General features: G+C 66.9%; 105 protein-coding genes and 3 pseudogenes (1 of these 108 running past the window's edge). 48 read left to right on the plus strand and 60 right to left on the minus strand.

Annotated elements, in window-relative coordinates; all coding sequences use genetic code 11:
* On the plus strand, positions 1–269 hold a 269-nt coding region (locus BMZ25_RS00005), incomplete at its 5' end, for a transposase (RefSeq protein WP_177190333.1).
* 52 nt (positions 270–321) lie between these two features.
* On the opposite strand, the gene BMZ25_RS00010 is transcribed toward BMZ25_RS00005, so the two are convergent.
* Positions 322–1,626 (minus strand): alpha/beta fold hydrolase, encoded by a 1,305-nt coding sequence (locus BMZ25_RS00010; protein ID WP_177190334.1) that lies wholly within the window; start codon positions 1,624–1,626, stop codon positions 322–324.
* A 228-nt stretch (positions 1,627–1,854) separates the two neighbouring features.
* Here BMZ25_RS00010 and BMZ25_RS00015 point away from each other — a divergent pair.
* Positions 1,855–2,922: pseudogene (locus BMZ25_RS00015) on the plus strand (IS110 family RNA-guided transposase).
* A 428-nt stretch (positions 2,923–3,350) separates the two neighbouring features.
* Here BMZ25_RS00015 and BMZ25_RS00020 read toward each other — a convergent pair.
* Entirely contained in the window at positions 3,351–4,154 is an 804-nt protein-coding gene (locus BMZ25_RS00020) for a LytTR family DNA-binding domain-containing protein (protein ID WP_092686576.1), read from the minus strand.
* A gap of 134 nt (positions 4,155–4,288) precedes the next feature.
* On the opposite strand from BMZ25_RS00020, the gene BMZ25_RS00025 reads away from it, so the two are divergent.
* Positions 4,289–4,924, plus strand: coding sequence for a hypothetical protein (locus tag BMZ25_RS00025; RefSeq protein ID WP_092686579.1), 636 nt, complete (start codon positions 4,289–4,291; stop codon positions 4,922–4,924).
* A 500-nt stretch (positions 4,925–5,424) separates the two neighbouring features.
* Positions 5,425–5,881, plus strand: a pseudogene (locus BMZ25_RS00030) (AAA family ATPase).
* Between the two features lie 333 nt (positions 5,882–6,214).
* Here BMZ25_RS00030 and BMZ25_RS00035 read toward each other — a convergent pair.
* Complete coding sequence (locus BMZ25_RS00035) at positions 6,215–6,829, minus strand: MOSC domain-containing protein (RefSeq protein WP_092686581.1); 615 nt, start codon at positions 6,827–6,829, stop codon at positions 6,215–6,217.
* Between the two features lie 402 nt (positions 6,830–7,231).
* Between BMZ25_RS00035 and BMZ25_RS00040 the strand changes: the two genes are divergently transcribed.
* Positions 7,232–8,482: an IS256 family transposase gene (locus BMZ25_RS00040; protein WP_092686584.1), complete on the plus strand. Its 1,251-nt coding sequence runs from the start codon at positions 7,232–7,234 to the stop codon at positions 8,480–8,482.
* Between the two features lie 226 nt (positions 8,483–8,708).
* Here the strand turns inward: BMZ25_RS00040 and arsH are convergent.
* Positions 8,709–9,403: pseudogene (arsH, locus tag BMZ25_RS00045) on the minus strand (arsenical resistance protein ArsH).
* 321 nt (positions 9,404–9,724) lie between these two features.
* On the opposite strand from arsH, the gene BMZ25_RS00050 reads away from it, so the two are divergent.
* The 6 genes from BMZ25_RS00050 to BMZ25_RS00075 all read left to right on the plus strand — a co-directional run bounded on the left by BMZ25_RS00050 (position 9,725) and on the right by BMZ25_RS00075 (position 13,362).
* The gene (locus BMZ25_RS00050; RefSeq protein ID WP_092686587.1) at positions 9,725–10,144 is read left to right on the plus strand and encodes a CBS domain-containing protein; all 420 of its coding nucleotides are present in this window, start codon (positions 9,725–9,727) and stop codon (positions 10,142–10,144) included.
* 149 nt (positions 10,145–10,293) lie between these two features.
* Positions 10,294–11,073, plus strand: coding sequence for a Crp/Fnr family transcriptional regulator (locus BMZ25_RS00055; protein ID WP_092686590.1), 780 nt, complete (start codon positions 10,294–10,296; stop codon positions 11,071–11,073).
* A gap of 109 nt (positions 11,074–11,182) precedes the next feature.
* Entirely contained in the window at positions 11,183–11,464 is a 282-nt protein-coding gene (locus BMZ25_RS00060; RefSeq protein WP_092686592.1) for a hypothetical protein, read from the plus strand.
* Between the two features lie 190 nt (positions 11,465–11,654).
* Entirely contained in the window at positions 11,655–12,089 is a 435-nt protein-coding gene (locus BMZ25_RS00065; protein WP_092686594.1) for a thioredoxin domain-containing protein, read from the plus strand.
* Between the two features lie 23 nt (positions 12,090–12,112).
* The gene (locus BMZ25_RS00070) at positions 12,113–13,036 is read left to right on the plus strand and encodes a DnaJ C-terminal domain-containing protein (protein ID WP_092686596.1); all 924 of its coding nucleotides are present in this window, start codon (positions 12,113–12,115) and stop codon (positions 13,034–13,036) included.
* Positions 13,033–13,362, plus strand: coding sequence for a MerR family transcriptional regulator (locus tag BMZ25_RS00075; protein ID WP_092686598.1), 330 nt, complete (start codon positions 13,033–13,035; stop codon positions 13,360–13,362). The genes BMZ25_RS00070 and BMZ25_RS00075 overlap by 4 nt, the downstream gene beginning before the upstream one ends.
* A 2-nt stretch (positions 13,363–13,364) precedes the next feature.
* Here BMZ25_RS00075 and BMZ25_RS00080 read toward each other — a convergent pair whose 3' ends face one another.
* Together BMZ25_RS00080 and BMZ25_RS00085 are read right to left on the minus strand one after the other, a co-directional pair.
* Positions 13,365–13,820 (minus strand): hypothetical protein, encoded by a 456-nt coding sequence (locus BMZ25_RS00080; protein WP_092686600.1) that lies wholly within the window; start codon positions 13,818–13,820, stop codon positions 13,365–13,367.
* Between the two features lie 96 nt (positions 13,821–13,916).
* A complete protein-coding gene (locus BMZ25_RS00085; RefSeq protein ID WP_177190335.1) occupies positions 13,917–14,411 on the minus strand; it encodes a hypothetical protein in 495 nt (164 codons plus the stop codon).
* A 196-nt stretch (positions 14,412–14,607) separates the two neighbouring features.
* Between BMZ25_RS00085 and BMZ25_RS00090 the strand changes: the two genes are divergently transcribed.
* The 3 genes from BMZ25_RS00090 (at position 14,608) to BMZ25_RS00100 (ending at position 20,880) form a co-directional block, all read left to right on the plus strand.
* A complete protein-coding gene (locus BMZ25_RS00090; RefSeq protein ID WP_177190336.1) occupies positions 14,608–16,176 on the plus strand; it encodes a winged helix-turn-helix domain-containing protein in 1,569 nt (522 codons plus the stop codon).
* Positions 16,177–16,841: 665 nt separating this feature from the next.
* Entirely contained in the window at positions 16,842–19,256 is a 2,415-nt protein-coding gene (locus BMZ25_RS00095) for a Hint domain-containing protein (RefSeq protein WP_218142500.1), read from the plus strand.
* Positions 19,257–19,641: 385 nt separating this feature from the next.
* Positions 19,642–20,880 carry a Hint domain-containing protein gene (locus tag BMZ25_RS00100; protein ID WP_092686605.1) on the plus strand — a complete coding sequence of 413 codons (1,239 nt, stop codon included), beginning with the start codon at positions 19,642–19,644 and terminating at the stop codon, positions 20,878–20,880.
* Here BMZ25_RS00100 and BMZ25_RS00105 read toward each other — a convergent pair.
* The 7 genes from BMZ25_RS00105 to BMZ25_RS00135 form a co-directional block, all read right to left on the minus strand.
* Positions 20,877–21,467: a nucleotidyltransferase family protein gene (locus tag BMZ25_RS00105; RefSeq protein ID WP_092686607.1), complete on the minus strand. Its 591-nt coding sequence runs from the start codon at positions 21,465–21,467 to the stop codon at positions 20,877–20,879. The two genes, BMZ25_RS00100 and BMZ25_RS00105, sit on opposite strands and share 4 nt — an antisense overlap.
* On the minus strand, positions 21,464–22,765 hold the full coding sequence (locus BMZ25_RS00110) for a branched-chain amino acid ABC transporter permease (RefSeq protein WP_092686609.1): 1,302 nt from the start codon (positions 22,763–22,765) through the stop codon (positions 21,464–21,466). The genes BMZ25_RS00105 and BMZ25_RS00110 overlap by 4 nt, the downstream gene beginning before the upstream one ends.
* Positions 22,762–23,772, minus strand: coding sequence for a branched-chain amino acid ABC transporter permease (locus tag BMZ25_RS00115; RefSeq protein ID WP_092686611.1), 1,011 nt, complete (start codon positions 23,770–23,772; stop codon positions 22,762–22,764). The genes BMZ25_RS00110 and BMZ25_RS00115 overlap by 4 nt, the downstream gene beginning before the upstream one ends.
* Before the next feature lie 92 nt (positions 23,773–23,864).
* Entirely contained in the window at positions 23,865–24,575 is a 711-nt protein-coding gene (locus tag BMZ25_RS00120; RefSeq protein WP_092686613.1) for an ABC transporter ATP-binding protein, read from the minus strand.
* A gap of 91 nt (positions 24,576–24,666) precedes the next feature.
* A complete protein-coding gene (locus BMZ25_RS00125; RefSeq protein ID WP_092686615.1) occupies positions 24,667–25,443 on the minus strand; it encodes an ABC transporter ATP-binding protein in 777 nt (258 codons plus the stop codon).
* Positions 25,444–25,569: 126 nt separating this feature from the next.
* Positions 25,570–26,763 carry an ABC transporter substrate-binding protein gene (locus BMZ25_RS00130; protein WP_092686617.1) on the minus strand — a complete coding sequence of 398 codons (1,194 nt, stop codon included), beginning with the start codon at positions 26,761–26,763 and terminating at the stop codon, positions 25,570–25,572.
* A 96-nt stretch (positions 26,764–26,859) separates the two neighbouring features.
* Positions 26,860–27,867: a GlxA family transcriptional regulator gene (locus BMZ25_RS00135; RefSeq protein ID WP_092686619.1), complete on the minus strand. Its 1,008-nt coding sequence runs from the start codon at positions 27,865–27,867 to the stop codon at positions 26,860–26,862.
* Between the two features lie 151 nt (positions 27,868–28,018).
* Between BMZ25_RS00135 and BMZ25_RS00140 the strand changes: the two genes are divergently transcribed.
* Positions 28,019–29,389 (plus strand): class II 3-deoxy-7-phosphoheptulonate synthase, encoded by a 1,371-nt coding sequence (locus BMZ25_RS00140; protein WP_092686621.1) that lies wholly within the window; start codon positions 28,019–28,021, stop codon positions 29,387–29,389.
* Positions 29,390–29,446: 57 nt separating this feature from the next.
* Here BMZ25_RS00140 and BMZ25_RS00145 read toward each other — a convergent pair whose 3' ends face one another.
* Positions 29,447–30,064, minus strand: a complete 618-nt coding sequence (locus BMZ25_RS00145; RefSeq protein WP_177190337.1) for a PAS domain-containing protein — start codon at positions 30,062–30,064, stop codon at positions 29,447–29,449.
* Positions 30,065–30,216: 152 nt separating this feature from the next.
* Here BMZ25_RS00145 and BMZ25_RS00150 point away from each other — a divergent pair, with 152 nt between their 5' ends.
* The 3 genes from BMZ25_RS00150 to BMZ25_RS00160 are packed head-to-tail and all read left to right on the plus strand — an operon-like array spanning position 30,217 to position 32,271.
* Positions 30,217–31,107 carry a YicC/YloC family endoribonuclease gene (locus BMZ25_RS00150; protein WP_092686625.1) on the plus strand — a complete coding sequence of 297 codons (891 nt, stop codon included), beginning with the start codon at positions 30,217–30,219 and terminating at the stop codon, positions 31,105–31,107.
* 4 nt (positions 31,108–31,111) lie between these two features.
* Positions 31,112–31,753 (plus strand): guanylate kinase, encoded by a 642-nt coding sequence (gene gmk, locus BMZ25_RS00155; RefSeq protein ID WP_092686627.1) that lies wholly within the window; start codon positions 31,112–31,114, stop codon positions 31,751–31,753.
* Positions 31,750–32,271, plus strand: coding sequence for a gamma carbonic anhydrase family protein (locus BMZ25_RS00160; protein ID WP_092686629.1), 522 nt, complete (start codon positions 31,750–31,752; stop codon positions 32,269–32,271). Before gmk ends, BMZ25_RS00160 begins: the two co-directional genes overlap by 4 nt.
* Before the next feature lie 6 nt (positions 32,272–32,277).
* On the opposite strand, the gene BMZ25_RS00165 is transcribed toward BMZ25_RS00160, so the two are convergent.
* The 5 genes from BMZ25_RS00165 to guaA all read right to left on the minus strand — a co-directional run bounded on the left by BMZ25_RS00165 (position 32,278) and on the right by guaA (position 37,914).
* Entirely contained in the window at positions 32,278–33,138 is an 861-nt protein-coding gene (locus tag BMZ25_RS00165; protein ID WP_092686631.1) for an ATPase, read from the minus strand.
* A gap of 321 nt (positions 33,139–33,459) precedes the next feature.
* A complete protein-coding gene (locus tag BMZ25_RS00170; protein ID WP_092686633.1) occupies positions 33,460–34,632 on the minus strand; it encodes an OmpP1/FadL family transporter in 1,173 nt (390 codons plus the stop codon).
* Between the two features lie 100 nt (positions 34,633–34,732).
* Positions 34,733–35,644, minus strand: coding sequence for a DMT family transporter (locus BMZ25_RS00175; protein ID WP_235859737.1), 912 nt, complete (start codon positions 35,642–35,644; stop codon positions 34,733–34,735).
* A 60-nt stretch (positions 35,645–35,704) separates the two neighbouring features.
* Positions 35,705–36,358 (minus strand): YdcF family protein, encoded by a 654-nt coding sequence (locus tag BMZ25_RS00180; RefSeq protein WP_092686639.1) that lies wholly within the window; start codon positions 36,356–36,358, stop codon positions 35,705–35,707.
* Positions 36,349–37,914, minus strand: a complete 1,566-nt coding sequence (gene guaA, locus BMZ25_RS00185) for a glutamine-hydrolyzing GMP synthase (protein ID WP_092686642.1) — start codon at positions 37,912–37,914, stop codon at positions 36,349–36,351. Before guaA ends, BMZ25_RS00180 begins: the two co-directional genes overlap by 10 nt.
* A 170-nt stretch (positions 37,915–38,084) precedes the next feature.
* Here guaA and BMZ25_RS00190 point away from each other — a divergent pair, with 170 nt between their 5' ends.
* Positions 38,085–39,632, plus strand: coding sequence for a trimethylamine methyltransferase family protein (locus BMZ25_RS00190; RefSeq protein ID WP_092686645.1), 1,548 nt, complete (start codon positions 38,085–38,087; stop codon positions 39,630–39,632).
* Here BMZ25_RS00190 and BMZ25_RS00195 read toward each other — a convergent pair.
* The gene (locus BMZ25_RS00195) at positions 39,625–39,930 is read right to left on the minus strand and encodes a DUF6477 family protein (protein WP_092686648.1); all 306 of its coding nucleotides are present in this window, start codon (positions 39,928–39,930) and stop codon (positions 39,625–39,627) included. The two genes, BMZ25_RS00190 and BMZ25_RS00195, sit on opposite strands and share 8 nt — an antisense overlap.
* A 231-nt stretch (positions 39,931–40,161) precedes the next feature.
* Between BMZ25_RS00195 and BMZ25_RS00200 the strand changes: the two genes are divergently transcribed.
* Complete coding sequence (locus BMZ25_RS00200; RefSeq protein WP_092686651.1) at positions 40,162–41,250, plus strand: DUF6456 domain-containing protein; 1,089 nt, start codon at positions 40,162–40,164, stop codon at positions 41,248–41,250.
* 60 nt (positions 41,251–41,310) lie between these two features.
* Here BMZ25_RS00200 and BMZ25_RS00205 read toward each other — a convergent pair whose 3' ends face one another.
* Positions 41,311–42,813, minus strand: a complete 1,503-nt coding sequence (locus tag BMZ25_RS00205) for a catalase (protein ID WP_092686654.1) — start codon at positions 42,811–42,813, stop codon at positions 41,311–41,313.
* A 96-nt stretch (positions 42,814–42,909) separates the two neighbouring features.
* Here BMZ25_RS00205 and BMZ25_RS00210 point away from each other — a divergent pair, with 96 nt between their 5' ends.
* The 3 genes from BMZ25_RS00210 to lipA all read left to right on the plus strand — a co-directional run bounded on the left by BMZ25_RS00210 (position 42,910) and on the right by lipA (position 45,868).
* On the plus strand, positions 42,910–43,827 hold the full coding sequence (locus BMZ25_RS00210) for a LysR substrate-binding domain-containing protein (protein ID WP_092686657.1): 918 nt from the start codon (positions 42,910–42,912) through the stop codon (positions 43,825–43,827).
* A gap of 133 nt (positions 43,828–43,960) precedes the next feature.
* The gene (locus BMZ25_RS00215; RefSeq protein WP_092686662.1) at positions 43,961–44,815 is read left to right on the plus strand and encodes a CAP domain-containing protein; all 855 of its coding nucleotides are present in this window, start codon (positions 43,961–43,963) and stop codon (positions 44,813–44,815) included.
* A gap of 81 nt (positions 44,816–44,896) precedes the next feature.
* On the plus strand, positions 44,897–45,868 hold the full coding sequence (lipA, locus tag BMZ25_RS00220; RefSeq protein ID WP_268874182.1) for a lipoyl synthase: 972 nt from the start codon (positions 44,897–44,899) through the stop codon (positions 45,866–45,868).
* 18 nt (positions 45,869–45,886) lie between these two features.
* Here lipA and BMZ25_RS00225 read toward each other — a convergent pair whose 3' ends face one another.
* The 4 genes from BMZ25_RS00225 to hpt form a co-directional block, all read right to left on the minus strand.
* On the minus strand, positions 45,887–46,828 hold the full coding sequence (locus tag BMZ25_RS00225) for a c-type cytochrome (RefSeq protein WP_092686668.1): 942 nt from the start codon (positions 46,826–46,828) through the stop codon (positions 45,887–45,889).
* Between the two features lie 41 nt (positions 46,829–46,869).
* Positions 46,870–47,349: a c-type cytochrome gene (locus tag BMZ25_RS00230; protein WP_092686671.1), complete on the minus strand. Its 480-nt coding sequence runs from the start codon at positions 47,347–47,349 to the stop codon at positions 46,870–46,872.
* A gap of 91 nt (positions 47,350–47,440) precedes the next feature.
* Complete coding sequence (locus BMZ25_RS20635) at positions 47,441–47,617, minus strand: hypothetical protein (protein WP_177190338.1); 177 nt, start codon at positions 47,615–47,617, stop codon at positions 47,441–47,443.
* The gene (gene hpt / locus BMZ25_RS00235; RefSeq protein WP_092686674.1) at positions 47,614–48,168 is read right to left on the minus strand and encodes a hypoxanthine phosphoribosyltransferase; all 555 of its coding nucleotides are present in this window, start codon (positions 48,166–48,168) and stop codon (positions 47,614–47,616) included. Before hpt ends, BMZ25_RS20635 begins: the two co-directional genes overlap by 4 nt.
* Before the next feature lie 68 nt (positions 48,169–48,236).
* On the opposite strand from hpt, the gene BMZ25_RS00240 reads away from it, so the two are divergent.
* Positions 48,237–48,683, plus strand: coding sequence for a type II toxin-antitoxin system RatA family toxin (locus BMZ25_RS00240; protein ID WP_092686677.1), 447 nt, complete (start codon positions 48,237–48,239; stop codon positions 48,681–48,683).
* A 16-nt stretch (positions 48,684–48,699) separates the two neighbouring features.
* Here BMZ25_RS00240 and BMZ25_RS00245 read toward each other — a convergent pair whose 3' ends face one another.
* The 3 genes from BMZ25_RS00245 to BMZ25_RS00255 are packed head-to-tail and all read right to left on the minus strand — an operon-like array spanning position 48,700 to position 50,785.
* The gene (locus BMZ25_RS00245; protein ID WP_092686680.1) at positions 48,700–49,173 is read right to left on the minus strand and encodes a CinA family protein; all 474 of its coding nucleotides are present in this window, start codon (positions 49,171–49,173) and stop codon (positions 48,700–48,702) included.
* Positions 49,170–49,658: a phosphatidylglycerophosphatase A family protein gene (locus BMZ25_RS00250; RefSeq protein WP_092686682.1), complete on the minus strand. Its 489-nt coding sequence runs from the start codon at positions 49,656–49,658 to the stop codon at positions 49,170–49,172. The genes BMZ25_RS00245 and BMZ25_RS00250 overlap by 4 nt, the downstream gene beginning before the upstream one ends.
* The gene (locus tag BMZ25_RS00255; RefSeq protein WP_092686685.1) at positions 49,655–50,785 is read right to left on the minus strand and encodes a bifunctional 2-C-methyl-D-erythritol 4-phosphate cytidylyltransferase/2-C-methyl-D-erythritol 2,4-cyclodiphosphate synthase; all 1,131 of its coding nucleotides are present in this window, start codon (positions 50,783–50,785) and stop codon (positions 49,655–49,657) included. The genes BMZ25_RS00250 and BMZ25_RS00255 overlap by 4 nt, the downstream gene beginning before the upstream one ends.
* A 187-nt stretch (positions 50,786–50,972) precedes the next feature.
* Here BMZ25_RS00255 and dusB point away from each other — a divergent pair, with 187 nt between their 5' ends.
* The 10 genes from dusB (at position 50,973) to hflX (ending at position 63,637) form a co-directional block, all read left to right on the plus strand.
* Complete coding sequence (gene dusB, locus BMZ25_RS00260) at positions 50,973–51,950, plus strand: tRNA dihydrouridine synthase DusB (protein ID WP_268874168.1); 978 nt, start codon at positions 50,973–50,975, stop codon at positions 51,948–51,950.
* Positions 51,947–53,023, plus strand: coding sequence for a two-component system sensor histidine kinase NtrB (locus tag BMZ25_RS00265; RefSeq protein ID WP_092686691.1), 1,077 nt, complete (start codon positions 51,947–51,949; stop codon positions 53,021–53,023). Before dusB ends, BMZ25_RS00265 begins: the two co-directional genes overlap by 4 nt.
* A gap of 25 nt (positions 53,024–53,048) precedes the next feature.
* A complete protein-coding gene (locus BMZ25_RS00270) occupies positions 53,049–54,422 on the plus strand; it encodes a response regulator (RefSeq protein ID WP_092686694.1) in 1,374 nt (457 codons plus the stop codon).
* Positions 54,423–54,522: 100 nt separating this feature from the next.
* Positions 54,523–56,781 (plus strand): sensor histidine kinase NtrY-like, encoded by a 2,259-nt coding sequence (locus tag BMZ25_RS00275; protein WP_408033418.1) that lies wholly within the window; start codon positions 54,523–54,525, stop codon positions 56,779–56,781.
* A 15-nt stretch (positions 56,782–56,796) separates the two neighbouring features.
* Positions 56,797–58,218 (plus strand): nitrogen assimilation response regulator NtrX, encoded by a 1,422-nt coding sequence (ntrX, locus tag BMZ25_RS00280; RefSeq protein WP_092686699.1) that lies wholly within the window; start codon positions 56,797–56,799, stop codon positions 58,216–58,218.
* Positions 58,208–59,059 (plus strand): alpha/beta fold hydrolase, encoded by an 852-nt coding sequence (locus BMZ25_RS00285; RefSeq protein WP_092686702.1) that lies wholly within the window; start codon positions 58,208–58,210, stop codon positions 59,057–59,059. The genes ntrX and BMZ25_RS00285 overlap by 11 nt, the downstream gene beginning before the upstream one ends.
* A 52-nt stretch (positions 59,060–59,111) precedes the next feature.
* Positions 59,112–60,488, plus strand: a complete 1,377-nt coding sequence (trkA, locus tag BMZ25_RS00290) for a Trk system potassium transporter TrkA (protein WP_092686705.1) — start codon at positions 59,112–59,114, stop codon at positions 60,486–60,488.
* Entirely contained in the window at positions 60,488–61,999 is a 1,512-nt protein-coding gene (locus BMZ25_RS00295) for a TrkH family potassium uptake protein (protein WP_092686708.1), read from the plus strand. Before trkA ends, BMZ25_RS00295 begins: the two co-directional genes overlap by 1 nt.
* A 130-nt stretch (positions 62,000–62,129) precedes the next feature.
* Entirely contained in the window at positions 62,130–62,360 is a 231-nt protein-coding gene (gene hfq / locus BMZ25_RS00300) for an RNA chaperone Hfq (protein ID WP_092686711.1), read from the plus strand.
* Between the two features lie 26 nt (positions 62,361–62,386).
* Positions 62,387–63,637 carry a GTPase HflX gene (gene hflX / locus BMZ25_RS00305; protein WP_092688117.1) on the plus strand — a complete coding sequence of 417 codons (1,251 nt, stop codon included), beginning with the start codon at positions 62,387–62,389 and terminating at the stop codon, positions 63,635–63,637.
* Between the two features lie 3 nt (positions 63,638–63,640).
* On the opposite strand, the gene BMZ25_RS00310 is transcribed toward hflX, so the two are convergent.
* Complete coding sequence (locus BMZ25_RS00310) at positions 63,641–66,100, minus strand: penicillin acylase family protein (protein WP_092686714.1); 2,460 nt, start codon at positions 66,098–66,100, stop codon at positions 63,641–63,643.
* Positions 66,101–66,172: 72 nt separating this feature from the next.
* Between BMZ25_RS00310 and BMZ25_RS00315 the strand changes: the two genes are divergently transcribed.
* Complete coding sequence (locus BMZ25_RS00315; protein WP_092686717.1) at positions 66,173–67,045, plus strand: NAD(P)-dependent oxidoreductase; 873 nt, start codon at positions 66,173–66,175, stop codon at positions 67,043–67,045.
* Positions 67,046–67,187: 142 nt separating this feature from the next.
* Here BMZ25_RS00315 and trpE read toward each other — a convergent pair whose 3' ends face one another.
* The 4 genes from trpE to hemB form a co-directional block, all read right to left on the minus strand.
* Positions 67,188–68,699: an anthranilate synthase component I gene (gene trpE, locus BMZ25_RS00320; protein WP_092686719.1), complete on the minus strand. Its 1,512-nt coding sequence runs from the start codon at positions 68,697–68,699 to the stop codon at positions 67,188–67,190.
* A 4-nt stretch (positions 68,700–68,703) separates the two neighbouring features.
* Positions 68,704–70,548: a SurA N-terminal domain-containing protein gene (locus BMZ25_RS00325; RefSeq protein ID WP_092686722.1), complete on the minus strand. Its 1,845-nt coding sequence runs from the start codon at positions 70,546–70,548 to the stop codon at positions 68,704–68,706.
* A 76-nt stretch (positions 70,549–70,624) separates the two neighbouring features.
* Complete coding sequence (locus BMZ25_RS00330; RefSeq protein ID WP_092686725.1) at positions 70,625–71,182, minus strand: lipid-binding SYLF domain-containing protein; 558 nt, start codon at positions 71,180–71,182, stop codon at positions 70,625–70,627.
* Positions 71,183–71,326: 144 nt separating this feature from the next.
* On the minus strand, positions 71,327–72,319 hold the full coding sequence (gene hemB / locus BMZ25_RS00335; RefSeq protein ID WP_092686728.1) for a porphobilinogen synthase: 993 nt from the start codon (positions 72,317–72,319) through the stop codon (positions 71,327–71,329).
* A 125-nt stretch (positions 72,320–72,444) separates the two neighbouring features.
* Here hemB and BMZ25_RS00340 point away from each other — a divergent pair, with 125 nt between their 5' ends.
* Entirely contained in the window at positions 72,445–72,969 is a 525-nt protein-coding gene (locus BMZ25_RS00340; protein WP_235859738.1) for a component of SufBCD complex, read from the plus strand.
* A gap of 15 nt (positions 72,970–72,984) precedes the next feature.
* Here the strand turns inward: BMZ25_RS00340 and BMZ25_RS20640 are convergent, their stop codons facing one another.
* Positions 72,985–73,137 carry a hypothetical protein gene (locus BMZ25_RS20640; protein ID WP_177190339.1) on the minus strand — a complete coding sequence of 51 codons (153 nt, stop codon included), beginning with the start codon at positions 73,135–73,137 and terminating at the stop codon, positions 72,985–72,987.
* Positions 73,138–73,354: 217 nt separating this feature from the next.
* Between BMZ25_RS20640 and mfd the strand changes: the two genes are divergently transcribed.
* Positions 73,355–76,816, plus strand: coding sequence for a transcription-repair coupling factor (gene mfd, locus BMZ25_RS00345; RefSeq protein ID WP_092686731.1), 3,462 nt, complete (start codon positions 73,355–73,357; stop codon positions 76,814–76,816).
* 13 nt (positions 76,817–76,829) lie between these two features.
* Here the strand turns inward: mfd and BMZ25_RS00350 are convergent, their stop codons facing one another.
* From BMZ25_RS00350 to BMZ25_RS00370, 6 genes are read right to left on the minus strand one after another with little or no spacing between them, the layout of a single operon-like run.
* The gene (locus BMZ25_RS00350; protein WP_235859739.1) at positions 76,830–78,020 is read right to left on the minus strand and encodes a multidrug effflux MFS transporter; all 1,191 of its coding nucleotides are present in this window, start codon (positions 78,018–78,020) and stop codon (positions 76,830–76,832) included.
* Between the two features lie 23 nt (positions 78,021–78,043).
* Positions 78,044–78,688 (minus strand): DsbA family oxidoreductase, encoded by a 645-nt coding sequence (locus BMZ25_RS00355; protein WP_092686736.1) that lies wholly within the window; start codon positions 78,686–78,688, stop codon positions 78,044–78,046.
* On the minus strand, positions 78,675–80,207 hold the full coding sequence (locus BMZ25_RS00360; protein WP_092686739.1) for a class I adenylate-forming enzyme family protein: 1,533 nt from the start codon (positions 80,205–80,207) through the stop codon (positions 78,675–78,677). Before BMZ25_RS00360 ends, BMZ25_RS00355 begins: the two co-directional genes overlap by 14 nt.
* A 45-nt stretch (positions 80,208–80,252) precedes the next feature.
* Positions 80,253–80,600 (minus strand): hypothetical protein, encoded by a 348-nt coding sequence (locus BMZ25_RS00365; protein WP_092686742.1) that lies wholly within the window; start codon positions 80,598–80,600, stop codon positions 80,253–80,255.
* A gap of 37 nt (positions 80,601–80,637) precedes the next feature.
* Positions 80,638–80,802, minus strand: coding sequence for a hypothetical protein (locus BMZ25_RS20645; protein WP_177190340.1), 165 nt, complete (start codon positions 80,800–80,802; stop codon positions 80,638–80,640).
* Entirely contained in the window at positions 80,799–82,652 is a 1,854-nt protein-coding gene (locus BMZ25_RS00370) for an extracellular solute-binding protein (RefSeq protein WP_092686745.1), read from the minus strand. Before BMZ25_RS00370 ends, BMZ25_RS20645 begins: the two co-directional genes overlap by 4 nt.
* A gap of 323 nt (positions 82,653–82,975) precedes the next feature.
* Between BMZ25_RS00370 and BMZ25_RS00375 the strand changes: the two genes are divergently transcribed.
* Together BMZ25_RS00375 and BMZ25_RS00380 are read left to right on the plus strand one after the other, a co-directional pair.
* Positions 82,976–83,749: a 3-hydroxybutyrate dehydrogenase gene (locus BMZ25_RS00375; protein ID WP_092686748.1), complete on the plus strand. Its 774-nt coding sequence runs from the start codon at positions 82,976–82,978 to the stop codon at positions 83,747–83,749.
* Between the two features lie 83 nt (positions 83,750–83,832).
* A complete protein-coding gene (locus tag BMZ25_RS00380) occupies positions 83,833–84,864 on the plus strand; it encodes a patatin-like phospholipase family protein (RefSeq protein ID WP_092688123.1) in 1,032 nt (343 codons plus the stop codon).
* A 2-nt stretch (positions 84,865–84,866) separates the two neighbouring features.
* On the opposite strand, the gene BMZ25_RS00385 is transcribed toward BMZ25_RS00380, so the two are convergent.
* The 3 genes from BMZ25_RS00385 to BMZ25_RS00395 form a co-directional block, all read right to left on the minus strand.
* A complete protein-coding gene (locus tag BMZ25_RS00385; protein WP_092686750.1) occupies positions 84,867–85,574 on the minus strand; it encodes a DUF502 domain-containing protein in 708 nt (235 codons plus the stop codon).
* 78 nt (positions 85,575–85,652) lie between these two features.
* Positions 85,653–86,567: a pseudouridine-5'-phosphate glycosidase gene (locus BMZ25_RS00390; protein ID WP_092686753.1), complete on the minus strand. Its 915-nt coding sequence runs from the start codon at positions 86,565–86,567 to the stop codon at positions 85,653–85,655.
* A complete protein-coding gene (locus BMZ25_RS00395; protein WP_092686756.1) occupies positions 86,564–87,457 on the minus strand; it encodes a PfkB family carbohydrate kinase in 894 nt (297 codons plus the stop codon). The genes BMZ25_RS00390 and BMZ25_RS00395 overlap by 4 nt, the downstream gene beginning before the upstream one ends.
* Before the next feature lie 195 nt (positions 87,458–87,652).
* Between BMZ25_RS00395 and rpsB the strand changes: the two genes are divergently transcribed.
* Both rpsB and tsf read left to right on the plus strand, forming a co-directional pair.
* Positions 87,653–88,534 (plus strand): 30S ribosomal protein S2, encoded by an 882-nt coding sequence (gene rpsB / locus BMZ25_RS00400; RefSeq protein WP_092686758.1) that lies wholly within the window; start codon positions 87,653–87,655, stop codon positions 88,532–88,534.
* Positions 88,535–88,624: 90 nt separating this feature from the next.
* Positions 88,625–89,500: a translation elongation factor Ts gene (gene tsf / locus BMZ25_RS00405; protein ID WP_092686761.1), complete on the plus strand. Its 876-nt coding sequence runs from the start codon at positions 88,625–88,627 to the stop codon at positions 89,498–89,500.
* Between the two features lie 427 nt (positions 89,501–89,927).
* On the opposite strand, the gene BMZ25_RS00410 is transcribed toward tsf, so the two are convergent.
* The 8 genes from BMZ25_RS00410 to BMZ25_RS00445 all read right to left on the minus strand — a co-directional run bounded on the left by BMZ25_RS00410 (position 89,928) and on the right by BMZ25_RS00445 (position 98,383).
* Positions 89,928–90,671, minus strand: coding sequence for a helix-turn-helix transcriptional regulator (locus tag BMZ25_RS00410; RefSeq protein WP_092686763.1), 744 nt, complete (start codon positions 90,669–90,671; stop codon positions 89,928–89,930).
* Positions 90,672–90,933: 262 nt separating this feature from the next.
* Positions 90,934–91,620, minus strand: coding sequence for a phosphate regulon transcriptional regulator PhoB (phoB, locus tag BMZ25_RS00415; RefSeq protein WP_092686766.1), 687 nt, complete (start codon positions 91,618–91,620; stop codon positions 90,934–90,936).
* On the minus strand, positions 91,617–92,333 hold the full coding sequence (phoU, locus tag BMZ25_RS00420) for a phosphate signaling complex protein PhoU (RefSeq protein WP_092686769.1): 717 nt from the start codon (positions 92,331–92,333) through the stop codon (positions 91,617–91,619). Before phoU ends, phoB begins: the two co-directional genes overlap by 4 nt.
* Before the next feature lie 13 nt (positions 92,334–92,346).
* Positions 92,347–93,162: a phosphate ABC transporter ATP-binding protein PstB gene (pstB, locus tag BMZ25_RS00425; protein ID WP_092686772.1), complete on the minus strand. Its 816-nt coding sequence runs from the start codon at positions 93,160–93,162 to the stop codon at positions 92,347–92,349.
* A 10-nt stretch (positions 93,163–93,172) separates the two neighbouring features.
* The gene (gene pstA, locus BMZ25_RS00430) at positions 93,173–94,531 is read right to left on the minus strand and encodes a phosphate ABC transporter permease PstA (protein WP_092686775.1); all 1,359 of its coding nucleotides are present in this window, start codon (positions 94,529–94,531) and stop codon (positions 93,173–93,175) included.
* The gene (gene pstC / locus BMZ25_RS00435) at positions 94,528–96,015 is read right to left on the minus strand and encodes a phosphate ABC transporter permease subunit PstC (RefSeq protein WP_092686778.1); all 1,488 of its coding nucleotides are present in this window, start codon (positions 96,013–96,015) and stop codon (positions 94,528–94,530) included. Before pstC ends, pstA begins: the two co-directional genes overlap by 4 nt.
* A gap of 124 nt (positions 96,016–96,139) precedes the next feature.
* Positions 96,140–97,189, minus strand: a complete 1,050-nt coding sequence (locus BMZ25_RS00440) for a PstS family phosphate ABC transporter substrate-binding protein (protein WP_092686781.1) — start codon at positions 97,187–97,189, stop codon at positions 96,140–96,142.
* A gap of 138 nt (positions 97,190–97,327) precedes the next feature.
* Positions 97,328–98,383, minus strand: a complete 1,056-nt coding sequence (locus BMZ25_RS00445) for an ATP-binding protein (RefSeq protein ID WP_092686783.1) — start codon at positions 98,381–98,383, stop codon at positions 97,328–97,330.
* 161 nt (positions 98,384–98,544) lie between these two features.
* Here BMZ25_RS00445 and BMZ25_RS00450 point away from each other — a divergent pair, with 161 nt between their 5' ends.
* Positions 98,545–98,949 carry a hypothetical protein gene (locus tag BMZ25_RS00450; RefSeq protein ID WP_092686786.1) on the plus strand — a complete coding sequence of 135 codons (405 nt, stop codon included), beginning with the start codon at positions 98,545–98,547 and terminating at the stop codon, positions 98,947–98,949.
* A gap of 5 nt (positions 98,950–98,954) precedes the next feature.
* Here BMZ25_RS00450 and BMZ25_RS00455 read toward each other — a convergent pair whose 3' ends face one another.
* Complete coding sequence (locus BMZ25_RS00455) at positions 98,955–100,133, minus strand: trans-sulfuration enzyme family protein (RefSeq protein WP_092686789.1); 1,179 nt, start codon at positions 100,131–100,133, stop codon at positions 98,955–98,957.
* Between the two features lie 178 nt (positions 100,134–100,311).
* Here BMZ25_RS00455 and metA point away from each other — a divergent pair, with 178 nt between their 5' ends.
* From metA to BMZ25_RS00470, 3 genes are read left to right on the plus strand one after another with little or no spacing between them, the layout of a single operon-like run.
* A complete protein-coding gene (gene metA / locus BMZ25_RS00460; protein WP_092686792.1) occupies positions 100,312–101,229 on the plus strand; it encodes a homoserine O-acetyltransferase MetA in 918 nt (305 codons plus the stop codon).
* Positions 101,219–102,187, plus strand: a complete 969-nt coding sequence (locus tag BMZ25_RS00465) for an alpha/beta fold hydrolase (RefSeq protein WP_235859740.1) — start codon at positions 101,219–101,221, stop codon at positions 102,185–102,187. Before metA ends, BMZ25_RS00465 begins: the two co-directional genes overlap by 11 nt.
* A gap of 39 nt (positions 102,188–102,226) precedes the next feature.
* A complete protein-coding gene (locus tag BMZ25_RS00470) occupies positions 102,227–102,844 on the plus strand; it encodes a TetR/AcrR family transcriptional regulator (protein WP_092686798.1) in 618 nt (205 codons plus the stop codon).
* Between the two features lie 12 nt (positions 102,845–102,856).
* Here the strand turns inward: BMZ25_RS00470 and BMZ25_RS00475 are convergent, their stop codons facing one another.
* The gene (locus BMZ25_RS00475; RefSeq protein WP_092686801.1) at positions 102,857–103,180 is read right to left on the minus strand and encodes a hypothetical protein; all 324 of its coding nucleotides are present in this window, start codon (positions 103,178–103,180) and stop codon (positions 102,857–102,859) included.
* 117 nt (positions 103,181–103,297) lie between these two features.
* Here BMZ25_RS00475 and BMZ25_RS00480 point away from each other — a divergent pair, with 117 nt between their 5' ends.
* Positions 103,298–104,299 carry an LLM class flavin-dependent oxidoreductase gene (locus BMZ25_RS00480; RefSeq protein WP_092686804.1) on the plus strand — a complete coding sequence of 334 codons (1,002 nt, stop codon included), beginning with the start codon at positions 103,298–103,300 and terminating at the stop codon, positions 104,297–104,299.
* A gap of 99 nt (positions 104,300–104,398) precedes the next feature.
* Here the strand turns inward: BMZ25_RS00480 and BMZ25_RS00485 are convergent, their stop codons facing one another.
* From BMZ25_RS00485 to BMZ25_RS00515, 7 genes are all read right to left on the minus strand, one after another.
* A complete protein-coding gene (locus tag BMZ25_RS00485; protein WP_092688126.1) occupies positions 104,399–105,472 on the minus strand; it encodes an ABC transporter ATP-binding protein in 1,074 nt (357 codons plus the stop codon).
* Positions 105,463–106,260, minus strand: coding sequence for an ABC transporter permease (locus tag BMZ25_RS00490; RefSeq protein ID WP_092686807.1), 798 nt, complete (start codon positions 106,258–106,260; stop codon positions 105,463–105,465). The genes BMZ25_RS00485 and BMZ25_RS00490 overlap by 10 nt, the downstream gene beginning before the upstream one ends.
* On the minus strand, positions 106,257–107,144 hold the full coding sequence (locus BMZ25_RS00495) for an ABC transporter permease (protein WP_092686809.1): 888 nt from the start codon (positions 107,142–107,144) through the stop codon (positions 106,257–106,259). The genes BMZ25_RS00490 and BMZ25_RS00495 overlap by 4 nt, the downstream gene beginning before the upstream one ends.
* 73 nt (positions 107,145–107,217) lie before the next feature.
* The gene (locus BMZ25_RS00500; RefSeq protein ID WP_092686812.1) at positions 107,218–108,735 is read right to left on the minus strand and encodes a hypothetical protein; all 1,518 of its coding nucleotides are present in this window, start codon (positions 108,733–108,735) and stop codon (positions 107,218–107,220) included.
* A 97-nt stretch (positions 108,736–108,832) separates the two neighbouring features.
* A complete protein-coding gene (rpsI, locus tag BMZ25_RS00505) occupies positions 108,833–109,336 on the minus strand; it encodes a 30S ribosomal protein S9 (RefSeq protein ID WP_092686815.1) in 504 nt (167 codons plus the stop codon).
* Position 109,337: 1 nt separating this feature from the next.
* Complete coding sequence (gene rplM / locus BMZ25_RS00510) at positions 109,338–109,799, minus strand: 50S ribosomal protein L13 (RefSeq protein ID WP_092686818.1); 462 nt, start codon at positions 109,797–109,799, stop codon at positions 109,338–109,340.
* Between the two features lie 167 nt (positions 109,800–109,966).
* A complete protein-coding gene (locus BMZ25_RS00515; protein ID WP_177190341.1) occupies positions 109,967–111,355 on the minus strand; it encodes an aminotransferase-like domain-containing protein in 1,389 nt (462 codons plus the stop codon).
* A gap of 91 nt (positions 111,356–111,446) precedes the next feature.
* Between BMZ25_RS00515 and BMZ25_RS00520 the strand changes: the two genes are divergently transcribed.
* Complete coding sequence (locus BMZ25_RS00520; protein ID WP_143071470.1) at positions 111,447–111,680, plus strand: DUF1127 domain-containing protein; 234 nt, start codon at positions 111,447–111,449, stop codon at positions 111,678–111,680.
* A gap of 181 nt (positions 111,681–111,861) precedes the next feature.
* Positions 111,862–111,989: the beginning of an adenosylmethionine decarboxylase gene (speD, locus tag BMZ25_RS00525; protein ID WP_092686824.1), read on the plus strand. Its footprint extends 382 nt past the window's final position; only the first 128 of its 510 coding nucleotides appear in the window; it begins with the start codon at positions 111,862–111,864; the stop codon falls past the right edge of the window.

A 111,989-nucleotide genomic window follows, 5' to 3' on the forward strand; every position in this document is an offset into this window, starting at 1 on the left:
ACGACGTCCTCGCCTACATGGACTTCCCCCGCGAACACTGGGCTCAGATCGCGTCGACGAACCCACTCGAACGGGTGAACCGCGAGATCAAGCGCAGGTCCGACGTCATCGGCATCTTCCCCAACGACGAGGCCATCGTCCGCCTCGTCGGCGCGCTGATGCTCGAGACCAACGACGAGTGGACGGTCGCGCGACGCTACATGAGCCTTGAAACCCTTGCGCGTGTCACCGACACTCCCACCGTAAGGCTGCCCGCTGTGGCGTCCTGATCAAGCTTGGACCTCTCCGAAGGTCGGCGCTCCTACACCATCCCACGGGACACTACCCGATGCCGAGGCGGGGGGAGATCAACATCGCGCAGAGCAGGATTGCCAGCGGCAAGAGCCTTTGCACCATCGCCGCAACCCGACCGGATCGCGCGACCTGCAACGCGTCCGCCAAGCAGAACGGGATGGTCCCGAACATTAGGCCGCCCATGAGCCAAAGGCGCGGGCCGGTGGGCACGAACGCCGCCCCGTAGCGGTCCAGGGCAGGCGCAAAGACGCACAGGCCCCAGATCAGAAGAAGGACGACAGCCAGTGAGCGGATGCTCTGCGGGCGAATTCCGGACCGCCACAAGAGCGCAATCTGGATTATCCCCCAGGTTCCGAAGAATGCGGTCAGGGCGCCGAACGCAACGAGCCCCCCCGCGCCCGACGGGATAATCGTCACGGCCAGAAGAGCTGGTGTAATGGGCGCTGCGAGTATCACCCATGCGTGACGGCCCAGCCGCACCGGACGAGGCGCGGTTGGTCCCAGCACCGTGCTGAGCGGCCACGTCAGCGCAACGAGCGCCGCCAATAGAGCGAAGAGCCACGGACCGATGTGGGGCAGGGCCCCTTGAGGCTCACGTGCGGTCGCACCGGCAATCCAGTCGCGCAACTCGGTCAAAGTGAACGGGCTGTAGAGCACGCCGACATGGCCGACCCACGGAGCGGATACGGCGCGACGCTCGACAGTGCCAAGCGCGACGGTCTCTCCCTCGGTCGCGTCTGGATCGAGCTGGCGAAGGCGGTCGAGCGCGACCGTGCGCAACCGGTGTTCCCGCGCACCTGATACGATCAGCAAACTTTCGGGCGCTTCGGGGGTAACGGCGTCGGAGTACATCGAAATCGCGACGACCGCAGCGGTAGCGTCGATCCGCTCCGCGGCGCGGATCACGACGTCGGTCGCCATCGAATGTCCGACCAAAGACACCGGACCGATCACGCTCGGCAAGCCAACCGCCGCGCGCGACACGGCGATGGTCTGAGTCACCAGTTGCGCCGTCGTGCCCTCGATAGAGGTGACATCGGCCGACATCGGCTTGGAATTGCGACCGTGGCCGTGGAAATCGAATGCGGCAACCACGAAACCTGATCGCGCCAAAGCGATCGAGATCGGTTGCATCATCTGCCGCGATCCTGCGTAGCCGTGCGCCACGACCACAAGCGGACCGCCATCCGCGCTATCGGATTGCCAGATCGTGACAGGGGTCTTCGCGAGGAAAAGCTTCTCAGCCGAAACGCCCGTGCGCTGGCGTTCGAGCATCGTAACGGAAAGTACGGCAAAAAGAATTGCTGCCGTCGCGAAGATCATATGCACCATTCGAGTCATCTGCATCGGTGTGAAGATAGTGCGAGGGCGAAGGGTCGTCGCGAAGCCAATTATAAATGCTCGAACGATGCTGCGTGCTGAATCCGACGGCCGCTCTGGGGGAGCCGCGCCGCAGCGATGAAGATCTTGTCGAAGGTCCGGTAATGGGATGTGCCGGCTGCTTCCCCCACCGTCGGGTTATCCTGAACCGGGATCGTCCGCGTCAAAGGAGAAGCAGCCATGTGTGCGAAGAAGACAGGAAGCCTTGAAGACCTCGCGGTTGTCGGCATCGACATCGGCAAGGATACGTTCCACCTGGTCGGGTTCGACCGCTCCGGTCAGGCGGTTCTGCGCAAGCAGATCAAGCGGCTCGCCTTGAATTCCACGTTCGACAAGCTGCCGCGATGTGTTGTCGGGATGGAGGCCTGCCTGAGTGCCCATTTCGTCAGCCGGACGCTGCGCGGCATGGGGTTCGACCCGCGGATCATCCCGGCGATTTACGTGAAGCCGTTCAACAAGGGACAGAAGAACGACTACAACGACGCCGAGGCGATCGCCGAAGCGGCTCTGCGGCCCAACCTCCGGACGGTGACCGAGAAGACTCAGGACCAGCTCGATCTTCAGGCCCTGCATCGCGTCCGGGCGCGGCTGGTCTCGCGGCGTACCGCGACCATCAACCAGATCCGCGCCTTCCTGATCGAACAAGGCATCACCGTCAGGTCGGGACTGCGGGCGCTGAGAAACTCCTTCGAGACGATCCTCGAACAACGTCGCGAGGAGATATCTCCTCGCATGTGAAGTATTCTGATCGGGCTCTACGGCGACTGGCTTTGGCTCGACGACCGGATCGCGGCGGTGTCGAAGGAGATCGAGGAGATCAGCCAAACGGAGGAGAGTTGCGCGAACATCATGTCGATCCCGGGCATCGGGCCCATGATTTCGACGGCCATGGTCGCGGCGGTCGGACAGGGCGAGGCCTTCGACCGGGGCCGCGACTTCGCGGCCTGGGTTGGGCTGGTGCCCCGACAGTTCAGCACGGGTGGCCGCACGATCTTGGGACGGATCACCAAGCGGGGAAGCCGATACCTGCGCATGCTCTTCGTGCAGGCCGCCAAGGTGATTATGATGCGACCCCACCGTTGGCAAGACTTCAGCTTTGGCGCGTGGCTCGAGCAGGCTGTCTCCCGCATGCCGAGGAACAAGGCCGCCGTGGCCCTGGCCAACAAGCTTGCCCGCATCGCGTGGAGCATCCTTCGTCACGGCACGCGCTTCGACACGATAAGAGATGAGACCATGGAAGCGATCTGACCGCTTCCCGGTCATCACGAAGTTCGCGAAAGAGAACAGCATGGAACGGAGAAACTACGCCCCCAGAGTCTGACGGCCCAAATGGTCATCACTGACCTTTCCGGTAATGAGACCAAGGTGCGTGCGTAACCCCATCGAGGCCACGGCCCGCGAGCCGACAAACAGGCCGGATACATATGAGCGATTTCCGAAGCCGCGCCGAATTCTCGATTGCGAACAGCAGCCGGCACATACAAATGGGCCGGAGCGACGCCGCGCTGGCGGTCGCCGAGCAAGTGCCCCGCCGCGCCGCCGCATGTCAGCTTCGAGCGCTGCGTGGCGCTCGCTGCGCCTGTGACGTTGGGCGGTTCGGTCATCAACATTGGTTGGTTGTTGCCGATCACCGAAAAATGATTAGCTCCCCAGCTTTGGGCGTTGCTGAACCATGATCATAGCCAGCCTGCCGCTTTGAGTTCCCGGCGGTAGGACCGACCCACCGGCACGCGGCGGTCGTCGGCCAATCGCAGGAGGATGCGCTGGCCGTCACGCTCGACGCCATCCACGGCATCGGCAGCCACCCACCACGAACGGTGGACGCGTTGGCCGAGGCTACCCAGTTCGCGCACGGCGTCCTCCATGCGGCACAGGATCATCTCCGACCCGGCCGAATGGTGAACCTTGAGGTAGTGGTCCTGCATCTCGAGGCAGAGGAGCTGCCCGCCAAGCGGGGCCGACAGGCGCGCCGCAAAGAGCGACTGGCCGACGGTGCCCGCCTGTCGAGCCTCCATCTCTTCAGGCTGCGCGACTGACGACGCGCTCTTGGGCGGTGCGGACTCCGGCATAGCCGCGATCCGCTCCTGCATGTCCTCCCATGTGTAGACGGGCAGCGAGATCGCGGCGAGCAGCAACAAAACCCGCCCGAACAGGACTACCACCTCGTCCGGCCAGCCGATCCCCGAAAGCCCGTTTGCCAGCGCCACCACCCCGGTTGCGGGCACTGCCGCGAAACAGGCACCCATGAGCGGCACCGTCAGCCAAGGCATCGGCGACCGTTCGCCCGCCACCTCATCCAGTCGGCGCAGGACAGCATCGGCCAACAGCCAGTTCACGGAGATGACTGCCAGCCAATAGGCGAGCCGCGGCACCGCGGGCAGCAGGTCGAACGTCCCGAACGGCCCGATGAGCCCCAGCACGAGGCCCACGCCGATCGGCGGGCCCAGGCGGAGGGACAGGCGGGCAAGTCGTTCGCGCATCGTGAAGGTATCTTAGCATGCCGTTCGCGCAATTTCCCAACCGTTTCCGCAACTTCGCTGGCCCGGCCCGGTGCAGCGTCGCTATCCCCGCCGCATCACGAAAACCACATTTCCCTGCATCGGAGTCCTCTCCCATGATCCAGATGATCCTGTTCCTGCACATCATGGCGGGCATCGCGGCGCTGGCCGCGGCCGGCATTGCCGTCGGCAGCGCCAAGGGTGGCCGACTGCACCGGGGCTCAGGTAACATCTACACGCTCGCCATGGCCATCGTCGGGATCAGCGCACTGGTGCTGGCCCTGGTCCACCCTAATCCGTTCCTGTTCGCGGTGGGCGTGTTCAGCCTCTACCTGGTCTTTACCGGCTGGCGGGCGGCAGTGGTGCGCGACGGTAAGCCTCGGCGCTTCGACCATGCCGGCGGTGCGGTGATGACGCTCTCGGGGCTCGGCATGCTGGGCTGGGGCGCGCAGGGCGTGCTCATGGGCAAAGGTGCGCACCCGGTGATCCTGTTGGTTTTCGGCTCCATCGGCCTGACTCTGGCGCTGTCTGACTGGCGCGACTGGGCGCGCGGACCCGTCGCCGGCAAGGTGCGCATCTCGCGACACTTGAGCCGTATGCTCGGTGGCACCATCGCCACCATCACCGCGGCGGCCGTCGTGAACCTCGCGTTCCTGCCCGATCTCTTAGTGTGGCTTGGCCCCACCGCGCTGATCACCCCCCTCATCTTCTGGTGGACCGCCCGCGTGACGCGCGGTGCCATCCGCGCCTGATCCTTCGATAGGAGACACGACCAAGCCTGCACGCCGCCTTATCCGCATCGGCCTCTGGACGCTCGCCGCGCACGCTGTCCTGATTCTTGCCGCCTTCCTGTGGCTTCGGCAGACTCCGGACTGAGCGGGAATCACCCTGTTCTGGGAAAGTCACCGGGTCGAGAACTTCCGCGCCATCGCGCAGGCTGTGACGGGCGAATAAACCATCTCGCATCCCGTCTCCTGGCACCGGGAATGGAATTATTTCACTGAGATGTATAGCGACCACTGGTTGAGTCCGGTTTGTCCGCACTCCCGCTGTTCGCGCCAGCCGCAGCGGATGACCGGGCCGCACCTGTTGTCGTGGTTACTCCCCGTCGGTAGGCTTCGCCGAGCAAAGGATCGCCCCGGCAGCCTGCGCTTTCCCCTATATTCAAGCAATTCGAGGATGGCACATGTGTGACCATATGATCGTCGTGACCGGCGGCCCCGGCTCCGGCAAAAGCAGTTTGATCAACGCGATGGCGCGACGCGGCTTCTTAACGATGCCGGAAGCCGGACGGGCGATTATCAAGGATCAGGTCCGGATTGGCGGATCGATCGCTCTTCGCCGAGCTAATGCTGGGATGGGAGCTGCGCTCCTACCAGGAAGCGCTTGGATTGGATGCGACCGTTATCATGGATCGCGGAATACCCGATGTGGTCGGATATCTGGCGCTCTGCGGTCTGCCGGTCCCAGCTCATATCGAGACGGCGGCGCGGCTGCATCCCTACGGCAAACGGGTCTTCCTTGCCCCGTACTGGGACGAGATTTTCACCCGGGACGCCGAGCGCAAGCAGGATCGGGAAGAGGCCGAGCAGACAGGCCAGGTGATGGCCGAGACCTATACCCGGCTTGGCTACGAGGTCGTCGAGCTTCCCCTGGCTGGTATTCACGAGCGCGCCGATTTCATAGCGGCCAGCTGGAAGACATTATGACGCCTACTGGCGCGCGACGGCAACTTTGTCCGCAGACAACCAGTTCGCCGTCGGCTCGATTTTGCAGTCGCGGCGAAGGTCGGCTCTGCGGGCGCGCCCGCAGCATCTTGAAGTGGCAGTCGATGTCCGCAAAGGGCCGTCCGCTCCCGCCTTCTGGGTCGGGCCAATCGCAGCTCGCCGCGCTGCCGCGGGTCCGCTTCGAGCCCAGACCTACATGCACGCGACTGTGGTCGAATGCCGGCTTTAATTTGTTAGGCAGATACAGCACGTTGTCCCGACTGTCGATGTGCCGAAATCTGCGGTTGTTACACGATGCCCACAACTGTGATGGCGTTAGTTCTTGTCAGTAAGAGGGGTTCTATAGACCAACGGCTTTTGCGGACCGGATGGCAAATCGACCTCAATTTGGTCGCCGGGCTTCACGTCGCCACTCTTGGTGACGATCGCCATAACGCCTGCTTTCCGAACCACGCCTTCAGGCGTTGCCACCTTGCAGTAGTCAAGTAGTCCGGCTTGAAAGTGGTTGATTTGATGACAAGGATTTCTGAGGCCAGTGAGTTCAATTTCCGCCTCGGCACCCAGTCGTAGCCGCGCTCCAGTTGGTAGGTTAAGCAAACTGACGCCTCGCGTGGTAATGTTCTCACCAAGATCACCTGGTTGAAGGAAGTGCCCTTCCTCCGATACGTCGTCGAAGAACTCAGCCTGGATCAAATGAACCTGTCGTAGGTTCGGCTGATCACCAAAACGCTTGATGTGAAAAAGGTGTTGATCGGAACGACCGGCGTGGACGTCTCCTTCGACACCGAAACTTTCAATGAGGCGAATGATAGTTTGTGAAATTTTGCTGAACTCATGCGCAACACCGCTTTGAACGCCGATGACACGGGGACTCTGGCTTGATGCGTTGAAATTATCGTTATGGCAAACCGCGTCGAATTCGTTTTGCATGTGTCAACTCGTGTTAAGACATGCGTTGGTTAACGTTAACGCCTACGGACCGGCCAACATGGCAATCTTAACAATGTTAGCAACAGGCGTATAAGCCTACAAGCGGACGTTGGGGCAGGCGCAACGAATTCACCCTTCGTCCGCGCTGCCGACCTCAGGCTACTGCATGATGCTGCTGCCTTCATGAATGGCCGGTTCAGTGCAGCTGCGGCGCGGCGTTAGCGGGCGCCATGGGCGGCCGCTTTGGGCCGGTCGCGACAGGCGCACTCATGCTGCGACTGCGAAGCCTCCTAAGGCCAACGCGGGAGATATAGCTGAAAGTTGGTGATGGCCCCTGAGGGGCGGCATATCATGGCGGTGTCGAGACGCCGTCAATTCTCCGAAGAGAAAGGGATATGCCACATGAAGAAGGCTACCATCACGCAGCTGCCCGATCCATCGGGAACTTCACCCGATCCGCTGACAGATATTCTGCGGTCCGGCGCGCGTCGGCTGATCGAGCAGGCCGTCGAAGCGGAACTGACAGCGCTGCTGACGGAGCATGCCGAGGAGACGACGCAAGACGGTCGCTCGCGGCTGGTCCGTCACGGTCACTTGCCCGAGCGCGATGTCATGACCGGGCTCGGCCCGGTGCCGGTCAGGGTGCCCCGGCTGCGTGACCGTGGGCATAGCCTGGAGAAGATCCGGTTCACCTCGTCGATCCTGCCGCCCTACCTGCGCAAGACGAAGTCGGTCGAAGAGTTGCTGCCCTGGCTCTACCTCAAGGGTATCTCCAGCGGCGACTTCCAGGAGGCGCTCGGGGCGCTCTTGGGCCCGAACGCGGCGGGGCTGTCGTCGACCACGATCTCGCGGCTGAAGGCTGCCTGGTGGGAGGAGTATGAACGCTGGCAGCGTCGCGATCTTGCCAGCCGCCGCATCGTCTACATCTGGGCGGACGGTGTCTACTTCCAGCCGCGCATGGCCGAAGAGAAGCAATGTGTGCTGGTGCTGATCGGAGCCGATGAATGGGGCCACAAGGAGGTCCTCGGCCTCACCGACGGCTACCGGGAGAGCACGCAGAGCTGGCGCGAGCTGCTGCTCGATCTGAAGCGCCGGGGCCTTGCCCGCTGCCCCGAACTGGCCATCGGCGACGGCGCCCTCGGGTTCTGGGCGGCGCTGCGCGAAGTCTTCGGCAGCACCCGTGAGCAGAGATGCTGGGTCCACAAGACCGGCAACGTGCTCAACGCGATGCCGAAATCCGTGCAGCCCAAGGCCAAGGGGCATCTGCATGAGATCTGGCAGGCTGAGACGAAGGCCGACGCGGAGGCCGCCTTCGACTTCTTCGTGGAGACCTACGCCGTGAAATACGACAAGGCGGCGGCCAAGCTGGCCAAGGACCGCGACGTGCTCCTCGCCTTCTACGACTTCCCCGCCGAACATTGGAAGCACGTCCGGACATCAAATCCCATCGAGAGCCCCTTCGCGACGGTCCGGCACCGGACCGGCAAGGCCAAAGGGTGCCTGAGCCGGAAGACCGGCCTCGCCATGACCTTCAGGCTCATGATGTCCGCCCAAGCAAAGTGGAGAAAGCTCGACGGCGCGAACCGTCTGCCCGAGATCGTCCAGGGCATTGCCTTCAAGGACGGCATCAAGCAACTTCAAGCCGCCGCCTGATCAAGCCGTCACCAACTTTTGGGCATAGCTCCCAACGCGGTCAGTTTGGGCCGTCCGCGAAGGCCAGCCGGAGAAGCGAATGGTTATGCTCGCTGCGGTGCCGCAGTTTGGCTTTGAGCCATGTCTGACCTACCTTAGCCTCACGGAAACAGGATATACGTCAGACCGCCGATCAGATCGCTTTCTGGTTCACGCGCTTCGACAGTTCGGCCGCGCTCTCCTTCCGTTAGCTGTAACGGTTCAGTAGGTAGGTCTTGTTGTCACGGGTGAGGATGGTGAACTTCATCAGCTCTTCCATGAAATCGACCATGCGATCGTAGAACGGCGACGGCTTCATCCGGCCCGTTTCGCCGAACTCCAGAAATGCCTTCGGCGTGGACGACTGGTTCGGAATGGTCAGCAAAAGCATCCATCGGCCGAGGATGCGCAACTGGTTCACGGCGTTGAAGCTCTGCGAGCCGCCGCTGACCTGCATGACGGCCAGCGTCTTGCCTTGGGTAGGCCGCACAGCTCCGAGGGACAGCGGTATCCAGTCGATCTGGGTCTTTAGGATCCCGGTCATCGCGCCGTGCCGCTCGAGCGAGCACCAGACCATGCCCTCGGACCAGGTGACGAGATCGCGCAACTCCTTTACCTTCGGATGATCCGCATCCCCGTCGTCGGGCAGAGGCAGACTTGACGGGCAATTGGTCGGGTCTCTGCCCTGAGCCGCGTCAGGATGCGGGCAGCTTCCTCGGTCATCAGCCGGCTGAAGGAGCGCTCTCTCAGCGAGCCGTAGAGCAGCAGAATGCGGGGCGCGTGTGTCGCCCGCTTAGTCGACAGCAATCGATCCGTGTCGATCGTCAGATGGAACGTTGACGGGCAACCTGGAGTGTCGCCGAGTAGTTCCTGAGGCGGTTGCACGACTCCCACATCCCACATCTCGATGGGCAGTTTGGGTGGGAGTCAGATGATGTAAGATATTGATATAAAACGGTATCGTGAGAATTCAAAATCCCCCGGTGGCAACATCGTGTCGGTTCGAGTCCGACCTCGGGCACCAAGCCTCTTTAAATGCAAGGGAAATTCCCGGCGCTCCCGCGCTCGGCCGTTCTCGCGCCCCAGCGTGTCCAGACCGACGCGCAGGTCGGCGGCCAGTAAAGGCGGCACCTCCGTTCATTGCGACCGGCCGCGTCTTGATCACCGTCAATGCCGCCGGCGGCCACCGCGCGAGAATGGACGGAGGGTCAAGGAGGAACTCAGATGAATATCGAGGACGCGATGCATCCCAAGGCTGACTGGGCAAGCGCGGACATGCCGGTCAGCGAGGTGGCCAGGATGATGGTCACGGACGACATCGGCGCCGTACCCGTGGGCAAGGACGACCGCCTGATCGGCATGCTCACCGATCGCGACCTGGCCATCCGCGTTGTCGCCGCCAGGCGCGATCCGGACCGAACCCTGGCCGAGCAGGTCATGTCGCCCGGCATCGTGTTCTGCACCACACACGAGACGCTCGAGGACGCGATACACCTGATGGACCAGAAGAAAATCCGCAGGCTGCCGGTGCTGGACGAAAACAAGCGCATGATCGGAATGCTCGGGATAGGCGACATCGCCCATGCCGTCGGTCAGAGCCTTGCCGGAGAATTGCTGCGCGCGGTCGCGGCGCACCATCGGTAGGCCCGCTGCCTGCGCACCGGGGTGGGCGCGACAGGAGCGTTGAAGCGATGTGACCGGTGTCGTACTTTCGGACCCGGGAAGGCCGCCGCGCGCCTTTCCGCCCCGGGGGAGGCACCGCGTGGCGTATGGGGGCTTTCCCGGGGGCGCCTATGGTCGGCAAACGAACCAATTCACGCAGCGGCGCCTGCCATCTCGGCACCATCTCCCAGCTGAAGGATCTGCCGGACGCCACGCTTCAAAGACTGGAGGCGGTCTGCCGCGTCCGGCCCTACGATCCCGAGCAGACCGTGATCCACTCCGACGACGAGCCGAACTATGTCGGCTTCGTCAAGCAGGGCGTGCTGCGCATGCAGAAGACCCTGCCGGACGGGCGCGAGCACATCGTCGGCCTGCTGGTCGAGGGCGACATGTTCGGACGGCTCTACAACGGCCCGATGCATTTCGGGATCGAGGCCGCGACCTGGGCCGAGCTCTGCATGATCCCAAGGCCGGCCTTCGAGGCGCTGCTGGCGGACTCGCCGGAACTTGACCGGCTGATCTTTCTCAACATGCTCAACGAGCTGGACCGCGCGCGCGACTGGATGATCATCCTCGCCAACCAACGGATCACGGGGCGGATCGCGGGATTCCTGCTGGTTCTCTGCACCCGCTTTCAAAGTGTCGATCACATCCTGCGACTGCGCGGCGGCGCCATCGAGATTCAGATGCCGATCTCGCGCGCCGACCTGTCGCATCTGCTGGGCACGCGGCCCGAGTCGATCAGCCGGGCGTTCCATGCGCTCGAGCATGACGGCACGATCAAGCTGGTGCGGTCGGACCTGATTCGCATCGTCGATCCCGAGGCGCTGGTCGAGGTGGCGGGCGACGACAGGTACGTGGCGAACCATTCTCTCCGGGAGCTCGTGCAGATACTTCAGTCGCGGGAGTGAAGGGCGACGGGCGTTCCGCGGCGCGAAAGATGGCCACCGTTGCGCAATGTCAATGAGAGGAGGCCACGTGGCGTGCATCAAGGATCCCGGATGACGGAGGAGGAGCACGATGCACGAGGCACATTCGACAGCGCAGGAAACCGGTCCGCTCGGACCGGCGCCGCGAGACTCTGTTCTGGCACTGACCGATCTCGGCCTGACGGATCTGGAGATCGCGCGATACTTCGGTGTCGCGCCCTGCCTGATCCATCGCTTGCGCGTCGGAGCCGCCGAGCGGCCGCCGGCCTCTGCCCAACCCACCGACGATCTCCCCCGTGCCGCGCACGCCCTGTCAGCGCGCTGGCGGCCGCCGTTGACCGACGGCCCGGCCCTGTCCGTCGTGTCGCCCTGACAGGTTGGGGAGGGAGCGGCGTGGTCCGGGCGGAAGACCCGGGCCGCGCCCCTTGATGTCCGCCGGCGCCTATCTGACCTGCTGCAAGCGGCGGCACATCTCGGCCCGGACTTGATCCAGAGCAAGACCGCGCCGGCCCGGACCGTGTAACCTGCCGGTACGACGCGGCAGGGAGCGGAGAGTACGGCCCATGGCGACGAGGCTGACATGCCTGTCTTGCGGGCAGGGCAACAGGGTGCCGGACGAGAAACTGTCGGCCCGGCCGAAATGCGGCACCTGCGGGGCGCCGCTGATCCGGGACACGCCGACCGATGTCTCACTCGACCTGCTGGAAAAGGCGGTGAGGATCGACGAACTGCCGTTGGTCGTCGATTTCTGGGCGTCCTGGTGCGGCCCGTGCCGCATGATGGGGCTCGCCTTTGCCGGTGCGGCGCGGACGCTTGCGGGGCGCGCGCGGTTCGCCAAGCTCGACACCGAGGCCTATCCGCAGGCCGGGCAGATCTATGGCATACGGGGCATCCCCCTGCTGATCGCGTTCCGCGCGGGGCGGGAATTGCGGCGGCAGGCGGGCGCGGTGCCCGAGACGGCGATCGTCGAGTGGGCGTCCGGCATGGCGCGGACCTGAGCGCGGAAACGGAGTGACGGACGGTGAGTGACGATCCCTACAAGGTGCTCGGTGTCGCGAAGACGGCGACGCAGGACGAAATCAAAAAGGCCTATCGCAAGCTCGCGAAGACGCTGCATCCGGATCTGCATCCGGGCGACGCCGGCAAGCAGGCCGAGTTTCAGGCGGTCTCCGCCGCCTACGATCTGCTGGGCGACGCCGACAAGCGCAAGCGCTTCGACGCGGGCGAGATCGACGCGAGCGGGCAGGAGCGGCCGGAGGCGCAGTTCTATCACCATTATGCCGGCCAGAACGCCGGTCGTCGCTACGATCCCGGCGGGGCGGGAGGATACGACGACATGTCGGACCTGTTCTCGGAGCTTTTCGGCCGGCGCGGAGGCGGCGGCGGCTTTCGCGGCGACTTCGACGCGCGGGGCGCCGACCTGCGCTATCACGTCGAGGTCGAGTTCCTCGAAGCCGCGCGGGGTGGCAAGCGGACCTTCACGATGCCCGATGGCGGGCGGCTGGAGATCTCGATCCCCGCCGGCGTGCAGGAGGGTCAGATCCTGCGCCTCAGGGGCAAGGGCGCTCCGGGATCGGGCAAGGGACCGGCTGGCGACGCCCTCGTGACGGTCAGCGTGACGACCCATCCCGTATTTAAACGTGAGGGCAGCGACATCGAGGTCGAGCTGCCGATCACCGTCGACGAGGCGGTGCTGGGTGGCAAGGTGACGGTGCCGACGATCTGGGGCGACGTGTCGATGAGGATCCCCAAGGGCGCCTCGTCGGGCCGGCGGCTTCGACTGAAGGGCAAGGGGATCAAGGCCAAGGCGGAGACCGGCGATCAGGTGGTGCGGCTGCGGATCGTCCTGCCCGAGAAGATCGACCCCGACATGGAGGAACTCGCGCTGCGCTGGCGCAAGCAGGCCGGCTTCGATCCCCGCGCGGAACTCAGGAGGCGGACATGAGCCTGGATGAACGCACGGTGGTCGCCCGCGTCGAGCGCCTGACGCTGAGGGATCTGCGCCTGTGGGTCCGCCGTGGGTGGGTCCGCCCGGAACGGGGCGAGCGCGGGCCGGTCTTTGACGAGGTCGACGTCGCCCGCCTGCGGTTGCTGTGCGACCTTCGCAAGGACATGGCGATCCCGGCGGACATTCTGCCGGTGGTGCTGACGCTGATCGACCGGCTGCACGAGACGCGGCGCGAATTGCGGACGCTGACCACCGTGATCGACGAGCAGCCCGATGCGGTGCGCCGCACCATCGCCGAAAGCGTCCGCGCCCGGCGACAATAGCCTCAGCAGGAGGACGGGCGCCCGCGGGAGCGGAACCCCGAACCGGTCCACGAGAACGTCTGTTCCCGGCAGGTCCGCGATCCTTCGAACCAGCGCGTCTCGAGGTCGGAACTGCTGCGCGAATAGGTCAGGCTCAGGGCCGAGTTCTCGGCCCCGCCGACGGGCAGCGGGAACACCTCGCCGTCGCGGCGGTCCACCACGAAGCCGACCACGCAAGCCTCGCCGCACGGGGCGGTGACGATCGAATGGGTCTCGGCGAAATTGGCCGGCGCCAGCAACCCCTCGCGGATGCGCGGCGCATACGGCCGGTATGCTGCGTCGCGGCCCGCGAAATCAGGCGAGGCGGCGGGCGGGCTTGCCATGTAGCCCAGCGAGTCCTCCTCGGGGACCGACATCCCGCGCTGGCCACAGGCCGCCAGGATCAGCAGAACGGGAAGGGCTGTCGGAAACCGGGGCACGGGCACGCTCCTTCTGAGGACACGCGCCGAGATGAGCATGCCGCCCGCGCCCTGTCCAATCCTTCCTGCGGGATCGGCGGCAACCGGTCGGTTGCCTCAGGCGAAGCGGCGCGACACCCGTGCCGCGTGCTCGGCCGTCACCAGGCTTTCGGCCAGCCGTTTCTGCAGATCGTCGCCGTCCAGCCCGTCGCGCGCCGCAAGAAAGGCCGCCGCGACCAACAGCGCGCTCGCCCCCTCGCCGCGGACGGGGGCCAGGCGGTCGGCCTCGCGCATCAGGCGGAACACGGTGTCGCGGACCTCCTTGTCCTCCATCGGGCGGGCGCGCTTGCGGCCGGGCCGCTCACGCGTCGGCCAGAAAACGACCGTGTGGCCAAGCTCGGGATCGGCGGCCACCGTGCAGCCGTGATGCCCGATGATGCCGTAACCGGATGCGCGTTGCGCGATTTCGGCGGCACCCGGCCGCGATCCCTGCGCGTCCTCGATGACAGGCTGCGCGCTCGCCAACGAGCCGTCCCGTCCTTCCGCAAAGTCCACGACGAGCAGATTGTCTCCGCTCACGCCGAGGGGCGAAGTGTCGTCATACTTTTTCATGTTGTGGTCCCTTGAACCCTCAGAGCACCGGGTCTTGGCGCCCGGCGTCCCCACCGCGCCCAAAGTAGCCACCCAATTGTTGCAAGATTATTCACTTTGTAAGGGATCTCGGCTCGCCAAGTGGTTGCCTGTCGCCGCCGGCAGTATCAAAGTGGCGCTCCGTAATTCCCGCGCGACCGATTGTTTAGTTCTTGAAATGCCAGACCATACTCGCCCGCCTGGTCCGGGGCTGACCTTTTCTGACGACTTCTCGTCCGCGTTGCGCCCCGACGGCAGCAGCGTGACCTTCACCGCCGCCGAGGCCGAGATCCTGCGCTATCTCGCGGGCCGTCCGGGCATCACGGTCACCCGCAGCCAGTTGCTGGACGTCATAACCGAACCCGGCTCCGACAAGCGGGACCGCGTGATCGACTCCTACATCGTGCGGTTGCGGCGCAAGTTCGGCGGGCAGGGCGGCCGCCGTGATGGCCCGATCCAGACGCGGTACGGCGTCGGCTATGCGTGGATCGAGACCAGTCTGCCCGCGCATGACGAGGGCGGGGCAGATATCGTGTTCGGTCCCGTTCGGGGCCTCGAATACCTGACGGGGAACAGCCTTGCCGCACGACGCTTCGTCGATGCCTTCGCGCCCCGCTTCGCCGCGCAGTTCGGCCCCTCCAAGACGGTCGTGCGCCAAATCGACCCGACCTTCCAGTCCGAGCTGTTCCATGCAGCGCGCTATGGCACCACAGTGATCCTCAACGACGACGAACGGGGCGTCGAGGGGATCTTCGAGACGAAGGAGCTGACGACGGGCCGCGTGATCACAGTCTCGCGCCACAGGATCGTCGGTGCCGATGCCGACCCGGCGGCCGAGATCGCGCGCTACGTGGTCGCGGATTTCTGGCGGGGGCTGGCGTTGCTGCCAGAGATGCCCGCGCCGGTACCAGTGATGATGAACAACGCCTCGATCGAGATTGCCGGGGACGCCAACGGCAGCGACCGCACCGACGCGATGCTGAATGTCCTTCTCTCGCGGGAGCCGGGCTCGCCCGAGCTGATACTGCTGAGTGCCATTGCACTTCACTCGCGCTACATTCTGAACGGCGTTTCGATGCTGGCCGAAGGGACCGAGGCGTTCGAGGCCGATGTTGCCCGGATCCGCGCCAGTCTTGACGCGGCCCACCCCGATATCGCCGACAACCCGATGCTGTCGATCGCGGCGGCCAAGCTGTTGCATTTCGCCAATCCCGACCGCCGGGCCGAAGCGCTCTGCCTTGCGGAAGAAGCACATGCGTCGAGCCGCTCGTTCGCGGGCTCGCTCGTGACAATGGCGCAGCTCCGGGCGTTGGAGGGCGACCCCGAGACGGCGCTGCGCCTGCTGGACCAGGGGCTCGAGCTGACGGAGGAGGGCAGCGAGTTCGAGGCCTATTTCCTTGTGCTCAAGTGCCAGTTCTGCCGCGCGGTCGGCGACAGGGCGGCACTGCGGGAGTCGCTCGGCCGGATCTATCAATGGCGGTCGCACAACAGGGCGTTCTTCGATCTCATCTTCGAGGATTCGACCCATCCGAGCGAGGCAGCGCGCGGCCTGCTGAGTGTGCTGTCCGTGCCGCAGGCGCATGGTGTCCTGCGCTACGTCTACTACCTGACCGCCAGCCTGTTCAGGCATGACGCGCACCGCGACGCGGTCCTGAGGCCGAGCGTGCAGCGTATCTACGAACGCTTTGGACCGGACGGGCTGCCGGACGAGATCGCGGACGTGCTGGGGGCGCTCGCGCCACGATAGATGCGGCCTCATCGGCGACTGACGGTCCCGGCGAGTCGGGGATTTGGCGTGTGCGGCGTTTCCGGTGGCGTGCCATTCAGGTGCCCTGCGCAGGATTGTATAAACCCTTCAGCAAGAGCGTCGTGCCATCGTGCCGCCATATTCTGCGCCACTTCTTGTCGCCGTTTCGGCAACAGTCAGGTCGTCGCAGTGGATCACTCCCGACCAAGCCGTTTCGCTCGATTCTTGCGCAAAGCGTGGATCATAAGAGTTAATGCTTTAGAATTACCTCTTCGGAGGTAGCCTATCTTCAGGCAGTTTGTTGACCAAACGGCACCTAGTTCATGCCTCTTGAACGGTGGCGCCCGATCACCTGCCAAGCGCTATCGCCCGATAGATGTCCGATTTCGGACACTTTTTGCTTTGGACCCCGTCGTGCGCTGCGTAAAAGGAGTGTGTCGGGTGCGCCCCGGCACAGCCGTTGCGGGACGGTTGACCCGAACCGAACAGAAGCGGAACGGGTGACGGGTCACAGCCGGGACGACGCTCCCGGCACGCCTTTTGATCGGCACTATATGCGCCGGTCGCGTTTGGCAGGACACCCGCTGCCAAGGAAGCGGGTGTCCGGTGGTTGGTATTGTGACGGGTGGCGACCCGGCACGCGTGATACTGGGAAGTGATTTGAGATGGCTGAGTATCGTTTCGATTGGACCGCGTTCAATGGTTTCGGCCGCACCACCAGTGTCCAGGGTCCCGCAGGACCTGTCGATGTCCGGGTCCGGGGCGCGCTCGACGACCGTGATGGGACACTCCGTGTCGAGGACGGCGCGGGCTCCGACATGCTCGTGTCCGAGCCCGACGATTACTCCGTCACCGCCCTGACATTCGCCGAGCCGGTCGAGAACGTCTCCTTCGCGCTCTACGACGTGGACGAGGGCAGGTCCCACGACGACAAGGTCACGATCTTCGCGTTCGACGTCGAGGGACACGCACTACCGGTGACCTTCACCGACGTCACCACGCAGACGGTCCACGGCAACACGATCGAAGGCGAGTGCACGACGGACTTCGACGAGGCCCAGGTTGGCGTCCGGATCGACGGCACGGTCGAGACCATCAAGATCTACCATTCCGACGGCCCCGACGCCCACGATCCCGGAAAGATCGGGGTCGGCGACATCCACTTCGACACCGTTGCCGATCCGCTGGACGGGGTGGTCGAGGGCAGCTCGGACTACGACCTGATCGACACCGCCTATGACGGCGACCCCGAGGGGGACCGGATCGATGCCGGCGACGCCATCCTCGCCGGAGAGGCGCCGGACGACGACGTCGTGCGCGCGAGCGCGGGCGACGATACGATCATTGCGGGCACCGGTGACGACGAGGTGTCGGGTGGCGCCGGCAACGATGTGATCTACGGCGACGCGGGCGAGGCGCCCGCCGTCGGCCCGCGCGAGAGCTTCGAGTGGGACAGGGCCCCGGATCCCGACGGTCATGGCGGGATCGACGACGGCGACCGTATCTCGGATTTCACCCAGAAAACCGGCAGCGTGAACGTCTCGTTCGCGCAGATCGGCCGCACCGGCCACGCAACGACGAACTTCGAGGCGACCGCGCAGAACGTCGACGGCATCCGCACCGGCGACGAGGAGATCGACCGCGACAGCTCGCTCGTGTCCGAAGCCCGCGGCGACGACGGCAGCGCAACCTACCAGCTGCGCTTCGCGGACCCCGACGGCGGCGCGGCGGCCGAGGTCAGCGACGTGGACTTCCGGATCAATGACATCGACGGCGATGGCGTGGTCCGGGTCGCGGCCTTCGACGCCGCCGGCAACCGCGTGCACGTGACGTTGACCGGCGGCGCGCGGCTGACGCTGAGCGACGGCGGCGGCGACGGTTTCGCCGGAGTCGACACGGCCAGCAGCACCGGCGGCTACCAGTGCGACGAGTCCGCGGACTATTCGCTCAGGGTCCAGGCCGCGGGGCCGGTGTCGCGCATCTTCATTCATCACGACCAGGCCGGCCCGGACAATTCCGGCGTGAACGTCACGGACGTGTATTTCAACGCGCCGGGCGTGGTCCCCAGTGCCGGGAACGACGATCTCTCCGGCGGCGCCGGCGACGACGCGCTCTACGGACAGGTGGGCGACGACAAGCTGTCGGGCGATGGCGGCAACGACACGCTGGCGGGCGGCGCGGGCCACGACACGATCCACGGCGGCGCCGGCGACGACCTGATCCTCGGCGGGACCGGAGTTGACACGATCCACGGCGGCGACGATGCCGATACGATCGGTTCGGTGAGCGTCGGTGACGTCATCCATGGCGGCGCCGGCGGCGATGACCGGGACGTGCTGGACCTTGGCGGAACGCTCGATGACGGCGGCCGGTACGCGTTGCGCAACGTCGTCACCGACATCGACGGCAACGGGATCGACGGCGATGTCGTCTATTTCGACGATGGCGGAAAGATGCTCGGCTCGGTCCACTTCGAGAACATCGAAGAGATCGTGCCCTGTTTCACCCCCGGCACGCTGATCGCCACGCCGAAGGGCGAGCGACCGGTCGAAAGCCTGCGGGTCGGCGACAAGGTGATCACGCGGGACAACGGAATGCAGGAGATCCGCTGGACCGGGCACAAGCGTCTCGGCTTTCCGGCGCTTTCCTCGCAGCCGACCCTGCGGCCGGTGATGATCCGGGCCGGTGCGCTTGGCCGGGGATTGCCCGAGCGCGACATGCTGGTCAGCCCGAACCACCGGGTCCTCGTCGCAAGCGACCGGACCGAGCTGTATTTCGACGAACGGGAGGTTCTCGTCGCGGCCAAGCACCTGGTCAACGGCGCCGACATCAACTTTGCGCAATCGCTGGGCGTGGAATACCTGCACTTCCTGTTCGACCGGCACGAGGTTGTCCTGTCCAACGGTGCGTGGACCGAAAGCTTCCAGCCCGGCGACTATTCCCTGAGAGGGCTGGGCAACGCGCAGCGCAGCGAGTTGTTCGAGCTGTTTCCCGATCTCGAGCGGATCGAAGGCCGTGAGAGTTTTGCCTCGGCCCGCCGCACGCTGAAGCGGCACGAGGCGGAGCTTCTTGCGGATTAGCCGGATGGTCGTGTCGGGCAAGTGCTCACCCCAAGCGCGAAAATGCGACGATTCGGGTGAGTTTCCGAATTATGGATCAACAATCGCGCCCTCATTCGGAGGACTGTCATGCAAACGGCAATGCAGCGGGGTCAGCGCTCGCACCAGACTGACGCGGGTGGAGCGACAGTCATGCGCATGAGTGGACTTTGTATATCTCAGGCGTTCGATGAGACGCGGTCGGACAGACATTCCGTCGCGTCAACACGGCTGGAGCACATTCAGACAACGCAGGGCGTTGGAGGTGACGTAGCGCCACCCTATAAACATTTCGTAAATCTTTACTCGGTTAGGTCACCGTAAATGCTTCGGCGACGGACCGGGGCCAGGTGGAAGGTATGCCAGAATGGCGGAACGAACCGGCACCTCGAACAATGACACGATCGACGGCACCGACGGCGACGACACGCTGCGCGGGCTGAACGGTCAGGATACCCTCGACGGCGGCCGCGGCGCCGACCTGGTCGAAGGCGGCGATGGCGACGACACGATCTCGGGCGGCGAGGGCGCGGACACGTTGCGCGGCGGCGACGGACAGGATCTCGTCACCGGCGGGCCGGGCGATGACAGCATCGAAGGCGGCGACGGCGTCGACCGGCTGCGCGGCGGTGACGGCGACGACACCATCAACGGCGGCCAAGGGCAGGACGACATTCGCGGCGGCGACGGCGACGACCGGCTGTCCGGCGGCGCCGATGCCGACACGGTCCAGGGCGGCGACGGCAACGACACCATCGTGGGCGTGACCGACGGCGACTGGCTGCATGGCGGCGACGACCGCGACACCTTCGTGATTCAACCCTTCGCCGGAAACGGCCGGATCCACGGCGGCGGCGGCGGGGACGATTACGATACGCTCGACCTCAGCGGACTCGATCCCGACGATTACCGCCTGTCCTACGACCCGCACAAGGAAAGCGGCACGCTGCGTGTCCGTGACGAGGGCGGTAATTTCAGCCGCACGATCCACTTCTCCGACATCGAGAACGTGGCCATCTGCTTTACCCCCGGCACCGCGATCGCCACCCCGCGCGGCGAGGTTCCGGTCGAGACCCTGCGCGAAGGCGACCGCGTCTTTACCCGCGACAACGGCGTGCAGCGGGTTCGCTGGACCGGGCGTCGCGACCTGTCGTCGGCCGAGATCGCCGCCGACGCGTCCCTGCGCCCGGTGATGATCCGGCAGGGCGCCCTGGGCCACGGCCTGCCCGAGCGCGACATGATGGTGTCGCCGTGCCACCGGATGCTTCTGTGCAGCGAACGCGCCGCGATCTATTTCGACGAGCGCGAGGTGCTGGCCGCGGCCAAGCACCTGACCGCGATGCCCGGCATCGAACCTGCGGCGACGCAGGATACCAGCTATCACCACATTCTGTTCGACCATCACGAGGTCATCCTCGCCAACGGCGCGTGGAGCGAAAGCTTCCAGCCCGGCGACTATTCCCTCCGCGGCATCGGTGCGGCGCAGCGTGGCGAGATCCTGAAACTGTTCCCGGACCTGGCGAAGTCCGAGGGCACCGACTCCTACGGCGCGGCACGACGCACCCTGCGCCGGCACGAGGCGCGGCTGCTGGCCGAGGGGTCCTAGTTCCGCCCGCGCCGCCACGCCTCCCACGCCTCGGGCGTGTCGAGGTCGGTCACGGCGCGGCGGCCGGGCAGGGGCATCGTCACGATCCGCCCCGCATGGCGACGCAACACGTCACGCGCGCCGGTATCCCCGCGCAACGCCAGCAATTCGGGCCGAAGGTCCGCGGGAAAGATCACCGGATGCCCCGGCGTCCCGTCCTCTGCCGCCGCCCGCAGGATCGCCTCTCCGTCCCAGCCCGCGATGAGCGCCGACAGATCGGCACCGGTCAGCTCCGGCATGTCGCAGAGAACGATCATGACGCCGCGCGCCTCGGGCGCCGCCGCGCAGGCCGCGACCAGAGACGCGGCCATCCCGGACGCGGCATCCTCCACTTCGACGCGGCTGACCGGCATCCCGTCCAGCGCCGCCACGCGCGCAGGCGCGTCCCGAGGCAACGCAACGATAACCGGGGCCCCGGTGGAGCAGGCCGCCTCCGCCTGCCGCCGCAGCAACGGCACGCCGTCGATCTCTTCGAGAAGCTTGTCGCGACCGCGCATGCGTGCCCCGGCCCCGGCCGCAAGAAGCAGAAGGGCCGGCGCCCGCGTCACCGTTCGGGGATCAGGCCGCGCGGGGCAAAGCGCAGCACGACCAGCATCAGCACGCCCATCGTCAGAAGACGCATATGCGCCGCGCTGTCGATCAGCCGCTGTTTCAGGATGCCGTCGTCGAGGTTGGCGGTGACGTTGTCCATCACCCAGCGGCCCAGTGGCTCGACCTCGACCCAGAGGAACCAGATCAGGATCCCGCCCAGCACGGCGCCGAAATTGTTGCCCGATCCGCCGACGATCACCATCACCCAGATCAGGAATGTGAACCGCAGCGGCTGGTAGGTGGTCGGCACCAGCTGCCCGTCGAGCGTCGTCATCATCGCGCCCGCCAGACCGCAAAGGGCGCTGCCCAGGATGAAGACCTGCAGGTGCCGGCGCGTCACGTCCTTGCCCATCGCCTCGGCCGCGGTCTCGTTGTCGCGGATCGCGCGCATCATCCGGCCCCAGGGCGACGCCAGCGCGGCCTGCGCCAGCCACAGCAGCACGATCAGGACAAGCACGAACAGCCCGGCATAGGCGAGCTTCACCGTGATCGTCGATGCCGTCACCGGGTCGAAGCCCCAGTCGCTCATGCGCGTCACGAAGGCCTCGCTGTTCTGCAGGTCGACCTCATAGGGAACCGGGCGCGGCAGGCCGATGACGTTCTTGACGCCGCGGCTCAGCCAATCCTCGTTCTTGAGGACCGCGATGATGATCTCGGCGATGCCGAGCGTCGCAATGGCAAGGTAATCCGACCGAAGCCCCAGGGCCGTCTTGCCGACGATCCATGCCGCGCCGGCCGCCAGCACACCGCCGATGGGCCAGGCCAGGACGATCGGCAGCCCCAGCCCGCCGAGATAGCCCGTCGCCGCCGGATCGACGGATTCGATGGCGTCGACCGCGGGCCCCAGAAGCCAGCGATAGACGACAAAGCCGATGGCCAGCACCGCCGCCACGATCAGACCGCGGCCCGATCGTCTGCCGAGTCGTTTCCACAGGAAGATCGCGCCGGCGATCGTCGCCGCGCCCACGGCCATCGCCGCCATCACCCGCGCGCCTCCGGCCGCCCAGGCGGCGTCGACGGGCGGCATCGACACGATGACCGCCGCCAGCCCGCCAAGCGCCACGAAGCCCATGACGCCCACGTTGAAAAGTCCGGCATAGCCCCATTGCATGTTCACCCCGAGCGCCATGATCGCGCTGACGAGCCCCATGTTCAGGATGCCGAGGGCGACGTTCCAGCTTTGCAGCACGCCGACCAGCACGATCAACGCGGCGACGGCCAGGAACAGAAGAGGTGTGCGCAAGGAAGGGTTCATGCGGATTTCCCCCGGAACAGGCCGGTCGGCCGGAACAGCAATACGATGACGAGGATCGCGAAGCTCACGGCGAACTTGTAATCCGTCGCGAGCAGCTGCGCGAGCCCGTCGATCTCGAGGCTTTCGGGCAGCAGGTAGTTCGCCACCTTCTTGAACGCGTAGGTCAGCGTCACCTCCGAGAAGGCGATGACGAAGCCGCCGGCGATCGCGCCGATGGGCGATCCGAGCCCGCCGACGATCGCCGCTGCGAAGACCGGTAGCAGCAGCTGGAAGTAGGTGAAGGGCTTGAACGACTTGTCCAGCCCGTAAAGCACCCCGGCGATGGTCGCGAGCGCCGCCACGATCAGCCACGTCACCCGCACCACGCGGTCGGGGCTGATGCCCGACAGCAGCGCCAGGTCCTCGTTGTCCGAGAACGCGCGCATCGACTTGCCGGTGCGCGTGTGGTTGAGGAACCAGAACAGGATGGCGACGGTCACCACCGCGGTGACGACGGTGATCGCCTGGCTGGTGCGGATCGCCAGCCCCTCGTCCAGGCCCGTCATCTGCCGGAACTGGATCGCGCCGATCAGGTAGCGCGCGCCGTCGTCGAAATTCTGGTCGTCCACGCCGATGACGAAGCGCACAAGCCCGTTATAGACGAACATCACCCCCATCGACACGATCACCAGCAGCACCGGCGATACCTTTCGGGCGCGGTAGAACTTGTAGACCAGCTTGTCGGTCAGCAGCAGCAGCACCGCGCAGGCCGCGATGCCCACGGGCAGCGCCAAGAGGGCGGTCGGCAACGGCCCCAGCGACACGCCCGCGGCCTGCAGCGCCCAGGTCGCAAGGATCGTCCCCATCGCCCCGAACGCCATCGTGTCGCCGTGGGCAAAGTTGGAGAACCGCAGGATCCCGTAGATCAGCGTCACCCCCAGCGCCCCAAGCGCCAGCTGGGCCCCGTAGGCGGTGGCCGGGATCACCACGAAGTTCGAGAAGGCCACGAGGGCGTTCAACGGTTCCATGTCTCAGTCCTTCCGCGCACGGCCGCTCCGGGCCGCGATATGCCACAGCTGGGGCGCCGCCGGGGCGCGCCGGATCCCGTTCCGCATCGCGCTCACCCTCCCAGGAAACTGCGCCGAACCTCGGGATCGGCCAAAAGCTCGGCCCCGCTCCCGGTATAGGCGTTGCGCCCCTGCACCAGCACGTAGCCGGTATCGGCGATCTCCAGCGCCTGCCGGGCGTTCTGCTCGACCATCAGGATCGAGATGCCGGTCCGCGCCACCTCGATGATCCGGTCGAACAGCTCGTCCATGACGATCGGCGACACGCCGGCGGTGGGCTCGTCCAGCATCAGGATCCGCGGCCGGGTCATCAGCGCCCGGCCCACGGCAACCTGTTGTCGCTGGCCGCCGGACAACTCGCCGGTGGGCTGGTGCCGCTTCTCGGCAAGGATCGGGAACAGGTGATAGACCTCCTCCATCGTCCCCGCGATGTCGTCGCGCCGCAGGAACGCCCCCATCTCGAGGTTCTCCTCGACCGTCATCGAGGGAAAGATGTTCCGCGTCTGCGGCACGAAGGCCATGCCCTGCGCCACCCGGTCCTGCGGGCTCAGTCCGGTGATGTCGTGTCCGTCCAGCCGCACCGCGCCCTGGCGCAGGGGCAGCATGCCGAAGACGGCCTTCATGGCCGTGGACTTGCCGGCGCCGTTCGGCCCCACGATGACCGAGATCCGGCCCTTCTCCACGGCGATCGTGCAGTCGTGCAGGATGTCGGCCGCACCGTAGCCGCCGGTCATCCCGCTCCCGATCAGTACCGGCTCGCTCACGTGGCGCTCCCCTCGCTCTTCATCTTCGCAAAAATACTCACGTCACGACAACGGCCGTCCCGCAGGCCGCCGGGGCGGGGCGCGGGTGCGGTCATGCCGTCGCCTTGTTCTTCAGACCGGTGCCGAGATAAGCCTCGATCACCTGCTCGTCGTTCTTGATGTCGTCGATCGTGCCCTCGGCCAGGACCTTGCCCTCGGCCATGACGATCACCGGGTCGCACAGGCGGCCGATGAACTCCATGTCGTGCTCGATCATGCAGAACGTGTAGCCGCGCTCGCGATTGAGCCGCTGGATGGCGTCGCCGATCGTGTTCAGGAGCGTCCGGTTCACCCCGGCGCCGACCTCGTCGAGGAACACGGTCTTGGCGTCGGTCATCATCGTCCGGCCAAGCTCCAGCAGCTTCTTCTGACCGCCCGACAGGTTCCCGGCCCGCTCGTCGGCGAGATGCGAGATCGTCAGGAAGTCCAGCACCTCGTCCGCGGTCCGGGCCAGCGCTTCTTCCTCGCGCGCGATGCGGCCACGAGCGAACCAGGTGTTCCACAGCGTCTCGCCGGTCTGGCGCGGCGGCACCATCATCAGGTTCTCGCGCACCGTCATCGAGTGGAATTCGTGCGCGATCTGGAAGGTGCGCAGCAGACCCTTCTCGAACAGCGCGTGCGGCTTGAGCCCGGTGATGTCCTCGCCGTTCATCGTGACGGTCCCCGAGGTCGGGGCGAGGTTGCCGGCGATCACGTTGAACAGGGTCGTCTTGCCCGCACCGTTCGGGCCGATCAGCCCGGTGATGGAACCGGTCGGGATCTCGAGCGTTGCTCCGTCGACAGCGTGAAATCCGTCGAAATGCTTGTGGATGTCGGTGACGACGATCATGTTGCTGTTCCCGCGGGCTCCGGTCGACCTGCGTCCCCAACGAACCGGCCGAAACACGGTCCCCGTTGTCAAAGAACGGCCCGGTGCGCAAATCCCACCGGGCCGTTCCGTTACGTCATAGTGCGATCAGCGGAACTGGACGGTCGAGTAATCGCCGTCCTGGATCTCGTACTCGCGGTAGGTGCCGGCGGCCTCGCCGGGGCCGACCAGCTCGACGCCCGTCGCGCCGACATAGTCGATCTCGCCGCCATCCTGCAGGATTGAGATACCCTTGCCGAGCTCGCCGGGCAGGATCTTCTCGCCCGGCTCGTTGGCCACGTCCATCACGCTGGGGGCGTACTCGCTCGCGGTGGTCGAACCCGCGGCCTGCATTGCCAGCGCCAGCAGCGCCGCGGCGTCATAGCTTTCGCGGGTAAAGGTGCCCTCGGGGTCGATGTCGGCAGCGCTGGCCACCTCGGCGAACGCCTCGGCGCCTTCGCCCTCGCTCCACGGAACGGCGCCGTAGGAGCCTTCCATGTACTGTCCCAGATCCTCCAGCAGGCTCTGCGCGAACATGCCGTCACCCATGACGAAGGTGTCGAACGCGCCGGTGTCGAGCGCCGACTGGATCACGCCCTTGCCGCCCTGGTCGGCATAGCCCAGCACGACCAGTGCCTCGCCGCCGGCCGAGGCGAGAGAGCCGATCTCGGCCGAATAGTCGGCCTTGCCGTCCTCGTGCGGGGCGCTGAGCGTGACGCTGCCGCCCTGGTCCTCGAAGTTCGAGATGAAGGAATCCGACAGGCCCTTGCCGTAGTCGTTGTTGGTGTAGGTGACCGCGACTTCCTCGACGCCCTTCTCGCGGACGATGTTCGCGATGACCTCGCCCTGGCGGGCGTCGGACGGCGCGGTGCGGAAGAACAGCCCGTCATCCTCGGCGTTGGACAGCGCAGGCGAGGTGGCCGAGGGCGAGATCATCGCGACGCCGTTCGGTACGGCGACATTCGCCAGGACCGCTCCGGTCACGCCCGAGCAGTCCGCGCCCATGATGCCCGCGACGCCTTCCGAGGTCACCAGGCGCTCGGCCGCGGCGGTGGCGGCGGCGCTGTCGATGCAGGTCGAGTCCGCCTGCACGGGCTCGAGCATGCGGCCGTCCAGCAGGCCTCCGGCCTCGTTGATCTCGGTCATCGCCAGTTCGGCGCTCGCGGCCATGCCGGGCGTCAGCGACTCGATGGGGCCGGTGAAGCCCAGGACGACGCCGATCTTGATCGGGTCGCTGTCCTGCGCCGAGGCTGTTCCGACGGCTGCCAGTGTCGCAGCCGTGGCAAGAAGCAGTTTCTTCATCCTTATCTCCCTGTATTTCCGGTCTTCTGGCCTGCACCCTAGAAGGCCACGCACCGAATGGGAAGTATCGGATCGCCGCATCGACGGTGCGTCAGGTCACGCCTCTTCGGCGCGCGCGGCCTGCGTGCCACGCTCGCGGTAGGGAGTCGTCTGGTAATGCGCGCGGTAGCATTTCGAGAAATGCGAGGGCGAGGCGAAGCCGCAGGCGAGCGCGACGTTGATCACGCTCATGTCGGTCTGCATCAGCAGGTTGCGCGCCTTCTGCAGCCTCAGCTCCATGTAGTAGCGCTTGGGCGAGCGGTTCAGGTAGCGGCGGAACAGCCGCTCGAGCTGCCGGGTCGACATGCCCACGTCGCGCGCCAGGATCGAGGGGCTGATCGGCTCTTCGATGTTGCTTTCCATCATCTGGATCACGGTGGAGAGCTTGGGGTGGCGCACGCCGATGCGGGTCGGCACGCTGAGGCGTTGGACGTCCTGGTCGGTGCGCACGATGTTGTAGATCAGCTGGTCTGCGATCTCGTGCGCCAGCTCCTCGCCGTTGTCGCGCGCCACGAGCTTGAGCATCAGGTCGATCGAAGAGGTGCCGCCCGCGGTCGTCATCCGGTTGCCGTCGAGGACATAGACCGATTTCGTCAGCGAGACGTCCGGAAAGTCCTCGGTGAACCCATCGTGGTTTTCCCAGTGGATCGTGGCGCGCTTGTCGTCGAGCAGGCCCGCCCGGGCCATCGTGTGCGCCGCGGTGCACAGACCGCCGATGGAGACGCCGCGCCGCGCTTCGCGCCGGAGCCAGTTGGTCATCTTCTTGGTCGCCGCGCGGCCCACGTCGATCCCGCCGCACAACAGCACCGTGTCCTCGCGCAGCAATTCTTCGAGATCGCCGTCGGGCGTGTACGACAGGTTGGCCGCGCAGCGCACCGGCGCGCCGCCGTCGCTGAGCAGTTTCCAGTCGTAGAGCGTGCGTTTCGAGATGTGGTTGGCCAGCCGCAGAACCTCGATCGCGCCGGCAAAGCTGAGTAGGCTGAATCCCGGAAGCAGAACGAATACATACCGCCGCATCCTGACCTCGTTCTGAGAGCCTTGCAGACGGTTGTTGCGTACGTTCATCGCCGCCGATCCCTTCGGGTTTTTTTGAGCGAAGCAGGTTTGCGAGGGCGGATCAATAGTGACCGGGGACACAATTGCCTTTTCCCTGTTTTCACCGCGTTCCGGCTTCCGTATAAGGCTGTCTCGACCTTCTTAAGGCGGGAGAGAGACGATGAGCGACTGGCACAAGACCGACTGGCGATCCAAGCCCCGGGTCCAGATGCCCGACTATACCGACGCCGACGCGCTGTCGGCGGTGGAGCGTCGTCTTTCGCAATATCCGCCGCTCGTCTTCGCGGGCGAGGCCCGCACGCTGAAGGCCGAGCTGGCCGAAGCGGCGGCGGGACGCGCGTTCCTGCTGCAGGGCGGCGACTGCGCCGAGAGCTTCGCCGAGTTCACCGGCGACGGCATCCGCGACACCTTCAAGGTGATGCTGCAGATGGCGATGGTGCTGACCTACGGCGCCAAGGTGCCGACGGTGAAGGTCGGGCGCATGGCCGGGCAGTTCGCCAAACCGCGCAGCGCGCCGACCGAGACCAAGAACGAGGTCGAGCTGCCGTCCTATCGCGGCGACATCATCAACGGGTTCGACTTCACCCCCGAGGCGCGGATCCCCGATCCGCAGCGGATGCTCGACGCCTACACCCAGGCGGCGGCGACGCTGAACCTGCTGCGCGCGTTCTCGAAGGGCGGTTTCGCCGACATCCACCGGGTTCACGCCTGGACGCTCGGCTTTACCGATACCGAAGAGGCCGAGAAGTACCGCGACATGGCGAACCGCATACAGGACTCGCTCGACTTCATGACCGCGGCGGGCCTGACCGGCGAGACCAACCAAGAGCTGAACACCGTCGACTTCTACACCAGCCACGAGGCGCTGCTGCTGGAATACGAAGAGGCGCTGTGCCGGGTCGATTCGACCACCGGCCAGACGATCGCGGGCTCGGGCCACTTCATCTGGATCGGCGACCGCACCCGGCAGCCCGACGGCGCCCATGTCGAGTTCTGCCGCGGCGTGGCGAACCCGATCGGCCTGAAATGCGGCCCCTCGCTGACGCCGGAGGACCTGAAGGTCCTGATGGCCAAGCTGAACCCGCAGAACGAGCCGGGCCGCCTGACGCTGATCTCGCGCTTCGGCGCGGGGCAGGTGGGCGATCACCTGCCGAAGCTGGTCAAGGCGGTGCAGGAAGAGGGCGCCAACGTCGTCTGGTCCTGCGACCCGATGCACGGCAACACGATCAAGTCGGCCACCGGCTACAAGACGCGGCCCTTCGACAGCGTCCTGCGCGAGGTGCAGGAGTTCTTCGGCGTCCACAAGTCCGAGGGCACCGTTCCCGGCGGCGTCCATTTCGAGATGACCGGATCGGACGTGACCGAATGCACCGGCGGCGTCCGCGCCGTGACCGACGAGGATCTCTCGGACCGCTACCACACCGCCTGCGACCCGCGCCTCAACGCGACGCAGGCGCTGGAATTGGCCTTCCTCGTGGCAGAAGAACTGCGCGACAGCGCGGTCAAGCCGCAGGTCGCGACGGCCGGGTAAGGTCGGCAGATACGGCGAAAGGCCTCAGGGCGCGTCGGGGAAACCCGGCGCGCCTTTTCAGTCCGGGGTGATGACCCGGAGCGAGGGCCGCGCCGCGCCGCTGTCCCGGTCGGGGTGGTCGGCATATCCGATCAGCGTCTGCCGCGTGTCCGAGGTGACGTCGAACCGGACCGGCACGCGCCGGGGGATGGCGGTGGCCGACAGGCAGCCGAGGATGCGGTTCGACTGCCCGTCATCGTCGCGCAGCGGCAGCAAGAGAAGCCGCGCGCCCACGCTGTTGCGGCGGAACCCGACCGGAGAGCGCAGTCCCAGCTCGACCCGCGCGGGTTCCTCGCAGACCGTCTCGACCGCCTCGGCGAACACGTCACGGGCCGCCGGGCCGGCAAAGATCGTCAGGGGCATGCCGCGCACGTCCATGCCCAGCAGATCCGTCAGGTGCGTGCCCGCGACCCGGAACCGTGCCACGCCGGGCGCCACGCGCTCCAAAAGGAAGGTGCGGTCAAGCGCGCTGCCGATGCCGCGCGGATCGATCTCGGACCGCCACGGCATCAGGCGGCCGTCGCTCAGCTGCGTCCAGTACCGCTCGACCGCGGCGCAGGCCGCGTCACCGGTTCCATCTTTCGTGCCACGGAAAAGAGGCACGACGTTCGTTGTCTCTTCGCTTCTCTCGGTCATGGCCCACTCCCGCCACATGCCCTCGTTACCCGCGAAACTTGCCGCTGTCCGACCCGTCTGATACCCGAATTGCGGCCAGTTCCGCCCCACAAAGTGTCAGTAGCATGGCGCTGAGGCGAAATCAGGCAAATTTGCGTCAAAAGGTTAACGCCATGCCCAACTCCATGACCGGTTTCGCCACAATCGGCGGTGCGCGAACCGGATGGAGCTGGACGTGGGAGCTGCGCTCGGTCAACGGGCGGGGACTGGACCTCAAGCTGCGTCTTCCCGACCGTCCCGAGGGCGTCGAGCAGCCGGCGCGGGCCGCGCTTCAGGCCCGTGTCGCGCGGGGCAACGTAACGCTGCAGCTGCGGCTTCAACGGGACGGCGATGCCGCGGGGGCCGGGGTCAACGCCGTCGCCCTCGAGACGGCGCTTGCCCAGATCGCCCAGGTCGAGTCCGCCGCCGCCGAGCGGGGCGTGGCGCTGGCGCCGACGCGGGCGGCGGACATCCTGACGATGCGGGGCATCACCGCCGCCGAGGACAGCGCGGACGAGGCCGAGGCCCTGCGAGACGCACTTCTGGCGGATCTTCCCGCGCTGCTCGACGCCTTCGTGGCCGCCCGCGCGGACGAGGGCGCGGCCATCGGCGGCATCCTGTCTGCCCAGGTCGACGCGGTGGAGGCCCTCGTCGCGCAGGCGCGCGAGCGTGCCGCCGCCCGTGGCGCGCAGGTCGCCGAGACGCTTCGCGCCAACGTGGAAAAGGTGATGCAGACGGCCGACGGCCTGGACCCCGACCGGCTGGCGCAGGAGGTGGCGCTGATCGCCGTCAAGCAGGACGTCACCGAAGAGCTGGACCGGCTCGACGCCCATGTCGCGGCGGCCCGCGATCTGCTGGCCGCCGAGGGGCCGGTGGGGCGCAAGTTCGACTTCCTGATGCAGGAGTTCAATCGCGAGGCGAACACACTTTGCTCGAAGTCCCAGAACGCCACGCTGACGCGGACCGGGCTTGACCTCAAGACCACCGTCGATCAGATGCGCGAACAGGTTCAGAACGTGGAGTAATCCCTTGGCGCGACGCGGCCTCCTCATCATCCTGTCGTCGCCGTCCGGGGCCGGCAAGTCGACCCTGGCGCGGCGTCTGCGCGAATGGGATCCCTCGATCCGCTTCTCGGTCTCGGCCACCACCCGCCCCCCGCGCGAGGGCGAGGTCGAAGGCCAACATTATCACTTCCTCACCGAAACCGTGTTCAAGCGCCTCGTGGCCAACGGCGACATGCTGGAACACGCCCATGTCTTCGGCAACTTCTACGGCTCCCCCCGCGCGCCGGTGCAGGAGGCGATCGACACCGGCTGCGACGTGCTTTTCGACATCGACTGGCAGGGCGCGCAGCAGATCAAGAACTCGGCGCTCAGCCCCCATGTCCTGTCGATCTTCGTCCTTCCGCCCTCGATCACGGAACTGCACCGCCGGCTCGTCAGCCGCGGGCTTGACGACGAGGCCACCATCCAGCGCAGGATGACCAAGAGCTGGGACGAGATCAGCCACTGGGACGGCTACGACTACGTGCTGGTGAACGACGACCTCAACCGGACGGCCGAGCGGCTGATCACCATCGTGACCGCCGAACGCCTGCGCCGCGCCCAGCAGCCCGAGCTGGTGGACCATGTCCGCAAGCTTCAGACCGAGTTCGAGGAGGGGGTGAAATGACGATCTACGCACTGGGCGACCGGACGCCCAGCCTGGCCCAGGACGCCTGGGTCGCGCCCGACGCCAACATCATCGGCGACATCGTTCTGGGCGCGGGGGCCTCGGTCTGGTTCTGCGCGACGCTGCGCGGCGACAACGAACGCATCGACGTGGGCGACGGCACGAACATCCAGGAGAACTGCGTCCTGCACACGGACATGGGCTTTCCCCTGACCATCGGCGCGAACTGCACCATCGGCCACAAGGCGATGCTGCACGGTTGCACGATCGGAGAGGAAAGCCTGATCGGCATGGGCGCGACGGTTCTGAACGGCGCCCGGATCGGCCGCAACTGCCTGATCGGCGCGGGGGCGCTGGTGACCGAGGGCAAGGAGATTCCCGACGGCAGTCTCGTCCTGGGGGCGCCGGGAAAGGTCGTGCGCGAGCTCGACGATCAGGCGCGCGCCGCGCTCAGGGCGTCGGCGCTGCACTATCAGGAAAACGCAGCGCGGTTCCGGGCCGAGCTGCGCGCCATCTGAGCGCGCTCAGGTCTCGGCCAGCGTGTCGGCGATCAGGTCGACGAAATCCGCCGGCCCCCGCAGGCGCGAGACGTCGTCGGCTCTGACCTTGATCCCCCAGTTCCGCGCCATCGCGGCATAACGCGGCTGCCGATGCGCCAGCGCGCGGGCATAGGCCCATCGCACGAAGGCGTCGGGATCGACCTCGTCCTCGGGTATGCCCTTGGTCTCGAGATACTCGGCCCAGGCCTCGCGCAGGAACTCGGGCTGGTAGTACATCGGCTTTGGCGCGCGGTCGAAACGGTCGACCAGGTCTTGCGTGTGGTCGTCGCTGCCCTCGATCCAGATCATCAGCGTGTGGTCGTAGAGCGCGCGCAGCACCGGGTCCTCGGGATCCTCGGGGTCCACGACCTCGCAGATCGAGCCGCCGGTGTCGCAGACGAAGTTGTCGTAGCCGTAGATCTCGCGCGCCCGGTCGATGAACGGCACGGTGTCGAGCAGCGACGAGATCTCGGCGACCTGGTGCTGTTCCTGCCGGATCATGTAATCGGCGAAGGGCAGGCCGCCCTTCGACGGATCGCCCGGCTTGCCCAGGTAGGCCGACAGCGGGGCGAGGTTGTCGAACGTAATGTTCGAGGCGACATAGATCGAGTCCGTCATCAAGAGCTCGCGCAGCAGCGGGATCTTCATCGCCTCGCGCTTGAAGTTGTCCTCGATGTGCTCACCCATGTAGCGGGTGCCGATCCGGTAATCGACCGAGTAGTGGAACCAGTTCCCCGTCCGCCGGAGCATCGCGGCGACATGGGTCTTTCCGAGTCCGGACATGCCGAAAAGGCAGACACGCTTCTGCTGCGCGGCCCGCCATTCCCCCGCGGTGTTGTAGATCATCCTGCCTCTCCGCTGCCTTCGGCCTTTCCTAGCGGGCCAGCGGCGCGGACGGTAGGGGGCTTGCGGTTCAACGGGAGCAATCCGCGGGCCAGAAGCGGAAATCCCACAGGCCCGCGGGTGGGCAGCGCTGCGTGGCGCGCTTTGAGGCCCGAACGAGCGTATGACCAGATGTCACCGGCACGCGGTTTCCGGCGTCCGCGAGGGCGAAGATTCGGTCGACGGCGCGGCGGGCCGGTCTGCCGTGCAGGCGGAGAACCCCTAAAAAAGAAAGACCCCCGCCGGTGTGGCGGGGGCCCAAAAGCGTGGTGCGGCAGGGTTCGATCAGAACTTGATCGCCACCTGCAGGCCGCCAGCGATGGCGGTGTTGTCATCGAAATCGCCGAAGGCGGTGCCGGCGGGCTGGTCGAGGGCCGAGGGCGCCTCGGTCCGGGCATCGCCGATCCAGATGTGGCGCAGGCCGCCGGTGATCTCGTAGCGCTCGGTCTCGTAGGTGACCGCGACGCCGACCGAGGTCTGGCCGTCCGTCGGGCCGAGGTTGCCCGAGAAGCCGCCGTTCTGATCCTCGTAGGTGGCCAGGACGGCCCCCGACCAGTTTTCGGTGAAGCGGCGGCCGAGGCCGACGGTGTAGGTGATGACGTCGTCGTCGTAGTTCACGAGCGAGCCGTTATACGCCGTGTTGTAGACCGAGGGCGTGATGTCGAACTCGGACCAGTCGACCCAGCGGACCGAGCCGAAGGCCAGCGTGTCAGGCGCGATGCCCGACTGCACCTCGAGGTTCAGCGATTGCGGCACCGTCGTCTCGAAGGAGGTGTCGAAGTTCGAGACGCTCTGCGTGGCCGGATCGAACACGGTCTCGGAGGCCGAGAAATCGTGCGTGATCTCGGAGTTGTAGGTCAGTGCGACGCGCAGGGCGATGTCGGGACGCTCGTAGGCTGCGCCCAGGACATAGCCGTAATCCGTCTCGGACGACGTCTCCATCTCGTAGCCGTTGAACAGCGAGACTCCGCCCGACGCCTGCTGCGCCCGAAGCCCGCCGAACAGGGTGACGTTCGAGGGCAGCTTGTAGCTGGCCAGCGCGGTGACGGCGGCGCTGTCGATCTCGGCGGTCGAGCTGTTCAGCCCGAGCGCGGCGAAGGGCGCGCCCCCGCCGTAGAGATACTGCGTGTCGCTGCCGTAGTTCACGTCGGCGCCGATCGGGTTGTCGACGATCAGGGCCAGCGCGACGGACTCGTTGACCTGTTGCTTGTAGCCGAAGGCCAGCGTGCTGTAATCCTCGGACATGTCGCCCGAGGATGCGCCGGCCGGCGACGTCGGCCCGACTGGCAGAAGTTGTTCGCCGGACACGTCCGGCGAGACGTAGCCGAAGCTCAGTTCGACGCGGTCGCCATCCTCGAACAGGATGCCCGCGGACTGGGCCGAGCGTTCGACACCCCCGGCGCCGGCCTGGCCGGCGATCAGGGCGCCGAGCGCGGTGAGCGTTGCAATGCGTTTCATGTTGGTGTTGCCTCCCGGAGTGGTCCCGGTACGCTAGCGATGGCATCAGATTGCGGTCAATTAATGACGGTGCGTCACGCAATCGTGGCCTGACACCCCGTCATCTTTGCGCAACAAGTCCCGTCCGCCGGCGCCGCTCGGCATAGACGTTGAGATAGTTCGCCCCGCAGATCAGCGCCGCGCCGACCGCGACCGACAGCGCCACCGGCTCGGCGTACATCAGCATGCCCACCGCGGCGATCACGGGCAGACGCAGGAAGTCGAACGGCACGACCAGCGTCGCGGGCGCGACCGACAACGCCGTCGTCAGGCACAGATGCGCCATCAGCCCGGCCAGACCGATCACGCCGATCCACGGCAGGTTCCCCGCCGAGGGCAGCGCGATGGACCCGTCGAGCCCCGCGCAGACCAGCCCGAACACCGCCTGCATCGAGGTCAGCCAGAACAGGATGCAGGTGATCGTCGCGGTCCGCGTCAGGATCTTCGTGGTCAGGATCGACCCGGCAAAGCCGAACGCCGCCAGCGCCGCCGGAAGCAGGCCGGGGGCGAGCCCCGACATGTCCGGGCGCGCGACGATCAGGATGCCGGCGAACCCCACGAGCGCCGCGATCAGCCGCGTGCGCGTCAGCCTCTCGGACAGGACGAACGGCGCCGCCAGCGCGACCCAGATCGGCGCCGAGAACTCCAGTGCAAAGACCTGTGCGAGCGGCGCAGTCGCGATGGCGAAGAACCACAGGTTCTGGCCGGTAAAGTGAAAGACGTTGCGCACGACGTGCAGTCCGAACCGCCGCGTGCTGACCTCTCGCAAGGTGCCCAACGCGCTCGCGCCGATCAGGACCAGCACCACGCCGACGAGCGAGCGGTAGGTCATGATCTCGAACGTGTCGAGTTCGAGAGAGACCTCGCGCCCCGCCACGGCCATCGCGGAAAACGACACGATTGCGCCCGCCATCCATGCCGCCGCTTCCAGCGGATTCGCGTCCGCCGGCACCATGCGCTTCAGCTCGGTCATTCCGGTCACTCCCCCTCGCTGGCCCTCTTTAGCCGCAGCGCGAGCCGGGCGCGAGGGGGCTTAGTGGAGCAGGGGCGTCAGCCCGGCCTCGGGCACACCAAGCGCGTCGGCGGCCGAATATCCCGCCGCGCGCAGGATGTTGACCGGCCATTTCACCCCTTCCAACAGGATCGGCACGGTCGGCAGGCGCGGGTTCGGCCCGTCGGCAGCGTAAAGCGTCAGGCCGTCCATCCCCGCCCACCGGAAGCTCGCCCATGCGCGGGGCAGGTGATAGGCGCTGGAGACGAGGATCAGCCTGTCCTCGGCAATGGGGCCAAGGATGTCGCGCGTGAAGAGAGCGTTCTGCAAGGTCGAGTGCGATCCGCCCTCGGCCCGGAGCCGCGCCGGCGGCACACCGGCATCGCGCGCGGCATCGGCCATCATCGCGGCCTTGGCGCGCGGGTCGCCGCCGCCGCGTCCGCCGGACATGACCAGAAGCGGCGCCTCTCCGTCCGACGCCAGCTCTTGCCAGAGCGTGACCCCCGACCGCGCCCGTGCCGCCGTCTCGGGCGTCATCCGGCCATCGGCGGTGGTCCCGGCGGACAGGACCACCACCGCCGCGGCGTTGTCCGGCAACGCCGGCGGCGCGTAGGTCAGCACGAACGCCGCGGTGCCGCCGCTGCCCAGAAGGAAGATGACGCATCCGGTGGCCAGAAGCCGCCGGATCACTCCCATTCGATGGTTCCCGGAGGTTTGGACGTGATGTCGTAGGTCACGCGGTTGATACCGGTGACCTCGTTGATGATCCGCGTGGCGGTCTCGCCCAGGAAGTCGTGGCTGAAGGGATAGAAATCCGCCGTCATCCCGTCGACCGAGGTCACGGCCCGGAGCGCGCAGGCATAGTCGTAGGTGCGTCCGTCGCCCATCACGCCCACGGTGCGCACGGGCAGGATCGCGACATAGGCCTGCCAGATCTCGTCATAGAGGCCATGCTTGCGGATCTGGTCGATGAACACCGCGTCGGCTCGCCGCAGGATCTCCAGCTTGTCGCGGCTGATCTCGCCGGGGCAGCGGATGGCCAGGCCGGGGCCGGGGAAGGGGTGGCGACCGATGAAGCTGTCGGGCAGGCCCAGTTCGCGGCCGAGGGCGCGGACCTCGTCCTTGAACAGGTCGCGCAGCGGTTCGACCAGCTTCAGCCCCATCTTCTCCGGCAGACCGCCGACATTGTGGTGCGATTTGATGGTGACCGACGGGCCGCCCGAGACGCTGACGGATTCGATCACGTCCGGGTAGAGCGTGCCCTGGGCAAGGAACTCGGCGCCGCCGATCTCGCCCGCGTGCTTCTGGAACACGTCGATGAACAGCCCGCCGATCGTCTTGCGTTTGACCTCGGGGTCGCTGACGCCTTCGAGCGCATCGAGGAACAGGTCGCTTTCGTCCGCGTGGATGAGCGGGATGTTGTAGTGGTCGCGGAACATGGTCACGACCTCGTCCGCCTCGTTCAGGCGCAGAAGGCCGTGATCGACGAACACGCAGGTCAGCTGATCGCCGATCGCCTCGTGGATCAGGACAGCGGCGACCGAGGAATCGACACCGCCGGACAGGCCGCAGATCACCTTGCCGTCGCCGACCTGGGCGCGGATCTTCTCGATCGCTTCGGCCTTGTAGGCGCCCATCGTCCAGTCGCCGGTGAAACCGGCATAGCGGGTGAAGTTCTCCAGCAGGCGACGGCCGTTCGGAGTGTGGTGGACCTCGGGGTGGAACTGCACCGCAAAGAAGTGCCGGTCGTAATCGGCGACCATCGCGAAGGGGGCGCCCGGCGAGGTGCCGATGACCTCGAATCCCGGCGCCAGCGCGGTGACGCGGTCGCCGTGGGACATCCAGACCTGCTCTTCGCCGGTGGCGAACAGGCCCGCGAAGATCCGGTCGTCGGCGTGGTCGCCGGCAGGCGCCACGCGGGCGCGGCCGAATTCGCGGTGATGGCCCGATTCGACCGCACCGCCGAGCTGGTCCATCATCACCTGCTGGCCATAGCAGATGCCGAGCACCGGAATCCCCATCTCGAACAGCTTTTGCGGCGCGCGGGGTGACCCGGGCTCGGGCACGCTGCCGGGCCCGCCGGACAGGATCACCGCCCGTGGCGCGATCCGGTCGAGCGCGGCGTCGTCGATCTGGTCGAAGGGATGGATCTCGCAGTAGACCCGTGCCTCGCGCAGCCGGCGCGCGATCAACTGGGTCACCTGGCTGCCGAAATCGACGATGAGGAGGCGGTCGTGATAGGTCTCGGACATGGCACGGGGCTTAGGGCGCTCGGCCGGTCCGCGCAAGACGCAGCATGCACGGATTCGCCGGCGCATGTCGTTTCCGGGCCTCAGGTGGCGCAGACGGCTCAGGCGCAGGTGGCGTCGTCCGGTAAGTGCTGTTGAAACGGGACCACGACGCGGAAAGCGGAGGCAGACGCATGGCAGAGGCACAAGCACGCAGGCGGAGCCGTGGCGCAGGCGGCGGCGCGGCGCGACGCGCGGAACGCACGGCGGTTCAGGTCGAGACGGCGCGCTTCATCGAGCGCAACGTTCCCAACTACGAGGTGCTGACTGAAGAGGCGCTGGAAACGATCGAGGCCAACGCCGAGACGGTCCTGGCCGAGATCGGCGTGAACTTCGTCGAGAATCCCGGCGCTCTGCAACGCTGGCGCGACGCGGGCGCCGACGTCGAAGGGGAGCGCGTCCGCATCCCCCGCGGCCTGGCGCGAGAGCTCTGCGCCACCGCCCCGGCGCAATTCACTCAAGTAGCACGAAACCGCGAGAAATCCGTCGAGATCGGCGGGCGTAACCTGGTGCTCGCCCCGGTCTACGGCCCGCCCTTCGTGCGCGGGCTTTCCGGCGGGCGGCGCTATGCCACGATCGAGGATTTCCGCAACTTCGTAAAGCTGGGGCAGATGTCCAAGTGGCTGCACCACTCGGGCGGGACGATCTGCGAGCCCACGGACGTCCCCGTCAACAAGCGGCATTTCGACATGCTGCACGCCCACATGATCCTGAGCGACAAGCCGTTCATGGGCGCGGTGACGGAGCCGAGCCGCGCGCAGGACGCGGTGGACATGTGCGGCCTGCTGTTCGGCAACGAGTTCGTGCAGGAGAACACGGTCCTCACATCACTCATCAACATCAACTCGCCGCTGACCTTCGACGCGACGATGATGGGCGCGCTCGAGGTCTATGCCGCCAACAACCAGGCCTGTATCGTCTCGCCGTTCATCGTGGGCGGCGCGATGGCGCCGACCACGGTGGCGGGCACGCTGACGCAGGTGCTGGCCGAACTGATGGCCGGCGTGGCCTATGCCCAGCTGGTGCGCAAGGGCGCCCCGGTGATCGCCGGAGCCTTCGTCACCTCGATCGACATGAACTCGGGCGCGCCGACCTTCGGCACGCCCGAGGCGGCGCACGTGACCTACGGGATGGGGCAGCTTGTCCGCCGGCTGGGTGTGCCATATCGCTCGGCGGGGTCGTTCTGCGGATCGAAGCTGCCGGACGCGCAGGCCGGAATGGAAACCGCGAACAGTCTGCAGACCGGGCTTCTGGCCGGGGTCAACTTCATGCTGCACTCGTGCGGCTGGCTGGAAGGCGGGCTGGTGGCCTCGTACGAGAAGTTCGTGCTGGATTCCGACCAGCTTGGCGTTCTGCACCATTTCGCCCGCGGCGTGGACATGGGCGACAACGGTCAGGCGATGGATGCCATCCGCGAGGTCGGGCCCGGCGGACACTATCTGGGCTGCGCCCATACCCACGCCAACTTCAAGGAGGCCTTCTGGCGCTCGAACGTGTTCGACTACAAGCCGTTCGAGACATGGGAGGAAGAGGGCGCGCGCGACAGCCAGGCGCTGGCCGCGGCGCGGGTCGACAAGCTGCTGGCGGATTACCAGCAGCCGCAGATCGACCCGGCCACGGCCGAGGCGCTGGCGGCATACGTGGCCGAACGAAAGGCCGCGCTGCCCGACGCCTTCAGCTGATCCCCTGGGCCCCGCCGGGGCGCGACAGCAGCAGCCGCGCCTCGGCCATCAGTGCGACGAGCACCTCGATGTGCCGCGCGATCGAATAGGTCGCCGCGCCCTCGGTGCGCGAGGCGTCCAGTTCCGCTTCCCGAGCCAGCAGATCCCGCACCGCCCGGTCGGGGGACAGGCCCGCCCCCTCGGCCAGAAGGCGCCCGAGGTCGCGCTGGCGGTCGTACTCGGCCAGGGCGTGACGGGCGGCGCGGATCAGGATCGCGGGGCGGCGGAGCGTGTCGAGCAGGGCGGACAGGTCGGTCATCGGCGGTCTCCGTTTTTCGGGACCGCCGGGATACCACAACCCATCGGCGTGTTGCGTTGCCCCGGATCTACCGTGCGGTGACGCTTCAAATTGTAAACAAACTCGCAGCATCCTGGCCACCACGCTTCGAAGGTTAACCAACGGATAACGATTGCGCTCAAGATTTGAACGCAGAACGACAGATAACCCGTTGGAAACACTGGTGGAGCGGCAAATATGGGGGATCACGCGATGCACCTTGAGACAGCGGCCCGGAGCTGGCCGCACTGGATACCCGGACCGGCCCGCGCCTATCTCGCGCATACCGAGCTCGGGTTGTCGTTGAGGGAAGTTGCGCGGAAATCCGGCTGCCACGCCTCGACCGTTCTGCGCCATGTGCGCCGGATCGAGGCCCGCCGGGATGACCCCCTTGTCGATCACGCCCTGCGCCGGATGGGCGCGGGCCTGTCGGCCCCGGACGCGAACGTCGACGCGGACGGGGCACATCGGAGGGGACAGAGGATGACCACCCAGCTCGAGCGGAAACAGGACCGCGACGCGGCGCCGAAGGGCGACGAGATCGATACCGAGGCGCAGCGCATCCTGCGCCACCTGGCTACGCCGGGGACCTGTCTCGCCGTGGCCGACGGACTGGAGAGGGCGGCGGTGGTGCGCGAATGTGCCGACGGCCAGACCCAGCGGATCGCCATCACCCCGCGCGAGGTCGCCGAGGCGATGGCCCTGCGCGACTGGATCGCCACCCGCGGCACCGGACGGATCGCGCGCTATCGCCTGACGCCGGTGGGGCGGGCCGCCCTGAGGCGCCTGCGCGCCGGCGAGGACGGCGCGCGTTTCGGCGCGCAGCACCGAAGCCTGGGCGCCGACCCGACGGGCGGGCGGGCGCGTTACAATGCCTGCGAAAGCCCGGTCACGGCGCTGGCGCGGCGCAAGGACCGCGACGGCAGCCCGTTCCTGAGCTCGCAGATGGTGGATGCCGGCGAACGCCTGCGCGAGGATTTCGAACTGTCGCAGATGGGCCCGCGCGTGGCGCAGAACTGGGACCGGTTCCTGACGGCGGGAATCGACCGGGGCGGGGATACGAGCCTCGAGCCGGGCTCGGACGCGGCGCGCGCGCGGGTTCAGGCCGCGCTGGCCGAACTGGGGCCGGGGCTGGCGGATATCGCGCTCAGGACCTGCTGCTTCCTCGAAGGGCTCGAGACGGTCGAGAAGCGGCTGGGCTGGGCGGCGCGGTCGGGCAAGATCGTGCTGCGGATCGCGCTGGAGCGGCTGCACAGCCATTACGAGCGCGTGCATGGCGGTCGCCAGCCGTTGATTGGCTGACCACAAGAAAACGGGGCGCCCCGAAAGGCGCCCCGGCGCTATCGTTCCTGTCGGCCCGGATTACTCGGCCGCTTCGATCGGCGAGTCGTCGGTGACCGGCACCGCGTTGACGTCGCTCGCCTTCTTCACGGCGGCACGCACACCGGCCTCGTAATCGGGATGCACCCGACCCAGGACGGCGAACCAGCGCTCCATCACCGAGTCCGAGCAGGGGCCCATGGCCGCGGCCATGTTGTCGAAGAGCCGCTGCTTCTGACCGTCGTCGAATAGCTCGAACAGGGCGCGGGGCTGGACGAAGTCCTCGTCCGCGGTCTCCTGCTTGTAGCGCTGCATGTCGCCGTCGATCTCGAGCGGCGGCTCGGCCACGGTCGGGTTCGCCACGGGTCCGTCATACTGGTTCGGCTCGTAATAGGCGTCCGGGTTGCCGAAGTCGTTGGTGAAGAACCGCATCGGACCATCTTTGTGGTAGTGGTTCACCTTGGCGTTCTTCGCCTCGTTCGCCGGCAGCGCCTCGTAGTGGGTCCCCAGGCGATAGCGGTGCGCATCGGCATACGAGAACACGCGCGCCTGCAGCATCTTGTCCGGCGAGAAGCCGATGCCCGGCACGACGTTCGAGGGCGAGTAGGCCGCGTTCTCGATGTACTGGAAGTAGTTCTCGACGTTGCGGTTCATCTCCAGCTCGCCGACCTCGACCAGCGGGTACTGGCCGTGCGGCCACACCTTCGTCAGGTCGAACGGGTTGAAGCCGCAGGTCTCGGCCTCTTTCTCGGGCATGACCTGGATGTAGAGCGTCCATTTCGGGAAGTTGCCCTCTTCGATCGCGTTGAAGAGGTCCTCCTGGTAGGATTCGCGGGTCTTGCCGATCAGGCGCTCGGCCTCGGAGTTGATGTAGTGCTTGTGGCCCTGCTGGGTCTTGAAGTGGAACTTGACCCAGTGCCGCTCGCCGTTGGCGTTCCACATCGAGAACGTGTGCGAGCCGTAGCCGTTCATGTGCATCGGGTTCACCGGGATGCCGCGGTCGGACATCAGGATGGTGACCTGGTGCACGGATTCGGGCTGCGCCGCCCAGAAGTCGAACATGGCTTCGGGCGAGCGCAGGTTGGTCTTGGGGTGACGCTTCTGCGTGCGGATGAAGTCGGGGAACTTGTAGGCGTCGCGGACGAAGAAGATGGGGGTGTTGTTACCCACCATGTCCCAGTTGCCGTCCTCGGTGTAGAACTTGAGGCTGAAGCCACGCACGTCGCGCTCGGCGTCGGCCGCGCCCTGCTCACCGGCGACGGTGGACCAGCGGCTCAGCACCTCGGTCGTCTTGCCGATCTCGGAGAACACCTTGGCGCAGGTGTACTTGGTGATGTCGTGGGTGACGGTGAACGTGCCCTGGGCGCCCCAGCCCTTGGCGTGCACCACGCGCTCGGGGATGCGCTCACGGTTCTGGTGGGCGAGCTTTTCGATCAGCTGGTAATCCTCCAGCATGACCGGGCCGCGCGGGCCGGCCGTCTTCGAGGTGTCGTTCGAGACGTACGGCGCGCCGGCGCTCGTCGTCAGGGTCGGCTTGTCAGCCATGGGTCGCCTCCTCAGGTGAATGGTCCTCGAGGTTATATGGCGATAATCGCAATAAAGAGAAATTGCATTTATCGCTTGCTGCGATAAGAAATGCCTATGCGCATCTCCCTTCGTCAGCTCCAGTACTTCGCCGCCCTGGCCGAGGCCGGCAGCTTTGGACACGCCGCAGAGATGGCCCATGTCAGCCAGCCGGCCCTGTCCCAGCAGATCAAGGAGCTCGAACGCAGCCTCGGCGTGACGCTGGTGGAGCGGCTGCCGCGCGAGACCCGGGTGACCCGGGCGGGGCAGGAGGTGCTGAGCCGCGCCCGCCGGATCCTGGCCGAGGTCGACGACCTGGAACAGGCCGTACGCTGGCAGGACGGGCTGTCGGGGCGGTTGCACCTGGGCGTGATCCCGACGGTGGCGCCGTATCTTCTGCCGCTGGCCCTGGCACGGCTCAGGGCGCAGGACGTGACGCTGGATATCCGTGTGCGCGAGGCGCAGACCGAGGTGCTGATCGACGCGCTCCAACGGGGCCGGGTGGATGCCGCCATCGTCGCGCTGCCGGTCCAGCGCGAGGGGCTGACATGGGAGCCTCTGTTCCCGGACACCTTCCTGCTGGCGGGATCCGAGGGCACGCTGAACAGGTGGCGTCATCGATCCGACGCCCTGCGCCCGCAGGAGATCTCTTCGGATCAGCTGCTGCTCCTGGACGAGGGGCACTGCCTGGCCGACCAGGCGCTCGAGGTCTGCGGGCTGCCCCGGCGGCGGCAGGTCGATCTGGGGGCCTCGTCGCTGTCGACGCTCTGCGGGCTGGTGGCGGCAGGGTTCGGCGTGACGCTGCTGCCGGAGCTGGCGGCGGCGAGCGAATCGGCGGCCGCGCCGAACCTGCGCCTGATGCGTTTCGCGGCGCCGGAGCCGAGGCGCGACCTGGCGCTGGTGCGGCGCGAAAGCTCGACCGACGACGGGTGGATGAAGAACCTCGCCGGCGTGCTCAGGGAGGCGGGCGAGGGCGTCCGCGCACGCTCGGCCTGAGGTTTCGGCATCTCTCTGCCAGCGGGCGCACCGTGCTGGCGGCGGGCCGCCCAAAACTGGCTGACCCTCAACCATCGGTTGGCAAGACGCGCGTGGCTTGTATCCGGGCAGCGGACGCAGATGGAGGGATCGAATGTCCGTTGCAAGCAACGTCGAGCGGATGATGCTCGAACTGGTGAATGACGAGCGCGCGAAGGTCGGGGCTCCGCCGCTCAAGTTGGAGTTGAACCTGAACGAAAGCGCCGAGACCCACAGCGACTGGATGCTCGACACCGACCGGTTCTCGCACACCGGCGCGGGCGGATCGTCGGCGGGCGAGCGGATGTCCGACGCCGGCTTCGACTTCGACGGCAGCTGGCGGTGGGCCGAGAACATCGCCTGGCAGAGCGAACGGGGTGAGCGTGGTATCCGCGACGATGTCGAGGACCTGCACGAGAGCCTGATGAATTCGCCCGGTCACCGCGCCAACATCCTGAACCCGGATCTCGACGTCATGGGCATCGGGGTCGAGCGGGGCAACTTCGCGGGCTACGACGCCGTCATGGTGTCGCAGAACTTCGCCAGCACCGGTGGCAGCCTCGACATCGACAACGGCGGCCAAGGCGTGCAGTCGGCGTCGCAGACCGTCGATATCGGACCGAGCATCACCGTCGACGACATATTCGTCGCCCGTGCGCGCGGCGCCTGGCGCGAAAAGCTGGCCAAGCACACCGAGACCGATGAGTCCGACGGTGACACGATCGCCTTCTACGAGATTCGCGACGACGAGGGGCACCACAACTTCCGGATGCGCGGCGAGGGTGTGATCGACGCCACGGACGGCGTGATCATCGCAGCCGACGATTTCGAGCGGCTGCGCGTGCGTGCCGACGATCACGTGGGCGAGACGACGGTCGAAATGCGAGCCTCGGACGGCGAAAACTGGGGCGATTGGGCCGACATCACGGTCGTCACGCAGTCGCCCGACGACTACTTCGGCTTCGCCTGAGCGGTCAGGTCGCGGCCGCAAGTCTCGCGGCATGATGGACAAAAGGCTCGGACCGCAATAGGTAAGGGCAAAATCGAGGACATCATGCCGCGCGATCTCAAGATACCCGGCGAGCGTCATCCCGAGAAGGCGCATCGCCCCGACAACGCCCAACCCAAGAAACCGTCGTGGATTCGCGTGAAGGCGCCGTCCGGTTCCGGTTATACCGAGACCAAGGCGATCATGCGCGAGCACAACCTCTCGACGGTGTGCGAAGAGGCCGGCTGCCCGAACGTGGGCGAATGCTGGAGCCAGGGCCACGCCACGATGATGATCATGGGCGAGGTCTGCACGCGGGGCTGCACCTTCTGCAACGTCGCCACCGGCCGCCCGGACTCGCTGGACGTGTTCGAACCCGGCCGGGTCGCCGACGCGGTGAAGAAGCTGGGCCTGAACCACGTCGTGATCACGTCGGTCGACCGCGACGACGTGGATGACGGCGGCGCCGAGCATTTCGCCCAGACGATCCGCGCGATCCGCCGGCAATCGCCGGGCACCACGATCGAGATCCTCACGCCCGACTTCCTGAAATCGGCACCGGGATCGCTCGAAATCGTGGTTGCCGCCAAGCCGGACGTGTTCAACCACAACCTTGAAACGGTGCCCGGCCTGTACCCCTCGGTGCGGCCCGGCGCGCGCTACTTCCACTCGTTGCGGGTCCTGCAGCGCGTGAAGGAAATCGATCCGTCGATGTTCACCAAGTCGGGCATCATGGTCGGTCTCGGCGAGCGCGCGGAAGAGGTGCGGCAGGTGATGGACGACATGCGCGCCGCCGATGTCGATTTTCTGACCGTCGGCCAGTACCTGCAGCCGACCCCCAAGCACCACGCCGTCGACCGCTTCGTCACGCCGGAAGAGTTCGCCTCTTACGAAAAGTCGGCCTATGGCAAGGGCTTCCTGATGGTGTCGGCCACGCCGCTGACGCGGTCGTCCTACCATGCCGGCGACGATTTCGCCCAGTTGCAGGAGGCGCGGAACCGCCGTCTGGAAAAGCTGGAGAAAGAGGGCGCCTGACCGGCGCCCCCGCCGCACTCAGCCGTCGGTCTGCGCGACCGGCGGCACGGCCTTGAGATAGGCGGCCAGCGCCGCCGTCTCGGCATCGGGCAACTGCCCGAGCTTGTCGATCACCGCCGTCATCTCGCCCCCCGCCACGTCGTAGGACGGGGTGAAGCCGCTGCGCAGGTAGGCGGCGATGTTGCTTTCCGACCAGTCGAGCCCGCCCGGCGTGATGTTCGGGATACGGCCGTCGCCCGACGGGTTCGCGGCGCCGCCCAGCCACGCCTCGGTCAAGAGCGCCCCGGCGCGGTTGCGCGGCGTGTGACATTCGCCGCAATGGCCCAGCGCCTCGGCCAGATAGCGGCCCCGGGCCGCCTGTTCCGAAAGATCGCCCTCGACCACCCAGTTGTCGCTGACGAAGGCGCGCTTCCACAGGCCGATGCCACGGCGGAGGGTGAACGGGAACGATAGCTCGTGCGGCTCGCTCGGGGTGTCGGATTCGGGGAGCGTCCGCCAATAGGCGACGAGGTCGCGGATGTCCGCGAGGTCGGCCTTGGCATAGGCGGTGTAGGGGAAGGCGGGGTAGTAATGCGCGCCGTCGGGCGAAACGCCCGTGGTCACCGCCTGGATGATCTCGGCATCGCTCCAATCGCCGATGCCGTGCTCGGGATCGGGCGAGATGTTCGGGGCGACGAACGTGCCGAACCCGGATGCGAAGCGCTGGCCGCCGGCCAGAACCGGCGGGGCGTCTTCATCCGGGTTTTCGTCCTCCACCGAGTCTTCGCCTTCGTCGCCCTCCGGCGCGGCGTGGCAGGACGCGCAACCAGCGGCGAGGAAGACCTGTTCTCCGTGCGCGACATCCGGTGCACCCAGATCGTCCAGGCGCGCGGTGTCGAGCGTGTCGGGGCGGGTGAGGAACCAGAACGCCCCTGCCAGAACGAGAAGCAGGAATACGGCCCAACGCAGAATGGGCGGCATGAAGGTCTCCTTGGTCCGTCAGGGGGCGTGGCGGGGACGGATCAGTCGTCGGACTGGCGATAATCCTCGTGGCAGCCGCCGCAGGACTCGCCAACGGACCGCATCACGCCACGCAGGGAGTCGAGCCCTTCGCCAGCCGCGCCTTCGAGTTCGGCGGTGGCGTCGATCAGGGCCTGCTTGGCCTCGTCGAACCCCTCGCGGTCCTCGAACACTGCCGGCAGCGCGCGCGTGTCTTCCATGTCCTCGACGCTGGTGCCGTCGAGCCAGTACCGCTCCTGCGACAGCGCGGCGAGGGCGGCGAGGTTGGACGCGGCCTGGCTGGCGGTGTCGGCGTCATACTCCATCTCGCCCTGCGCCATCGCGCCGAGGGGGGCGATGTTGTAGGAATAGAGCTGCATATGCGCGTGGCGGGCGTTCACCGCCTGCTCTTCGGGCGTGGCCTGCTGAGCCATGGTGGGAATTGCGGTGGCGATGAAGGACAGGCCTGTGCAGGCGGCGATGGCGAGGGGCTTCACTGTCATCTTCTGGCTCTCCGATTGGCTCGTTGCGTTCCGTGCATGTCACGCTACGGCAGATGGCCCGTCTGGCCACCTACGATTTCGTGAATGGCGCCTATCGGATCGGGCCGCGCCGCGACTCGGGCGTCAGGAATTCGGGCCATCCCCAGATCAGCTCGATCCCGAACAGGACGAGGCAGACCGCGATCACAGCCAGTACCAGCTTGACCCGGCCGGGAGAGGGCGGGTTCTGCGCCCATCGTTTCGCGCGCAAGAGCCAGGCAGGGTTCACGCCGCCGGCTCCTCTTCGGTGAAGCGCACCTTGCCGATGTAGGGCAGGTTGCGGTTCCGCTGGGCGAAGTCGATGCCGTAGCCCACGACGAACTCATCGGGGATCTCGAACCCGGTCCACGTCGCCCTGATGTCGACCTCGCGACGCGAGGGCTTGTCGAGAAGCGCGATGGTTTCGAGCCGCCGGGGCTGGCGCGAACGCAGGAGGCCGACGACGTGATGCAGGGTGAACCCGGTATCCACGATATCCTCGACAACCAGGACGTCGCGTCCGCCGATCTGGCCGCGCAGGTCCTTGAGGATGCGCACCTCGCGGCTCGACTGCGTCGAGTTGCCGTAGGAGGAGGCCTCGAGGAAGTCGACCTCGACATCGAGATCCAGCTCGCGGACGAGGTCCGCGATGAACACGAACGAGCCGCGCAACAGCCCCACGACGACCAGTTTCTCGGTCCCGGCGAAGCTCGTCTCGATCTCGCGGCCGAGGGTCTCGATCCGGGCGGCGATGGACTTGGCCGAGATCATGCGGTCGATGACATAGGATGGTTGCGCCATGGCGTCCCCTTGATTTCGCGCGCGCTTTGGTCGACATGACCCCGGATGCGCGCTGAGACGGATACGACATGACGACCCACGCCGAAACCCGCAAGCTGCCCTACACCGCCGACCAGATGTACGCTCTGGTGGCCGACGTGGAATCCTACCCGCAGTTCCTGCCATGGTGCGCCGCCGCGCGGATCCGCCAGACCCGGCCGATCGACGGCGGCAAGCTGATGGAGGCGGACCTTGTGATCTCCTTCCGCGTCTTCCGCGAGAAGTTCGGCAGCAAGGTCACGCTGTGGGAGACCGAGAAGAAGATCGACACCGAGTACGTCGACGGCCCCTTCAAGCACATGGTGTCGAACTGGACGTTCCGCGATCTCGACGAGGGCGGATGCGAAGTCCACTTCCACGTCGATTTCGAGTTCAAGAACCGCCTCCTGCAATCCGCCGCGGGCATGTTCTTCTACGACGCGATGCAACGGATCGTGCGCGCCTTCGAGAGGCGGGCGGCCGAGCTCTACGGCTGAGCCGCCCGGAAAGGCGTCAGGACAGCGCCTCGGTCAAAAGCTTGATCGCGTGATCGACGGTGGCGCGGCGTACGGCGTCGCGGCCGATCTCGCCGAATTCCACCGACTCGGTCCACGGATCCATGTCCTTTCGGGCGATGGCGAAGCAGACGTGTCCCTCGGGCTTGAACTCGCTGCCACCGGGTCCGGCGATGCCGGTGACCGCGACGGTGATGGTGGCGCGCGACCGGGACAGGGCGCCCTCGGCCATCTCGCGGGCCACGTCCTCGCTCACCGCGCCGTGGGCGTCGAGCGTCGGTTGGCCGACCCAGAGCATCTCTTCCTTGGCGATGTTGGAATAAGCGACGAACCCGCCTTCGAACACATCCGAGGCGCCGGGGATGTCGGTGATGGCGGCGGCAATCATGCCGCCCGTGCAGCTTTCCGCGGTTGCGATGCGCGCACCGGCGGCGCGGGCGGTGTCGATGAGCGTTTCGGCAGGCGAGGTCACATCAGTACTCCATGAGCAAGGGCGGCAAGGGCGGAGGCGACGATCGCGGCCAGAACGCCGGCGATCATGTCGTCCAGCATCACTCCGGTCGGGCCGTGCTGGCGGTCGGCCCAGCCGACGGGGCCGGGTTTGAGTATGTCGAACAGGCGAAAGAGGACAAAGGCCGCAATCCAGCCGGGCCACAATGCCAGAACATCTGCTCCTATCATACCAGCGCCGAACGACACCGGCCAGAGCGCAAGCCATTGACCGACAACCTCGTCGACGACGAACTCGGAGGGATCGGGGTCGCCGCCCTCGACGCTTTCTCGCCGGATCGCCCACCAGCCCAGCGCGGCGACCGCGACGGTGGCTACCACCACCAGCGCGAAGCCCCCCGCGATGTGCAAGAGCCACAACAGGGGCAGGGCGGCGGCCGAGCCCCAGGTGCCGGGCGCCGGCCGCAGGAGGCCCACGTAGAAGACGGTCGCGATCATCCGGCTCATGGCGCCACCAGCGTCACCGTCGCCAGCGCGGCGATGCCTTCCTCGCGGCCCGTAAAGCCCAGCGTCTCGGAGGTCGTCGCCTTGACGCTGACCCGCTCGGGCGCGACCTTGACCAGCCGCGCGATCTCGCCGGCCATCGCCGCGGCATGGGGGCCGATCTTGGGCCGTTCGCAGACCAGCGTGCAGTCGACATTCGACAGCCGGTAGCCGCGCTCGGCCGCGCGGCCTGCCGCGTGCGTCAGAAAGACGTGGGACGCCGCGCCCTTCCATTTCGGGTCCGAAGGGGGGAAATGCCGCCCGATGTCACCGTCCGCCAGCGCGCCGTAGATCGCGTCGGTCACGGCGTGCAGCCCGACATCGGCGTCGGAATGGCCCTTGAGCGTGCGGTCGTGCGGCACCTTCACGCCGCACAGTATCACGTAGTCCCCCTCGGCAAAGGCGTGCACGTCGAACCCCGTGCCCGTCCTGACATCCATGTCGCCTCTCAGTTCTTTCTCTGCCCGGGCGAAATCCGCCTCGGTCGTAATTTTAAGATTGGCCTCGTCGCCGGTCACGATAGCGACCTCCAGCCCCGCCGCACGCGCAACCGCGACATCGTCGGGCGCGGTCCCGTCATGGGCGCGGTGCGCGGCGAGGATCGGGGCGAACCGGAACCCCTGCGGCGTCTGCGCGCGCCACAGGCCGGTCCGGTCGCGCGTGCCGGTGACGCGGTCCGTGCCGTACCAGAGCGCGTCGCTGACCGTCAGCGCCGGGGCGGCGCCGTCCGCCTGTTCCAGCGCGGCGCGCACGCGGCCAATGACCGCGGCCGGCACCAGCGGGCGGGCGACGTCGTGAATCAGCACGGTCTCGACACCGCGCCCTTCGAGCGATTCGAGCCCGGCCCGCACGCTTTCGGCGCGGGTGCCGCCGCCGGTGACGATCTCGACATCGTCCCCGAGCGCCGGCGCGGTCCCGAGGTCGTCCGCGGCGAGGACGACGACAATGGGCGCGATGTCACCCACCGCGCGGAACGCGTCGATCGCGCGGCGCGCCACGCTGCGCCCGCCGAGGTCGCGCCATTGCTTTGCGACCGGGCCGCCGACACGGGTTCCGCGGCCGGCGGCGACGATGATTGCGGCTGTGCCCATATCCACCCTTTTTCTGCACCGCCGATCTATGCCGAGACGCAAGGCTCGGCAATGCTCGTCAGGATCGGGGCCTAAACGCCTAAATATTGTGCGATGCTTGCTTTTCAGCCATCCGAATGGCTCACCCATTTGCACGTCGCACGGGTGGGGGATAGCCATAGCGGCAACTGCACAAGGAATAGGCGACTTGATTTCGGCACTCGGGGACATCCCCGTCAGTTCTCCGGTCTTCCTGGCGCCCATGGCCGGGATCACGGATCTGCCGTTCCGGCAGCTCGTGGCCCGGTACGGCGCCGGCCTGACCGTCAGCGAAATGGTGGCTAGCCAGGAGATGGTCCAGGCCAAGCCCGGCGTCCGCGAGCGGGCCGAGCTGGGCTTTGGCGTCGAAGGCACGTCCGTCCAGCTTGCCGGGCGCGATCCCCGGTGGATGGCCGAGGCCGCGCGCATGGTCGAAGCGAACGGCGCGAGGATCATCGACATCAACATGGGCTGTCCGGCCAAGAAGGTGACGGGCGGGCTGTCGGGCTCGGCCCTGATGCGGACGCCGGACGTCGCGCTGTCGCTGATCGAGGCGGTGGTGGGCGCGGTGAGCGTGCCCGTCACGCTGAAGACGCGGCTTGGCTGGAACGACGACTGCCTGAACGCTCCTGACCTGGCGCGGCGGGCGGTTGCGGCCGGGGTCCGGATGGTGACGATCCACGGTCGGACGCGCTGCCAGTTCTACAAGGGGCAGGCTAACTGGAACGCCATCGGCGAGGTCGTCCGCGCCGTCGACGTGCCGGTGATCGCGAACGGCGACATCTGCGGGGCCGCTGACGCCCGTGCCGCGCTGGCCGCCTCGGGCGCGGCGGGCGTCATGGTGGGGCGCGGCATCCAGGGCCGTCCGTGGCTGCTGGCACAGATCGCCGCCGATCTGCAGGGCCGGCCGGTGCAGTCGGCGCCGGGACGGGCAGAGTTCGCGGACATGGTGTCGGCGCATTACGAGGCGAGCCTCGACTTCTACGGCCCCGAGCTGGGCGCGCGCGTCGTGCGCAAGCACCTGGGCTGGTACATGGACGAGGCCGGAACGCCGGACGGCCTGCGGCGCGAGGTCCTGACCGCCACGCCCGTCGACGTGCTGCGTCGGCTGCCCGGCGCGCTCGGCGCGCAAGCGGAGGCCGCATGAGCGATCTGACCGAAACCCTCTGGACCTCGCTTCCCATCCCGGCGCTGCTGGTGGACGTGAGCGACAGGATCGTCGAGATCAATCCCGCGGCCGAGCAATTCCTCAACGCCTCGCGCCGCTCGCTCTCGGGGGCACCGCTGTTCGACCGGCTGGCCATCGACTCGCCCCTGGACGACGCGTTCGGGCGGGTGCGCAAGGATGACGCGCCGCTCTTCATCAACAATGTCGACGTGGGCACCGGCAGCCGTACGCCGTCGGTCTGCAACATGCAGATCGCGCCGCTGGCGGGGCAGCCGGGGCACCTTCTGGTGCTGATCGAGCCGCGGCAGCTGGCCGACCGGCTGGGCCAGGCGCACAAGGTCAAGTCGTCGGCGCGCTCGGCCATCGGCATGGCCGAGATGCTGGCGCACGAGATCAAGAACCCGCTCGCCGGGATCACCGGGGCGGCACAGCTTCTGTCGATGAACCTGTCGGGCGACGATCTCGAGATGACCGACCTGATCGTGACCGAGGGCCGGCGCATCGTCGCCCTGCTGGAACAGGTCGAGCAGTTCGGCAACCTCCGCCCGCCGCAGAAAAAGGCGATCAACATCCACGATCTGCTGGACCGGGCCCGGAAATCAGCGATGGTCGGCTTTGCCTCGCACATGCGGCTGATCGAGGAATACGATCCCTCGCTGCCGCAGACCCATGTCGACGGCGACCAGATGCTTCAGGTGTTCCTGAACCTGCTGCGCAACGCGACCCAGGCGATGGGCGACGAGGGCGGCACGATCCGGATCCGGACCTTCTATGACCTGTCGCTGCGGATCCGCCGGTCCGATGGGTCCGGGGCCGCGCTGCCACTGCAGGTCGAGATCATCGACGACGGCCCCGGCCTTCCGCCCGAGATCGAGGCGGACATCTTCGAACCCTTCGTCTCGAGCCGCGAGAACGGCACCGGGCTGGGGCTGGCGCTGGTCAGCAAGATCGTCTCGGACCACGAGGGCTGGATCAGCGTGAACTCGGTGCCGGGGCGCACCGCCTTCCGCATATCGCTTCCCGTCGCGCCGAAAGACGCGGAGGAGGCATGAGCGACAACAGAACAAGGACGGGCTGATGGACGGCACGGTACTGGTCGCGGACGACGACAGGACGATCCGCACGGTTTTGACCCAGGCGCTGACGCGCGCGGGCTGCAAGGTTCATGCGACCTCATCCATGGTCACGCTGATGCGGTGGGTCGACGAGGGGAAGGGCGACCTCGTCATCTCGGACGTGATCATGCCCGACGGCAACGGGCTGGAGGCGCTGCCGCAGATCGGCAAGCAGCGTCCCGGCCTGCCGGTCATCGTCATCAGCGCACAGAACACGATCATGACCGCGATCCAGGCGGCCGAGGCCGAGGCGTTCGACTACCTGCCCAAGCCCTTCGACCTGCCGGACCTCATGAAGCGGGCGAGCAAGGCGCTGGAGGTCAAACGCCGCGCCTCTCCGCCGCCCCGGATCGCCGAGGCCGAGGCCGGCGCTGCGGGCGATCTTCCTCTTGTCGGGCGGACGCCGGCGATGCAGTCGCTGTACCGCCTCGTGGCGCGGGTGATGAACACCGACCTGCCGGTGCTGATCACCGGTGAATCGGGCACCGGCAAGTCGCTGATCGCGCGTGCGATCCACGATTTCTCGGATCGCCGCACGCTGCCCTTCGTGGTGGCGGGGGCAGCCGACCTTGCCTCGGTCGACGGCCCCTCGGCGATCCTCGGAAGGGCACGGGGCGGCTCGGTCCTGTTCGACGAGGTGGGCGATTTCGACGAGGAGGCGCAGGCCCGTATCGTCCGCATGCTGGACGGGATGAGCGACAGCGCGCCGCGGGTGATGGCCACCAGCCAGACCGACCTCAACGCCAAGATGGAGGCGGGCGCCTTCCGGCAGGACCTGTTCTATCGTCTCGGCGGGGTGACGCTGAACGTGCCCAGCATGCGCGAGCGGGTGGACGACATCCCGCTGCTGGCCGACCACTTCCTTGCCCGGGCCGAGCGTGACGGACTGACCGCACGGCGCTTTTCCACCGACGCCATGGACCTGATCCGCGCCTATTCCTGGCCCGGCAACGTGCGCCAGCTCGAGAACATGATCCGCCGGCTCGTCGTGACCTCGTCCGAAGAGGAGATCACCCGTGCCGAGGCCGAGGCGGTGCTGGGCAACCAGCCCGCAATGGAGCCGCTCGTGGGCGGGAGCGAGGGCGAGAAGCTGTCGGCAAGCGTCGCAAAGCACCTCAAGCGGTATTTCGACCTGCATGGCGGGGTGCTGCCGCCGCCGGGCCTGTATGGCCGGATCCTGCGCGAGGTCGAGATGCCCCTGATCGAGATCGCGCTGGATGCGACCGGCGGGAATCAGGCGAAATGCGCCGACCTGCTCGGCATAAACCGCAATACCTTGCGCAAGAAGATCACCGATCTGGATATCCGCGTGACACGGCGGCGCAAGTTGATGTAAAACCGCAACAGCCGAGTGGCGGTTGGGTGTCATACGACTTTCGGCCGCCATCATATGGGGTGGCGCGATCACGCGCCGCATAGCTGTTGGGGGTCAACTCGTGACGAGTCCCGTGCGGGCGGCCACATGGGAGCGCGTGTCGCGGCTGCGACGGCACCGGCGGGTGCAGAACGCCGCGACCCTTGGCCTCGTGGTTCTTGGTCCGGCGCTTGCGCTTCTGACCTTCCTTGTGCTCGGTCCAATGGACCAGGGCGCGACGTCGCTGACGCTGCGGCTGATCCTGCTTGTCGATCTCGTCTACATCCTCGTCGTGGCGACGCTGGTGCTGGGCACCATCGCGCGGATGGTCGCGGCGCGGCGGGCGCAGTCCGCAGGTTCGCGCCTCCACCTGCGCCTGACCGGGGTGTTCGCGCTCATCGCGCTGATCCCGACGGTGACGGTGGCGATCTTCGCCGTTCTCACGGTGAACGTGGGGCTCGAAGGCTGGTTCTCGGACCGTGTGCGCAACGTGGTGGGCGCCTCGCTCGCCGCGGCGGAAGCCTATGAAGAGGAACAGCGGCAGGATCTGGCCACCGACGCAGAGGCGCTGGCCCGCTACCTGCGGGGCGGCAGCGCCAGCGCGTTCATGCCGTCGGACGGCGAGTTGCGGCAGATGCTGGGGCAGGGGCAGGGGCAGATCCAGCGCGGCCTGCGCGAAGCCTATGTCATCGACGGTACCGGGCGGATCCGGGCCCGCGGCGAGCGGTCCTACCTGTTCGACTACGAGGAACCGCCCAACTCGGCGGTCGAGCGCGCCGCCGATGGCGAGACGGTCATCATCGAGGACTGGCCGATCAACGAGTTCCGGGCCCTGACCGCGGTCCCCGGCTTTGCCGACCGCTTTCTCTACGTCAGCCGCACGGTGGACGGCGAGATCCTGTCGCTGCTGGACGACACGCAGGAGACCGTCCGCCTCTACAACCAGCTGGAAGACGAACGCGGCCGCATCCTGTTCGAGTTCGGGCTGCTCTATGTCGGCTTTGCGGTGATCCTGATCCTCGCGGCGATCTGGCTGGGCCTGTGGTTCGCCGAACGCCTCTCGCGCCCGGTGGGGGCTTTGGCCGGCGCAGCGCAGAGGGTCGGCTCGGGCGATCTGGACGTGCGGGTCAAGGAAGAGGACGGCAACGACGAGATCGCCATGCTGGGCCGTCTGTTCAACCAGATGACCAAGCAGCTGAAGGGCCAGCGCGAGACGCTTCTGGCCAACAACGCCCAGATCGAGCGGCGCCGGAGGCTGTTCGACTCGGTCCTGTCATCGGTCACGGCGGGGGTCGTCGGGCTGGATTCCAAGGGCCGCGTCACCTTCGTGAACCGTTCCGCCGAGCGGCTACTGGGCCTGAGCGAAAGCGACCAGCAGCGCACCTCTATTTCCGTCGCGGTGCCCGAGTTCGGCGCCCTGTTCGACAAGCTGCGCAAGTCCAAGGCCGAGGGCGCGCAGGAAGAGATCAAGGTCAGCCGCGAGGGACGGCTGGAAAGCCTGCTTGTCCGCATGGCGACCCGGCGCAACGAAAATGGCAAGCTCGAAGGCTATGTCGTTGCCTTCGACGACGTCTCGGACCTGGTCGCGGCGCAGCGCATGGCGGCCTGGGGCGACGTGGCCCGCCGGATCGCGCACGAGATCAAGAACCCGCTGACCCCGATCCAGCTGTCGGCCGAGCGGATCAAGCGCAAGTTCTCCCGCCAGGTCGAGGATCCCGAGACGCTGGAGCAATACACCGACGTCATCGTCCGCCAGACCAACGACCTGCGCCATATCGTTGACGAGTTCTCGAAATTCGCGCGCATGCCCGAGCCCGAGCGGCGGACCCATGATCTTGTCGCGCTGGTGCGCGAGGCGGTGCTATTGCAGCAGACCGGACAAGAGGAGGTCGCGATCAGCGCCGATCTCCCCGACACGAGCATCATGGGCGATCTCGATGGCGCGATGATCGGGCAGGCGCTGACGAACCTCATCAAGAATGCGGGAGAGGCGATCGAGTCGCTCAAGGAAAAGGGCGCGCCCGAGGGCTACGCACCCGCAATCCACGTCACGATGGAGACATCCGGAGCCCAGGCACTGATCTCGATCTCCGACAACGGGATCGGCCTGCCCGAGGACCGGGCGCGGCTGTTCGAGCCGTATGTGACGACCCGAGACAAGGGCACCGGGCTGGGCCTGCCCATCGTCAAGAAGATCATCGAGGAACACGGCGGCACCCTGACCCTGACGGATGCCGACCCGTTCGAACCCGGCGCGCGGTGCGGTGCACGGGCGGAAATAAGGCTGCCCGTTCTGGGTGGTGAAACCGAAACAGGGGCCGTTCAGGCCCTGGCGGGCTGAGGAGAGGCAGAGACAATGAGCGACATCCTGATCGTCGACGACGAACGCGACATTCGTGAACTGATCGCGGACATCCTGAACGACGAGAACTTCCAGACGCGCGTCGCCGCGAACTCGGACGAATGCATGGCGCAGATCAATGCCGATCCTCCGGGCCTGATCATCCTGGATATCTGGCTCAAAGACAGCAACATGGACGGGATCGACATCCTCAAGACCGTCAAGCGCGACAATCCCGAGGTTCCCGTCGTCATCATCTCGGGCCACGGCAACATCGAGATCGCCGTCGCCGCGATCAAGCAGGGCGCCTACGACTTCATCGAGAAGCCGTTCAACATCGACCAGCTGATCGTCGTCATCAGCCGCGCGATGGAAGCCTCGCGCCTGCGCCGCGAGAACTCGGAACTCAAGCGGCGCGACGGCCAGATGGCCGAGATGATCGGGTCGAGCTCTGCGTTCAAGTCACTGAAATCGCAGCTCGACAAGGTGACCAGGTCGAACGGCCGGGTGATGCTGACCGGCCCGGGCGGGGCGGGCAAGGAGGTCGCTGCGCGGTATATCCACACCAATTCCGGCCGGGCCGACGCGCCCTTCGTCACCGTCTCGTCGGCCACGGTCGAGCCGGAGCGGATGGAAGAGGTCCTGTTCGGCCGCGAAAGTCCCGAGCGGGGGATCGAGTCGGGGCTTCTGGAACAGGCGCATGGCGGCGTCCTGTTCTTCGACGAGGTGGCCGACATGCCGCCGGGGACGCAGTCGAAGATCCTGCGCGTCCTCGTCGACCAGCAGTTCCAGCGGGTCGGCGGCACCGACAAGGTGCGCGTGGATGTGCGGGTGATCTCGTCCACCAACCGCGACCTCGCCGGCGAGATCGCCGCGGGCCGGTTCCGGCAGGAACTGTTCCACCGCCTCAGCGTCGTTCCGATCACCGTACCCTCGCTCGACGACCGGCGCGAGGACATCCCCGAACTGGCTGCGCATTTCATCGAGCAGTTCAACAAGACCCAAGGCCTGCCGCTGCGCCAGTTGTCCGGCGAGGCGGTCGCGATGCTTCAGACACTGGTCTGGCCGGGCAACGTGCGCCAGCTCAAGAACGTCATCGAGCGGGTGCTGATCCTGGGGCCCGAGAAGGGCGACATCGAGGCGCGCGAGCTGCCCGGCAATGACGGACCGGCCCCCGAGGACGGTCGCGTTGTGCTGTCCGGCAGCCTCGCGACACTGCCCCTGCGCGAGGCGCGCGAATTGTTCGAGCGGGAATACCTTCTGACGCAGATCAACCGCTTCGGCGGCAACATCTCGCGGACGGCGAACTTCGTCGGCATGGAACGCTCGGCCCTGCACCGCAAGCTCAAGTCGCTGAACGTGGTGACGACGAACAAGACCGGCAGCCGCGTGGCGCATATCGACGAGGACGAGCCCAGCGAGGCGCATGGCGGCTGAGCCGGCCTTCGTCACCGTCGATGGCCGGCCGGTCGCCTATCTGGACGAGGGGCCGCGCGACGGTGCGCCAGTCGTGCTGCTGCATGGCGGCGGGATCGATCGCGCGCGGCGCTCGTGGCGCGAGACGCTGCCGACGCTAACCGGCACCTACCGCGCGATCGCGCCCGATCTGCCGGGCTATGGCGACAGCGCATCGCTCGGGCCGGTGCAGGATCTGGGCACGCTGGGCGGGTGGCTTGCCGGGTTCCTGGAGGCGGTCTCGGCACCGCCTGCGCATGTCGTGGGCAATTCCATGGGCGGCGGGATGGGCCTGTGGCTGGCCGTGCATGCGCCCGAGCGCGTGCGCAGCCTGGTGCTCGTCGGCAGCTATGGTCTTGCGCCGCGGGCGCCGGTGCATCCGCTGCTGTGGCTATGGACCAAGGGGCCGGGCGGGGCGATGATCCCGCGGCTCGTCGCGCGGCGGCGGCTAGCGGCGCGGGCCGCGCTGACCGGGGTGTTCCGGCGCCCCTCGCGGGTGACCGGCGCGCTGGTGGACGAGATGCACGACGAGGCCCGGGTGCAGGCCCGCAACCAGGCCTTCCGCGCCTTCCTGCGCGGCGAGGTCGCGCCCTGGCGCTATCGCACCACGTTCGGCGACCGACTGGACCGGATCACCTGCCCGGTGCTGGTCGTGCACGGCAAGGGCGACCGGCTGATCGGCTGGCGACATGCCCGGCGGGCGGCACAGGCGCTGCCGCACGGGGAACTCCTGCTTATGGATGCCGGACACTGGCCGATGCGCGAAGCGCCACAGGACTTCACCGCGGCGCTCGGCAACTTCCTCGAACGGGTGAGCCATTGAACACGGTGCCCCGAAGTGACAAGAGATCCCGGGGGCCCATGAAGGGGATGTCATGAAGGTCATCATCTGTGGCGCTGGCCAGGTCGGCTGGCAGATCGCGCGCCACCTGTCGAGCGAGCGCAACGACGTCACCGTCGTCGACAACAATGCCGAGCTCGTGCGCCGGGCGACGGACACGCTGGACGTGCAGGGCATAGCGGGCTTCGCGTCCTATCCGGACGTGCTGGACAATGCCGGCGCCCGCGACGCCGACATGATCATCGCGGCGACCTATTCGGACGAGGTCAACATGGTCACCTGCCAGGTGGCCCACTCGGTCTTCGCGATCCCGCGCAAGATCGCGCGTCTGCGGGCGCAGAGCTACCTGACCGCGATCTACTCGGACCTCTACCGGCGCGACCACATGCCGATCGACGTGGTCATCAGCCCCGAGCGCGAGGTCGCGGACGCCGCCCTGCGCCGGCTGAACGCGCCGGCGGCCTTCGACACCCAGAGCTTTCTCGACGGCCAAGCGCAGCTTCTGGGCATCCAGCTGGAACCCGACTGTCCCGTCCTGAACACGCCGCTGCGCCAGCTGACCGACCTGTTCTCGACCCTGCGCGCGATCGTCGTGGGCATCCGCCGCCGGGGCCGTCTGTTCGCGCCAGAGCCGAACGATCAGCTGTTCGAGAGCGATCAGATCTACATCATGGCCCACCACGACGACGTGAACCGGGCGCTGGAGATCTTCGGCAAGACCACAGCGCGGCAGGAACGCATCGTCATCGTCGGCGGGGGCAATGTCGGCCTGACCGTGGCGCGCGCGCTGGAGAAGCGCCCCGAACGCGTCCGTGCCCGGATCATCGAAAAGGATCGCCGCATCGCCGAGCGCGCCGCCGACGCGCTGGAGCGGACGATCGTTCTGCACGGCGACGGCCTGAACATGGAGCTTCTGAACGAGGCGAACATCGCCAAGGCCGACGCCATCCTCGCCGTGACCGACGACGACAAGACCAACCTGCTGGCCGCCGTGCGCGCCAAGTCGGCCGGCTGCGACATGGCGATCTGCCTGGTCAACGATCCGACGCTGCAACCGCTGATGTCGCCGCTCGACATCGACGCCTACATCAACCCGCGCGCCACGACCGTCAGCTCGATCCTGCGCCACATCCGTCACGGCCGGGTGCGCAACGTCTATTCCATCGGCGACGCCGAGGCCGAGGTGATCGAGGCGCAGGTGCTGTCGACATCCCCCATCGCGGGACAGCTGATCCGGGACATCGACTTTCCCGAGGGCGTGCTCGTCGGAAGCCTGCGCAAGGGCGAGAAGGTCATCAAGCCGACCGGCCGCACCCGGATCGAGGAGGGCGACATCATCGTGCTGTTCGCGCTGGCCGCCGACGTGCCCGAGGTCGAACGGCTGTTCCAGGTCTCGATCGACTTCTTCTGATGGCACCGCTCGCAAGCGCCCGCCTGCCGCTGAGCGTCACGCTGACCGGGATCGGCGCGGCGGCGATGCTGGTGCCGGCGATGCACGCCGCGCTGGCGCGCGACTGGGATACCGCGCGGGCCTTCCTGCAATCGGCTCTTCTGTTCGTGGTGATCCTGGCGCTGCTGACGCTGGCGCTGCGGGGGCGGGTCCGGCGGCGGCTGGTGCGCAGCCAGCTGTCGACGCTGATCGCGGCCTACACCCTGTTGCCGGCGATGCTGGCCGTGCCCTTTGTCGAGGCCGTCGGCAATACGCGCTTCCTGTCGGGGTGGTTCGAGATGGTGTCGAGCCTGACGACCACGGGCGCGACGCTCTACGCGCCCGAGCGATTGTCGGACAGCCTTCACCTTTGGCGTGCGCTGGTGGGATGGATGGGCGGATTCCTGATCTGGGTCAGCGCGGTCGCGATCCTTGCGCCGCTCAATCTGGGCGGCTTCGAGGTCGCCTCGGGGCGCGAGGCGGGGAATGCTTCGCTCAGCGCGACGCAGATCACGCGGGTCGCGGACGCGGACGAACGGTTGCAGCGGTTCGCGCGGGATCTCGCGCCGATCTATGCCGGCCTGACGCTGGTGCTGGGGGTCTGCCTGATCATCGCCGGAGAGGCGCCGATCGACGCGGTCTGCCACGCGATGTCGACGCTCGCGACCTCCGGCATCACCACAGGCGAAGGCCCGACATCGACGATCTTTGCCGAGATGCTCGTCGCGCTGTTCATGGTGTTCGCCCTGTCGCGCCGCACCTTCAGCCGCGAGGCGACCGGCGCCGCGGCGCTGCGGCTGTCGAAGGATCCCGAACTGCGGATGGGCCTGACCGTGGTGGGTGTCCTGCCGCTGCTACTGGTGCTGCGGCACTGGGCCGGCGCCTACGATATCGCGGATCAGCAAAACGTCGTCGCGGCGCTCAAGGCGTTCTGGGGCGGCGTGTTCACGACGATGTCCTTCCTGACGACGACGGGCTGGGAAAGCACCGAATGGATCACCGCCCGCGACTGGTCGGGCCTGTCGACGCCGGGGCTGATCCTGGTGGGCCTGTCGCTGGTCGGGGGCGGGGTCGCCACCACGGCGGGCGGCGTGAAGCTCCTGCGGATCTACGCGCTCTACGCCCACGGCACGCGCGAGCTGGAAAAGCTCGTCCATCCCAACTCGGTCGGCGGCGCGGGGACCGAGGCGCGGCGAATCCGCAGCCGGGGCGCCTATATCGCCTGGATCTTCTTCATGCTCTTCGCGCTGTCGGTCGCCGCGGTGATGGCGGCGCTGTCGCTGACGGGGCAGGGGTTCGAGCAGTCGGTGATCCTGACCATCGCGGCGCTGTCGACGACCGGCCCCTTGGCCGAGGTCGCGGGCTCGGCGCCGACGGGCTACGACACGCTTGGCGATTCCGCGCGCGTGATCCTCGCGGCGGCCATGGTGCTGGGGCGGATGGAGACTCTGGCGCTGATCGCCCTGATGAATCCCGCCTTCTGGCGGAATTGAGCCGGAACCGGGTCTAACCTTCTGTTTTATGTCTGGAAACTCAGAGGATCCGGCTTCATACTCGGAAACCGTTGCATAAGGCCGCCCGACGCGGTTCGGTCAAAGAAAAAAAGGGTGCGGGACGACAGCTATGGCCGACAAACAGAATTTGCAGGACGCGTTTCTCAATCATGTCCGGAAGACGAAGGTTCCGGTCACCATTTTCCTCATCAACGGTGTCAAGCTTCAGGGCGTGATCACCTGGTTCGACAACTTTTGCGTGCTCCTGCGCCGGGACGGACAGTCCCAGCTTGTCTACAAGCACGCAATCTCGACGATAATGCCCGCCTCGCCGATCAACCTCTACGATGGTGACGACTGATCTTGGACACCGCCGAAACCGACGGGATGCGCGCCTATGTTCTGCATCCCGACATCCAGACCGATACCGATCGCCGCGAGCCTGAACCTGCGCTCGAGGAAGCCGTGTCGCTTGCCTATGCGCTGCCCGGCCTCGAGGTCGTCGGCGGCGAGGTCGTGCGCCTGCCGCGGGCCCATCCCGGCGCGCTGTTCGGCTCGGGCAAGATCGAGGATCTCAAGACCCAGCTGAAGCGCGACGAGATCGGGCTGGTCCTGGTAGACGGGCCGGTCAGCCCCGTGCAGCAGCGCAACCTCGAAAAGGCCTGGGACGTGAAGGTGCTGGACCGCACCGGCCTGATCCTCGAGATCTTTTCGGACCGGGCGCGCACCAAGGAAGGCGTGCTTCAGGTCGAGATGGCGCATCTGAGCTATCAGCGCACGCGCCTTGTCCGGGCGTGGACCCACCTGGAACGTCAGCGGGGCGGACTGGGCTTCATCGGCGGCCCGGGCGAGACCCAGATCGAGGCGGACCGCCGCGCCATCGACGAACAGCTCAACAGGCTGAAGAAGCAGCTCGACAAGGTCGTCAAGACGCGCGAACTGCACCGCGCCAGCCGCGCCAAGGTGCCGTTCCCGGTCGTGGCGCTTGTCGGCTATACCAACGCGGGCAAGTCGACGCTGTTCAACCGGCTGACCGGGGCCGAGGTGATGGCGAAGGACATGCTGTTCGCCACGCTGGACCCCACGATGCGCCAGGTCGTCCTGCCAACAGGCAAGAAGGTGATCCTGTCGGACACGGTGGGCTTCATCTCGGACCTGCCGACGCAGCTCGTCGCCGCCTTCCGCGCCACGCTGGAAGAGGTGCTGGCCGCCGACCTGATCGTCCATGTCCGCGACATCAGCCACGACGAGGCCGAGGAACAGGCCGAGGATGTCGAGGCGATCCTGTCGGATCTTGGCGTGGACGAGACGATTCCGGTGCTGGAGTTCTGGAACAAGATCGACCGTCTGCCGGCCGACCGTCGCACCACGCTCGAAGCGCAGGCCGCCCGGACGGACAATGTCCTGGCGATGTCCGCCTGGACGGGCGAAGGGATGGACGCGGTCGGCACCGCGATCGCCCAGCTTGCCGACGACGCCCGCACGCGACGCCGGATCACGGTGCCCTATTCCGACGGACGCCGCCGGGCCTGGCTGCACGAGCAGGGCGTGGTCGAGGCCGAGAGCCAGGACGAGGCCGGCTTCACGCTCGACGTGAACTGGACCGCCCGGCAGGAAAAGCGCTTCCGCGACCTCTGACCCTCAGCGCGGACGCAGGTGGGTGATCCCCACCGCGCCCGCGCGCGCCAGCTCTGGGTCGAGCGACATCGGGATATACTCGCCGCGCCGCCACAACTCTCCGAGGTCGTCGTAATGGCTCGACAGCGGGTGCCCCGATTGCCCGGTCGCCGTGATGAACACAGACGATTCCGGGTCGGCAAAGTCGTAGACCCCGCGATACCCCGCGCCATGGACATTGTTGAACGGCTCCGGTTCCGTCCCGGCGGTCATCCCGCGCTGCAGGGTGAAATCTCCGCCCGAGGTCGATTGCCGGATGTTCACGAACCACTTCAGGATCGGCGTGTCGCCCAGGACCTGGTGGTCGTGCGTCGCCTGGTGCGCATCCCCCCAGCGCAGCGATTCCAGCGCGCGTCCGTAATTCTCTTCCAGCCAGATCAGCGCGTCGTCGAGCGACAGCCGCGCCATCTCCTCGCAGGTCTCTGTCCGCGCGGACTGCACAACATCGCACCAGGCCGACGCACCGCCGGTGTCGCGGAACACGCGCTCGATGAACAACGGTTCCACATGGGCGAACTCGTCGGCCAGGGGGCCCAGGTCGTCGCGGATCAGCCGTTCCTGCAGCATCCGCAACCAGGTGGCATAGATCAGCGGCTCCGGCAGGTGTTCGTTCATCTCGCCGTTCCATTCGGCAAGCAGCGACAGCGCGCGCTGCCGCTGGCGCGCGGGCGTGCCATCGGGCGCGGCTTCGCCGGTGAACCACAGATCTGCGGCGATCAGCGGCAGAAGCGACCGCGCGGTTGGCGACACGGTGTCGAGCTGCGCTTCGATGAAGCTCTCCCGCGTATGCACCTCGCGGTTCTGCATCAGACGCCGCCAGCGCTGGATCCGCTGTGTGTCGCCCCAATTGAACGAGACATGCAGCGGAAACGGCCGGTCCAGCAGCTTGTTGTTGGTATTGCCAAGGATGCCGCCGGTCGGGTCCACGAACTCGGGATTCGAGGCATAGGGCAGGCGGCCCTGCCACCGGTTCCGTGACAGCCAGCCGGGCGTCGGCATCCGCCCCTTGCTCTGGTGCTCATCCGCCCGCCGCGGCATCGCGCCGATCATCTTCAGGGCGATGCTCTCGCCATCGGCCAACGTGAGGTTCTGGCTGGGGCCGATGAACGTCTCCGAGGCCGCGATCCCCTCTTCGACGCTCTTGGCGCGCATCAGGTCGAAGGCGGCGGAATACGAGGTGTCGTTGGCGGTCAGCACGGTCCATGACAGGCTCGCCACATGGCCCGGCGGCGTGACGGTCCCCAGATCGTACTGGCTGCCCGGCAGGATCGGCCCGTTCTCGGACCAGCGCAGCGTCAGGGTTACCGGCTCGGCTCCCGCGACCTCGATGATCGATGTCCGCGTCTCGAGCGGCTTGTAGCCCTCGGGTGTCAGCACCTCTTCGGAATTGTCGGGATTCACCTTCTCGATATGCAGATCCTGGTCGTCCAGGTACGACGAGGTCAGCCCCCAGCCCAGCTCTGCGCTGCGCCCAAGAAGGATTGTTGGCACGCCCGGAATGGTGGCCCCGATCACCCCGCCCGAGTCGAGCTCGAGCCGCGCCAGGTACCAGATCGACGGCGCCGTGAAGCCCAGATGCGGATCGTTCGCCAGAAGCGTGCCCCCGGCCGCCGCACGCGACGGCGCCGCGGCCCAGGCGTTCGACGCCCCGGCCAGTGACCGCGGCATCACCGGCGACAGCGAATCCCGCGGTGCGTCGTCGGCCTTGGCATAGCGCGGGGCGTCGGGGAACAGCGCCGCGTAGTCCGGCAGGGCGGTGATGCCGTTGCCCGGCGCGTCCGGCAGGATGTCGCGAACCCGCGCGTCCGGCAGCGCCAAGGATGTCCGCGCCCGCAGCACCTCGGACCGGACGTGAGAGGACAGTTGCAGCCCCATGAGCTTGATGATGGCAAGGCTGTCGGCGGGCTGCCATGGGGCGATCTGCGGGCTGAAGAGCCAGAACTCGGGCGCCCCGCGCCCCCGGGCGCCCGCGTTCACCTGCTCGAGCCAGGCATTGACCCCGTCGGCATAGGCCTGGAGCGCCGCGCGTGCCTCGGGCGTCTGGTCCTCGACCGACCGCACCGCTGCGTTGTAGAGATCCAGCCGGCGCACCAGCGAGTCGATCGCCACCGTGCGCTGCCCGAAAAGCTCGCTCAGCCGCCCCTGTGCCGTGCGGCGCAGCATCGTCATCTGCCACAGCCGGTCCTGCGCCTGGGCGAATCCCAGCCCGTAGAACACGTCCGCATCCGTCTCGCCAAAGACATGGGGCACGTTGGCGTTGTCCCGCACGATCTCGACGGGTCCCTCCACGCCCTCGACACGAAAGCTCGCATCGTAGTCCGGCAGCGACCGTGCCGCGAACCAGTACGCGATGGCAAGTGCCGCAAGCCCCAGAAACAGGAGCCCTGAAAAGATACGCAGAAGCCAGCGAAAGAGCAGGGCCATGTCAGCCTCGGTTGACCGTGAGGGGGGAAGCGGCCCAGAAGGGATAGGCGATTTGGCAAAGGGAGAAAAGCGTTGGCGAAGCTTGCATTTCTAGGACTCGGCGTGATGGGCGCGCCAATGGCGGGCCACCTGGCGAAGGCCGGCCACGAGGTCACAGTCTACAACCGCACCGGCTCCAAGGCCGACGCCTGGGTCAAGACCCATGGCGGCCGCGCAGCCGGCACACCCCGCGAGGCGGCGGACGGTGCCGAATTCGTGATGGCCTGCGTCGGCAACGACGACGATCTGCGCGCCGTCTGCCTCGGTCCCGACGGGGCCTTCGCAGGCATGGGCGAGGGAAGCGTCTTCGTCGATCACACCACGGTCTCGGCGGCGGTGACCCGCGAACTCTACGACGCGGCAAGCGACAGCGGCATCGCCTTCGTCGACGCGCCGATCTCGGGCGGACAGGCCGGCGCCGAGAACGGCCAGCTCAGCATCATGTGCGGCGGCGATCTCGACGCCTATTCGCGCGCCGAGCCGGTGATGGAGGTCTACGCCAAGCTGTGCCGCCGGATCGGCGACAGCGGCGCCGGCCAGATGACGAAGATGTGCAACCAGATCGCCATCGCCGGCCTCGTCCAGGGCCTCAGCGAGGCGCTGCACTTCGCCGAGACTTCCGGCCTCGACGGCCGCGCCGTGGTTGAAGTCATCAGCCAGGGAGCCGCCGGGTCCTGGCAGATGTCGAACCGCTACGAGACGATGCTCGACGACCGGTTCGATCATGGTTTCGCCGTGGACTGGATGCGCAAGGATCTCGGCATCTGCCTCGACGCCGCCGATGAATCCGGCGCCTCGCTGCCGGTCACGGCCCTCGTGGACCAGTTCTACAAGGACGTGCAGAAGATGGGCGGCGGCCGCTGGGACACGTCCTCCCTGATCAGGCGGTTGCGCAAGTCCGACTGACGGATCCGCCTCCGGCGGGGATATTTATTGGACAGAAGAAGAGACCGACGCCGCTTCTTCTGCCCGGCAATATCTCCGCCGGAGGCACGCGGCGCCGGAGGCGTCGCCAACATCACGTCGCGCCGCAGGCGCGGCATTTGGATCAGGCGTTGCCGCGGCCGGCGAACCGGCCGGCATCCTCGGCGGCGCGGCGGATCGCCTTGGCCTTGTTCACCGTTTCCTGGAACTCTGCCTCGGGGTCGCTGTCGAAGACCACGCCGCCGCCGGCCTGGATGTAGAGCTGGCCGTCCTTCAGCACCGCCGTCCTGAGAGCGATGCACATGTCCATGTCGCCGTTGGCGCTGAAGTAGCCGACGCCACCGCCGTAGACGCCGCGCTTTTCGGGCTCCAGTTCGTCGATGATCTCCATCGCGCGAACCTTCGGAGCGCCCGAGACGGTGCCGGCCGGCAGTCCGGCGAGCAGGGCGGACAGGGCGTCATGCTCGTCCGAGAGATCGCCCACCACGTTCGAGACGATGTGCATGACGTGGGAATAGCGTTCGACGACGAATTCCTCGGTTGGTCGGACGGTGCCGATCCTGGCGACGCGGCCGACGTCGTTGCGGCCGAGATCCAGCAGCATCAGGTGCTCGGCGCGTTCCTTCTCGTCGGCCAGCAGGTCCGCCTCGAGCCGGCGGTCCTCGTCCGGCGTTGCGCCGCGGGGGCGGGTTCCGGCGATGGGCCGGATCGTCACTTCGCCGCCGAAGACCCGCACGAGGATCTCGGGGCTTGCGCCGACCACCTGGAAGCCGCCGAAGTTGAAGAAGAACATGAACGGCGACGGGTTCGTCCGCCGGAGCGAGCGGTAGAGCGCAAAGGGCGGGTGGGGGAAGTCCTGGTGCCAGCGTTGCGACGGGACGACCTGGAAGATGTCGCCGGCGCGGATGTATTCCTTGGCGCGTTCGACGGCCGCGAGGTAGTCGCCGTGCGCGAAGTTCGAGACCGGTTCGGGGATCGCCGCGGCCTCGCCCATCTTGCGGCTGTCGCCGGGGACGGAGCGGTCGAGGTCGCGCACCGCGTCCATCACCCGCTCGGCCGCCTGGGCATAGGCCGCGCGGGCCGACAGGCCGGCCTCGGCCCAGGCGGGGGACACAACGATCACCTCGCCCTTGACCCCGTCCAGTACCGCCACCACCGAGGGGCGCATCAGCACCGCGTCCGGCACGCCCAGAGGGTCGGGATTGACGTCGGGCAGGCGTTCCACCAGCCGGATCATGTCGTAGCCGAGATAACCGAAGAGCCCGGCGGACGAGGCCGGAAGGTCGGCGGGAAGGTCGATGCGGGACTCCGCGATCACCGCGCGCAGGCTGTCGAGCGGCGAGCCGTCGAGATCTTGCCACGCATCGGCATCGTGCCTGGCCTGACGATTGATGCGGCTCGTCTCGCCGTGGCACTGCCAGATGAGATCGGGCTTCATCCCGATGATCGAGTAGCGGCCGCGCACCTCGCCGCCGGTCACCGATTCGAGCATGAACGTGTCGGGCCGCGCCGCACCGAGCTTGAGCATAAGCGAGACGGGCGTGTCGAGATCCGCCGCCAGCCGGGTATAGACGACCTGGTTCTCACCGCGGGCGTGGGCGGTGGCGAAGGCGTCGAAGGATGGGATCAGCTGCATCGTGTCACTGGAACTGCGCGTTGACGGCGCTGATCGCCTGCTGGTCGAGCTGCAGGCCGGCACGGTTCTGGATGGCACTGGTGAAGGCATCCAGCGCGTCCTGCGACATCGCCTGGGCCGCGCGCTCGGCGAAGGCCGATTTCGTCGCCTGTGCTTCGGCCGTGTCACCGTCGGGCGCGGTGATCGTGTCGAGCCGGACGAGGACCGCACCATCCGGGGCCGGGAGTGCACGGACGTCGCCCTCGGCCATCTCGAAGGCCGCGGCGACCATGTCGTCGGGCGCGCCCTCGACGGTGCCGTCGCGTGTCAGGTCGGTAGCCTCGCGCAAGTCCAGCCCCTCGACGTCCTCCAGGCTGCTGTCCTGCAGCAGCGCCTCGGCCTGCGCGACCAAGCGGTCGCGCAGTGTCTGCTGGCGCCACAAATCGGCGACGCGGTCGCGGACCTCCTCGAAGGGCTGCACGGAGGGCTCCAGGATCTCGTCGACGCGCAGCGCGAAGAGGCCGTCGTCGCCCAGTTCCAGAAGCTCGGGGAAGTCGCCCGGCTGTGCCGATGACGCGGCCTCGCGGAAGCCCTCGTTCGCGGCGATGCCATCTGTGTCGCCCTGGCTCCAGGTGATCTGGCCGGGTTCCATGCCGGTCTCGTCCGCGATCTCGTCGAGCGTGGCGCCGCTGGCGAGCAGGTCGTCGATCCGCTCGGTCCGGTCCGCGACGCGGTTCGCGGCCGTCTCGACGGCCAGTTCGCCGCGCAGCTCTTCGCGCGCCTCCTCGAACGACACTTCCTGGCGTTGCAGGATGCCGTTCATTCGGAACAGCGCCGGGCCGAGGCTGCTTTGAACCGGGCCCGCGATGCCGGGGCTGTCCAGGCCAAAGACCGCTTCGCCGGCGGCATCCCCGAGATCGGAGCGGGCCACGTCGCCAAGGTCCACGTCGGCCATCGACAGACCGCGCGAGTCGACCACGGCGTCGAAGGTCGTGTCCCCGGCCTCGATCGCGTCGGCGGCCTCCTGCGCGGCGCTCTCGCTGTCGAAGACCAGCCGCTCCACCAGACGGCGCTCGGGCTGGACGTAGTCGTCGATCCGGGCCTCGTAGAGCGCGCGCAGCTCGTCCTCGGGCACCTCGACCTCGTCGATCAGCATCTCGGGCGTGAGCGAGATATAGGTGATCTCGCGCCGCTCGGGCAGGGTGAACGTGTCCTCGTTCTGGGCGTGATACTCTTCGAGCTGCGCCTCGCTCGGCTCGGGCAGCGGCTCTTCAAGGTCATCGGCGCCGAGCGCGGCCCAGGTCAGGCTGCGGGTCTCGCGCGCATAGTCGAACAGCGTTGCGGTGAAGGCGTCGACCGGGCGCAGGCCACCGACGACCGCGCCCTCGAGAAGGCTGCGGGCGGTGTCGGACCGGATACGCGCCTCGAACTCTGCAACGGTGAGCCCCGATTGCTCGAGCGCCTGTTCGTAGGCGGTCCGGTCGAATTCGCCGTCGAGCCCCTGGAAGGCGGAGATCGCGAGGATCTCGTCGCGCACGGCGGAATCGCCGACCGAGAGACCCACGCGGTCCGTCTCGTCCTCGAGCGCGGTCTGCGAGACGACCTGGGACAGAACGGCGCGGTCGAGGCCGAACTGCTGGGCTTCGGAAAAGCTGAGCTGCTGTCCGGTCTGCTGGCGGATCGACCGGAGCCGCTGCTGCATCGCACGGGAGTAACGATCCACCGAGATTTCGGTGTCGCCGACCCGTCCGACACTGTCCACCGACCCGCCGAAATTGGTGGCGCCGAAGCCTGCGAGGCCGACGATCAGAAGGACCAGGATCACCCAGACCACGAGTTTCGATGCCGGGTTTTTGGCGCCCTTGACCATCCCTGTCTCCGCTTGCCCGTCAGATGTTCCGAGGCTGTCTATGACAGGGTCATGCTCGGGGCAAGGCGGCGCGGCCTCATGGAATGATGCGCGTGTACTTCGTTCCGGCCAGCGTGGCGCCGGCGATCAGCCCGGCCTGACCGAAGATCACCGCGATCACCGGCGAGAGCGAGGTCGTCGTCGCCGCCGACAGATTGCCACCCCGGTCGCGCACCGCGTATTCCACGTCCGCACCGGCGGCCCAGCCGGGCGAGTTGCGGAAGCGGTAGAGCGCGTCGTCGGTCATGAAGAACAGCACCTGCGCGTATTGCTGCGCGCCGATCTGGAAACCGAGGGTGGCCTGCGTGGCCGAATAATAATCGACCGTGGCACCGTCCACCTGAAGCGCGCCGCGGCCATAGGAGCCGCCAAGCCCGAGGCCGGCCTTGGTGACCAGCGGCATGACCAACATGCCCGCCGACTTGTCGCGCAGATCCTGCGTCGGCGGATAGGTCCGGTAGAGATAGTTGAGCGTCGCGTCGACCCGCGCGTCGATCATCGCCGACCCGCGGCTTTGCAGCCCGTTGTTGCAGGCGCCCAGCGCCATCACCGACAAACCTCCGGCAAGGAAGGCGCGGCGGGAATAGATTGTCATGGAATCTGCCCCTCGATCATGTGTCTTGCCTGATGCCTCGCGGCGGCCTTATGGGAGCCGCTCGCAGGCGAACTATACGCAGCGGCAGCACGCAAGTCACCAATGTATCGCGCGCCACGCGGGTATCGGCGGGCGGTTGCTGGACTAGCCTGCCAGCCGGCGGGCGACCTCGGGGGCGAAATAGGTGAGGATGCCGTCGCAGCCCGCCCGCTTGAATCCAAGCACGCTCTCCATCATCACCTTCTCGCCGTCGATCCAGCCCTGGTCGGCCGCGCCGCGGATCATCGCGTATTCACCCGACACCTGATAGGCATAGGTCGGCACGCCAAAGGCGTCCTTCACTTGGCGGCAGATGTCGAGATAGGGCATGCCCGGCTTGACCATGACCATGTCGGCGCCCTCGATCAGGTCGCGCTCTACCAGGCGCAGCGCTTCAGCTGCGTTGCCCGGATCCATCTGGTAGGTCGCCTTGTCGCCCTTGAGCGCGCCCGAAGCGCCGACAGCGTCGCGGAACGGGCCGTAGAACGCGCTGGCATACTTCGCGGAGTAGGACATGATCGTCACGTCGGTGTGGCCCGCATCCTCGAGCGCGGTCCGCATCGCTCCGATGCGCCCGTCCATCATATCGGACGGCCCGAGGATGTCGGCCCCGGAATCGGCCTGCGCGAGCGCCATCTTCACCAGCGCCTCGACGGTCGCGTCGTTCACCACGACGCCGTCCCGCACGATCCCGTCGTGCCCGTTGATGTTGTAGGGGTCGAGCGCGACGTCGGTCATCACGGCGATCTCGGGTACCGCATCCTTGATCGCCCGGACGGCGCGATTCGACAGGTTGTCGGAGTTCCACGCCTCTTCGCAGAGCTCGGTCTTGAGCGCCGGGTCGGTGTAGGGAAAGAGGCAGACCGCCGGGATCCCCAGCGTCGCCGCCTCTTCGACCGCGGGCAGCAGCCGGTCGATCGTCAGGCGGTGCACGCCGGGCATCGACGGGATCGGATCGGCGGCGTCCTCGCCGTCACGCACGAAGACCGGCCAGATCAGGTCGCCGGGGCTGAGCGACGTCTCTCGCGTCAGGTCACGCAGGGCGGGCGTCCGGCGCAGGCGGCGAAAACGGGTGGAAGGATAGGGGGCTTGGGTCATGGCGCGGTGTCCGTTTGCAACGGCTCCGGGCATCGCACGGCGACCCGGCGCCATCAAGGCTGGTCATGCGTCCGGGCCGTAGCTAGTGTCGCGCCGACTTCCGTTACCGTCCCGAAAGGCTGCCCGTGAACTGGTTGGACACCGCCTTCACGCTGATCGACATGCGCTCGTTCTCGAACCTCTGGTACTGGATCGGCTTGGCGATGGTCTGGTCGACCACCAGCCACTGGGTGCTGGGTGTACCGTTCGACATGGTCGCGCGGGCGCGTCGCTACGGCGGGCAGGCCGAGGCGGACCTCGAGGACATGGTGCGCATCAACGTGAACCGGCTGCTGTTCATCGGCCGGGTGTCGGGGCTGTGGCTCGTGGCGCTGGGGGCGATGGGGCTGACGGCGCTCGTGATCCTGGGGTTCTGGTACCAGCTCGAGTTCGCGCAGGCGGTCTTCCTCATCGTGTTCCCGCTGAGCTTCGTCGGCGGGCTCAGCTTTTCGACGGCACGGCTGATCGTGGCGCAGGGCCTCTCCGGCGAGGCCCTGCGGCGGCGGCTGCTGCGGCATCGTCAGACGACGCAGGTGATCGGCATGATCTCGATCTTCTTCACCGCGATGTGGGGCATGTACCAGAACATGAACCTGGGCCCCTTCGGCTGAACGCCGGCGATCGGGTCACTCCGTGATCGGCGCCGGCGGCGTATCCGCCGTCTCGGCATCCGAGGGCGCGGCAATGGCCAGCGCGATGACGCCAAGCGCGACCGCCAACGCATAGGCGCAGTGAATCCAGTCCAGCGAACCGGGAATCCGGTGTCTACGGTATTTCATTGTCTCTGCCTCTGCTCGATGGAGTCCGTTTTCGGACTTCTCTTTCCGTGGGGGCAGTGTGCGACACTGGGACCTATCCGTGAAGCCCCTCGGACCGGACCCGGCGTTCACGATTTCAGAAGAGCCCCGGATCGGCACGGGCCCGCCGACGGAACGCCGCGGCACCGAGGGCCACTCGTGCGTTGACACCGCCGCGGGGGTGGTTACTTCGCCCGCCATGGCAGACCTATCGCATATCATCGTCGGCGGCGCCCCCGAAGGTTTCGACGCGCGGCTTGTCCTGCGCGAGCTCGACAAGAGCGGCGTCCCGGTGATCCACGTCGCCCGCGACGACAAGAGGCTCGCCGCCATGCAGGCGGCGCTGGCCTTCTACGCTCCGGACGTCACCGTGGTGACCTTTCCGAACTGGGATTGCCTGCCGTACGACCGGGTCTCGCCCAATGCCGACATCTCGGCCAACCGGATGGCGACGCTCGCGGCGCTGGCGCACGGGGTGCTTCCCAGCCGCTTCGTGCTGTTGACGACGCTCAACGCGGCGACGCAGCGCGTGCCGCCGCAGGAGCTTCTGCGCGAGGCCGCCTTCACCGCCGAGGTCGGCCGGCGGATCGATGAAAGTGCGCTGCGCAACTTCCTGGTGCGCATGGGGTTTTCGCAAGCGCCCACGGTGATGGAGCCCGGCGACTATGCCATTCGCGGCGGCATTATCGACGTCTGGCCGCCGGGGGACTCGGGGCCCGTCCGGCTGGATCTCTTCGGCGACACGCTGGACGGCGCCCGACGCTTCGATCCGGCGAGCCAGCGGACCACGGAAAAGCTGAACGCGGTCGAGCTTGCTCCCGTCTCGGAGGTGATCCTCGACGACGAGGCGATCACGCGGTTCCGCCAGAACTACCGGGTGGAGTTCGGCGCGGCGGGCACCGACGATCCGCTCTACGAAGCCGTGACCGCGGGCAAGAAGCACGCGGGCGTCGAACACTGGCTGGGCTTCTTCCACGAACGCCTCGAGACGCTGTTCGACTACCTGCCGAAGGCGACCATCTGCCTTGACGACCAGTCGGACGCCGCCCGTGTCGCCCGGTGGGAACTGATCGAGGACGCCTACGAAAACCGCCGGGAGGCGCTGAACGCCAAGTCGCGGCTCGATTCCGTCTACAAGCCCGCACCGCCGCAGCTTCTGTATCTGGACGATGCCGCCTGGGAGGCGACGGTCGCCGACCGCCGCGTGCTGCAATTCGTGCCGCTCCAGCGCGCCAGCGGCCCCGGCGTGATCGATGCCGGAGGCCGCATCGGCCGCAACTTTTCGCCCGAACGACAGATGGAAAGTGTCAGTCTTTTCGGGGCGTTGGCCGATCACATTAATAAGAAACGCAAGGAGCGGCAGGTCGTCGTCGCCTCGTATTCCGAAGGCGCGCGCGAGCGCCTGATGGGCCTGATCGAGGACGAGGATGTACAGGGCGCGATGCCGATCGCGGATTTCCGGGACGTCCCCGACGGCAGCGGCGGGCTGTATCTTGCGGTCTGGGCGCTGGAGCACGGGTTCGAGTCCGAGGGCCTGACGGTCATCTCGGAACAGGACGTGCTTGGCGACCGCCTGATACGCAAGCCGAAGAAGAAGCGGCGGGCCGAGAACTTCCTCACCGAGGCGCAATCGCTGTCGCCGGGTGACCTCATCGTGCATGTCGACCACGGGGTCGGGCGCTACAAGGGGCTGGAAGTGGTCAACGCGCTCGGCGCTGCGCACGAGATGATCCACCTCGAATACGCCGAGGAGGCACGGCTCTACCTGCCGGTGGAGAACATCGAGCTGCTCAGCCGCTTCGGACACGAGGAGGGGCTGCTCGACAAGCTGGGCGGCGGTGCGTGGCAGGCCAAGAAGGCCCGTCTGAAGGAGCGCCTGAAGGAGATCGCCGACCGGCTGATCCGGATCGCGGCCGAACGCGCGCTGCGGAAGGCGCCGATCATGGAGCCGCCCGAGGACATGTGGGACGCGTTCTCGGCCCGCTTCCCCTATGAGGAGACCGACGATCAGCTCTCGGCCATCAACGACGTGCTGGAGGACCTGAGCCAAGGGTCGCCGATGGACCGCCTGATCTGCGGCGATGTCGGTTTCGGCAAGACAGAGGTCGCCATGCGCGCGGCCTTCGTCGCGGCTATGTCGGGGGTGCAAGTAGCCGTCATCACGCCGACCACGCTGCTGGCTCGGCAGCACTATCAGAGCTTTTCCGAGCGTTTCCGAGGCTTTCCGGTCAACGTGCGCCAGCTGTCGCGCTTCGTCGGTCAGAAGGAAGCGGCCGAGACGCGCAAGGGTATGGCCGATGGCACGGTCGACATCGTCGTCGGGACGCACGCGCTTTTATCCAAGAATATCAAGTTCAAGGAACTCGGTCTTCTGGTGATCGACGAAGAGCAGCACTTCGGCGTCACCCACAAGGAGCGGCTGAAGCAGCTGCGATCGGACATCCACGTGCTGACGTTGACGGCGACACCGATCCCGCGGACGCTTCAACTGTCGCTCACAGGTGTCCGGGAACTTTCGATTATCGGGACGCCGCCGGTCGACCGGCTGGCGATCCGCACCTATGTCAGCGAGTTCGACACGATCACCATTCGCGAGGCGCTGCTGCGCGAGCATTACCGCGGCGGCCAGAGCTTTCTGGTCGTGCCGCGGATCGCCGACCTGCCGGAGATGGAGACGTTCCTGAAGGAAGAGGTGCCCGAGGTCAGCTTCGTCACCGCCACCGGACAGATGGCGGCGGGCGAGCTCGACGACCGCATGAACGCCTTCTACGACGGCAAGTACGACGTGCTTCTCGCGACGACCATCGTGGAATCCGGGCTGGATATCCCGACCGCCAACACGATGGTCATCCATCGCGCGGACATGTTCGGGCTATCGCAGCTCTACCAGATCCGCGGCCGGGTGGGCCGGTCCAAGGCGCGCGCCTATGCCTATCTCACGACCAAGCCCAAGGCCAAGCTGACCGCCACCGCCGAGAAGCGGCTGCGGGTGCTGGGATCGCTGGATTCGCTCGGCGCCGGCTTCACTCTGGCCAGCCAGGATCTCGACATCCGCGGCGCGGGCAACCTGGTGGGCGAAGAGCAGTCGGGCAATATCCGCGAGGTGGGCTACGAACTCTACCAGTCGATGCTCGAGGACGCGATCGGCAAGATCAAGTCGGGCGAGTTCGAAGGCCCCACCGAACTGGGCGAGACCTGGGCGCCGCAGATCAATCTGGGCGTACCCGTGCTGATCCCCGAGGATTACGTGCCAGACCTGGACGTGCGCCTCGGCCTCTATCGCCGCCTGTCCGAGCTGACCACCAAGGTCGAGCTCGAAGGCTTCGCGGCCGAGCTGATCGACCGCTTCGGCCCGCTGCCGAAGGAGGTGAACACGCTGCTGCTGGTGATCCGCATCAAGGCCGAGTGCAAGCGCGCGGGCATCGCCAAGCTGGACGCCGGGCCCAAGGGCGCGACGATCCAGTTCCACAACGACAAGTTCGTCAATCCCGAGGGGCTGGTCAGCTTCATCAAGGCGCAGGACGGCCTGGCCAAGGTGAAGGACAACAAGATCGTGGTGCGGCGCGACTGGGCGAAGGACAAGGACAAGATCCGGGGCGCCTTCTCGATCGCGCAGGATCTGGCGAAGCACGCCACGCCAAGGAAGACCGCCGACGCGTGAACGGGGCGGCGGCTCAGGCCGCCGCCGGGCCCGCCTCGCGCGATTTGCCCATCAGGAAGAACGCGATCGTCGAGCAGATCAGCGTGCCGATCGCCAGCGGCACCGAGGTGCCGTTGAACGCCAGCCCGATCGGCGCGGCGATGGCCACGGCCATCACCGTCGACACCGCCCCGACCACCGACGATGCGGTGCCTGCGATATGCCCCATCGGTTCGAGCGCGAGCGCGTTCAGGTTGCCGAAGGTCAGCCCGGCCATGAAGAAGACCGAGGTCGACCAGAAGAAGAAGGCCGGGAAGGCGAGCGCAACGGGCAGCAGGTCTTGGGTGACGAGCACGAGGTAGACGCCCGATACGGCGATCTGTGCCCCGTAGGCGCTCATCGCCATGCGACGCATGCCAAGGCGCATCACCAGCGTGCCGTTCAGGATCGTGCCGGTCGCGGTGATCAGGCCGCCGCACAGGAACCAGATCGGAAACGTCTCGCCCATGTCGAAGGTGACGTCGTAGATCTGTTGCACCGAGCTCAACAGCGCGAACATCTGCCCGAAGGCGAGGGTGAGCACCGCGATGTAGATGCGGACCATCGGATGCCCCAGCACCTCGCGCACCGCCCGCCACAGCGTCCCGGCGCGGATCGGGCGGCGGTTCTCGGGGGCGAGCGTCTCGGGCTGGCGCAGTGTCAGCCACGTGCCGCTCGTCAGGCCGAGGAGCAGGAACGCGCCGAACACGCCGTGCCAGCCGAACCCGGCGATGATGAGCGCGCCGACCGACGGCGCCATCGCTGGCACGATCAGGAAAACGGTCATCACGAAGGACATGATCTGGGCCATGCGGCGGCCGCCATAGAGGTCGCGCACCAGGGCCAATCCGACGACGCGCGGGGCCGAGGCGCCGAAGCCTTGCAGCGCGCGGGCGGCCAGCAGGAATGTCAGGTTGTCGGCAACCATGCCCAGCAGCGCGCCGGTCAGGTACAGGCCCAGACCGAAAAGGATCGCCGACTTTCGGCCCACCGCGTCCGACACGGGCCCCGCGACGAAGGTGCCGAAGCCCAGACCGAAGACGAACGCGCTGAGGATCAGCTGCGCGCGGTTGGGATCGTCCGGCGACATCTCGGCGGCGATCTCGGGCATGGCGGGCAGCATCGAGTCGATCGAGAACGCCACGGTTGCGAGAAGCAACGCCATCAGCCCGATGAATTCGGGCATCTTCAACTGTCGTTTCGGCGGCGTCATTGTTCTGCGTCCGCCTTCTGCACCAACTCGTCGATCACCTGCGTCCAGAGATCGGGCGGTTGCGCGCCGGGCACGACATGCTGGTTGGCGACCACGAAGGTCGGCACGCCCGACACTCCGCGTTCGCGCGCATGGGCGTCCCGTTCGCGGACCGAGGCGACATCCGCATCGGCACTGAGCAACCGTTCGGTCATCGCCCGGTCCATACCGGCGGCTTCGGCGATTTCGAGCAGGACGTCATTGGCGCCGATATTGCGGCCTTCCATGAAATACGCCCGGAACAGCCGGTCGACGACGTTGCGCTGGCGCCCCTCGAGCCCCGCCCAGTGGATCAGGCGATGCGCGTCGAGCGTGTTCGGCGTCACGTTGAGCGCGGGCCAGTCGATCTCGAGCCCAGCGGCGAGGGCGGCCTCGTCGATCTGCGAATAGACCTTCGCCGCCTCTTCGCGGCCGCCGAACTTCAGCTCGAGATACTCCCGCCGGTCCATGCCGCCAGCCGGCATGTCGGGGTTGAGCTGGAAGGGATGCCATTCGATCTCGAACGGGTGATCCTTGCGGGACTGAAGCGCGGTGTCGAGGTTGGCCTTGCCGATATAGCACCAGGGGCAGATCGGATCGGACAGGATATCAAGCTTGATCATCGGCGTGTTCCTCGTGGTCCTGCCGCAGCTGGCGCCGCAGGAGTTTTCCGTTGCCGCCCCGTGGCAGGACCGCGACCCGCCGCGCCAGGCGCGGCTGCTTGTACCGGGCAAGCCGTTCGGCGCAATGGCCGAGGATCGCAGCCTCGCCGGGGTCGTCGTCCGCCGTGTAGAACGCGGCTATGATTGTCGTATCCTTGGCAACCCGCAGCTCAACCGCCGCGGCGTCGGTGATGCCGGGACAGGCGATGAGGGCCTCTTCCACCTCGACGGGCGAGACGCGGAAGCCGCCGGCATTCATCATGTCGTCCTCGCGCCCCAGATAGGTCACGGCGCCGGACTCGTCCATGCTGCCGATGTCGCCGGTCCGGAACCACTCGCCCGACATGCGCCGCGCCGTCGCCTCGGGCGCATCCAAGTATCCCAGCATCAGCCCCGGATCCCGGCGCGACACCGCGATGACACCACGCTCGCCGCGCGCGACGGGGGCACCGTCGGTCCCCAGAATCGCCACGCGCCGCCCCGGCTGCGGGCGTCCGAGCGTTCCGGCCGGCGCGGGATCGGCCGGGTTGCCGGAAATGAAGGTCGAGCATTCGGACATCCCGAACGCTTCGTGGATTGCCGTTCCGGTTGCCGCGCGCCACGCATCGTGGAGTGACGAGGCCAACTTTTCGCCGGCCGACAGGCCGTGGCGCAGTCGGCGCAGGGCAAGGTTCGCGTCCGATTTCAGAAGTTGGCGATAAATACCTGGTGCGGCGGCAAAAACCGTCACGTCATGTCGTTGGAGTAGCAGCGGAATCATGGACGGTGTCACGCCGGCCGCGGGGATCAGGGCCGTCGCACCGACAGACCAAGGGTCCATCAGGCCGGTCCCCATCGTGTAGGTCCAGTTGAACGCCCCGGCATGCATCAGACGATCCCCGGGACCGAGTGCGTACCAATGGTCGATCATCATGCGCCGCGCCCAGATCGAGCGATGCGCGTGCAGGACGGCTTGGGGCCTGGCAGAGGTGCCCGACGAGAACACCGCGAAGGCCGGCCGCTCGGGCGAGCCCATGTGAAACGCTGCCGGCGCATGGTCCCGAAGCGCGCGCAACGCCTCCAGCGAAAGGACCGGCGTGTCGCCGTCGGGCAGGGCGACATCCGGTGCGGCAAGGATCAGCCGCGGCGCGACGGGGCCGGCCATCCGGGTGATCTCGGCGCGTGTCAACTGCGCCGAGGTCGGCACGGGAACCAGACCGGCGGCGATGGAGGCGAGATAGGCGATGGGAAAGTCGACGGTGTTGCCCAGGCGAAGCAGCACGCGGTCGCCCGGAGACAATCCCTGTGCCAAAAGGCCGCCGGCAGTCCCCAGAACGACCTCTTTCAGACGCGTATAGCTCCACCGTTCGGCCCCGGTTGGCCCCACGACGGCCAGGGCCACGCGATCGCTGCATGCGTCCGCATGGGCCAGCACATGAGCCGCCATGTTGAAGGGGTCGGGGCAGGGCGCCGGCGCGCCGGTATCATAGATCGCCTGCATGCCTTGGTCGCTACGCCCCGGCGGGCGCCGATGCAAGCGCGCGGCTCAGTCGTCGCGGCCGAGCGGGCGCTCGGGCATCTCCTCGTCGCCGAACTCGGAGTCCTCATCATAGACGTCCTCGCCCGGCGGGATGTGCCGTGCGCTTTCCATGATGTTCGCGTTGTCGCGGAACTCATCCATCTTGACGTCGGTCGGGATCTCGCCCTGCAGCCACGCCGAGACCTGCTCTTCCGCCTCGCGGGCGGTCAGGTCGTGGGCCTTGGCGAGATAGTCGAGAAACCGCACGAGATCGCCGTCGGTCGCCAGCAGGTCCGCTTGGTTCGTGTTCGGCCAGCGCTGCTCGACCCGCTCGACGAAAGCGGGCCAATTGTTCTGAACGTCGCTCCATTGCATGGATGTCGTGCCTTCTTTTTCGTGTGCGTCCCGTCGATCAATGCCGGGACGCAGAAGGCAGTTCCACGGGATCGGCCGGTCCTTGCGTGACCACCCGGACGGCGGTGCCGCCGGCGGTTCCGGCCACCTTGATCGGCAGCGTTATCAGGGCGCATCCCGACAGCATCGCGCCAAGGACCGTGATTAGCACCAGCGCCCTCATTCCGCCTCCTCCGCATCGGTCTCTTCGGACCACCAGACATCCGGCTGAAAGCCGAGCCAGTCCCCGTACATCGAGATCGTCTCGGGATATTTCAGCCGCGAGACATGGGCGAGGCGGCCCACCTCGGAGTACCAGATCGGGATCACGTAGCGGCCGGTGGTAAGCGCGCGGTCCAGCGCCTTGACCGCGGCGTTGAACTCGTCCTCGGTCTTGGAGGTCAGCAGCCTGTCGATCATCGCGTCGATCGCCGGGCTTTCGGCCCCCATCCAGTTGTAGCTGCCCTCGGTGTCGGCCATCTCGGACGACCAATAATACTGCTGCTCGGTCCCGGGGCTGAGCGACAGCGTCCGCAGGTAATAGGTCATGCCGAAGTCGAATGACTGCGTGCGTTCGCGGTACTGGGCGTTGTCCACCGTCACGACGTCCGCGAAGATGCCCAGCCGCTCAAGCGCGCCGGTGAAGATGTCTATCATCTGCGGCGCCCAGGTCCCCCCGTAGATCGCCGTGGCGCTCTGATTCAGAAGGATCTCGAAGCTCAGCGTCTCGCCATCGGCGTTGCGCATCACGCCGTCCTCGACCGACCAGCCGGCATCGCGGAGAAGCTGCATCGCCGCCCGCAGGTTCTTGCGGTTTCGCGCGGTGCCATCGGATTCGGGGAGCTCGTAGCCCTCGAGCGCGCCGGGCAGCAGCGTGTCGGAGAACGGCTCGAGCAGCTCGCGCACGCGACCTTCCGCGGGGCCGTGATCCATCGCCAGGACCGAGTTGTGGAAATACGAGCGGATTCGGGGCTGGTCGCCGCCGCCCAGTGTCTCGTTCATGAACTCGTAATTGAAGGCGAGCAGCATCGCCTCGCGCACCCGCCAGTCGTCGAACGGCGCGCGGCGGGTGTTCATCACGAAGCCCGCGATGCCGGTCGGCCTGTCGTGCGGGATCTCGGACTTCACGATCTCGCCGGATTGCACGGCGGGGAACGTGTACTGGCGCTCCCACTCGCCGGCGTTGAGCTCACGGTAGGTGTCCAGGACGCCCGCCTTGAACGCCTCGAACACGACGTCGCCGTCCCCGAAATACTCGTACCGGATCTCCTCGAGATTGTGCTGGCCACGCATGACCGGCAGGTCGGCCGCCCACCAATCCTCGTCGCGCATCAGGCGGATGAAGCGACCGGCCTCGTACTCGCCGATCGTGTAGGGGCCCGAACCGATCGGGACCACGTCGAAGCCCGACGCGGTGAAATCGCGGTCCTCGTACTGCGCCTTCTTGAGGATCGGGCGCAGGCCCAGAATCAGCGGGAGCTCACGGTCGATCGTGTTGAAGGTGAAGCGGACCGTGCGCGGGCCGGTCTCTTCGACGGACTCGACCTTGTCCCAGGCGGCGCGGTAGCGGGGATGGCCCTCGGTGCCGAGCGTCTCGTAGGACCAGATGACATCCTCGACCGTGATCGGCGTGCCGTCCGAGAACTCGGCCTCTTCGCGCAGGGTGAATTCCACCCAGCTGCGCTCTTCGTCGGTCTCGACCGATTCGGCGATCAGGCCGTAGAGCGTGAAGGGTTCGTCCCACGAGCGGGCCATGAGCGACTGGAATACGTAGTTGCCGACGCCATAGGGCGCCTCGCCCTTCAGGATATGGGGATTGAGGCTGTTGAAGCTGCCGGCCTCGCCGAAGACGATGCGCCCACCCTTGGGGGCGTCGGCGTTGACATAGGGCAGGGCCACAAAATCCGGTGGCAGCGCGGGCTCGCCATACATAGCGATGCCATGCTGCGGCTCGGCATGGGCGCCGTCGACGCCGGCGAGCATCACCGACAGGGCGGCGGCGGCGAGCGTCTGAACGGATAGAATTCTGCTCATATCGGCAACGGCCCTCCGGATGCCTTGTTATTGTTGGGCTTTAGGTTACGGGCGCAGGTCATGGTTTTCAAACTTTTAGCTTGGCCAACGGAGAAGAACGGCCTATATAAGACTCACTGCTCGATAGGTTTCTTGCCTGTATGAAACCTGCCTCAATAACTGGCGCCCGCCTTGTGCGGGCGCTTTTTTTGTCTGGAACTTCCTCTCGGGGCAGGCCCCGCGCCGGCAGCGTCGTCGGAAAAATTCCCGCGGGCACCCTGTCTTTCGCAACTGCAGCACATACCATGCAAGGCGACTGACCTGCGACAGGAGGAAACTTGCGGATGTCACTCAAGGGAAAGACCGCCGTCATCACCGGGTCCAATTCGGGGATCGGTCTGGGCGTGGCGCGAGAGCTGGCCAAGGCCGGTGCCAACGTGGTGCTGAACTCGTTCACAGACCGCAAGGAGGATCATGACCTCGCGCAGGAGATCGCCGACAGCCACGGCGTCGAGGCCCGCTACATCAAGGCCGACCTCTCGAAGGGCGACGAGGCGCGGGGTCTGATCGAGACCGCCGGCACCTGCGACATCCTGGTGAACAACGCCGGCATCCAGCACGTCGCGCCTGTTGAGGAGTTTCCGGCCGAGAAATGGGACGCGATCATCGCGATCATGCTGTCCTCGGCCTTTCACACCTCGGCCGTTGCGGTTCCGATGATGCGCAAGGCCGGCTGGGGCCGCATCGTCAACATCGCGAGCGCCCACGGCCTGCGCGCCTCGCCCTACAAGTCGGCCTATGTCGCCGCGAAGCATGGCGTGGTGGGGATGACCAAGGTCGTCGCGCTGGAGACCGCGCAGGAGCCGATCACCGCCAACGCGATCTGCCCGGGCTACGTGATGACGCCGCTGGTGGAGTCGCAAATCCCGGACACGATGAAGCAGTACGGCATGGACCGGGAGACCGCGATCAAGGAAGTGATCCTGGACCGACAGCCCTCTAAGGAGTTCACCACCGTCGAGGAGCTGGGCGGCGTGACGACGTTCCTGTGTTCGGACGCGGCCAAGCAGATCACCGGAACGACGATCAGTGTCGACGGTGGATGGACCGCGATGTAGGCGACCGGGCAGGGGGCTCTGCCCCCGGTCCCGCCGCCGGCGGGACCCCCAGGGATATTTCGGGACAGAAGAAGCGCATGACGATGAAGAGGATCAACCTCGCGCTGCAGGGCGGCGGTGCCCACGGCGCGTTCACGTGGGGCGTGCTCGACAGGTTGCTGCAGGTGGAGGATATAGAGATCGCCGGCATCTCGGGCACCTCGGCCGGGGCGCTGAACGGGGCCGCGCTGAAGGCCGGGCTGGCGACCGGAGGCCGTGAAGCCGCGCGGGAGAACCTGGACTGGCTCTGGGGCCAGGTGGGTGCGCTGGACGAGACGCCGATCATCGACTGGATGATCGCCGCGTCGCCGACGCCGGGGATGATGAGCACGGCGCTGGAATACTCGCCGCAATACCTGGCGGCCGACGCTGCGATGCGGCTTTTCAGTCCGTATTCGCTGGGACCGTTCTACAGAAATCCGCTGGAACGGATCGTGCGGCGGTTCGACTTCGACAATGTCTGTGCCAAGGCCGGGCCGGCGCTGTTCATCTGTGCGACCAATGTGCGCACGGGCAAGATCAAGGTCTTTTCCGGCGACGAGATCGGCGACAGCGTGATCATGGCGTCGGCGTGCCTGCCGACATTGTTCCAGGCGGTGCACGTGACCGATCCGGCCACCGGCGAGACCGACGCCTACTGGGACGGCGGCTATACCGGAAACCCGGCCCTGTTCCCGTTGTTCGACCATGCGCTGCCCGCCGACATCATGGTGATCAACATCAACCCGCTGGAGCGGTCGCGCCTGCCGGTGAGCCCGCAGGAGATCATGAACCGGATCAACGAGATCAGCTTCAACTCGTCGCTGCTGCGGGAGCTGCGCGCGATCGAGTTCGTTCAGCGGCTAATCGCCGAGGGCCGGATGCCCGTGGGCGCGATGAAGAATGTCCTCATTCACATGGTGTCGGACGACGCCCTGATGAACGAGCTGAGCGTGGCCACCAAGGTCGTGCCCTCCGGGGTGGTTCTGGCGGCGCTGAAGGACGCCGGTCAGCGGGCGGCGGACCAGTTCCTCGAGCAGCATTTCGACGACCTGAACGTCGTCAGTTCCGTCGACCTGCCGAAAATGTTCAACTGACCCTATTCCGCCGCGCGGTGCACCTGCGCCGGCGGCTGGGTGGGATCCTTGGCGTTGGGATAGACGAGACCCGCCGAGATCACGAGCTTGGCCGCGTCCTCGACGCTCATCTCGAGCTCGATCACCTCGGAGCGGGGCACGAACAGAAGGAAGCCCGAGGTGGGGTTGGGCGTCGTCGGCAGGAACACCGATAGCTTCTGTTCCGACACGGGGATGCCGCGCTCGATCTCGCCCTTGGTGGTGGTCGAGACGAAGGCGATCGACCAGATCCCGCGTCGCGGATATTCCACCAGGCAGGCGCGGTCGAAAGACGTCTCCGTCTGGGCGAACACCGTCTCGGCGATCTGCTTGAGCCCGTTATAGACCGAACGGACCACCGGCATCCGGTCGACCAGGCCCTCGGCGAACCGGAGCAGCGAGCGACCGATCAGCCCCTTGGCGAGCCAGCCGATGATGATGGTGAACACCAGGAAGAAGATGACGCCGACGCCGCGGAGATTGATGCCGATGTATTGTTCGGGCTGAAAGCGCGACGGCACCAGCGGCAGGACGAAGGCGTCGACCCATCCCATCACCGTCCAGATCAGCCACAGCGTGAGGCCGATCGGGGCGATCACCACCAGCCCCGTCAGGAAGCTCGCGCGGAGCGACCCGAACAGGCTGGCGCGGCGGCGGGTTTCCGCCGCTTCGGCGAGGGGATTGTTGCTCATCGTCAGTCGGCCTTGTCGGACAGAGCGAAATTAGGCGCTCTCTGGGAGGATCACAACGGGCACGGGTCCCGCCACGGCTCATCCCCTGCGCAAGGCGCTGATCTGTTGTGCAATCCCGGCGGCCAGACGCGCATTGTTCAGCACAAGGGCGATATTCGCCTCGAGCGAGCGGCCCTCGGTCAGTTCGAAGATCCGCTGGAGCAGGAAGGGCGTGACGTCCTTGCCCAAGATGCCCTGCGCCCGCGCCTCGTCCTGCGCCGTGGCGATCACCGGGGCGAGATCCTCAGCCGGGATTTCGTCGGCCTCGGGGATCGGATTGGCGACGAGTTGCCCGCCGGAAAGGCCGATCCGGCCGCGCATGACATGGGCGCGGGCGATCCCGGCCGGATCGTCCAGGCGCAGGGGCGCCCTGAGACCCGAGACGCGCGACCAGAAGGCGGGAAAGCTGTCCTGGCCGACGGCGATGACGGGGACGCCGTGGGTTTCGAGCACCTCAAGCGTCTTGGGGATGTCGAGGATCGCCTTGGCGCCGGCCGCGACCACGCTGACCGGCGTCTGGCCCAGTTCCGCAAGATCGGCGGAGATGTCGAAGGTTTCTTCCGCGCCGCGATGCACGCCGCCGATGCCGCCGGTGGCGAAGACGTCGATGCCGGCGAGATTCGCCGCGATCATCGTCGCCGCCACGGTGGTGGCGCCGGTGCCGCCGGTGGCGAGGCAGACCGCGAGATCGGCGCGCGACAGCTTGGCGACGCCCTCGGTTCGGGCGAGCCCGTCGAGCTGCGCGTCGCTCAGGCCCACGTGCAGCGTGCCGGCGATCACGGCGATCGAGGCGGGCACGGCGCCCGCGTCTCGGATCGTCCGCTCGACGGCGCGGGCGGTCTCGACATTGCGGGGAAAGGGCATGCCGTGGGTCACGATCGTGGTCTCGAGCGCGACGATCGGACGACCGTCGCGCCGTGCGGCGGCGACTTCGGGCGAAAGCTCTGGGGTCATGGGGAAACGTCTCCGGATACGTGCAGGGCGGCGGCGCGCAGGGCCGCGTTAAGAGCATCGTCTGGCGCGGCACCGTCTTGTTCGGCGGCGATGTGGGCGGCCATGAACGAGTCGCCGGCGCCGGTCACACGGGTCACGAGGACCTCGGGCGGCGTGGCCTTGCGGGGGCCGTTCACGCCATCCTCGGCCGCGGGGGCAGCACCGTCGGTCACGAGCGCGCGGTGCGCGCCGCGGGCGACCAGCGCTGCGGCGGCCTCGGCGGCATCGTCCACCGGGCGGCCGACGATCAGACCGGCTTCTTCGCGGTTGACGTAGAAGGTCGCGGTCGGGTGACCCAGAAGCGGGACAAGCCGCTCGGCCTTGCCCGGAGAGGCGGGCGCGATCTTGAGATCCGCGGAAGCGAAGGCGGGCAGCCCGGCGATGCGGGCCAGCAGGCCCTCCGTCAGGTTGCCGTCCAGCGCGATGGGCCCGGTCCAGGGTGTCTCGACCGTGCCGAGGCGGCCGTCCGACAGCGGCGCCAGGATCTTCTCGCCTGCCTGTTCCAGCGAATGGGCATCGGCGATGGCGGCGATCAGGCCGTTCGCGCCCTCGACGGCCATGTAGGAATCGGTCGGCAGGTCGTCCGAGCGATAGAGATGCGCGGTGCCGATCCCCAACTCCCGGGCCGCGGCGAGCAACGCGTCGCCCTCGACATCGCGGCCCACGGCGCTCAGAAGCTCGGGCACCAGGCCGAAACGGCGCAAGGCGAGGGCGATGTTCATGGCGACGCCGCCGGGCTGGCGCACGATGCGTCCGGGCACGTCCGAGCCCACGCGCATGTGCGCACCCGAGCGGCCGATCACGTCCCACAGGACGCTGCCGATGCACAGGATATCGGGTGTCACGCTCATGCGGTCTCTGTGACGCCGGGCCGCGGCCGGTGCAAGGGGCAGGGGGCTCTTGCGTCCCGCGAGGAACGGGTGTAGATCGCGCGACACTTCACAGGCGGGGCTTGGGCCATGCGGGGAGAAATCCCGTATCGGTCCGCCGGTTGAGCCCTAAGGCTCTGACGTCCCGCCGAGGCGCAAACCGGAAAGGACAAGGACATGGCGCTCCCTGATTTCAATCTGCGTCAGCTTCTGGAAGCTGGCGTTCACTTCGGTCACCAGACCCAACGCTGGAACCCCCGCATGGGGCCGTACATCTACGGCGAGCGGAACGGGATCCACATCGTCGACCTCACCCAGACCGTCCCGATGCTGGACCAGGCGCTGCAGGTGATCCGCGACACCGTCGCCAAGAACGGCCGCATCCTCTTCGTCGGCACCAAGCGCCAGGCCCAAAAGCCGATCGCCGATGCCGCCGAGCGCTGTGCGCAGTACTACATGAACCACCGCTGGCTGGGCGGCACGCTGACCAACTGGAAGACCGTGAGCCAGTCGATCCAGCGTCTCAAGCACATCGACGAGCGCATGGCCGAAGGCGCCGAGGGTCTCACCAAGCGTGAGCGCCTCGCCATGGAGCGCGACCAGGAGAAGCTGAACGCCTCGCTCGGCGGCATCCGCGAGATGGGCGGCGTTCCGGACCTTCTGTTCGTCATCGACGTGAACAAGGAAGACCTTGCCATCGCCGAGGCGAAGAAGCTGAACATCCCCGTGGTGGCGGTGGTCGACACCAACTGCACCCCCGCGGGTGTGGATTACGTCATTCCGGGCAACGACGACGCGGCGCGCGCCATCGGCCTGTACTGCGATCTCGTCAGCCGTGCGGCGCTCGACGGCATGTCGGCCCAGATGACGGCTGCCGGTGTCGACGTCGGCGCGATGGAGGAAGCGGTCCAGGAAGAAGCGCTGGCCGAGGAAGAAGAGCAGCCGCGCGAGCCCGCGCTGGCCGATGCCGGCGCCGAGATCGGCGATGTCAGCAAGGAAGGCGTGCACGACGATTCCGTCGCCAAGGACGCGCCCTACAACCTGGACAACAAGGACTGAGCCCGTCCGGGCCTTCTGTCATTGAATTGATACCGGGGGCCGTTACGGGCGCCCGGTGTCATCGGAGATCAATTCGAGGAGAGCCAGACCATGGCCATCACCGCTGCTCAAGTGAAAGACCTGCGCGAACAGACCGGCGCGGGCATGATGGATGCCAAGAAGGCGCTGACCGAGACCGATGGCGACATGGAAGCCGCCATTGACTGGCTGCGCACCAAGGGCCTTGCCAAGGCCGCCAAGAAATCCGGCCGCACCGCCGCCGAAGGCCTCGTCGCCGTCAAGGTCGACAATGGCCGTGGCGTCGCCGTCGAGGTGAACGCCGAGACGGACTTCGTCGCCAAGAACGCGGACTTCCAGACCATGGTGTCGAAGATCGCCGACGAGGCCGTCAAGGTCGACGACGTCGAGGCGCTGAAGCAGGCCGATCTCGGCGGCAAGTCCGTGGACGAGTCGATCACCGACGCGATTGCGAAGATCGGCGAGAACATGTCGCTGCGCCGCATGGCCGTCATCGAGGCCGAGGGCGTCGCCGCCTATGTCCACAACGCCGCCGCGAGCGGCATGGGCAAGATCGGTGTGCTCGTCGGCTATACCGGCGGCAACGAGGATTTCGCGCGCCAGGTCGCCATGCACATTGCCGCGGTCAACCCCGCGTCGCTGAGCGAGACCGACCTGGACCCCGCGCTCGTCGAGCGTGAAAAGCAGGTCCTGACCGAACAGGCGCGCGCCTCGGGCAAGCCCGAGCAGGTCATCGAAAAGATGATCGAGGGCCGGATGAAGAAGTACTTCTCGGAAGTGACGCTTCTGAACCAGAGCTTTGTCGTCAATCCCGACCTGACCGTCGGTGCCGCGGCCGAGGAAGCCGGCGCCACGATCACCGGTTTCGTCCGCCTCGAAGTGGGCGAGGGGATCGAAGTCGAGAAAGAGGACTTCGCGGCCGAGGTCGCCAAGGCGGCCCAGGGCTGACACTTTCGGAAAATCCGAACTGACGAACGGTGCGCTTCCACCAAAGCGCACCGTTCTTTTTTCAGAGATGCCCGACACTGACCATTCGGGGATGAGAGGTCGCCCGGGTCTTCTCTGAGCGGATACTGACCGGGCGGAGAATGCACCCGGCCAGCACCAATCCGGTTTCCCGGCACCGAAAGATCGAAAACCGTAATTGCGGCCCGCCTCCCGGTGTCTGTTCCCTGGTCCAAGACCACCACTCACGGAACACCTGTAAGATGCCCAAAAGCCTTACCCTACGGAAGTACGGAAATCCGTACCCGATGGCATTGGATTAATTTTCCGTTAATTCTTATGGCGTTAAGGACGGGCCATCACACGCTTGTGAAGCTTGCCACGCGGCGGTTGAGAGACTTCACGCTGCAGTTGCAGCATGTCGATCGAATTACTGCTGAAGCACGAAGATCTGGTTCTGAAACGACGCCTTCAGCACCGCCTGGGCGGTGGTATCGACGTCCAGCGTATCGCGCGCGAGGCGGAGGTGTTTTTCTACCGTCGCCGAGGTAAGCCCCATGATCTGCGCGATGTCCTGCGCGGTCTTGCCGTCTCGCACCCATTCGAGCACTTCGCGCTGCCGATCCGTGAGCGTCCGCGACGGGTTCTCGTACGGAAGGTTGATAACCTTGAGATGGGTGATCGTGTTGAGCGCGACGATTTCCCGGCCGTTCTGTGCCCAGACGGCGTCGACATCGTCCTGGGACAGGCCGCGGCGCGCGGTGAGCGCGATCGCACCCTTGTTCCGCACCGAAGCGTCACGGAAGGCGATGGAGTATCCGGCCACGACGTCATGCGAGCGGTTGAACTCCATCACCGCGCGCTCGGACTCGCTCATCGAATCCTCGTGGTCCCACATCCAGCGCCAGCTGCAGGCGCCGTTGTTCTGTGCGGCCCAGCGGACCATCGGCGCGTGAAAATAGAGTCCGCCTTTGACGAAGCGGTCGGTATAGGCGCTGTCGTGGTTGGACAGGATGAGGAAGTCGTCGGAGTCGCCGAAGCCTGTCGTGGTCCGGAAGCGCGTGAAGCCGTAGAGCAGGCGATCGAAGCCGTATTCGGCCATGGTCTCGGAGTGGATTGACCAGACGTCCTGCATCGTAACGGAATCGAGTAACCGTTCGACGGTCTTCAACATCACGCATACCCCGAATGGCTCGCCACACTGCGAAAAAGGCGCAGATCAATCCTGTCATACGCCTTTACGCAGGGGAACGAAAACTGTCCAGCCAAACCTGTCTTCCGATGGAAGCCTTACCGTTACATAATACAGATTATACGAGTCGCACCAATCCCTCGGCGCGCGCTACCCCCAAGTGTAATTATATCGAAAAACCAGATGTTTAGCTGCGTCCTCAGATCTCAACTACGATCCGCAGACCGCTCTACGAACCCATCGCCTAGCCCAAAGCGTATCCCGCGCCGCGCACCGTGCGGACCGGATCATCGCCGCCGTGCTGGCACAGCGCCTTGCGGAGCCGGCCGATATGGACGTCGACAGTGCGCGTGTCGACGTAGATGTCGCGGCCCCAGACTCGGTCTAGGAGTTGTTCGCGGCTCCAGACGCGGCCGGGCTTTTCCATGAAGGTGGCGAGCAGCCTGAACTCGGTCGGGCCCAGCTTCAGCCCATGGCCGTCGCGGCTGACCCGGTGGGTTTCGGCGTCGAGCAGGATATCCTCGTATTCCAGCTGCTGACCCACCGTCGCGGGCCGGGTCCGGCGCAGTTGCGTGCGAACCCTCGCCATAAGCTCGATCATCGAGTACGGCTTGGCGACATAGTCGTCGGCGCCGGTTTCGAGCCCGCGCACCTTGTCGACCTCTTCGCTACGTGCCGACAGCATGATGATCGGCACGCTCCGTGTATCCGGCCGCATCTTGAGCTGGCGGCAGACCTCGATTCCGGAGACGCCCGGCAGCATCCAGTCCAGCACGATGATGTCGGGGCACGCTTCGTCGATCAGCAAGAGCGCATCGTCTCCGCTTTCGGCCCGTTCCACCGAAAAGCCCTCGGCCTCGAGGTTGTAGGCCAGCACCTCACGCTGCGCCGGCTCGTCCTCCACGACCAGAACCCGCGGCCCGTCGCTCATTTCTCGGCCTCCACGCTTGCATAGGGCGTGCGGTCGCCCTTGGGGCGGTTCTCGTCCGGCATGTCGCCGGTGACCTGATAGATCACCTGCTCGGCGATCGAGGTGCAGTGGTCGCCCATCCGCTCGATGTTCTTGGCGATGAAATGCAGGTGCATGCAGGCCGTAATGTTGCGCGGGTCTTCCATCATGTGCGTCAGGAACTCGCGGAACAGCGCGTTGTACATCTGGTCGACATCCTGGTCACGCGCCCGGACATCGGCGGCCAGTTCCGCGTCGCGCTGAATATAGGCGTCGAGCGCGTCCTTCATCATCATCTCGACCTCGCGCGCCATGCGCCGAATCGAGCGCGCGGCCCCCTCCACCGGCTGCAGCTGAACCAGTACCGTCGTGCGCTTGGCCAGGTTCTTGGCGTAGTCGCCGCAGCGTTCGAGGTGGGTCGAGATCTTCATTACCGTCAGAACGGTCCGCAGATCCTTCGCCGCCGGCTGACGCAGCGCGATGACGCGGGCACATTCCTCGTTCACCGTCTGCTCGAGCTCGTCGATCAGCTTGTCGTTGCGGCGCACCTCGTCGGCAAGCTCGGTGTCACGCTCTTCCAGGGCCTTCGCGCTGGCCAGGATCGCGGCCTCGACCAAGCCGCCCATCTTCATGATGTGCGTTTGCACCTCCTCGAGATCGCGGTCCAGCCCGAGGGTGAAATCGTTTTCTGCCATTGAAACAGGCTCCTTAGCCGATCCGGCCCGTGATGTAGCTTTCGGTCCGCTCATCCTTGGGGTTTTTAAAAATCGTCTCGGTGTCATCGTACTCGACGAGGTTGCCGAGGTGGAAAAAGGCGGTCTTCTGGCTGACCCGGTGTGCCTGCTGCATCGAGTGGGTCACGATGACGACAGAGTAATTGCCCTTGAGCTCGCGGATCAGCTCTTCGACCTGGTCGGTAGCGATCGGGTCCAGCGCCGAGCACGGCTCGTCCATCAAGAGGATCTCGGGCTCGGTCGCGATGGCGCGGGCGATGCACAGGCGCTGCTGCTGGCCGCCGGACAGGCCCGTCCCCGGCAGTTGCAGCCGGTCCTTGACCTCGTTCCAGAGCGCGGCGCGGCGCAGCGATTTCTCGACGATGTCGTTCAGCTCGGACTTGTTCTTGGCCAGCCCGTGAATCTTGGGACCGTAGGCCACGTTGTCGTAGATCGACTTGGGGAACGGGTTCGGCTTCTGGAACACCATCCCGACCTTCGCGCGCAACTGCACCGGGTCGATCCGCTTGTCGTAGATGTCTTCGTCGTCGATGAGTATCTGCCCTTCGACGCGGGCGATCGGGATCGTGTCGTTCATCCGGTTGATGCAGCGCAGGAAGGTCGACTTGCCGCAGCCTGACGGCCCGATGAAGGCGGTGACGTTCCTGTCCTCGATGTCGACGTCCACGTCCTTGATGGCGTGGGTGTCGCCGTAATAGACCTGCACCTTCCGGGCCGAGACCTTGATCTGGTTGTTCGGCAGGTGCGAGGTCGTATCGCGATCGTTCCGAACTGCGGTTTCCTGGTTCATTTTCAGCTCCTTACCAGCGACGCTCGAAGCGACGGCGCAGGATGATGGCGAGCAGGTTCATGCTCAGTAGGAAGACGAGGAGGATGATGATCCCACCCCAGGCACGCTCGTAGAAGGCCGGATCGGCCCGCTTCGCCCATTCGTAGATCTGCGCCGGCATCGCCGAGTTCGGGTCGAGAAAACCCGACGCCACACCCTCGGGATAGTTCGAGGCGATGAAGCCCACCATCCCGATCAGCAGCAGCGGCGCCGTCTCGCCAAGGGCCTGCGCGAGACCGATGATCGTGCCGGTCAGGATTCCGGGCGCGGCCAGCGGCAGCACGTGGTGGAACACCGCCTGCATCGGCGATGCGCCCACGCCGAGCGCGGCGTCACGGATCGAGGGCGGCACCGACTTGAGCGAGGCGCGCGTGGAGATGATGATCGTCGGCAGCGTCATCAGCGTCAGGACGAGCCCCCCGACCAACGGCGCCGATTGCGGCAGTCCGGCGAACTGGATGAACGCCGCGAGGCCGAGGATACCGAAGACGATCGACGGCACGGCGGCCAGGTTCGAGATGTTCACCTCGATCAGGTCGGTGAACTTGTTCTTCGGCGCGAATTCTTCGAGATAGATCGACGCGGCGACGCCGATCGGCAATGCTAGGGCCAGCACTACCAGCATCATGAAGAACGACCCCAGCATCGAGGCGCCGATCCCGGCCTGCTCGGGCCGGTTGTCCGAGGCATCGGTGCCGAGGATGAAGTCCATGTTGAAGGTCCGGCTCACGACACCGGCCTCCTGAAGCTGATCCACGATGTCGAGATGGGCGGCGTCGAGGTTGCGGTCCCGCTCGAGGTCGGCACGCTCCACCCTGCCCTTCAGGTAGCCGTCGACGCGCGACGAGGCGAGCAGCCGGAACTCTTCGGTCTCGCCGATCAGGTCGGGGTTCGACACAACCCGCTGCCGCACCGTGTTTTCGGCCGACGAGGACAGCATCTTGGTCAGGTCCGAGGCCGACATATCGGTCTCGACGTCGGCCTCCTCCAGCGCCGACTGCAGGCCCTGCTGGATCAGCGGCGAATAGGCAAAGGTCATGACGCCCGAAATGTCCGCGGGGTCGCGGTTGCCCTCGGGGTCGAGGGTTTCCGCCTCGAGCGTGATCGGCACCGTCACATAGGTCTGCGTGAAGGCCGGCACGCCGTTGCGGACGATCGAAAAGACCAGCGCCGCAAGAAAGGCCAGGCCGATGCCGATGGCGATGATGCCGTAGGCCTTGAACCGTGTCTCTGCCGCGTTGCGCTTTTTCGTGCGCGCGTCCTTTTCCAGGAGCGAGCCCTTACTGCGCGACGCCGAAGCGTCCGCGATGGTGGCAGGCGCGTCCGTCATTCCAGTTCCTCGCGGTATTTGCGCACGATGTAGAGTGCGACGACGTTCAGCCCGAGCGTGAACACGAACAGCGTCATCCCGAGTGCGAAGGCGACCAGCGCCTCCGGTGAGTTGAAGTCGGCGTCGCCGGTCAGCTGGCTGACGATCTTGGCCGTCACGGTCGTCATCGACTCGAAGGGGTTGCCGCTGATTTGGGCCGCGGCCCCTGCCCCGAGCACCACGATCATCGTCTCGCCGATGGCGCGCGACGCGGCCAGCAGCACCGCGCCCACGATACCCGGCAGCGCGGCGGGCATCACTACCTGCCGCACGGTTTCCGAATGGGTCGCGCCCAGGCCGAGCGAGCCGTCACGCATCGCCTGCGGGACCGAGTTGATGATGTCGTCGCTGAGCGAACTGACGAACGGAATCAGCATGATCCCCATGACGAGGCCGGCGGTCATCACCGCGGTGCCGCCATCCATCCAGTCGACGCCCAGCCACCCGTCATCGCCGAAGGTGCTCACCAGAAGCGGACCGACGGTGAGCAGCGCGAACAGGCCGTAGACGATGGTCGGGATGCCGGCGAGGATCTCGAGCAGCGGCTTGGCGATGCCGCGCACAGGCTTGGAGGCGTACTCCGACAGGTAGATCGCCGCGAAAAGCCCGATCGGCACCGCCACGAGCAGCGCCACGAGCGAAATGTAGAACGTGCCCCACAACAGCGGCAGGATCCCCAGCTGCGAGGCACCGCCACGGCCGGTGAAGCTGGGCGACCAAGTGGTGCCGAAAAAGAAGTCCATCGCCGGATAGAGACGCAGGAACTCGATCGTGTTGAAGATCAGCGACAGGACGATCCCGATCGTCGTGAAGATCGCGAGGCACGCCGCCCCGATCAGCAGCGCCATCACGCCGTGCTCGACCGACTTGCGGGCGCGGAACTCCTTGGTCGTCTGCGACACCGCGTAGGCCGTGCCGGCGAGCGAGAGCAGCAGCACGAGCACCGTCTTGATCGCGCTGCCCACCGCCGAGATACGGTTGTAGCGTTGCGCGTTCTCCAGCGTCTCGGGCGCGATGTTGCCGGTAAGCGCGATGCCGGCGCCCGACACGGCCTCGCGCAGATCGTCGATGTCCATGCTCTGGGAGGCGCTGCGGGCGCGTTCGGCCGTGATGGCCCCGCGCTCGACCGCCGTTTCGAGCCCGGCCGCGAGACGCCGCACCTCGCTCATCGCCAACCCGCGCGAGCCGGCTTCCTGCATGCGGCTCTCCGAGATCGACTGCGACACCCAGGTGTCCACGACGATCGGCTGGACGACGGCCCAGGCCGCCAGCAGAAGCGCGGCAGGCACGAGCCCGGCGATGACGGCATGGACGCCGTAATAGTTCGGCAGCGAGTGAAGGTTGCGGGCGTCACCGTCGGCAGATCGCATCGCGCGGCCACGGCCCAGTACATAGCCGACCGCCGCGATGACGAGGAGGACGGGGAGGATCCAGTAGAACGGCATGTGGGCTCCGGAGGCGGGGACGAACCGTGCGGTCCGCCTTCAGGGTCGGGTGCCGAGGCGGCACCGCGAAGATATCGTTAGGATGAAGGGCGGCCCGCCGGGGGCCGCCCTTCCGCGAAAGGCCTCAGCCTTCCTGCGAGATGGTGGTCTCGTTCTCGATCTTCTGCTGGGTCTGCTCCAGCTCCGGATCGGGGACGAGGCCGTAGTTGGCGAGCGGGCCGCCCTGACCGGCAACCTGATCGGACACGAAGAACGAGGCGTATTCCTTCAGGCCCGGGATGACGCCCAGGTGCGCCTTCTTGATGTAGAAGTACAGCGGACGCGACACCGGGTATTCGCCCGAGGCGATGGTCTCGGTCGAGGGCTCGACGTCGGCCATCGTGGCGACCTTCAGCGAGTCGGTGTTGTTTTCGTAGAATGAAAGGCCAAAGACGCCGACGCCGTTCGGGTTGGCTTCGATCCGCGCCAGGGTCTCGGTGTAGTCGCCGTCGATGTCGACCGACTGGCCGTCGGTGCGCACGCCGATGCAGGCCTCTTCGGCTTCGTCTTCCGACATGCCCATGTCGTTGACCATGGTGTCGTAGGCGCCCGACTCTTCGCAGCCGACGAGCAGGACGTTCTCTTCGAACACCTCACGGGTGCCGTGACGCGTGCCGGGGATGAAGGTCAGGATTTCGACGTCGGGCAGCGCCTCGTCGACCTCGGTCCAGGTGGTGTTGGGGTTGGAGACCATCTCGCCGTCCTGCGGCAGCTCGGCGGCCAGTGCGTTGTACCACTGCTCTTGGGTAAAGGCGTCGAACGCGGGGCCGTCGATCTGGCTGGCAAAGACGATGCCGTCATAGCCGATGCGGACTTCGATGATCTCGTCCACACCGTTCGAGGCGCAGGTCTCGACTTCGCTGTCACGGATCGCGCGGCTGGCATTGGCGATGTCGATGGTGTTCTCGCCGACGCCTTCGCAGAAACGCGACAGGCCGGCCGAGGAGCCGCCCGATTCGACCACCGGAGTCGGGTAGTCGAAGTTCTCGCCGAACGCTTCGGCCACGATCGAGGCGTAGGGCAGCACCGTCGACGAACCGGCGACCTGCACGTTGTCGCGGCTCTGCGCGGCAGCGGCCGTCGCCGAAACGGCGGCGATCGCCAGCGCGGAGGCGGTCGATTTCGCAAAGGACATGAAACTCTCCTGATTCTGTTTCAGACCGCGTCGGATGCGATCCATGAGCGCGTGCTAGGCGTCCGCTGCTGAGCTTTTGTGACAGCGATGTAACAGCTGTATGACACATGGCGGATCGTGGCCCGCACAGACCCGACGTCAAGGAAATGCGTCGCCCATAGGTAGAACAACCCGGAACGCGCTTCCCTCGCCGAGTGTGCTGTCCACCCTGAGACGCCCGCGATGGCGATTCACGATGTGCTTCACGATGGCCAGCCCGAGCCCGGTTCCGCCCATCTCGCGCGAGCGGTGCGAATCCACCCGGTAGAACCGTTCGGTGAGCCGCGGAATGTGCAGCGCGTCGATGCCCTCGCCCTCGTCAATGACCGACACCCGCACCGCCGGCCCCCGCAAGGCCGGGTCGCGCGGGTCGACGCGGGCGTGCACCGTGACCGTTCCGCCGGCGGGGCCGTATTTCAGCGCGTTCTCGACGAGATTGGTGAACACCTGCTTAAGCTGATCGCTGTCGCCCGGGATTCCGATCGGCTCGTCGAATCCCTCGAGCACGATCTGCGCGCCCCGATCTTCGGCCATCGAGGCCAGAACGCTCTGCACTGAGCGGATTAGCGCCGCCAGGTCCAGCCGGTCCGTCGGGCGCAATCTCTCGTCCGCCTCGACACGGCTCAGCGACAGCAGATCGCTGACCAAGCGGTTCATCCGCGTCGCCTCCTTCTCCATGATCGACAGGAACCGGTCCCGCGCCACCGCATCATCCTTGGCCGCACCCTTCAGCGTTTCGATGAACCCGAGCAGAGCGGTCAGCGGCGTGCGCAGTTCGTGGCTGACATTGGCGACGAAATCGCGCCGCATCTGCCCGGCCTCATGCATCGGGGTAACATCCTCGAACGACAACAGCACACCCTCGGCCTCCCCCAGGGAAACAAGGGCCGCGGCCGCGTCCCACGTCGTGTCCCGACCGCGATCCGTCAGAAGGTACTGCGCGGTGCCGCGGCGCGTCCGGCGCTTGAGCACCTGCTCGACGCAGTCCAGGATCGAGGGCTGCCGCAGCGCGGTGATGTAGTGCCGCCCGACGAGGTTCGGGCCGAACAGCGCGCGCGCCGGTTCGTTGGCCGCGGCGATACGCTCGTCGTTCGAAATGGCCAGTGCCGGGCGGGAAAGGCCGGTCAGCACCGTGCCGAGATCAGTGAGGTCCATTCGGGGTCGTCTCGGTTTCTGAAGTGAATGCCATAGAATCGCGCCAATTCCGGCCTAGAGTTTTCAGGAAGACGGGAATTGCAATACTGGCATCACATCGTATCATCATCGGAATATGATCTGGCGCTCAAGAGTTGCGAGTGCGGGCAAAAGGGGCTCGAATGGTCGCCAACAAGCTTCGTAACATGGCTGCGGCCACCCGTTCGGCACGGCGCGAGCCGACACCGGACTCGGTCGTGCTGTGCGTCGGTGAACTCACGACGCTGCGCGCCTCGGGCAGCGCCCCGCGCGAGCCCGACCAGTTTGTCTTTGCCGAGATTCACGAGGTGGGCGATTGGATGCACGCCGAAATGACACCCGAGCTGGTGCTGTCGCCGCTGCTGACACCGCGGTTCGACTGCGTGGACCTTGCACATCTGCTGCATCACCACGGGTATCGCGGCCGCTACCGCGTCCTCAGCGACGGCCTGCCGAATCCCGGCCTCGTCTGTGGCGAGATCCGGGCGCAGTGTCCGGGGCTGGATTTCGACATCGTCACCCTTCCGGCGAACACCCGCCTGTCCTGATCCCATCAGCCTTGTGACGCGGCGATCGCCGTGGCGAACTCGGCACAGAGCAGCTCGGCCGGTTCGACCCCGACAGACACGCGGAACGTGCCCTCTCCGATCCCCAGCGCGGCCCGCGCCTCGGGCGTCAGCGCCCGGTGCGACGACGTCGCTGGATGGCTGAGTGTGGTTCCGATATCGCCCAGCGTCGGCGCGAAGGGGATGTTCTCGGCGGCTTCGACCAGCGCGTTGGCGGCAACGCGGCCGCCTTCGATCCCGAACGTCACCATGTGCCCGCCGCGCGAACCCAGCAGCCTTCGGGCTGTGGCGTGGTCGGGATGGTCCGGGCGCTGCGGATAGAGAACGCCCGTCACCCCCGGCAGCGTCGCGATGTGATCGGCCAGGGTCGCGGCGTTCGACTCGGCCCGGTCGTAGCGCAGCTCGAATGAATGCAGCCCCCGCTCGGCGAGCCAGCAGTCGAACGGGCTGGCCGTCAGCCCGGCGGTCACGGCGAAATCGCGGATCGGGCCGCGCAGTTCGGGATCGCGCGCGGCAACATAGCCCAGCGTCGCGTCGGAGTGGCCGGCGAGCATCTTCGTGACCGAGTGGATGACGATGTCGGCCCCGTGCGCGAACGGCTTGAACGCGCGCGGCGTCGTGAAGGTGTTGTCGATCACCAGAAGTGCACCGTGGCGCGCGGCAATCGCCGCGACGGCGTCGATGTCGCAGACCCGCAGCGTCGGGTTCGACACGACCTCCAGCAGGACCATCCGTGTCTCGGGCCGCATCGCGGCGGCGATCGCATCGGGGTCCGTCGGGTCGGCCAGGGTTGTCTCGACTCCCAGCCGCGGCAGATCCTCCGCCAACATCCTGAGCGACCGTCCATAGAGCTGATCGCCAGCGACCACGTGATCGCCCGCGCGGCACAGGCCCAGCATCACCGCCGTCACGCTGGCCATGCCCGACGCGGTGACGAGCCCCCCCTCCGCGCCCTCGAGCGCGTCGATCTTCTGCGCCAACACGGCCGCGTTGGGGTGTCCTTCCCGCGCGTAGGTATAGCCCTCGGTCCGGCGCTCGTACTGCGCGTCCAGCGCATCGGGACTGTGCGAGGCATAGACCACGGAGGGTTGCAGCGGCGTCGCGACCGGCCGGCTGACACTTTCGGGCCAGGGGGTGCGGCGCACGGAGGTCTTGGGATCGCTCATCTCGGTCCTTTCGTGGCGGCGGGCCGGCGCCCTGCCCTGCGGCCTCGGGATAACGCCGCCAGCCCCGCTGCGCCACACCACATTTGCCGGACGATCCGGCAGTGTCCCGGCCCGCCTCTGGCAAATCGGTCCGATCCGGTCTATCTCACCGGTTCCCGACACTGTCCGGATAACACCAATGCCGATCACCCTTCCCTCGGATTTGCCAGCCTACGGAGTTCTCTCGACCGAAGGCGTGATGGTGATGGCCGAGATGGACGCGGCGCGGCAGGACATCCGGCCGCTGAAGATCGGGCTGCTCAACCTGATGCCGAAGAAGATCCAGACCGAGACGCAGTTCGCGCGTTTGATCGGGGCGACCCCGCTGCAGATCGACCTGCACCTGATCCGCATGTCCGAGCATCAGACCCGCAACACCGCGGCCGAGCACATGGAGGCGTTCTACCGCCCCTTCCAGGACGTGAAGGACGAGTATTTCGACGGCCTCATCATCACCGGCGCCCCGATCGAGCATCTTCCCTTCGAAGAGGTGACCTATTGGGACGAGCTGGTCGAGGTGATGAACTGGACGCAGACGCACGTCCATTCGACCTTCGGCGTGTGCTGGGGCGGCATGGCAATGCTGAACCACTTCCACGGGATCGAGAAGCACCTGCTGCCGGCCAAGGCGTTCGGCTGCTTCCGGCACGTGAACCTGCAACCGCAAAGTCCCTACCTGCGCGGCTTTTCGGACGATTTCGTGATTCCCGTCAGCCGCTGGACCGAGATCCGGCAGGAGGACATCGAGGCGACGCCGCACCTCGTCACCCTGCTCGGCAGCTATCAGACGGGCCCCTGCCTGGTGGAGGATGCGGCCCATCACGCGCTCTACATCTTCAATCACTTCGAATACGACAGCGATACGATCAAGCAGGAGTACGACCGAGATGTCGCCCAGGGCCGGCCCGTGTCCCTGCCTGTGAACTATTACCCCGAGGACGATCCGTCGAAGACGCCGCGGAACCGCTGGCGCAGCCATGCCCACCTTCTATATGGCAACTGGATCAATCAAATATACCAGACGACATCGTATGAACCTGCCGAAATTGGCTTCTAGCCTCCTGCTCGCGGCGACGGCGCTGACCGGCTGCGGGGCACTGGTCGATTCCCGCGCCGACCGGCGCGAGGCCGCCGCAGTCGCGGCCTATCCGCCCGAGGGTCAGTTCCTCGAGGTCGACGGCAGGCGCGTCCATTACGTGCAAGAGGGCTCGGGACCGGACCTCGTGCTGCTTCACGGGGCCTCGGGCAACACCCGCGACTTCACCTTCTCCTTCGTCGAGCGCGTGAGCGACGATTACCGTGTCACCGTCTTCGACCGTCCAGGGCTGGGCTATACCGACCGGATCGACGCGCGCTTCGGCGGCGCCTTCAACACCGAGGCCGAGACGCCGCGCGAACAGGCGGTCTTCCTGAACAAGGCGGCGCGGCAACTGGGAATCGAGAACGAGATCGTCCTGGGCCAGTCCTATGGCGGCGCGGTCGCGATGGCCTGGGGGCTCGAGGCGGATCCGGCGGCGCTGGTCATCGTGTCGGGCGCGACGATGCCGTGGAAGGGCCAGCTCGGCGCGCTCTACGGTCTGACGGCCTCGCCGCTGGGGGGCGCGGGCTTCGTGCCTCTGCTGACGGCCTTCGCCGGCGAGACTCAGGTGCGTGGCGCGGTCGAGACGATCTTCGAACCGCAAGATGTGCCGGAGGGCTACCTTGAGTATGTCGGCTGGCCGCTGAGCCTGCGCCGCGAGAGCTTTCGCGCCAACGCGCGGCAGGTGAACTCGCTCAAGCCCGCGATCATCGAGCAGTCGGCGCAGTACCGGTCGCTCACGATGCCGATCGAGGTGGTCCACGGAACAGAGGACGACGTGGTGCCCGACTTCGTCCACGCCGAGAACCTCGCTTCTTGGGTCGAGAGCGCGCAGTATACGCCCCTGCCCGGCATCGGGCACATGGCGCATCAGGTTGCCGGGCCAGAGGTCGTCACGGCCATCGACCGCGCGGCGGCCCGGGCCGGGATCCGGTGAGGGCTGGCATGGGTCGGAACCACGGCCGGACGGGGCGACATGGCTAAGCGCGGCTATCATCACGGCAACCTCAGACAGGCGCTGGTCGACGCCGCTCTCGGCCTGATCGAGGAGAAGGGCCCCGCCGGTTTCACGCTGAGCGAGGCGGCCAAGCAGGCCGGCGTCACCCCCGCGGCCGTCTATCGGCATTTCGAGGGACGCGAGGACCTGATCGCCGAGGCGGCGCGGCAGGGCTACGAGATCTTCGCCGACCTGCTGGACTATGCCTATGCCTCGGGCAAGCCGTCGGCGCTGGCCGCGTTCGAGGCGACAGGCCGGGCCTATCTCGCCTTCGCCAACCGGTATCCGGGCCATTACGTCGCGATGTTCGAAAGCGGCATCTCGATCCACCGCACGCCCGATCTGCACGCGGTGGCGACACGCGCGCTCGGCGTTCTGGAACAGGCGGCGACGGAACTGTCGCAACATATCCCGCCCGAGAAGCGCCCGCCGCCGCAGATGTTCGCGGCCCATGTCTGGGCGATGAGCCACGGGGTGGTCGAGCTGTTCGCGCGCGGTTCTCCCGGCACCAAGTCCCCCTTCCCGCCCGAGGACCTGCTGGAAAGCGGGATCGGCATCTACCTGCGCGGTCTGGGACTGGTCCCGCCCGACGACTGAGCGTCGCTGCAGTCAGTCCTCGTCGGCCAGCCGGCCCGTCCTGCCGCGCCGGAAACGCGCGGGCATCTTGCGCCGGATCCAGATCGCGCCACGGACCACCGTCGGCCGCAGCATCGGCAGATCGTAGGCCAGCAGCAGCAAACCCAGCGGCAGCATCCAGAGCCCCAGCACCGGAAGGATGCTGAAGATGCCGCCCAGCACCAGCGCAACCCCGAGCGGGATGCGCAGCCAGCGGCGCCGCGGCCCCGCCATGGTGCGGATCGGCCGGCGCGCGGCCGGGACGGCGCGCCCCAGCGCGTCGACCTGGCGATGCAGACGCCGTTCGTTCTTGTCCATGCCTGCTCCTCTGTCATCCCGTGAGGGGACGCTACACAGATGGCGGTTTCCCCGGACCTCTTCCATAGAGCGCGGAAAATGACCACCTGTTCCGCCAGAAGAAGAAGGACAGTCGCCATGCGTTATTCCGTACTCGATCTCGCCCCGGTGCCCGAGGGCTCGGACGCCGCCAGCGCCATCGCCGACAGCGTGACCCTGGCCCGCCGCGCAGAGGAGTTGGGCTATCACCGTTTCTGGATGGCCGAGCATCACAACATGCCCGGTATCGCCAGCGCCGCCACCTCGGTGCTGCTGGGCCATGTCGCCGACGCGACGCGCAGCATCCGCGTCGGCGCCGGCGGCGTCATGCTGCCGAACCACGCGCCGCTGGCCATCGCCGAGCAGTTCGGCACGCTGGCGACGATCCATCCCGGCCGTATCGACCTTGGTCTCGGCCGCGCGCCGGGGGGCGACATGGCCGTGGCCAAGGCGCTGCGGCGCAACCTGAACCAGGCCGACAGCTTTCCCGACGACGTGGCCGAGCTGATCGACTATCTCGGCCCCGCCCGTCCCGGCGCCGCCGTGCGCGCCTTGCCCGGCGAAGGCACCGGCGTGCCGATCTGGATGCTGGGCTCGTCGCTCTATGGTGCGCAGCTCGCGGCGCATCTGGGCCTGCCCTATGCCTTTGCCTCGCATTTCGCACCGGACGCGCTGGAACAGGCGATCGAGGTCTACCGCACGCGGTTCCGCCCCTCGGCGCAGCTCGAGACGCCGTATTTCATGCTGGCGGCGAACGTCTTTGCCGGCAAGAGCGACGCCGAAGGGTACTACCTGCGCAGCTCGATGCAGCAGGCCTTTGCCCAACTCCGGATGGGCCGGCCCGGCAAGCTGCCGCGCCCGGTCGAGGACATCGACACCACCATCGGCGCGGGCGTGCGCCGGGCCGTCGATCACGCGCTGCGGATCTCGGCGACCGGCGGGCCCGAGACCGTGCACCGGGAACTCGCGGAGCTGGTCGACATCTATGCCCCGGACGAGGTGATCCTGACGAGTCAGATCCACGACCCCGCGGCACGGCGGCGCTCGTTCGAGATCGCGGCCGACGCGCTGTCGCGGATCGGTCAGAGCGCGGCGGCGTGACCTGAATGAGGCGCCTGCGGCGCCACGCGATGTCTGCGCCGCCCTCCGGGCGACGCGGCCTCCGGCGGGGATATTTTCCGGGACCAAAGAGGATCGAGTTCAGGGAAAGATAACGAGCGAGCGGGCGTCCCAGGCGACGCGGGCCGCGTCGCCCCGCTCGAGCACGGCGCGGCCGGGGAGGTTCTTCATCGAGATCGTGACCTCGGCATCGGTGCCGTCGAGCGCGACGTCGTAATAGGTCATGTCGCCATAATAGGTGCGCTCGGTGACGGCGCCGTGGGCGAGCTGGCGGTCGGTGTCTTCGCCTGGCGCAAGGAGCGACAGGAGTTCGGGCCGTATGCCCACTGAGACGTCGCCGTCGGCGCGTCCCGCGGGGCACTGGTCGTCCTCGACGCTGGCCCGGCCGAGGCCCGCCACGGTGACCTCGGCGCCGGCGATTCGGCCGGGCAGAAAGGACATCATGCCGATGAACTGCGCCACCTGGCGGCTCACCGGTCGCCGGTAGAGGGTCTGCGGATCGGCGAGCTGCGCGATCCGGCCCTCGAACATCACCGCGATCCGGTCCGACATGATCAGCGCCTCTTCCTGGTCGTGGGTCACCAGGATGAAGGTGATGCCGACGGAGCGCTGCAGGCGGCGGAGCTCGGCCTGCATCTGTTCGCGCAGCTTCTTGTCCAACGCCGAGAGCGGCTCGTCCAGCAGCAGGACCTTGGGCTTGAGGATGAGAGCGCGGGCGAGCGCCACGCGCTGCCGCTGGCCGCCGGAGAGCGCGTTGGCCTTGCGGGCGCCGTAGCCGGCCAGCCCGACCATGCCCAGAGCCTCCTCGACGGCGGCGGCCTTTTCGCCGCGCGACATCGCCGCGCGGCGCAGGCCGAAGCCCACGTTCTCGGCGACGCTCAGATGGGGGAAAATGGCGTAGGATTGGAACACCATGTTGGTCGGCCGGCGGTTGGCCGGCACGCCCTCCATGTCGCGCCCCGACAGCAGCACGGTGCCCTCGGAGACGTCCTCGAACCCGGCGATGACGCGCAGGAGCGTGGTCTTGCCGCAGCCCGAGGGCCCCAGCAGCGAGAAGAACTCTCCGCCCGCGATCTCGAGGTCGATGCCGCGCAGGGCGTGGTAGTCGCCGAAATGCTTCTGCACGCCGGACAGGGAGATGATGCTCACACGAATCCTCCGGTATCCTTCGCGCCGGTCCGGGCGAGGCCGCGGCGGCGGAACAGTTCGGCGACGCTCAGCAGCAGGACCGAAAGCGCCACGAGTATGGTGCCGAGGGCCATGACCACCGGGATCTTCTGGGGAAAGCGCAGCTGCCCCCAGAGATAGACCGGCAGCGTCGGCTCGGTTCCGGTCAGGAAGAAGGCGATGATGAACTCGTCCAGGCTGATCGTGAACGAGATCAGGAGCGACGAGACGATGCCCGGCATCACCAGCGGCAGCGTCACCAGGCGGAACGTGGCCCAGCGGCTTTCGCCCAGGTCGTAGCTTGCCTCTTCGAGGGCGGGATCGAAATTGTTGAAGGACGACCCCAGGATCGCCACCGCGAAGGGCGTGCAGAGGAGCGTGTGCCCCAGCACAACCGTCCAGGGCCCGAGCGGCAGGCCGAGCGCCAGCAGCACCACCAGGAGCGCGACCGCGACGATGATCTCGGGCAGGACCAGAGGCAGCATGATGAAGCCGGTCACCGGGCGCTTGCCGGGAAAGGCGTAGCGTGCCCCGGCGCGCGCGGTGCAGAGCCCCAGCAGCGTCGCCAGCAGCGCCGAGGACACCGCCACGACCAGCGACGTCTGCACCGAGCGGATCAGCGCCGGCGTCTCCGGGATCGCGCGGAACCACTCGGTCGTGAAGCCCGACAGCGGGAAGGCGATTACCGTGGCGTCGTTGAACGCGAAGATCGGGAGGAGCACGATCGGCGCGTAGAGGAATACCAGGTAGAGAATGGCATAGACGCGCAGGGTCATCGCGGGCCGCTCCACCGGCGCGAGAGCGCAACGAAGACGAGCGAGATGGCGCTGACGACCAGCATCGCGATGACCGCGAGCGTCGCCCCCATCGGCGCGTTGTTGAGCCGCAGGAACTGGGTCTGGATCATGTTGGCGATCATCAGGCCGTCGGGGCCGCCCACGAGGCGCGGCGTCACGTAGTCGCCGATCGTCGGGATGAAGACGATCAGCGCGGCGGCGACGACGCCGGGCAGCGCGAGGGGGAAGGTCACGCGCCAGAACGCGCCGAAGCGGCTTTCGCCCAGGTCCCGCGCCGCCTCCAGCAGCGACCGGTCGATCCGCTCGAGGCTGACGAAGATCGGCAGGATGGCGAAGGGCGCGAAGGCGTGGGCGAGCGTGATGACGACCGCGTTGGGATTGTAGAGGATGAACGACAGCGGCTCGTCGATCAGGCCGAGGGTCTGGAGCGAGGTGTTGAGCACGCCGTTGAAGCCCAGGATCACCTTCCAGAGGAAGGCGCGGATCAGGTAGCTCGTCCAGAACGGGATCGTCACCAGGAAGATCCAAAGCGCCTTGTGCCGGTCCGCGACCTTGAACGAGATGAAATAGGCAAGCGGAAAGGCCAGCACGACCGTCGCGATCGTCACCGCGCCCGAGATCAGCACCGAGCGGAGCATCAGTTCACGGTAGATCGGCTCGGTCACCGCCGCCCGATAGTTGGCCCAGGTGAAGGTGCGGTCGATTTCCAGGTAGTCCTGCGACCAGAAGCTGAACGCGACGACCGCCGCCAGCGGCACCGCCAGCAGCGCGAGCGCGAACAACGCCGCTGGGCTGACGAGAAGGAGGCCCGACGCGCTGTCGCTGCGGGTCCAGCGCCGGAATCGTGTCCAAGTGGTGGCCAATGTGGCGCGGTCCCCGTTCCCTGCCGTTTCCGGACGATGACCCGGCTCTGCGCCGGTGGCAAGTCCCTGCCCTTCAGCCGAGGGCCTGCGCGATGGCGTTTGTCGCGGCGATGCACTCTGCCTCGGCGAAGCCGTCCATTTCGTAGTAGCTGCGGAAATACCGCTCGTTGCTGGGATTGATGCAGCCGGGCATGGCCACCTCGGACGCGCGGGTCACGAGCCAGTCGCGCACCGCGCCGCGCGGCTGCGGTATCTCGGCCAGGATCGCAGCGAGATCGGCGCCCTGCCCGACACGGTGCACATTGGGACAGCCCTCGAACCAGGGATGGCCGAAGATCAGGCCCGGCCGGCCGAGGCAGGCGGACTCGATCACCGCGGTGCCGGTGATGGCGGCCGTGGCGCGGGCGTTGGTGATGAGGGCGGTCGAGGGCGTCTCGTTCGGCGCGATGTGAAGCCCCTCGATCTGACGGATCACCCGGTAGAATCCCGGCGAACGGCCGAGAAAGCCGCGCATGGCGGCCGAGAGCTGCGAGGGATGCTCCTTGACGACGATGCCAATGTCGTCCGGCAGCAGCGCCCGCAGTACCGACAGGGCCCGGATCTGGTCGTGGAACACGCCGCCGTCCGGGTTGGTGGTGCGTTCGGGCTCGTAGTGGAGCGGGACATAGACGTAATCGGCGGGCAGGTCGGTGCCAATCGCCGCGTCGAGCCTGTCGGCGAGGCGCGTGCGGCGAGCCGCGATCGTGCGCTTGCGGTCTCCGAGGGCCGCGCGCGGCAGCCGGTCCTCGGTGAAGAGATTGTCGCTGGCATGGGGCGGGTCGATGTCGATTGCATAGCGCCGGCCAAGGACACGGCCCAGGGGCCGCAATGCGAGGCGGAGAGGCGCCGTCAGCGCGCGCATGCGGCGGTCACGGCGGGCGATGCGGGCGGCGCGGTCACGCTGCTGCGCCATGTAGCGCGGCTCGATCGCGGCGGCATCGTCGAAGCGGCCGACGAAGGCGTCGGCCTCCTGCCCGATCCGGTCGCGCAAGTGTTCGCGCAGTGCGCCGTCGGGGGCCGGCAGGATCGGGCCGTCATAGTCGCGGCGCAGCATCATCAGCGGCATGATCGACCAGCCGGCAAAGCACAGCACATCCCGCCCGAGCCACCGCATGACGTGCTCGATCACCAGCTGCAGCGGCTGGTGCGGCGGCTCGGACATCACCAGGGCGTCGGGGTCGTGCCGTTCCACCAGGGCCAGCGCCCAGAGGACCAGCCCGTCGAACAGCGCGGCACGGGTGACGCCGCGCTGCTCTCCGGTCCAGTCGACACGGTCCATCAGCTTGATCGCATGGTCGCGGGCGCGGTCGTGCTCGGCGCTGGTCCAGAACCCGGCATGGGTGCCACGCCAGAGCGGCGCGCCCGAAAGGGAGCCCGCGCGCGACGGCATCACCGGGACGACCTCGCAATCGGGGAAGGTCTCGCGCGCCGTGGCGTCGTGGCGGGGATCGCCCAGCCAGGCGACGGGGGTGGCCACGCCCTGCTCTTCCAGCGAGCGGGCGAGGTCGAACCACATGCGGCGGCCGGTAGGGAAATAGAAGATCCGCTTCATCGCGGGCGTTACATCGCGCGGAGACCGGCGGCGCAACGAAAAAAGCGCGGCCCCGCAGGGGGGCCGCGCCTCGAAAGCGTGGTCCGTGAGTGGTGAATCAGCGCTTCGAGAACTGGAAGCTGCGGCGGGCCTTGGCGCGGCCGTACTTCTTCCGCTCGACGGTCCGGCTGTCGCGCGTGAGGAAGCCGGCGGCCTTCAGCGGCGGACGCAGCGCGGGGTCGTAGTATTGCAGCGCGCGGCTGATGCCGTGCTTGACCGCGCCGGCCTGGCCCGACAGGCCACCGCCGCGCACGGTCGCGTAGACGTCGAACTGGCCCGACACGCCGGCCACGTCGAACGGCTGGCGCAGGATCATCTGCAGCACCGGACGCGCGAAGTAGGCGTTCATTTCCTTGCCGTTGACGGTGATCTTGCCCGAGCCCGGCTTGACCCAGACGCGCGCCGTGGCGTCCTTCCGGCGGCCGGTGGCATAGGAGCGGCCCAGCTCGTCGCGGACCGGCTCACGCGGGGTCTCGAGCTCGGCCATCGTGCCCTGCACGCCGCCGATGTCGTCGCTGACGGCTTCGTTCAGCTCGTCGAGGGATTTGATCTGATCGGCCATATCAGGCGCTCCGGGTGTTCTTGGGGTTCAGAGGCTTGACGTCGAGCACTTCGGGCTGCTGGGCCTCGTGGGGATGCTCGGCGCCGGCATAGACGCGCAGATTGGTCATCAGCTCGCGGCTGAGCTTGTTGCCCGGCAGCATCCGCTTGACGGCCTGCATCACCACGCGCTCGGGATGCGGACCTTCGAGGATCTGCTCGGTCGTGCGCGACTTGATGCCGCCCGGATAGCCGGTGTGCCAGTAGTTCGGGTTCTGGCGCTTCTTGCCCGTCAGCTGCACCTTGTCGGCGTTGATGACGATGACGTTGTCGCCCATGTCGATCGACGGCGTGAAGCTGGGCTTGTGCTTGCCGCGCAGGCGCATGGCGATGATCGAGGCGAGGCGACCGAGAACGATGCCCTCGGCATCGATCAGGATCCACTTCTTCTCGATATCCGCCGGGGTGGCGGTGAAGGTTTTCATGGCTCTCATCCTGTGAGTCGAAATTCCGGTGCCGCGCCGGGGTCCGCCCGGTGCGAGGGATGGAGGTGTTTCGCGTATTTCGAACCCGCAGTCAATCGCGACATTTGGATATTTATGGCGCCAAATCAGTACGTTAAAAATATGGTATCATTATACCCCATGCCAAGTCAGACTTCCACCTCCCCCGGCGGCTCTTTCAACAGCCCCGCCAGCGTCTCCAGCGCCGTGCGGAAGGTCGGCTCGCCCATCGGCCCGTTCAGCGAAAGCCGCACCGCGTTGGGCGCGCGGCCGTCGACCAGTGCGAACAGATCCGCCGGCTTGACGAGGATCCCGCGACGCTCGGCCGCGCGTGCGAAGGTCGAGGCCCGCCACCCGCGGGGCATCTTTACCCAGACGAACGGCACCGTGTCGCGCGACAGGACATCGTGGCCGTCCAGCGCATCGCGCGCGATGCGCACGCGCTCCGCCGTGACGCGCCGGACCCCGTCGCGGATCGCGTCCGCCCGCCCGCTTTCCATCAGGCGCCGGCACAGATCGACGGCGGGCCGCGGCAGGCCGAAGAACTGCTGTTGCGCGGTGGAGGTGGCGCGCGGGCCGTATCCCTTGGGCGCGATCAGCCCGCCGAAGCGCAGCGCCGGGCTGACCGACTTGGACATCGACGCGACGTGCCAGCCCCGCTCGGGCGCAAGGGCGCGGTAGCCGGGGAACGACTGGCGTCCGACGGAAAACGAGTCATCGTCGACGATGTGCATGTCATGGGCCCGCGCGATCTCGACGATGCGGGCGCGACGCTCGGGCGGGGTGCGGATCGTGGTCGGATTGTGCCCCTCGGCGCTGGTGCACAGTATCGCGGGCCCGTGCCGGCGGCACAGCACCTCCAGCGCGTCCGGCATCAGCCCGTCTCCATCCATCGGCACGCCCACGACGTCGGCCCCGACGAGCCCCGCCGCGTTGCGGAAACCGGGATAGGCCAGCTCTTCGGTGAAGACGACCGAGCGCGCGCCGCGCGACAGCGTCTGCAGCGCCATGGTGACGCCGTGCTGAGCCCCGCCGCAAAGGACGACATCCTCGGCCCAGGCCGGGCCCACATCGATGTCGCCCAGCCAGCGCAGGAACGCCTGGATCGTCGCCAGGTCGTCGCCGCGCGTGGGATAGGTCAGAAGGTCCGAGCCGCCCTCCAGCAGTTCCTCCTGGCAAGCGCGAATCGCCGCGGCCTGACCGACATCAGGCACGAGACTGGTGCTGAGATTGACCTGCCCCGCGCTGCTTTCGGTGAGGATGTACGGCGGCTCTGCAATGCGGCGGTTCGCGGGGGCGACAAACGTGCCCCGTCCGACCTCGGCCCGCAGCACGCCCTCGTCCGTCAAAAGGCCATAGGCCCGCGACACGGTGCCCGGCGTGATCCCAAGCCGGTGCGCCAACGCGCGAACCGTGGGCAGCCGCGACTCCGCGGCGAGCGACCCGTCCTCGACGGCGGCGCGGATGGCATCGGTCAGCGCGAGGTACTTGGGCCGACGGGTCTCGGCCAGTTTCGGCGCCCATATTGTATCGGTCACAATGTTTTCCTTCCCGGCCACCGACCGCGATTGTACCCATTACCCATACACAGTCAGCAATATTGTATCAATACAAAGCGAGGACGCCGCCATGTCGTCTCAAGCCGCCCCGTTCGCCTTTCGCGCCGACCCGCCATCGGGCTTTGCACCCTATCGGCGCCCGGCCCGCCGGATGCCGTGGATCGTGCGGCTGGTGCTGACATGGGACGCGCGGCACCGGACGAGGCGGCACCTCGCCGCCCTGCCCGAGCCGTTGCTGCACGACGCAGGCCTGACGTGTGAGATGGCGCTGGCAGAGGCCGCAAAGCCGTTCTGGACGGCATGAAATTGCGGCGCTTCGGCCACGCCGCCAGGTCACGAAAGATTTGCGAAAAATAGGGGTTGCGCCGACTCGGGCGTATCCTTAGGTGCCGCTCACGACCGGGACCGATCCCAACTTCGCCGAGACAGGTGGGGGGGCGCTAAGGACCCACGGATTCAATCTACTGGCTAGAAGGGGATGTGCCATGGACGGTGCTCACCTCTTCCAACTGGGGATCGGTCTGGAGACAGGCGCCCATGCGGAAGATTCCCGCAGCTCTCAAGCTGCGCCCGACGTCACCCGCGACGTGTTCGACGACACCCGCGATGATCA

This window comes from Tranquillimonas rosea, assembly GCF_900111315.1.
In the GTDB taxonomy this organism is placed as follows: domain Bacteria; phylum Pseudomonadota; class Alphaproteobacteria; order Rhodobacterales; family Rhodobacteraceae; genus Tranquillimonas; species Tranquillimonas rosea.

Bases quoted from the DNA above. Each gene is read 5' to 3' on its own strand.
- ntrX (WP_092686699.1), top strand. From the start codon at position 56,797: ATGAGCGACATCCTGATCGTCGACGACGAACGCGACATTCGTGAACTG.
- BMZ25_RS00355 (WP_092686736.1), bottom strand. From the start codon at position 78,688: ATGATCAAGCTTGATATCCTGTCCGATCCGATCTGCCCCTGGTGCTAT.
- hemB (WP_092686728.1), bottom strand. From the start codon at position 72,319: ATGACCCAAGCCCCCTATCCTTCCACCCGTTTTCGCCGCCTGCGCCGG.
- BMZ25_RS00265 (WP_092686691.1), top strand. From the start codon at position 51,947: ATGAGCGATCTGACCGAAACCCTCTGGACCTCGCTTCCCATCCCGGCG.
- phoB (WP_092686766.1), bottom strand. From the start codon at position 91,620: ATGAGCGACGGGCCGCGGGTTCTGGTCGTGGAGGACGAGCCGGCGCAG.
- BMZ25_RS00025 (WP_092686579.1), top strand. From the start codon at position 4,289: ATGATCCAGATGATCCTGTTCCTGCACATCATGGCGGGCATCGCGGCG.
- BMZ25_RS00050 (WP_092686587.1), top strand. From the start codon at position 9,725: ATGAATATCGAGGACGCGATGCATCCCAAGGCTGACTGGGCAAGCGCG.
- BMZ25_RS00230 (WP_092686671.1), bottom strand. From the start codon at position 47,349: ATGACAGTGAAGCCCCTCGCCATCGCCGCCTGCACAGGCCTGTCCTTC.
- rplM (WP_092686818.1), bottom strand. From the start codon at position 109,799: ATGAAAACCTTCACCGCCACCCCGGCGGATATCGAGAAGAAGTGGATC.
- BMZ25_RS00055 (WP_092686590.1), top strand. From the start codon at position 10,294: ATGGTCGGCAAACGAACCAATTCACGCAGCGGCGCCTGCCATCTCGGC.
- BMZ25_RS00160 (WP_092686629.1), top strand. From the start codon at position 31,750: ATGACGATCTACGCACTGGGCGACCGGACGCCCAGCCTGGCCCAGGAC.
- BMZ25_RS00325 (WP_092686722.1), bottom strand. From the start codon at position 70,548: ATGGTCAAGGGCGCCAAAAACCCGGCATCGAAACTCGTGGTCTGGGTG.
- BMZ25_RS00020 (WP_092686576.1), bottom strand. From the start codon at position 4,154: ATGCGCGAACGACTTGCCCGCCTGTCCCTCCGCCTGGGCCCGCCGATC.
- BMZ25_RS00410 (WP_092686763.1), bottom strand. From the start codon at position 90,671: ATGTTGAAGACCGTCGAACGGTTACTCGATTCCGTTACGATGCAGGAC.
- BMZ25_RS00480 (WP_092686804.1), top strand. From the start codon at position 103,298: ATGCGTTATTCCGTACTCGATCTCGCCCCGGTGCCCGAGGGCTCGGAC.
- BMZ25_RS00175 (WP_235859737.1), bottom strand. From the start codon at position 35,644: ATGACCGAGCTGAAGCGCATGGTGCCGGCGGACGCGAATCCGCTGGAA.
- BMZ25_RS00390 (WP_092686753.1), bottom strand. From the start codon at position 86,567: ATGACCCCAGAGCTTTCGCCCGAAGTCGCCGCCGCACGGCGCGACGGT.
- BMZ25_RS00475 (WP_092686801.1), bottom strand. From the start codon at position 103,180: ATGGACAAGAACGAACGGCGTCTGCATCGCCAGGTCGACGCGCTGGGG.
- metA (WP_092686792.1), top strand. From the start codon at position 100,312: ATGCCGATCACCCTTCCCTCGGATTTGCCAGCCTACGGAGTTCTCTCG.
- BMZ25_RS00445 (WP_092686783.1), bottom strand. From the start codon at position 98,383: ATGGACCTCACTGATCTCGGCACGGTGCTGACCGGCCTTTCCCGCCCG.
- guaA (WP_092686642.1), bottom strand. From the start codon at position 37,914: ATGTCCGAGACCTATCACGACCGCCTCCTCATCGTCGATTTCGGCAGC.
- BMZ25_RS00095 (WP_218142500.1), top strand. From the start codon at position 16,842: ATGGCTGAGTATCGTTTCGATTGGACCGCGTTCAATGGTTTCGGCCGC.
- BMZ25_RS00200 (WP_092686651.1), top strand. From the start codon at position 40,162: ATGCACCTTGAGACAGCGGCCCGGAGCTGGCCGCACTGGATACCCGGA.
- BMZ25_RS00310 (WP_092686714.1), bottom strand. From the start codon at position 66,100: ATGGCCCTGCTCTTTCGCTGGCTTCTGCGTATCTTTTCAGGGCTCCTG.
- hflX (WP_092688117.1), top strand. From the start codon at position 62,387: ATGCGCGCCTATGTTCTGCATCCCGACATCCAGACCGATACCGATCGC.
- BMZ25_RS20645 (WP_177190340.1), bottom strand. From the start codon at position 80,802: ATGAGGGCGCTGGTGCTAATCACGGTCCTTGGCGCGATGCTGTCGGGA.
- BMZ25_RS00215 (WP_092686662.1), top strand. From the start codon at position 43,961: ATGTCCGTTGCAAGCAACGTCGAGCGGATGATGCTCGAACTGGTGAAT.
- BMZ25_RS00370 (WP_092686745.1), bottom strand. From the start codon at position 82,652: ATGAGCAGAATTCTATCCGTTCAGACGCTCGCCGCCGCCGCCCTGTCG.
- phoU (WP_092686769.1), bottom strand. From the start codon at position 92,333: ATGGCAGAAAACGATTTCACCCTCGGGCTGGACCGCGATCTCGAGGAG.
- BMZ25_RS20640 (WP_177190339.1), bottom strand. From the start codon at position 73,137: ATGAAATACCGTAGACACCGGATTCCCGGTTCGCTGGACTGGATTCAC.
- BMZ25_RS00180 (WP_092686639.1), bottom strand. From the start codon at position 36,358: ATGGGAGTGATCCGGCGGCTTCTGGCCACCGGATGCGTCATCTTCCTT.
- BMZ25_RS00060 (WP_092686592.1), top strand. From the start codon at position 11,183: ATGCACGAGGCACATTCGACAGCGCAGGAAACCGGTCCGCTCGGACCG.
- BMZ25_RS00035 (WP_092686581.1), bottom strand. From the start codon at position 6,829: ATGCAAAACGAATTCGACGCGGTTTGCCATAACGATAATTTCAACGCA.
- BMZ25_RS00090 (WP_177190336.1), top strand. From the start codon at position 14,608: ATGCCAGACCATACTCGCCCGCCTGGTCCGGGGCTGACCTTTTCTGAC.
- BMZ25_RS00010 (WP_177190334.1), bottom strand. From the start codon at position 1,626: ATGGTGCATATGATCTTCGCGACGGCAGCAATTCTTTTTGCCGTACTT.
- BMZ25_RS00380 (WP_092688123.1), top strand. From the start codon at position 83,833: ATGAAGAGGATCAACCTCGCGCTGCAGGGCGGCGGTGCCCACGGCGCG.
- BMZ25_RS00470 (WP_092686798.1), top strand. From the start codon at position 102,227: ATGGCTAAGCGCGGCTATCATCACGGCAACCTCAGACAGGCGCTGGTC.
- BMZ25_RS00365 (WP_092686742.1), bottom strand. From the start codon at position 80,600: ATGCAATGGAGCGACGTTCAGAACAATTGGCCCGCTTTCGTCGAGCGG.
- pstA (WP_092686775.1), bottom strand. From the start codon at position 94,531: ATGACGGACGCGCCTGCCACCATCGCGGACGCTTCGGCGTCGCGCAGT.
- BMZ25_RS00385 (WP_092686750.1), bottom strand. From the start codon at position 85,574: ATGAGCAACAATCCCCTCGCCGAAGCGGCGGAAACCCGCCGCCGCGCC.
- BMZ25_RS00500 (WP_092686812.1), bottom strand. From the start codon at position 108,735: ATGAAGCGGATCTTCTATTTCCCTACCGGCCGCCGCATGTGGTTCGAC.
- BMZ25_RS00110 (WP_092686609.1), bottom strand. From the start codon at position 22,765: ATGAACCCTTCCTTGCGCACACCTCTTCTGTTCCTGGCCGTCGCCGCG.
- BMZ25_RS00205 (WP_092686654.1), bottom strand. From the start codon at position 42,813: ATGGCTGACAAGCCGACCCTGACGACGAGCGCCGGCGCGCCGTACGTC.
- BMZ25_RS00285 (WP_092686702.1), top strand. From the start codon at position 58,208: ATGGCGGCTGAGCCGGCCTTCGTCACCGTCGATGGCCGGCCGGTCGCC.
- tsf (WP_092686761.1), top strand. From the start codon at position 88,625: ATGGCCATCACCGCTGCTCAAGTGAAAGACCTGCGCGAACAGACCGGC.
- BMZ25_RS00490 (WP_092686807.1), bottom strand. From the start codon at position 106,260: ATGACCCTGCGCGTCTATGCCATTCTCTACCTGGTATTCCTCTACGCG.
- BMZ25_RS00190 (WP_092686645.1), top strand. From the start codon at position 38,085: ATGGCAGAGGCACAAGCACGCAGGCGGAGCCGTGGCGCAGGCGGCGGC.
- BMZ25_RS00270 (WP_092686694.1), top strand. From the start codon at position 53,049: ATGGACGGCACGGTACTGGTCGCGGACGACGACAGGACGATCCGCACG.
- hpt (WP_092686674.1), bottom strand. From the start codon at position 48,168: ATGGCGCAACCATCCTATGTCATCGACCGCATGATCTCGGCCAAGTCC.
- BMZ25_RS00075 (WP_092686598.1), top strand. From the start codon at position 13,033: ATGAGCCTGGATGAACGCACGGTGGTCGCCCGCGTCGAGCGCCTGACG.
- BMZ25_RS00210 (WP_092686657.1), top strand. From the start codon at position 42,910: ATGCGCATCTCCCTTCGTCAGCTCCAGTACTTCGCCGCCCTGGCCGAG.
- mfd (WP_092686731.1), top strand. From the start codon at position 73,355: ATGGCAGACCTATCGCATATCATCGTCGGCGGCGCCCCCGAAGGTTTC.
- BMZ25_RS00350 (WP_235859739.1), bottom strand. From the start codon at position 78,020: ATGCCCGAATTCATCGGGCTGATGGCGTTGCTTCTCGCAACCGTGGCG.
- BMZ25_RS00225 (WP_092686668.1), bottom strand. From the start codon at position 46,828: ATGCCGCCCATTCTGCGTTGGGCCGTATTCCTGCTTCTCGTTCTGGCA.
- BMZ25_RS00395 (WP_092686756.1), bottom strand. From the start codon at position 87,457: ATGAGCGTGACACCCGATATCCTGTGCATCGGCAGCGTCCTGTGGGAC.
- BMZ25_RS00255 (WP_092686685.1), bottom strand. From the start codon at position 50,785: ATGGGCACAGCCGCAATCATCGTCGCCGCCGGCCGCGGAACCCGTGTC.
- BMZ25_RS00065 (WP_092686594.1), top strand. From the start codon at position 11,655: ATGGCGACGAGGCTGACATGCCTGTCTTGCGGGCAGGGCAACAGGGTG.
- BMZ25_RS00195 (WP_092686648.1), bottom strand. From the start codon at position 39,930: ATGACCGACCTGTCCGCCCTGCTCGACACGCTCCGCCGCCCCGCGATC.
- BMZ25_RS00135 (WP_092686619.1), bottom strand. From the start codon at position 27,867: ATGAACGTACGCAACAACCGTCTGCAAGGCTCTCAGAACGAGGTCAGG.
- BMZ25_RS00240 (WP_092686677.1), top strand. From the start codon at position 48,237: ATGACGACCCACGCCGAAACCCGCAAGCTGCCCTACACCGCCGACCAG.
- BMZ25_RS00520 (WP_143071470.1), top strand. From the start codon at position 111,447: ATGTCGTCTCAAGCCGCCCCGTTCGCCTTTCGCGCCGACCCGCCATCG.
- rpsB (WP_092686758.1), top strand. From the start codon at position 87,653: ATGGCGCTCCCTGATTTCAATCTGCGTCAGCTTCTGGAAGCTGGCGTT.
- BMZ25_RS00100 (WP_092686605.1), top strand. From the start codon at position 19,642: ATGGCGGAACGAACCGGCACCTCGAACAATGACACGATCGACGGCACC.
- pstC (WP_092686778.1), bottom strand. From the start codon at position 96,015: ATGCCGTTCTACTGGATCCTCCCCGTCCTCCTCGTCATCGCGGCGGTC.
- BMZ25_RS00375 (WP_092686748.1), top strand. From the start codon at position 82,976: ATGTCACTCAAGGGAAAGACCGCCGTCATCACCGGGTCCAATTCGGGG.
- BMZ25_RS00360 (WP_092686739.1), bottom strand. From the start codon at position 80,207: ATGCAGGCGATCTATGATACCGGCGCGCCGGCGCCCTGCCCCGACCCC.
- rpsI (WP_092686815.1), bottom strand. From the start codon at position 109,336: ATGGCCGATCAGATCAAATCCCTCGACGAGCTGAACGAAGCCGTCAGC.
- BMZ25_RS00145 (WP_177190337.1), bottom strand. From the start codon at position 30,064: ATGACCGAGAGAAGCGAAGAGACAACGAACGTCGTGCCTCTTTTCCGT.
- BMZ25_RS00440 (WP_092686781.1), bottom strand. From the start codon at position 97,189: ATGTCCTTTGCGAAATCGACCGCCTCCGCGCTGGCGATCGCCGCCGTT.
- BMZ25_RS00140 (WP_092686621.1), top strand. From the start codon at position 28,019: ATGAGCGACTGGCACAAGACCGACTGGCGATCCAAGCCCCGGGTCCAG.
- BMZ25_RS00150 (WP_092686625.1), top strand. From the start codon at position 30,217: ATGCCCAACTCCATGACCGGTTTCGCCACAATCGGCGGTGCGCGAACC.
- BMZ25_RS00040 (WP_092686584.1), top strand. From the start codon at position 7,232: ATGAAGAAGGCTACCATCACGCAGCTGCCCGATCCATCGGGAACTTCA.
- trkA (WP_092686705.1), top strand. From the start codon at position 59,112: ATGAAGGTCATCATCTGTGGCGCTGGCCAGGTCGGCTGGCAGATCGCG.
- BMZ25_RS00165 (WP_092686631.1), bottom strand. From the start codon at position 33,138: ATGATCTACAACACCGCGGGGGAATGGCGGGCCGCGCAGCAGAAGCGT.
- BMZ25_RS00455 (WP_092686789.1), bottom strand. From the start codon at position 100,133: ATGAGCGATCCCAAGACCTCCGTGCGCCGCACCCCCTGGCCCGAAAGT.
- BMZ25_RS00130 (WP_092686617.1), bottom strand. From the start codon at position 26,763: ATGAAGAAACTGCTTCTTGCCACGGCTGCGACACTGGCAGCCGTCGGA.
- BMZ25_RS00115 (WP_092686611.1), bottom strand. From the start codon at position 23,772: ATGGAACCGTTGAACGCCCTCGTGGCCTTCTCGAACTTCGTGGTGATC.
- BMZ25_RS00250 (WP_092686682.1), bottom strand. From the start codon at position 49,658: ATGAGCCGGATGATCGCGACCGTCTTCTACGTGGGCCTCCTGCGGCCG.
- BMZ25_RS00170 (WP_092686633.1), bottom strand. From the start codon at position 34,632: ATGAAACGCATTGCAACGCTCACCGCGCTCGGCGCCCTGATCGCCGGC.
- BMZ25_RS00125 (WP_092686615.1), bottom strand. From the start codon at position 25,443: ATGATCGTCGTCACCGACATCCACAAGCATTTCGACGGATTTCACGCT.
- BMZ25_RS00330 (WP_092686725.1), bottom strand. From the start codon at position 71,182: ATGACAATCTATTCCCGCCGCGCCTTCCTTGCCGGAGGTTTGTCGGTG.
- hfq (WP_092686711.1), top strand. From the start codon at position 62,130: ATGGCCGACAAACAGAATTTGCAGGACGCGTTTCTCAATCATGTCCGG.
- BMZ25_RS00450 (WP_092686786.1), top strand. From the start codon at position 98,545: ATGGTCGCCAACAAGCTTCGTAACATGGCTGCGGCCACCCGTTCGGCA.
- trpE (WP_092686719.1), bottom strand. From the start codon at position 68,699: ATGCAGCTGATCCCATCCTTCGACGCCTTCGCCACCGCCCACGCCCGC.
- pstB (WP_092686772.1), bottom strand. From the start codon at position 93,162: ATGAACCAGGAAACCGCAGTTCGGAACGATCGCGATACGACCTCGCAC.
- BMZ25_RS00085 (WP_177190335.1), bottom strand. From the start codon at position 14,411: ATGAAAAAGTATGACGACACTTCGCCCCTCGGCGTGAGCGGAGACAAT.
- BMZ25_RS00295 (WP_092686708.1), top strand. From the start codon at position 60,488: ATGGCACCGCTCGCAAGCGCCCGCCTGCCGCTGAGCGTCACGCTGACC.